Raw genomic sequence first — 112701 nt, forward strand, 5'->3', positions numbered from 1 at the left:
GGACGGTGTCGTCGGGCAGCACGGCCAGCGCGTGCACGTGGTAGTTCACGAGCGGGCCCTCGGCGGAGTCCCAGAGCGTCTGCTCCTGGAAGAAGGTGCCGTGCCGGCCGGACGCGGACGATCGGTCGGCGGCGTGGGCCGGGGACGCCAGGGCCGTGGGGCCGAAAGCGGCGGCCGCCGAGACGCCGGCGACGCCCAGGGCGAAGGATCTGCGGTTCATGGCGGTGTGCTGCGGTCCGTTGTCGGACACGGTGGGCCACCCCTTTCGGGCGGAACGGAGGAGGCGGTACGGCGGCGGTACGGCGGAGCGGGTGCCGGCACGTACCGGTTCAGGAACGAGGAGCGTGCGGATCAGGCGCGTATGAGATGGGCGTCGAGGGGCGCGAGCAGGTCGAGCAGGGCGTGTCGTTCCTCGTCGGAGCACGGGGTGAAGGGCGCCGCGACATGCGGCGGGCACAGACCTCGTGCGGCCAGGACGGCCTTCACCGCCGGCACACCGGGTCGTACGGTGTGCAGCGCCAGCACCCGGTCGAGCAGCTGTTGCGCGCGGCTCGCGGCAGCGTCCCGGCCGTCGCGGTGGGCCCGGAACAGGTCGACGGCGGCGGCGGGCGCCAGATTGGCCACTCCGGGGACCACCCCGTCGGCTCCGAGGCGCAGTGCGTCGAGCGCCTGCCGCTCCGCGCCCTGGCTGATCCCGAAGTCCTCGCGCCGGCGGGCCGCCGCGAGGGCGTGACCGAACAGGGCGAGGTCGCCGGAACTGTCCTTGATGCCCACGAGGTGCGGGAGGCCGGTCAGTTCGTCCAGCAGGGCGGGCGTCAGCGGATTGCTGTAGCGGGGGGCGTTGTAGGCGACGACGGGGACGCCGAGGCCGGCCAGGGCCGCGTAGTGGGCGACGATCTCGTCGTGCCGGTGGTGGAAGTAGATCGGCGGGCTGAGGACCAGCGCGTCCGGCGCGGCGGGCAGCACGGCCGCCGCCCGCGCCAGCGCCTCGGCGGTGCCGGGAGCGGTGACGTTCACCAACACCGGGCCGCCGTCGACCAGTTGGCGCCAGCGTCTGGCGACCCCCACGGCGAACTCGCCCAGTTCCGCCGTGGGGAGCAGGGGGCCCTCGCCGTTGCTGCCGAAGAGCATGAGGCCGCGGGCGCCTGCCGTGGCGAGGGCGCCGAGCAGGGCGTCGGCGGCGGGGGCCGAGGGCCGTCCCAGGCGGTCCATCGGTGTGACCAGGGGGACGGTGACGCCGGTCAGCAACGCGCGGCCGTCGGGCTGCCGCTTCTTGCCGTCGTCAAGGCGCTCCGCTGTGAGTGCCGTGATCTGCCGTCGTTTCGCTGCGCCGCCGTCGTGGCTGATCGCGCAGTTCCCCGCGCCCCTTTGGGGCGCTTCGCTTGACCCTCCTGAACTGGGCCGCCCGGCCCGTCTCTCCCCGTCGGCCTCTCTGCCCTGGCTGTCCATCAGTACCCCCTGACCTCGGGCCAGGCCAGTTCGACCCCGGCGCGCGTGAGTTCGGTCTGGAAGCGGCTCAGCGACTCGGGGTCCTCGTACACCTGCTCCGGCTCCAGGCGGTGGTCGAGGCAGTGCGCCGCCAGGGATCCGGCCGCCTCGCCGATGTTCCACTCGACGGGGTGCAGCCGGTAACAGCCGTTGGTGATGTGGGTGGTGCCGATGTTCTTGCACACGGGGAGGAGATTGCGCAGCCGTACGGGGAGCAGGGCGCCCAGCGGGATGTGGAAGGGGCTGCTGGCGACGTCGATGTAGGTGTCGCCGCCGGTGGAGGGGTGCAGGTCGATCCGGTACATCCCGATGCCGACGGAGTCCGGGTAGCGCACCGCGCCCCGCTCGCCCCGGACGGCCAGGGACAGGTCCTGTTCGACGATCCGGCGCCGGGCGACGATCCGCCGCGACTCCCGGATGTACGGCGCCTTCGCCAGCCCGTCGGCCGTACCGAACACGTCGCCGCGCAGCCGGAGTCCCGGCCAGCCGGTGCCCCCGTCGGGGCGGGGCGCCTCGGTCTGCAGCCAGTAGAGCATGCTCATGCTCAGCTCACGGGCGCCCGCCAGATGCCGGTCCCGCTCCTTGTCGTCCACCCCGATCAGCGGCCCGGGCAGATAGTCGATCATGGGCCAGTTGACGATGGTCACATCGCTCGCGGCGAAGCCCGGCCGGTACAGCTTCCGGGAGACCACCCGGCGGAACTCCCACAGCTCCTTGTCCCCCGCGTCCTTGCTCTGGTCGGCGACCACCGGCCCCGAGTCGGCGTTCGGGGTGAAACCGCGCGGTACGGTCTCCAGCGTCCTCGGGTCGGGCGCGCTCAGGCTCAGCAGCCGGTTCGGCCACTGCGGGGGGTGGTAGGCGGCCCAGCCGTCGTAACCGGCCGGGCGGTCGACGGTGTGGTCCTCGCCGGCCCGGTGGTCGACGGCGAACACCCAGGAGAACGCCTGCATGTTGGCCGGCTGCGCCTCCTGCGGCGCGCTCGGCTCCCCGGTGTCCCGACGCGACTCGAAGCCCGTCACGTGCTCGGCGCCGGTCAGCGGCAGCAGGTCGCCGAGTTCCGTCGCGTCCAGGACGTACGGCGCCGACACCTCGACCAGGGTGCCGTCCGGGCCCTCGACGACCACGGACCGCACCCGGTCGCCGTCCACGGACGCGGCCACCGGCCGGTACCCGTAGAGGATCCGCAGCCGGCCGGCCGCCACATACGGCGCGACCATGGCCTCCAGCACGGCGGCGGCCACCCTCGGCTCGTGGCAGAGCGCGCTCACCCGCCCCTCGCCCGGGTTGAGATACCGGCGCCGCCGGGCCTCCTCGGTCAGTGGATACCACGTCCGGTAGTGGTCGCGGATCGCCTCGCGCAGCGCGCGGTAGGTGCGGGTGGCGCCGAACTGCTCGATCCAGGTGTGCTCGTCGGGCGGTACGCCCTGGCTGGTGAGCTGGCCGCCGATCCAGTCGGTCTCCTCGGTGAGCAGCACCGACCGTCCCCGGTCGAGGGCGGCCAGCGCGGCGGCCACGCCACCGAGGCCCCCGCCCACGACGAGGATGTCCGTGGCCGTCGCCGTCTCCGCGCTCATGTGCCGCTCCCCTCCTGTGCGTGACGTCCTCCGACCGGGCCGAACGTGAAGCTCCGGGGTCCGCCCGCCACCTCCACGCGCACCGGCGGACCGCCGCCCGGTGGTGTGACGAGCAGGTCGCCGACGCCCTCGGCGGTCCCGCTCACGCGGTCGCCGGTCAGCAGGTATCCGCGTACGACGACTCCGGGCGCCATGTCCAGCAGGGTCCGTCCGTCGAGGCCGACGGTGAGCCGGCCGGCCGCCCGGACGTCGAGGCGGCCTTCGCCGAGCGGCAGGTTGCACAGCTCGGCCGGCTCGCCCGGATGCGCGAACCGCCAGCCGTCGGGACGCGCGTCCGCCAGCTCCCCGAAGGCGAGAAACGCCAGCAGCCCGCCCCAGGCCATCAGCCCGTCCGACCGCTTCTGGAGACCGGTCAGGTTCTCGCCCGCCACCGCCGGATAGTTCTCCCTGACATGGCCGTACTCCCGCCATTCGTCGAGAAACAGCCGCAGCAGGGCCCCGACCACCGGCCGGCTCAGCCCGGTGAGGTCGTACCGCCGTAGCCCGCGGACGGCGAGATAGGCCATCGGTGCCCAGATCCGGCCGCGCCAGTAGGTGGCGGCGAAGCCCGGGTCGTCGCGGGCCACACTGGGCAACGGGCGGGTGCCGCCCAGCACTTCGGGCCGTAGCAGGTCGGTGGCCGTGGCCGCCGCACGGTCGGCGTCCGGCAACCCGCCGAGCAGCGCGTACAGCATGGTCGGCGAGACATGCGGATCGTGCGCACCCGCTGCGGTGAGATTGCGGTAGCCGCCGCGCTCCTCGTCCCACAGCAGCCGGTCGGCGACCGCCCTGGCGGTGGCGGCCTCGGCGCGCAGCCGGTCGGCCGTCGCGCCCTGCCCCAGGACCCCGGCGATGTCCGCCAGGGCCTCGGCGTCGGCGATGTGCAGGGCGTTCAGGCCGACGTCGGCGAGGTCCATGGTGTGGGTCGCCGGGTCGTACCGGGCCTCGTCGTACATCGGCGAATCGTCCAGGCCCGACTCCCGTTTGGCCCGGTCCAGGGTCGCCGACGCGGGGTCGCCCGCGATCGGGTCGGAACCCCAGGCGAGCAGGCCGTGCGGCCCGCGCCGGGCCCGGGGCCACCAGTCGTGCCAGGCCAGCAGCGCCGGGAAGGTGTCGGTGAGGAGGGCCGTGTCGCGGGTCCCGGGCGACAGGCCGCCCGCCAGATAGGCCTGGTGGACCGTGAGTGCGCCGACCGGCGGCTGCGAACGGTCGTCGGTGCGGCCCCGCTCGTCCGAGACCCGGTTCGGGATCATCCCGGCCTCGTCCGCGTACGGCAGGATCTGCCCGAAGATGCCGCGCGCGTAGTCCCGGTCGACGGCGGAGGCGGCGAGGCCGGTGAAGAACGTGTCCCAGGCATGCAGGGCCCAGGTGCCGTAGAAGCCCTTCCGCTCGGCGCAGACGAAGTCCCGCGAGGTCGGGGTGAGGACGCGGCCGATGTCCGGGGCGTAGACGGTGTTCCAGGTGACGGCCCTGGTCAGGGCGGATGCGGCTTCGCCTAGCCAGCCGGTGGAACAGAGCCGGGTCCGGTCGGCGGCGGCGCGGTGTGCCGCGAGGCGCCCCGCTGTGAGCGCCGTGATGTGCCGTCGGTCGGCTGCGGCGCCGCTGTGGCTGGTCGCGCAGTTCCCCGCGCCCCTACGGGGCGCGACCTGTACTTCCACGGCGCCGTCGAACGCCAGCACCAGCGCCCCTTCCGGGCCCCCGACCCTGCGGGCCGGTGCTGACGTGGTGACCGTCCAACGGGCGCCGCCCGCGCGGACGGTGGTCGTCTGGCCCGTCGGCTCCTCGATATCGTCCAGGCCCTCCACCGACAGCACGATCGCGCCCGTGCTCTCGGCTCGCGCGTCCAGTACGTCGCCCGGGCCGCCTGCGAAGGTCAGGTGCAGGCGGTGGCCGGCCGCGCGTACCGTCACCTCGGCGTAGCTGCCGTCCACGGTGTGCGGGCCCAGGCGGTCGAGGCCGTCGCGCCAGGTGAAGCCGTCGAGGACCGGGCCGTCGGGGCCGAGTACGCCGAACCGCACCCGCGGGCCGTCCGGCAGCCGGCTCATGCCGGTGTGTGTACGGACGTCCCAGGTGTTCCAGCCGGTCGGCGCCGGAGTCACCGTGCTCATACGCCCGCCTTGTCGTCGGCGGTGCCGTCGCCGGGCACCGAGTCGTCCAGGTCCAGGGCCGCGTCCAGCAGGGCCCGGGTGTACGCGTGGCGCGGTGCGGTCAGCACCTCACCGGTCCGGCCCTCCTCCACGATCACGCCCCGGTGCATCACCGCCACCCGGTCGGCGATCTGGTGCACCACCCCCAGATCGTGGGAGATGAACAGCATCGCCAGCCGGTGCCTGCCCCGCAGATCCACCAGCAGCCGCAGGATCTGGGCCTGCACCGACACGTCGAGCGCCGACACCGCCTCGTCGCAGACCAGCAGCCGGGGCCGTACCGCGAGCGCTCTGGCGATGCTGACCCGCTGGCACTGGCCGCCCGACAGGTCCCCGGCGCGCCGTGACGCCACCTCGGGGTCGAGCCCCATGTCGGCGAGGAGCCGGTGCAGTGCCTCGGTGCGGTCGCCCTCGGGCGCGGTGACCGGATGGGTGCTCCACACCTCGGCGATGATCGCGGCGACCGTCATCCGTGGGTTCAGAGACGAGCGCGGGTCCTGGAAGACCATCTGGACCGCGCGCTGCAACTCGGGCGGCCTGCGCCCCGCGCGGGCGAGCGGGCGGCCGTCGAAGGCGATCGTCCCGGCGCCGGGCCGCAGCAGTCCGGCCACGCACCGGGCCACGGTCGTCTTGCCGGAACCCGACTCGCCGACCAGGCCGAGTGTCTCCTCGGGTGCGACCGACAGGCTCACCCCGTCGACGGCGACCTGACCACCCCGGCGGACCGGCCCCCGCCCGCCGTACCTGACGCGCAGCTCACGCACATCGAGGAGGGCGCGCTCGGTCACACTCACGACCCGAGCACCTCCTCCGCGAAGTGGCAGGCGCTCCGGCGGCCCGGTGCCACCTCCCGCACCTCCGGTACTTCGGCGCGGCAGCGGGCGCGGGCGAGCGGGCAGCGCGGATGGAAGGCGCAGCCGGACGGCCGGTTCGCCGGTGTCGCCGGGGCGCCCGGCAGCGGATCGGCGAGCGCGGTACGGGTCCTGACGGCGGGCACGCTGCGCACCAGGGCGGCGGTGTAGGGGTGGGCGGGGCGCCGCAGTGCGTCGCGGGCGGGGCCGCGCTCGCAGACCCGCCCCGCGTACATGACCACGACCTGTTCGGCGACGTGCGACACGACCCGCAGGTCATGGCTGACCAGCAGCATCGACAGGCCGTCGGCCGTCTGGATGTCGGCGAGCAGCCGCAGGATCCGGGACTGCACGGTGACGTCGAGCGCGGTGGTGGGCTCGTCGGCGAGCAGGAGGGTGGGCCGGCCGGCCAACGCCATGGCGATCATGGCGCGTTGGCGCAGGCCGCCGGAGAGTTCGTGCGGGTAGGCGCGCATCCGGCGCTCCGGCTCCGGCACGCCGGCCCGGTCGAGGAGTTCGACGACCCGCCGGGTCACCTCGGCGCGCGGCAGCCGGTCCCGGCGGGGGATCTCGCCGACCTGGCGGCCGATCCGCTGGGTCGGGTTGAGCGCGGCGAGCGGGTCCTGGAAGATCATCGCGATCTCCCGGCCGCGTACCGCCCGGCGCCGTGCCGGGTCGGCGGCGATCAGGTCCTCGCCCTGCCAGAGCAAGCGGCCCGCCAGGGTGGCGCCCTCGGGAGGCAGGCCCAGGACCGCGAGGGCGGTCATGGTCTTTCCGCTGCCCGACTCGCCGATCAGCCCCACGGTGGTGGCGCGCGGCACGTCGAAGGAGACGCCGTCCACCGCGCGTACCCGGGTGCCGTGCGGGCCGGGCAGTTCCACCACCAGGTCGTCGACGCGCAGCGGCGGCCCGTCGGTCCCGGGCGGGGCCGGTGCGGCGGCCCCGTGTTCGTGTGCGGTTCCGGCGGGGGTCACGAGCCGTCGGTCCGTACGGTGGCGAAGTCCGGCAGGCCGCTGGCGTCGGGGACGAAGCCCTTCAGGTCGCTGTTCCAGGCGTAGGCGATGCTCACCGACATCGGGTACATCCCGACGGCGTCCCGCCAGATGATCTCGCTTGCCCGGCCGTAGAGGTCGGTGCGCTTCTGCTTGTCGGCCGTCGCGCCCGCCGACGCCAGCAGTCCGTCCAGCTGCTTGTTGCAGTAGCCCATCCGGTTGGCGGCGCAGGTGTAGAGGCGGCCGAGGTTGCTGGCCGCGTCGTAGCTGGGGGTGGCCAGCTGCTGGAAGTTGATGTCCCACTTGAGGGCGATCAGGTCCTCGGTGAAGGTGGCCTGCTCCTTCTCCAGCGGGTCCGCCTGCACGCCGGCCTTCTGCAGGTCGGAGACGACGGCCTGGATGAAGGGCCGGAACTCGTCGTTGGCGAACTGGAGCCGCAGCTTCTTGGAGAAGTCGAAGCCGGCGGCGGTGAGCGCGGCCTTGGCGGCGGCCGGGTCGTAGGCCACCGGCGTCTGCGGTACGTGGCCGAGGACGACGCCGGTGACGGGGGCGTCGGCCGGTTTGCCGGTCTCCGGATAGAGCTTGGCGATGATGGTCTTGAAGTCGACCGCCTGCCAGATCGCCTTGCGCACCTTCGCGTCCTTGAGGGCGGGGGTCGAGGAGTTGAACCACATGGTGAACTCGGCGCTGCTCGGCACCGTCTGCACGGTCAGCTTCTTGTCGCCCTTGAGCGAGGCCAGCTGGTCGTCCGGGATGCCCCAGACGACGTCGACCTCGCCGGTGCGCAGCGCGGTCAGGCGCGCCGACAGGTCGGGGACGTTGCGTACGGTGACCTGGTGGAGCGCGGGTTTCGTGCCCCCGTACTTCTTGTTGGGCACCAGGACCAGCGACTGGCCCGGGGTGAACCCGTCGACCGTGAACGGGCCCGAGCCGACAGGGTGGTTGAAGAAGGCGGTGTCCTCCTTGCCGACGCCGGAGGGGATGACGTAGAAGGTGCCGAGCTTGCCCGGGACGGACGCGTCCGGCGCCGGGCTCTTGAGCACCACCTCGGTGGGCGAGACCTTGGTCATCGTGTAGCCGGGGAAGTTGCCGGCGTTGGGGCCGTTCAGGGTGATCATCCGCTGGAAGGACGCCACCACGTCGTCGGCGTCGAGTGCGGAGCCGTCGGAGAAGGTCACGCCGGAGCGCAGCGTGAACGTCCACTGCGTGACGTCCTTGTTGGGCTTCCAGGAGCTGGCGAGGTCGCCCTTGAGGGTGCCGTCCGCGGTCGGCTTCACCAGTCGGCTGAAGATCTCCTGCGCGGCCAACTGCGTTCCGGTGGAGGCTCCTTGGGCGCCGTGCGGGTCCAGGCTCTCGATCGGGTAGGTGCCCGCGACCGTCACGTCGCCCGAGGCGCCGCCCCCGCTGTCGTCGCCGGAGGTCGTCGAACAGGCGGCGAGGAGGGCCGCGCCCGCCGTGCAGGTGGTGGCGAGCCGGATCAGCCGGCTCCGCCCGTACGCACGCGTCTTGGTCATGGAGGTGCTCCTGTCTGGGAACGAGAGCGGTGCGCGGAGTTCGGGAAGGTCAGTCGGAGCGGCGCCGCCCGTAGCGGGCGGTGAGCTGGTCACCGAGGATGCCGATGTTGATGATCAGGAGGGACAGGGCGATGCCGGGCAGGGTGGAGATCCACCACTGCGTTTCCAGGTACTCCTTGCCGTTGGCGATGGTCTGCCCCCAGGAGACGGTGGACAGGGGCAGCCCGATGCCGAGGAAGCTGAGCCCCGCCTCCGCCAGCACCACCAGCGCGAATTCCAGGGTGGCGAGGGCCACGATCGGCCCCGCCGTGAACGGGAGGACGTGCCGGGCGAGGATCTTCCGGCCCGGCACCCCCAGCACCCGGGCCGCGTCGACCCAGGGCCGTTCCCTGAGGGAGAGCGCGACACCGCGGGTGACCCGGGCGAAGGTGATCCAGCCGGTCGCCGAGAGCGCGAGGACGACCAGCAGGACGCTGCGCTCGAAGGCGCCCGCGATCACGATCGCCAGCAGGATCGCGGGAAACGCCAGCAGGATGTCGAAGACCCGGGCGAGCACGGCGTCCACGGCACCGCGGAAGTAGCCGGCGACGGCACCGAGGACGACGCCGACGAGACAGGAGAGGGCGACCGTGGACACGCCGATGAGCACCGACGTCCTGGCCCCGTAGACGATCTGGGCCAGCAGGTCGCGGCCGAGCCCGTCCGTGCCCAGCCAGGCCGTGCCCCCGGTGGAGGTCCGGGAGCCGGGGGAGAGCAGCCGGTCGTCCAGGGACGTGTGCACCGGGTCGTAGTGGATCAGCAGCGGTCCCACGACGGCGACCAGCAGGTAGCAGCCCACGACCACGGCGGGCACCCGGGAGAGCGGCCCGCGGCGCCGCGCCCGCGGCGGGGCCGCCGTCAGCGTTTCGGGGGCGGTGGCGAGGTCGGCCATCAGACGGCTCCCGTCCGGATCCGCGGGTCCAGCTGGGCGATGAGCAGGTCGGCCACCAGGTTGAGGACGACGACGATGCCGGCGACCAGGAGGGTGGCGCCCTGGACGACGGCGTAGTCGCGGTTGGCCACCGCGTCCACCACCAGCGAGCCGAGGCCGGGCCAGGCGAAGACGTTCTCGACGATCACGGCACCGCCGACCAGCGCCCCGACCTGGACGCCCACCACGGTCACCACCGGGATCAGCGAGTTGCGCAGGGCGTGCCCGAGCAGCACCTGACGCCCGGTCAGTCCCTTGGAGAGCGCGGTCTGGATGTAGCCCTCGCGCATCGTCTCCACGAGGCTGGTCCGGGTCAGCCGGGCGATGATCGCGATGAACGGGAACGAGAGGGTGACGGCCGGCAGCACCAGATGCTGGGGCGTGCCGGACCCCGAACTGGGCAGCAGGCGCAGGCCCAGGGCGAAGACCAGCACCAGCATGATGCCGATCCAGAACGTGGGGAACGACTGGAGGGCGATCGTGCAGGCCGACACCACCCGGTCCACCACCCCGCCCGGCCGTCCGCCGGCCAGCATGCCCAGCGTCAGCCCCAGCAGCACCGCGATCACGGTGGCCGTCAGCGTGAGGTCGATCGTGGCGGGCAGCCGGTCCAGGACCGCGTCCATGGCGGGCCTGCCGAGCCGGTGCGACTCGCCGAAGTCGAGGCGGGAGACGTCGCCGAGGTAGCTGAGGTACTGCGCGCCGAGCGGCCGGTCGAGTCCGAGCGAGGCGCGCAGGCTGTCGATCTGGCTCTGGTCGGCGTCCGGGCCGAGCAGCACGGTCGCGGGGTCGCCGGGTGCGGCCCGGACGATGAGGAAGATCAGCGAGGCGGCGCCCCACATCACGAAGACGCCGATGACCAGCCGGTGCACGATCATCCGGATCATGCGCCGGGCCTCCCGCCCGCACGGACCGGTCCGATCGAGTCGCCCGGTACGAACGCGCAGGGCACGGTCAGCCGGCGTGGCTCGCAGCTCTCCTGGTCGAGCAGTTCGATCAGCAGCCGTACGGCCTCGCCCGCCATCTCGGCGCGGGGCAGGGAGAACCGGGTCCAGTTCCGCAACTCCGGTGTCCAGGACGGCGGATCGCCCAGCAGGGCCAGCGAGCAGTCCTGGGGGAACCGGACCCGCTCCGTGCCGGCCATCGTCGCGAGCGCCTCGGTCAGCCGGTTGTCCTCGGTCGGCTCGACCAGCAGCGCGGTGATCCCGAGGCCGCCGATCCACCCCTCGAGGTGTTCGACCGTCAGGTCCGCGGGATCGGCCAGGCTCCGGATCAGCGCCTCGTCCAGGGCGAGACCGGCCTCGGCCAGCCCGCGCCGGTAGCCCTCCTCGCGGTCCCGGGTGGGCTCGCTGTCCTCCAGGGCCCGCAGGTACAGGATCCGCCGGTGGCCGAGGAGCGCCAGCTCGGCGACGAGCGCCGCGGTCGCGGAGACGTAGTCGGCGGCCACGTAGGAGAGTTCGCCGTCGTCCACCTCGCGGCGGCCGACGAAGACGAAGGGGAAGTCCTCCCGGACCAGCGCGGACAGCTCCTCGCGGCGGACGTTCCGGCCGAGCAGGACACAACCGTCCGCGATCTTCAGCCGGTTGGACCCGCCGACATAGATCGACCGCTCGGCCGCCGAGGGACCGGATTCACCCCCGTCGGAACAGAACAGCAACAGGTCGTATCCCTGCCGTGCCGTCTCCGCCTCCACGCCGAGCAGGAACGGGTAGTAGAAATCGCGCTGGTCGGTCGGGAAAACCGATTCGAACGTGTACAGCCCGAGCAGCCGATTCCGGCCGCCTTTCAGACTGCGTGCGGCGACATTGGCCGCATAGCCCAGTTCCTCGGCCGCCGCCAGCACCGCCCGGCGGGTCGATTCCGCGATCTGCGCACTGGCCGCACCGCCGCTGATCACCAGTGACACCGTTGCCTGGGAGACGCCGGCCTGCCGGGCGATGTCCCGCTGGGTGGAGCGTCTACGCCGTTCGGGAGGGACCATGAGCACCCCCGGTTAATACGTATTAGCAAGTGCCGAAAGACGCTACTCGGACGCCGCGAAACGCGTCAAGACGCGTGAACTCCCTTTGTCGGGACCGTTTCCCGCGTATTTCGATCATGCCGGGTGACAGGATTCGCCATCCCCTTGCACGGGCGAGCCATGGCAGCCGGACGCGGCATTCAGGAACATCGGGAACACGACCGTTCTCCGTTGTGCCGAGGCCCGCCGGGAAGCCGTGCCGACGTCCCGGCGTCCCGGCGTCCCGGCGTCCCGGCAGGAAAGGGAATCCGATGACCGTCCGCACCGCTGGGGAACACGATCTCGCCGCCCGCTTCGACCGGGACGGTTACGCCGTGCTGCCGGGCGCTCTGACGGCGGCGGAGGTGGCGGAGCTGCGCGCAGAGACCCTGCGGATCTGCCGTGGCGAACGGGGCGCCGTCGAGGGGGCGCCGGCGCCGGTGGCGGGCGAGAGCGACGACGACACCGTGCGCCGGTTCCTGTGCGTGCACTACCCGCACAAGCTGTCGGCGCTCATGCTCGACACCATGCGCCATCCCGCCGTCGTCGGGCCGCTGACCGAAGTGATCGGACCCGACATCAAGTCGATGCAGTCGATGCTGTTCGTCAAGTCCGAGGGGAAGCCGGGCCAGGCGTGGCACCAGGACGAGATGTTCATCCCCACCCGGGACCGGTCCCTGACCGCCGCCTGGCTCGCCCTGGACGACGCCACCGTCGACAACGGCTGCCTCTGGGTCCTGCCGGGCTCGCACCGGCCCGGCGTCATCTACCCCAACCGCGAGCACGACGACGCCCGTTACGACTGCACGGTCCAGTCCTACGGCTTCCCCTACGACGAGACGGACGCCGTACCCGTCGAGATCACCGCCGGATCGGTGCTGCTCTTCAACGGCTACCTGCTGCACAAGTCGCTGCCCAACACCGGCCGGCGAGGGTTCCGGCGGGCCCTGGTCAACCACTACATGAGCGCCTCGTCGCTGCTGCCCTGGTCACCCCCCGAGGCCGAAGTGCCCATGGCCCAGGCCGACTTCCGGGACATCGTGCTGGTCGCGGGCCGGGACCCGTACGCCTACAAGGGCACCACCGGCATCCGCACCCCCCGGGTACGCCGCGACCGGTCCGGGGGCTGCGACCGGTGAGGCGATGACGGAGGACGCCGGGTTCGTCCCGCTCCCGGCCCCCGCACTCCTCGCCCGGCTCGGCCCCGCCGTCGCCGACTACCCGCCCGGCGCGGTCTTCGGCCCCCGGGACGCGGGGTCGTACGAGTTCGTCTGGCTGCTGCACGGCAGTGCCCGCTGGGTCTGCGGCGGTCTGACCGTGCCCCTGACGCCGAGCGCGCTGCTGCTCGTACGCCCCGGAATGCGCGACACCTTCCACTGGGACCCCGGCCGGCCCACCCGGCACGGCTACACGCACTTCCTGCTGCCCGCCGCCGTGCGGGGCGCGGACCTCCCCGACGACAGCGGCTGGCCGGTCGTCCGGGACCTGACGGGGCGCGGCGATCCGATGGCCGCGCTCTGCCAGTACCTCCTGACGCTCGGCGCGAGCCGCCCGCCGGCCTGGGAGCGGCACGCCGAGGAGACGCTGCGGCTGCTGCTCCTCACCTTCGTGCACGGCCCCGGCCCCGAGACCGGCGCGGGCACCCTCCCGGAACCGCTGGTCGCCATGATGGCCGAGGTCCGCGCCCACTGGTCGGACGGCGTCGCCCGGCCGCTCGCCCTGCAGCGGCTGGCGCGGGCGGCCGGGGTCTCGGAGAGCACGCTGTGCCGGATCTGCCGGCGGCGCCTCGGCGTCGGCCCCGTGGAGGCGCTGGAACGGCTGCGCCTGGCACGGGCCGAGCCGCTGCTGTGGCTCAGCAACCTCTCGCTGCGCGCCATCGCGGTCCAGTGCGGCTTCGCCGACGCCTACCACTTCTCGCGCCGGTTCCGCGCGGTCTACGGCATCCCCCCGAGCGCCTTCCGCACGGTCCCGCCCGAGTCGGCACCGCCGTCCCCGATCACGAACGGCGCGCTGTCCGCGCTCCAGGCCCTGGTGCCGCCCTCACACCCGGGACGGTGACCGTCCGACCGTCAGCCGGGCCGGCTGGTACGGCACGTAGGCGGCCCCGTCCAGCCCGAGTGCGGTGGCCGACCGCTGGAGTGCGGCCGAGGTCGCGGCGTCGTCCCAGCGGCCGGTGTCGACGCGGTGTTCGAGGGCGTGCAGGGCGGCCACCGTCTCGGCGGTGGTGAACGCGCAGTGGCCCTGCCGCTCGACGTACGCCTGCCGCAGCAGCGCGCCGTCGCCGGCGGCGCGCACCCGGGCGGCGAAGCGGTTCTCCTGCTCGACGGGCACCAGGTTGTCGGCGGTGGTGTGCATGTCGAGCAACGGCACCTCGAGGCCCTGGCCCGCGGAGGACGTCCGCTGTGCGGTGCGGACGGCGCCGGGATCGGCGGTGATCGTGGCGTGCTCGGTCAGGGTGCGCAGGTCGGCGTCCAGGTCGAGGCCGGCCGCCCGGTACAGGGCCCGGACCTGGGGCGCGTGTGCGGAACCGGCGAGCAGCCCGGCGTAGTCCACGCCCTGGTTCCAGGAGTTGCTGCCGCCGACGGACTGCTCGATGGCGTACCGGCCGCCCTCGACGAACGCCAGGATGCCCTGTGCGAACCAGTCGTACTGCTGTGCCTCCTGGCCCGCCCAGTCGGTCGCGGCGGGCCGGTCCTTTCCGGGCGACCAGGCGGGCAGATTGAGGAAGGCGGCGGCCAGCGCGATCCGGGCGCGGCCCTGCGCGGTGCCCTGGGCGGCGGTGACCGCCTTGGTCAGCAGGGTCGCGGTGGCGGCGGCGTCGGCGGCGGTGTCGAACCGTACGAGTTTCACGTCCTGTCCGGGCAGGAGCAGGCGGGCGATCGTGTACTCGGCGTCCAGCTGGTAGTTGTCCAGGTCGGTGGCGCCCGCGACCAGGCCGCACTGGCCGAGCGCGCCGTCGATCCGGCCGCCGCCGTCCCGGGCCAGCTGGGCGTTGACGAGCCCGCCCATGGACTGGCCGACGGCCAGCGTGCGGCGGGGCTCGCCGATCTTCGCCGTGACCGCGTCGAGGGTCGCGAACTGGTCGCGTTCGGCGCTGTCCAGGGCCCACATCGAGCCGTTCGGGTCGTACGAGGACCCGGCCAGCGCATACCCCTTCGCGAGCAGCTCGGTGCGCACCTCGGGGGTGGGGGCGTCCTGGGCGACGGTGGGGCCGAAGCCGTGGCTGAACAGCAGCAGGGTGCCGTTCCACTGCTCGGGTACGTCCGCGATCCAGGTGGCGCCGTCGGAGAGGGTGCCGGTGAGCCGGCCTGTGGCCGCGGTGTCCGCTTCGGCGGCGGGTGCGGGGAGGGCGGTGAGGACCGAGGACGCGAGCGTGGCCAGGGCGGCGAGGGCGACGCGCAGCCGGGTGCGGGAGGCGCGGGGGCGGGTGGCGGCAGGCATGGGGGCGGCTCCTTGTACGTGTACGTGGGGGAGTACTCGGCGCGGTACTCAGTGCACTGAACGAAGGCGTCCAGGAATGTAGGGCGGATTTGTTGCCGCCGTCAATGGAGTGCACCACATTGCTGTCGCCGTGACGACTGCTCCCGGCCGCGGGCCAGGGGGTCAGCGCAGGAGCCCGTCCGTCGTCTCCCGGTCCGGGTAACCTCCTTGGGCTCCGAGGTGGCCGCAGGCGTACGTCGCCGAGGCCACCGCCGCCCGCAATGCCGTGTGCGGATCCTGGCCGGACAGGGAGCGGGCTATGTACACGCCGGCCAGGCAGTCGCCCGCTCCGGTGGTGTCGACGATCCGGCCGGCGGGCGGCGGCGCGACGGCGGCATCCCCGGACCCGTCCGTCAGGACCGCCCCGCGTGACCCCTGGGTGCGCACGACCGACCCGAGCCGGTGCCGGGCGGAGAAACCGCGGACGTCGCCGACCTCGGCCGCCGCCCGGTCGTTGAGGAAGACCACCGCCGCCCCGTACAGGGCCGGCGCGAGGGCCTGAACGCCGTGGCCGAGCGCGTGGGGTTCCAGGTCGACGGACAGGGGGATGCCCGCGGCCCGCGCCCGCTCCGCCAGGACCGCCGCGGCCTCGGGGTGCAGGCACGAGGTGTGGATCCAGTCCACGCCGTCCAGGTCGGCGTCGCGCAGCCGCTCCGGCGGCGGATACTGCGAGACCGACGAGGTGTAGACGAGCCGCTTCTCGCCGTCCTCGGCCAGGGTGCACACCGACACCGCCGTCCTGCCCGGTGTCGTGGTGACACCGGTGACCCCGACACCGCGCGCCGCGAGGTAGCCGGTGGCGTAAGTTCCGAACACGTCGTCCCCGACGACGGCGAGCAGAGCCGCGCCGACGCCCTGCCGGACACAGGCGACCGCCGAGTTGGCGACGACTCCGCCGGCGCCGACCAGGTTCTCGAACGCGTGCGTCTTCTCGTCCGGTTCGGGAAAACGGGCGACGCGCAGCGAGACGTCGAACGCGATGTCTCCGCAGAACAAGGCCAACGCCATGATCGGACTCCCTCGCGATCACCCTTGCCATGTCTTCGCCATGCCTTCGGCGTGTCCCTGCCAGTGCACCACAACCGCGCCGGACCGGACGGCAGACACGGGCAACGGTGACGGCGGAGGGCCGCCGAGAACGCCGTCACGGTGATAGCGCCCGCGAAGTGATCGGGGCGTCCCGCGCCTTCGGCCGGCCCCCGATCCGGTCCCGCCGGAATCCCCCCAACCCGGCGATCCACACCGCACCTTCACCGGCACCCCCTTGACCAGCGACAACCTCCACCCCGCCGCCACGTTCCGCCGCGCTGTACCCCGCGCACCCCAAGAGCCTTGTTGTCCTTACGTCTTGACGCACCCGGCCGCTCCGCGTTTGCTTCCTTCACATCATCGGTTGCGCATGATGCTCCCCCCACTCGGAAGGCGCCTGATGTGAGCGCTCCTGTCCTCTTCGGCACCCCCGTGCCCCGTATCGCCCTGGCCCTGGCCGCCTCCACGTCCGCTCTCACGCTCACCGCGTGCGGTGTCGTCGACAGCATCGGCGGGAGCGGCGACTCCGCGTCCGCGGCGAAGGGCGACGACATCACGGTGGGGCTGCTCCTGCCCGACAAGGACACGGCCCGGTTCGAGGCCTTCGACCACCCCATCTTCAGCAAGGAGGTCGCCTCCCTCACCCACGGCAAGGGCAAGGTCGTCTACGCCAACGCCGAGGCGGACCCGGCCACCCAGAGCCGGCAGTTCCGGCGGATGGTGGACCAGAAGGCCGACATCATCCTGGTGGACGCGGTCGACGCCAAGGCCATCGCGCCGGACGTGCGGAAGGCGAAGGACGCCGGCATCCCCGTCATCGCCTACGACCGCCTCGCCGAGGGCCCGATCGACGCGTACGTCTCCCACGACAACGAACTCGTCGGCGAGGTCCAGGGCCGCGCCATCATGGCGGCGCTCGGCGGCAAGGCGGCGACCAGCGAGATCGTCATGATGAACGGCGACCCCGCGGACCCGAACACCGCCCGTTTCAAGGAAGGTGCCCTCGACGAGTTCCGGAACAAGGTCCGGATCGCGAAGACGTACGACACCGACAAGTGGTCGCCGGCGGTCGCCGGGGCGAACATGAAGAAGGCGATCCGGGCCGTCGGCCTCAAGAACATCGCCGCCGTCTACTCGGCCAACGACGGCATGGCGGGCGCCGTCATCGACGCGATGAAGGAGGCGGGGGCCACCACGATCCCGCCGGTGACCGGGCAGGACGCGAACCTGGACGCGGTGCAGCGGGTCGTCTCGGGCGAGCAGTACATGACCGTCTACAAGTCGTTCCTGGACGAGGCCACCCAGGCCGCCCAGATGGCGGTGTACAAGGCGCAGGGCCGTGACATCCAGTACGACGCGCTGACCCAGGACACGGTCGACAGCCCGACCCGGCGGAAGATCCCCGCGACGCTCGTGCCGGTGGTCTCCCTCACGCGGGACAACATCAAGGACACGGTGGTCGCGGACGGCGTCTACTCCGTCGACCAGATCTGCACCCCGAAGTACGCGGCGGACTGCGCGGCGATCGGTCTGCGGTAGCGGCCCGGCCCGCACACCCGCCACCGGACCCGGACGTCCGGCACCGTCACCGGACCCGGCCTCTCAGGCCGTGATCCGCTCCTCGCTCGCCGACCGGAACCGGCCCGGCGTGGCTCCGAACTCCCTCTTGAAGGCGTGCGAGAGGGCGTAGGGGGTGCCGTAGCCGACGCGCTGGGCGATCGCGGCCAGGGACTCCTCGGTGTCGCGCAGCAGGGTGGCGGCGAGGGTCAGCCGCCACCAGGTGAGGTACGCCATCGGGGACCGGCCCACCAGGCCGGTGAACCGGCGGGCCAGGGTCGGGCGGGAGACCCCCGCCTCGGCGGCGAGGCGGTCGTTGGTCCAGGGCGTGGCCGGGTCCGCGTGCAGTGCGCGCAGCGCGGCGGCCGTGACCGGATCGGCCAGTACGCCCGGCCACGCACCGGTCGCGTCCCCGGCCATCCAGGACCGGATCATGTAGACGAGCAGCAGGTCGAGCAGGCTGGGCACCGCGACGGACGAGCCGGGCCGCCGTGCGTCCAGTTCGCGGCCCAACAGGTCGATCGCGGCCCGGAGTTCGGGGTGGCTGCCGACGCGGTGGGGCAGATGCACGACCTCGGGCAGCTCCGCCATGAGCGGGTGTGCGCGGCTGCGGTCGAGCCGGTACTTGCCGCACAGCATCTCCACGTCGCCGGACCCCGGTGGCTCGTGGGGCCGTTCCGTCGTGTCCCGGTCCTCGAAGGGCACCGCGCGCGCCACGGTCTCGGCGTCGGCGGGGGAGTCGGCCAGCACATGCCCCGTGCCGTGCGGGAGCAGCACCGCGTCCCCGGTGCCGAGCGAGACCGGGGCGCCCCCGTCGGGAAGCAGCCAGCAGCTCCCCTTCAGGACGACATGGAAGCCCGCCCCGTCGTACGGAGCCAGCCGGGTGCACCAGTCGCCGCGCACCCGCATCCGGCTCGACGAGGGCTGCCCGACCCGCACGGCGGCGATCGCGTCACTCAGCACATCCATGACGGCATGCTATCCGGCATCGCACACCGGTGAGCCGAACGCGTATCCAGATGAGCCGGATGAGCATTGAGACGCTCGCCGGGCGCTCCTTAGGGTCGTCCCATGGACGCAGAGGTGAACACGGACGTGGTCGTACTGGGGGATGTCGAGGTCACCCGGGTCGTCGAGTTCCGGGCGGCCTACGTGCCGGCGCGCACCCTGGTCCCGGAGTCGACCGGTGAGGTCTGGACGGACAACGCGCACTGGCTGGCGCCGGACCACTGGGACGCGGACTCCGGCAGGGCGGTGGTCGCGCTGCAGACGTGGGTGCTGCGCAGCGGCGGCCGGACCATCCTGGTCGACACCTCGGTGGGCAACGGGCGCGAGCGGCCCGGCGCCCCCGGGTTCCACCGGTGGCAGGGCGACTTCCTCGGTCTGCTGGCCCGTGCCGGGGTGCGTCCGCAGGACGTCGACGTCGTCGTCAACACCCACATCCACGCCGATCACGTCGGCTGGAACACCATGGCCGTCGACGGCGGCTGGGCGCCCACCTTCCCCAACGCCTGGTACCTCGTCCCGGCCGCCGACGACTTCTACTTCGGGCCGGACAACGGCTACGCGCAAGGGGTGCGGGAGGACGACCGGCTGATCTACGAGGACAGCATCGCGCCCGTCCACCGGGCCGAACAGGCCCTCCTGTGGGACGGCGGCTACCGCATCGACGAGAACCTCACCCTGGAGCCGGCCCCCGGCCACACCCCCGGGTCCTCCGTGCTCCGGCTCCGATCGGGCGGGGACCGGGCGGTCTTCGTCGGCGACCTGCTGCACAGTCCGGTACAGATCCTCCAGCCGCACTGGAACAGCTGTTTCTGTCTCGACCCCGCACAGGCGGTGGCCAGCCGCCGCCGCATCCTCGAACGGGCCGCCGCCACCCGCGAACTGGTCGTCCCGGCGCACTTCGGCGGAGCCGGAGCCGTGGAAGTCCGCAAGCAGGGCGAGGGGTTTCAACTGCTGGCCATCGAAGTCGGGTAAGTGAGCGTAACCATGCGTGAGTGAGTGTCGTTGTCAGGGTGTGAATCTGACGGAGTGGGCGAAGGCGCAGGGCGTGCATCCGCAGACCGCGTATCGCTGGTTCCGTGAGGGCGCGCTGCCGGTCCCGGCTCAGCGAGTCGGTCCGCGCACAATCCTGGTGAACGTCGAGTCGAACGCCTCGCCGGAAGCGGTCGGTGGGCTGGGCCTGTATGCCCGTGTCTCCTCGCATGACCAGAATGCCGACCTGGAGCGGCAGGTCGCCCGCTTGTCTGCGTGGGCGGCGAATGCCGGTCACCGGGTCGTGCGGGTTGAGTCCGAGATCGCCTCGGGTATGAACGGTGGCCGGTCCAAGGCCCGTCGTCTGCTGGCCGATCCGGAGGTGATCACCATTGTGGTGGAGCACAAGGACCGGTTGAGCCGGATGAACGTGGAGCTGGTCGAGGCCGCCCTGTCCGCGACGGGCCGTCGTCTCATCGTCCTCGATGAGGGCGAAGTCGAAGACGACCTGGTACGCGACATGGTGGAGGTCCTGACGTCGTTTTGTGCCCGGTTGTACGGGCGTAGGTCGGCGAAGAACCGTGCCCGTAAGGCATTGGAGGCCGCCGCGCATGGCTGACCAGCGCAGGCTGCTGCGGCAGATTGCACCGCCGTTCGTCGCCGATGGCCCGGCGGGGGTGAGCATCCGTGACCGGCTGAAGGGTCTCACCGCCGAGGACGAGAAGGTGTTGCGTCTGGTCGGCGGCCACATGGGACGACTGGCCTCGCGTGACCTGAAGGCGCGGTGCGCCGATGGCCTGGAGCACTCCACTGGCACATGGGCGGACCGCAAGCGTGACCTGACGGCCGAGTCGTCGTCCCGCTGGGCCGGGTCGGTCACCGCCGCGACGCATGACCAGTGGGGCCTGTCCCGCCGCGGGCAGCATGCGCACCTGCTGTCCCTGGATGCGGGTATCCGCATGATCCGGCACCGGCTGTCGCTGCCGGTCGGGGAGAAGGGCAGCAAGGGACAGCCCGGCGGCTACCGCAGTCAGCATGAGTGGTTCGTGAAGACCCGGCGTCTGGCGGTCCTGGTGGACCGGTACGAGCGAGTTCGCGACGAGCGGGAAGCAGGTCGGGTGTCTGTGGTGCGGGGAGGCCGTCGGCTGCTGGGCACCCGCCACAGTCTTGCTGCCGCACACAAAACGCCTGAGCGTTGGCGTGCCGAGTGGGAGGCGGCACGCTGGTTCCTCAACGCCGCCGGGGAATCAGGAAAGCGGTACGGCAACGAGACGATCCGCGTCACCCCCGGCGGCGAAGTATCGGTCAAGCTGCCCGTTCCGCTTGCCGGCCTGGCGAACGCGAAACACGGTCGGTACGTCCTCGCTGCCCGCGTGGCGTTCCCGCACCGAGGCGAGGAGTGGCGCGACCGGATCGAAGCGAACCGTTCCGTGGCCTACCACATCCATCTGGACACGGTCCGGGACCGCTGGTACCTGGACGCTTCCTGGACCCGCAAGGACCTTCCCGTCGTACCACTTGACGCACTGCGCACCGGGGGCGTGGTCGGTGTGGACACCAACGCCGACCACCTCGCCGCGTGGCAGCTTGACACCCACGGCAACCCTGTGGGCGCACCACGCCGCTTCGACTACGACCTGTCGGGCACCGCCACCCGCCGCGACGCGCAACTGCGCCACGCCCTCACTCGCCTGCTGCACTGGGCCAAGACCACCCGCGTGCAGGCCATCGCAATCGAGGACCTCGACTTCACCGACTCCAAGACCCGCGAGAAGCACGGCCGCAAGAAGCACTTCCGGCAGCTCATCTCGGGCATCCCCACCGGCAGACTCCGCGCACGCCTGCTGTCCATGTGCGCGGAGAGGGGAATCGGCGTAATCGCCGTCGATCCCGCCTACACCTCCATGTGGGGCGCGCAGCATTGGCAGAAGCCGCTGACCACCACCAACCGCAAGACCAGCCGACACGCCGCCGCCTCGGTGGCCATCGGCAGGCGCTCCCTCGGACACCCGATCCGGCGACGGACGACACCGCCCCGCCAGCACCAGAGCGATGCCGGCGGGCATCGGACCGCCCAGGCCGGACCAGGCGACCGAGGGAGCCAGGGAAACCGCCCCCGCGTACCCGGACCACGGACACGATCCGATGGCACTGAACGCGGCAGGAACGCGGTGGACCAGAACGCCCAACACCGTTCGGGGCATTCGGCTGAGTACGGGTTCTGGCAACAGGACTCACTCCCACTCAGTCTTTAGGAACGGTTCGCCCTCGGCCCGTGGGGTGCCCTTCGCCCCCTGACCTGACCTGACCTGGCCCTTGCCCGCCCGCAACGCCGCCGCGGGTGTCCGCCGGCCGCGCGGCCGCGTTATGCGGCGATGACGGCGACCCCGGTCCTGCCCCCGTCGACATCCACCACGGTCCCGTGCACGAAGGCCGCCTCGTCGCCGGCCAGCCAGACCACGGCCTGGGCGATGGCGTCCGGGGTGCCGACCCGGCCGGCCGGGGTGCCCTTCATCATGACCTCGCCCGGGTGGGGCTCCGCGCCCGCCGGTGCCGGGGGCAGGATCACGCCCGGCGAGACGGCGTTGACCCGTACGCCCTGGGGGCCGAACTCCGCCGCCCAGGCCCGGGTGAGGGTCTCCATGGCTCCCTTGGTGGAGCTGTAGAGCGCGCCGACGGGGACGGCGAGCCGGGCGATCCACGAGCCGAGGTTGATGATCGCCCCGCCGCCGGCCTCGGCCATCGCCGGGGCGACGGCGGCGGTGAGGAAGAACGGCGCCTTCACGTTCACCCCGTAGACCTTGTCGAACGTCTTCTCGTCGGTGTCGGTGGTGCCCGGGGACGGATAGATGCCGGCGTTGTTCACCAGGATGTCGATCCGCCCGCCCAGGGTCTCCCGGGCCCGGGCGGCCAGGTCCCGGGAGGCCTCCGGGCTGCCGTCGAGGTCGGCCGCCAGGAAGTCGGCCCGGCCGCCGGACGCGCGGATCCCCGCCACGACCTGTGCGCCCCGTTCCGCATTGCGCCCGGACACGACGACATGTGCCCCCTCGGCGGCGAAGGCCTCCGCGATCGCCTGCCCGATGTTGCTGGTCGACCCCGTGACCAGGGCCGTCTTGTTCCGCAGCCGTTCACTCATGACGCAGTCTCCCTTTAGGTCCGTCTCCTGTGCCGAGCGGTGTGCGGTCCACTGTGCGTCGGATAAAATGGACCAGCAAGTCCAGAAAGCCGACCCGTGCGGACGGGCCCTGACGGAGTCGGAGGAGGAGCCGGATGCCGGAAACGCTGACCGCCAAGGGGCGCGCCACCCGGGCCCGGATCGTCGAGGGGGCCGCCGAGGTGCTGCGCTCGCAGGGTGTCGCCGCCACCACGCTCGACGACATCCGCAGCCGCACCGGCACCAGCAAGAGCCAGCTCTTCCACTACTTCCCCGACGGCAAGGACGCCCTGCTGCTCGCGGTGGCCCGGTTCGAGGCGGACCGCGTCCTGGCGGACCAGCAGCCGCACCTGGGGCGGCTGGACTCCTGGGAGTCCTGGCGGCAGTGGCGGGACGCGGTGGTGGAACGCTATGAACTCCAGGGCGACCAGTGCCCCCTGGGCTCCCTGTTCCTCCAGGTCGGCCGGTCCAGCCCCGGCGCACGGGCGATCGTCACGGAGCTGATGCGTCAGTGGCAGGGGCAGCTCGCCCGCGGTGTGCGCGCCCTCCAGGCGAACGGTCTGGTGTCACCGGACCTCGACGCGGACCGGGCGTCCGCCGCACTGCTCGCGGGCATCCAGGGCGGTGTCTCGATCATGATGTCCACCGGCGACTCGACCCACCTCAGGGCAGCCCTCGACACCGGCATCGAGCACCTGCGCGTCCGCCGGCCGGCGTAGGCGCGGTCTTCTTCCGGGCGCGGTACGCGGCTGCCTCGATCCCGTTGCCGCGGCGGGCCGGGCGGCCGGCTTCCTGGGGGCCGTGCGCCGCGCCGCCACCGCGGTCCGACGCGCCCGGCGCCCCGCAATTCCCCTCCCGCGGTGTGCGGCGGTGCCCCGGGGTGATTGTCTGGCCCCGGCAACCCCGTCCCGACCCGGCCCCGCCGCAGGAGGATCCCGCAGTCATGAGCAGTGCCTACGTGTACGAGTACAAGGTCGTCAGCTTCCGGGAGTCGCTGATCGGCGACGCGCTGGACAGCGACAAGCTGGAGAAGGTCCTCAACAAGCACGCCGAGGACGGCTGGGGCCTCAAGGCCATCACCTCCGCCGACGTCAAGGGCCGGATAGGTCCCGGAGCCGTCGAGGGCCTGCTGCTGACCTTCGAGCGCCCGCGTGCCTGACCCAGGCGGAGCACGGCAGAACGCCCCCCGGCCCGCAGTGGGCCGGGGGGCGTTCCTCGTGTGAACGGGGTTACTTCACCGGCTCCGGCTCCGGCGCGCTCTCCTGCTCGGCCTCGCCGGCCGGGTCGACCGGGGTCCGCACGGAGTCGAGGAGCAGCTGGGCCACGTCCACGACCTGGATGGACTCCTTGGCCTTGCCTTCGTTCTTCTTGCCGTTGACCGAGTCGGTGAGCATCACGAGGCAGAAGGGGCAGGCCGTCGAGACGATGTCGGGGTTGACCGACAGCGCCTCGTCGACGCGCTCGTTGTTGATGCGCTTGCCGATGCGCTCTTCCATCCACATCCGGGCGCCGCCGGCGCCGCAGCAGAAGCCGCGCTCCTTGTGGCGGTGCATCTCCTCGTTGCGCAGGCCCGGGACGTTGGCGATGATCTCGCGCGGGGGCGTGTAGATCTTGTTGTGGCGGCCCAGGTAGCAGGGGTCGTGGTACGTGATGATGCCCTCGACCGGGGTGACCGGGACCAGCTTGCCCTCGTCCACCAGGTGCTGGAGCAGCTGGGTGTGGTGGATGACCTCGTAGTCGCCGCCGAGCTGCGGGTACTCGTTGCCGATGGTGTTGAGGCAGTGCGGGCAGGTGGCGACGATCTTCTTGGCCGACCTGGGCTTGCGGGACTCCTCGGTCACCTTGCCGTCGTCGTCCAGCTCCTCGCCGAACGCCGTGTTCAGCGCCATGACGTTCTCCATGCCGAGCTCCTGGAACAGGGGCTCGTTGCCGAGGCGGCGGGCGGAGTCGCCGGTGCACTTCTCGTCGCCGCCCATGATCGCGAACTTGACGCCCGCGATGTGCAGCAGTTCGGCGAAGGCCTTCGTCGTCTTCTTGGCACGGTCTTCGAGGGAGCCCGCGCAGCCGACCCAGTACAGGTACTCGACCTCGGTGAGGTCCTCGATGTCCTTGCCGACGACCGGGATCTCGAAGTCGACCTCCTTGAGCCACTCCAGGCGCTGCTTCTTCGCCAGGCCCCAGGGGTTGCCCTTCTTCTCCAGGTTCTTGAGCATCGTGCCCGCCTCGGAGGGGAAGGCGCTCTCGATCATCACCTGGTAGCGGCGCATGTCGACGATGTGGTCGACGTGCTCGATGTCCACCGGGCACTGCTCGACACAGGCACCGCAGGTGGTGCAGGACCACAGGACGTCCGGGTCGATGACGCCGTTCTCCTCGGCGGTGCCGATCAGCGGCCGCTCGGCCTCGGCGAGGGCGGCGGCGGGCACCCCGGCCAGCTGCTCCTCGCTCGCCTTCTCCTCGCCCTCCATGGTCTTGCCGCCGCCCGCGAGCAGGTAGGGCGCCTTGGCGTGGGCGTGGTCCCGGAGGGACATGATCAGCAGCTTGGGGGAGAGCGGCTTGCCGGTGTTCCAGGCCGGGCACTGCGACTGGCAGCGGCCGCACTCGGTGCAGGTGGAGAAGTCCAGCAGGCCCTTCCAGGAGAACTGCTCGACCTGGGAGACACCGAAGACGTCGTCGTCACCGGGGTCGGTGAAGTCGATCGGCTTGCCGCCGGAGGTCATCGGCAGCAGGGCGCCCAGGGAGGTCTCACCGGTGGCGTTGCGCTTGAACCAGATGTTCGGGAAGGCCAGGAAGCGGTGCCAGGCGACGCCCATGTCGGTCTTGAGGGCGACCACGATCATCCAGATGAAGGAGGTCGCGATCTTCAGGCCGGCGAAGAAGTAGGTGAGGTTCTGGAGCGTGGAGAGGTCCATGCCGCGGAACCAGGACACCACCGGGTACGAGATGAAGAAGGAGGCCTCGTACGAGTCCACGTGGTGCTGGGCGCCCTCCAGGGCGTGCAGCGTGAAGATGCAGACGCCGACGATCAGGATGACCGTCTCGACGAAGTACGCCTGGCCGAAGTTGGAGCCGGCGAAGCGGGACTTGCGGCCCGGCCGGTTCGGCTTGCTCAGCTGGCGGATGACGATCAGCACCAGGATGCCGAGGATCGTCATGGTGCCGATGAACTCGACGAAGACGTTGTACGGCGCCCACTCACCGATGATCGGCAGGATCCAGTCGGCCTGGAACAGCTGGCCGACGGCGTTGACGATCGTCAGCAGCAGCGAGAAGAAGCCGACCGCGACGAACCAGTGCGCCACGCCGACGATGCCCCAGCGGTTCATCCGGGTGTGGCCGAGGAACTCCCTGACCACCGTGACGGTCCGCTGGACGGGCTCGTCGGTACGGGTGCCGGCGGGCACGTTCTGACCGAGCCGCATGAAGTTGTAGATCTGGAGGACGGCGCGGGCGAACAACGCCACGCCGACCACGATCAGAACCAGCGACACGATGATCGCGGCGAGTTGCATGGGGGCTCCTCGGGCCTGCGAGGGGTCTCTTCGGGCCTCTTCGCGAGAGAGGGTTCCCGAAATTACTAAGCGGTAACTTATGCAGTCGGTCTGAGACTACCCGCATCTTTACTCGCACTGTAGTCAGGTGCGGGGTGATCTGAATCGCTGAGGTGTGCCTGACCTGCCGCTGCCTTGCGGCGGCAAAGTGATCGTGTTATTCGTGTTACTCGTACTGAATTGTTACATTCAGGTCTAATTTGGACCTGTGCTCTACGGGATCGCCGCCGCCACCACCGCCCTGCTGCTCGCCGCCGTCCTCGCCGCGCTGATCCGGCCGCTCGCGCTGCGGCTGGGGCTCGTCGACCGCCGGCGGACGCGGCCCGTCCCGGTGCTGGGCGGATTCGCCGTCGTGGGCGCCACCTGTCTGGTCGCCGGGGCCGGCGACTGGACCGGGGTCGCCCCGCTCGGCACCGGGGTCGGGGAGCTGCTGATCGCCGGGGGAGCCGTGGCGCTGCTCGGCCTGGTCGCCGACGTGTGGCGGCTGAAGACCCGGTTCCTGCTGATCGGTACGGCGGTGGCGGCCGCGTGCGTGGTGCCGTACGGGGAGTTCGGGGTGGCCGAAGGGCTGCTCGGGGTCGGCTGGATCGCCTTTGTCGCCGTCGCCTTCAAGGGGCTCGACCACGCGGACGGGCTGGCCGGGACCGTGGGAGTGGTCACCGCCTTCGGGGTGGGGGCCTGTGCCACCGCCGAGGTCATGGACGGGCTGGCCGTGCTGCTGAGCGTGCTCGCGGCCGCGCTCACCGGGTTCCTGATGCACAACTGGCATCCCGCGCGGATCGCGCTGGGCGCCACCGGCGCGCTGTTCGCGGGGTTCGTGCTGGCCGCGGCCGCGCTGATCACCCGGACCGGGCACGACCCGGTCGCCAGCGCGGGCGTGCTGTTCGCGCTCACCGCCGTCGCGAGCGCCGACGTGCTGCTCGTCGTGCTGTCACGGCTCCTCGCCGGGCGGCCGGTGCTGCGGCGCGGGCCCGACCATCTCGCGCACCGGCTGCGGCGGCTGGGGCTCACCCCGTCGGGCGCGACCGTCTTCCTCGGCGCCGCGTCCTTCGCGGGGGTACTCGTCGGGGTGCTCGTGCACGGCGGCTGGATCGGGCGGACGGGTGTCACATGCGTCGCCTGCGTCACCGTCAGCGTAGTGCTGCTACTCCTTCGGGTGCCGGTGTATGAGCCCCGCCGCCCGGAATCCACGCAGGTCAGCGGCCACCTGCGTGTAAGGAACGGATAAGAGTTGAGTCTCGACGACTCAGGTCTGTTGACCCACGGCGTGGGTTGATGCACACTTGAGTCCGTTCCACTCAAGTCAGCTGGAGGAAATCACCATGGCACGTGCGGTCGGCATCGACCTGGGCACGACTAACTCTGTCGTCAGCGTTCTTGAAGGCGGCGAGCCCACCGTCATCACCAACGCCGAGGGTGCCCGGACCACGCCGTCCGTCGTCGCCTTCGCCAAGAACGGCGAGGTTCTGGTCGGCGAGGTCGCCAAGCGCCAGGCGGTCACCAACGTGGACCGCACCATCCGGTCCGTGAAGCGTCACATGGGCACCGACTGGAAGATTCAGCTGGACGGGAAGGACTTCAACCCCCAGCAGATCTCCGCGTTCATCCTGCAGAAGCTGAAGCGGGACGCGGAGGCCTACCTGGGCGAGAAGGTGACCGACGCGGTCATCACCGTCCCGGCCTACTTCAACGACTCCGAGCGCCAGGCGACGAAGGAGGCCGGCGAGATCGCGGGCCTGAACGTCCTGCGTATCGTCAACGAGCCCACCGCGGCCGCGCTCGCCTACGGCCTCGACAAGGACGACCAGACGATCCTCGTCTTCGACCTCGGTGGCGGCACCTTCGACGTGTCCCTCCTGGAGATCGGCGACGGCGTCGTCGAGGTGAAGGCCACCAACGGCGACAACCACCTCGGTGGTGACGACTGGGACCAGCGCGTCGTCGACTACCTGGTCAAGCAGTTCGCGGCCGGCCACGGCGTGGACCTCGGCAAGGACAAGATGGCCCTCCAGCGCCTCCGCGAGGCCGCCGAGAAGGCCAAGATCGAGCTGTCCTCGTCCACCGAGACCTCGATCAACCTGCCCTACATCACGGCGTCCGCCGAGGGCCCCCTGCACCTGGACGAGAAGCTCACCCGCGCCCAGTTCCAGCAGCTGACCGCGGACCTCCTGGAGCGCTGCAAGACGCCGTTCCACAACGTCATCAAGGACGCCGGCATCCAGCTCGGCGAGATCGACCACGTCGTCCTCGTCGGCGGCTCCACCCGTATGCCCGCCGTCGCCGAGCTCGTCAAGGAGCTGACCGGCGGCAAGGACGCCAACAAGGGCGTCAACCCGGACGAGGTCGTCGCCATCGGCGCCGCCCTCCAGGCCGGTGTCCTCAAGGGTGAGGTCAAGGACGTCCTGCTCCTCGACGTGACCCCGCTGTCCCTCGGCATCGAGACCAAGGGCGGCATCATGACCAAGCTCATCGAGCGGAACACGACGATCCCGACCAAGCGGTCCGAGATCTTCACCACCGCCGAGGACAACCAGCCCTCCGTCCAGATCCAGGTCTACCAGGGCGAGCGCGAGATCGCGGCGTACAACAAGAAGCTCGGCATGTTCGAGCTGACCGGTCTGCCGCCGGCCCCGCGCGGTGTCCCGCAGATCGAGGTCGCCTTCGACATCGACGCCAACGGCATCATGCACGTCACGGCCAAGGACCTCGGCACGGGCAAGGAGCAGAAGATGACCGTCACCGGCGGCTCCTCGCTGCCGAAGGACGAGGTCGACCGGATGCGCCAGGAGGCCGAGCAGTACGCGGAGGAGGACCACCGCCGCCGCGAGGCCGCCGAGACCCGCAACCAGGGCGAGCAGCTCGTCTACCAGACGGAGAAGTTCCTCAAGGACAACGAGGACAAGGTCCCGGGCGAGATCAAGACCGAGGTCGAGGAGTCCATCGCCGAGCTGAAGGAGACGCTCAAGGGCGAGGACACCGCCGAGATCCGCACCGCCACCGAGAAGGTCGCGGCCGTCTCCCAGAAGCTCGGCCAGGCCATGTACGCCGACGCCCAGGCCTCACAGGCCGCCGCCGGCGGTCCCGCCGGTGCGGCTGCCGGTGACGCCGACGACGTGGTGGACGCCGAGATCGTCGACGACGAGCGCAAGGACGGTGCCGCGTGACGGAGGAGACCCCGGGCTTCGAGGAGAAGCCCGACGTCCCCTCCGGCGCCACCTCCGACGACGCCGAGCCGAAGGCCGCTCCCGCACAGGGGGCGGCCCCGGCCGGGGACTCAAGCGCACAGCTGGCCGGTCTGACGGCGCAGCTGGACCAGGTGCGCACCGCGCTCAGCGAGCGCACCGCGGACCTCCAGCGGCTCCAGGCCGAGTACCAGAACTACCGCCGCCGAGTGGAACGCGACCGGATCACGGTCCGGGAGATCGCCATCGCGAACCTCCTGACCGAACTCCTGCCCGTGCTCGACGACATCGGCCGGGCCCGGGAACACGGCGAACTGGTCGGTGGTTTCAAGTCGGTGGCCGAGTCGCTGGAGACCGTCGCGGCGAAGATGGGACTCCAGCAGTTCGGCAAGGAGGGCGAGCCCTTCGACCCGACGATCCACGAGGCCCTGATGCACTCGTACGCGCCCGACGTCACCGAGACGATGTGCGTGGCGATTCTGCAGCCCGGGTATCGCATCGGCGAGCGCACCATCCGCCCCGCGCGGGTGGCGGTCGCCGAACCGCAGCCGGGGGCGACGCCGGTGAAGGCCGAGGGGACCGAAGAGGCCCCCGCGGCCGGCGACGAGAAGGACAACGGCCCTGAGGAGGGCTGAAGTCGTAGAGATCGAGCGGAACACCGGAAAGGGGGCGCGTCGAGGATGAGCACCAAGGACTTCATCGAGAAGGACTACTACAAGGTCCTCGGCGTCCCCAAGGACGCCACCGAGGCCGAGATCAAGAAGGCGTACCGGAAGCTCGCCCGCGAGTTCCACCCGGACGCCAACAAGGGCAACGCCAAGGCCGAGGAGCGCTTCAAGGAGATCTCCGAGGCGAACGACATCCTCGGCGACCCCAAGAAGCGCAAGGAGTACGACGAGGCACGCGCCCTCTTCGGCAACGGCGGCTTCCGCCCCGGGCCGGGCGCGGGCGGCGGCAACTTCAACTTCGACCTGGGCGATCTCTTCGGGGGCAACCCGCAGCAGCAACAGGGCGGGGGCGGTTTCGGCGGCGGTTTCGGCGACGTCCTGGGGGGCTTGTTCAACCGGGGCGGCGGTGCGGGCACCCGCACCCAGCCGCGGCGCGGCCAGGACATCGAGTCCGAGGTCACGCTCAGCTTCACGGAAGCCATCGAGGGCGCCACGGTCCCGCTGCGGATGTCCTCGCAGGCCCCCTGCAAGGCCTGTTCGGGCACCGGCGACAAGAACGGCACCCCGCGCGTGTGCCCGACCTGCGTCGGCACCGGCCAGGTGGCGCGGGGCTCCGGAGGCGGCTTCTCGCTCACCGACCCCTGCCCGGACTGCAAGGGCCGCGGCCTGATCGCGGAGCACCCCTGCCTCGACTGCAAGGGCAGCGGCCGCGCCAAGTCGTCCCGGACCATGCAGGTCCGCATCCCCGCCGGGGTGACCGACGGCCAGCGGATCCGGCTGCGTGGCAAGGGCGCACCGGGCGAGCGCGGCGGTCCGGCGGGCGACCTGTACGTCATGGTCCACGTCGACACCCACCCGGTGTTCGGCCGCAAGGAGGACAACCTCACGGTGACCGTCCCGGTGACCTTCACCGAGGCGGCGCTCGGCGGCGAGGTCAGGGTGCCCACCCTGGGCGGGCCGCCGGTCACCCTGAAGCTGCCCCCGGGCACGCCCAACGGCCGCACCATGCGCGCCCGTGGCAAGGGCGCGGTCCGCAAGGACGGCACCCGTGGCGACCTTCTGGTCACCGTCGAGGTGAGTGTCCCGAAGGACCTGTCGGGGAATGCTCGTGACGCGCTGGAGGCGTATCGCGAGGCGACCGCGGGCGAGGACCCGCGCGCCGAGCTGTTCGAGGCCGCGAAGGGAGCATGACAGAGATGGACGGCCGTCGACGTAACCCGTACGAGCTGACCGAGGAGACCCCGGTCTACGTCATCTCGGTGGCGGCCCAGCTCTCCGGACTGCACCCGCAGACGCTGCGCCAGTACGACCGCCTGGGCCTGGTCTCCCCGGACCGCACGGCCGGGCGGGGCCGCCGTTACTCGGCCCGCGACATCGAACTGCTCCGCCAGGTGCAGGCGTTGTCGCAGGACGAGGGCATCAACCTGGCCGGCATCAAGCGCATCATCGAACTGGAGAACCAGGTCGCCGCGCTTCAGGCCCGCGTGGCCGAGATGGAAGCGGCCCTGGACGGCGCGGCGGCCGCGATGCGGCAGCGCGAAGCGGCGGTGCACGCCTCGTACCGCCGTGACCTGGTCCCGTACCAGGAGGTCCAGCAGACCAGCGCGCTGGTGGTGTGGCGGCCGAAGAAGGCCAAGGACTGAGCACACGGCAAAGGGCCCGGAGGCGGTGAACCTCCGGGCCCTTTCCCATGCCGGTCACGGCTCCAGGATCGCCCAGTCCGCACCGGGCGCCGACTCCGTGCCGTCGGCGTACAGCGCGGTCACCCAGTAGTAGTGGGTGGTGCCGGCGCCGGCCGTGGTGTCGTCGTAGGAGCGGTCCGTGGTGGCCGCCAGCTTCTCGTACGTCCGCGTGGCCGGGTCCCAGCGGTAGACCAGGTAGCCGGTCGCCGCGTCGGCCGCGTTCCACGCCAGGTGGACGCCCGGGGCGGTCACGTCCGCCGTCAGGGTGAGCGGGGAGCCCTCCGGGGTCGCCACCGACGGGGTCAGGTCCAGCTCGTCGACGGCGACGGCGCTCACCGGCCCCAGCCACCGGCTGGAGTTGCCCGCCGTGTCGATCGCGTCCACCCAGTAGCAGGCGTGATTGCCGTCCGGCAGCCGTACGTCCCGGAAGTGGGAGGTGCCCGCCGGCAGCCACGCCCACTCCGAGCCGGAGCAGACCTGCTCGTCGCCCTCCTCGCCGAGCACCACGCCCCGGTTGACCACGTACCGCTTCAGGTCGGGCTCGGTGTTGTCGTCCCAGTCCAGCTCGATGCCGTACTCCGTGGCCGTCGCCGTCAGCCCGGTCACCTGGGCGGGCGGCTTGTCCGAGACCAGCGTGGTGACGGTCGCGGTGTCGGAGAGCGGGGAGACCTGGGGCCACTGCACGTTCTGCACCGCGTAGTGGTAGGTCGTGCCCTCCTCGGCCGTGAAGTCGTCGCAGCTGTACCGGCGGGACCCGTCGGAGAGGGTGGTGTAGCTGGTCGTACAGGTCACCCACCGCGCCGTCGAGGTGTCCACGGGCAGCGTGGTCGAGCGGTAGACGCGGAACTCGTCGTACGGGGCGTCCTCCTGCTTCATCGTCCACTGGAGGGTCGCGCTGCCGATGCCCGCGGTCGCCGTGAGCCCGCGGGGTGCGGCCAGCGGGCGGGTCACCGCCTGGAGGTCGGTGAACGCCGACATGTGGCCCGAGCCGTCCACGGACGCGATCCGGTACTTGGCGATCTCGCCCCGTGCGAGCGAGTCGTCGGTGAGGCTCACGGTGTACTTGAGGTCCCAGGACTTGGTGACGACGCCGTAGAAGTCGGTCCGCTCCACCCGGTACTTCACCGCCGCGTGCACCCCCGACCAGCTCAGTTCGGCGCCCGTGTCGGTGGCGGACGCGGCGAACCGGTCCGGCGGCTTCAGCACGGTGCTGGCGACCAGGGCGTCGGCGGTGCCGGTCGACTCGTTGCCCGCCTTGTCGTAGGCGCGGATCTCGTAGTAGTAGAGGGCGCCGGTCGCGGGCGGGGCGTCGGTCAGGGACGTCGCCGTGGTCGTTCCCACCTTCGTCCAGCTGGTGCTGCCCCGCAGACGCCGGTAGACCCGGTAGCCGGCGAGGTCCATCTCCTGGTTCCTCGTCCAGCTCAGCTTCGTCGTGTTGGCGCTGCTGTCGTAGGACACCAGCGGATCCAGCGGGGTGAGGGGCCTGACCTTGTCGACGGTGGCCGAAGTCCTCGCAGTGTAGGCGAACTTGACCTTGGCGGCGCCGGTCCAGTTGACGTAGTCGATCCGCAGGGTGTGCTTGCCCTTGGGGATCGTCACGTTGACGGTCTTGCTCACCGTCTTGGACGTGTTCTTCCACAGGTCGAGCTTGCGGCTGCCGTCGACGTACACCCGGATCCCGTCGAGGCCGGAGACGGCGAGGGCGAAGGGGCCTCCGGAGCCGAAGTCACGGGTCACCGTCCAGCGGACGCCGAAGTTGTCCTTCGGCAGGCCGGAGGCGGGGGCGCCGCTCCAGCTCTCGCTGATCGCGGAGTCGCAGTCGGTCTTCTTCGGGGTGCCCTTGAAGGTGGTGTTCGCGAACAACTGCCGTTTGTAGACGGGGGAGGCGCAGGTGGTCGTGGCCGCCGAGGCGGACACGCCGGCGCCGCCGAGCAGGGTGCCGGCGGTGGCGAGCACCACGGCGCCGGCCGCGGTGCGTCTGGCTGGGTTCATTCGATCCTCTGGTCGTATCCGTGCGACGGGCGGAGCCGTCCCGATGTCGACTCATGAGGAAAGGAGTTGGTTGTACTGATCTTTGCCTGCCCGTGAACTCCCTTTGGATGGAGGGTCCGTAAAGGGTGTTTGCAGGCGGTTCCGCATACCCTTCACAGACACAGCGGAGCGTAGTGTTGCGCACTCGTTAAGTGGTTCCGCTTGACGCCGGGTATGGCATACGCGTTGTCTTTTCAGACATCTGGGTCGCAAGCAGTCCCATGTCCGGAACGCACATGAAGTGAGCCCCCGAATGCGTCGTATAGCCATGTTTGTGGCCGCGTCCACGATGACCCTTCCACTTGCCGGCTGCGGCATGCTCAACGCGACAGGATCGTCGACGTCCGCGACCCCGACGAAGGGCAACGACATCACGGTGGGTGTGCTGATGCCGGACAAGATCAACACCCGGTACACCAACTTCGACTACCCGATCATGAAGTCGAAGATCGCCGAGCTCACCAACAAGCAGGGCCGGGTCGACTACCAGAACGCCGAGTCGTCCGCCCCCACGCAGGCGAAGCAGATGCAGAAGATGATCGACGACAAGATCGACGTGATCATCCTGGACTCGGTCGACTCGCACGCCATCGCCGGCACGGTGAAGAACGCCGAGAAGGCGGGCATTCCGGTCATCGCCTACGACCGCCTCGCCGAGGGCCCGATCGCCGGCTACGTCTCCTTCGACAACGAGCTGGTCGGCGAGGTGCAGGCCCGTACGCTCCTGGAGGGCCTCGGGCCGAACGCCGACACCTCCGACAAGGTCATCATGATCAACGGCTCGCCGACGGACCCGAACGCCAAGCAGTTCAAGACGGGCGCCCTGTCCGAGCTGACCGGCAAGGTGTCGATTCCGACCGACGCCATGTTCGACACCAAGGACTGGGACCCGCCGACTGCCGGCAAGGAGACGACCGAGGCGATCAACGCGATCGGCAAGGGCAACGTCGCCGCCGTCTACTCGGCGAACGACGCGATGGCGGCCGAGGTGATCAAGTCCCTCAAGGCGGCCGGCATCACCGACCTGCCGCCGGTCACCGGCCAGGACGCGGACCTCGACGCCATTCAGCGGATCCTCGCCGGCGAGCAGTACATGACCGTCTACAAGCCCTACCCGGACGAGGCCGAGGCCGCCGCCGAGATGGCCGTCTACAAGGTGCAGGGCAAGGACATCCAGTTCGACGCGCTCACCCAGGACCAGGTCGACAGCCCGACCAACAAGGACATCCCGGCCCAGCTGGTGCAGGTCAACGCCGTGACGAAGAGCAAGATCAAGGACACCGTCGTCGCGGACGGCATCTACAAGATCTCGCAGATCTGCACCGCCGAGTACAAGACGGCCTGCGACGAGGCCGGCCTCAAGTAAGGCCCTGCCGACGGCCCCCTTCCCTGCGAGGGGAACGGGGCCGCTGCGGCCGGCTACGCGACCCGGGTGAACTCCACCGTCACCTCCGGCGCCCCTCCCGGAACCCCCCGGTAGATCCCCTTGTGCGGCGTGACGTCGTCGTAGTCCCGTCCCCGGGCCACCACCACATGCGACTCGTCGGCCCGCACCCGGTTCGTCGGGTCGTAGCCGCACCAGTCGCCCGCCCAGTACTCGATCCAGGCATGGCTCTGCCCGGCGACGGGCCGGTGCAGCTCCGCCTCCCGCTCCGGGTGCAGATACCCCGAGACGTACCGGGCCGGCAGCCCCAGCCCCCGCAGCAGGGCGATCGTCAGATGCGTGATGTCCTGGCACACTCCCGCCCGCTGGGCCCATGCCTCGGCCGGTGACGTGTTCACACTGGTCGCCCCCGGGAGGTAGGCGACCCGGTCGGCCACCATCCCGGAGACGGCCACCGCGGCCTCGTGCGGCCCCTGCCCGGCGGCGGCCTCCCGTGCCTTCTTCACCAGCTTCTTCGGCACCGTCGTACGGGACGTCCCGGACACGAACTCCAGCAGCCGTGACCCGCCCGCCCGTTCGGCCACCTCCGCCCAGGCCGGCGGCTCCGGCAACGGCCCCGGCGCCGAGGTCTCCACCAGGCTCGACGCCGTGATGGTCAGATCCTCGTGCGGCTCCAGCAGGTCGAACCCGGTGACCTGGGTCCCCCAGTAGTCCCAGTACGACCAGACGGCGGTCGCCGGAGTGACGGTGACCCGCGCGTCCAGCGTGGTCTGCCCCGGCAGGGTCAGCGGGGTCATCCGGACCTCGTTGTGCGAGGAGGCCGCGGGCCGGGCGTACGCGACACGGGTGACGTGCCGGATACGGAGGCGACGAGCCATCTCAGGCTCCTTCCTGGGCCCACTCGACGGGCCCCTGGTACGGGAAGAACCGCTCGGCCACCGCGTCGGCGGACGCCATGCAGGCCTGCTGCAGATCCCGCAGCAGCACCGGCAGCTGGTCCTCCAGGGTGTGCGTGTCCAGGTACTCCAGCCGGGTCCGAAGCCGCCCGACCGGCGACCGCGCCGGATCCTGCCGCGGCCGGCCGAGCGCGGCCAGACACTCCTCCGCCGTGGTCAGCGCGTGCAGCACCGAACGCGGGAAGTCCCGGTCCAGGAGCAGGAACCCGGCCACTCTCGGGGTGTCCCCGAACCCGCTGTGCACCCGCGCGTAGGCCTCGTCGGCGCCGCTCGCGCTGAGCAGCGTCGGCCAGTCCGGCGCGTGCGCCGCGTCCAGCACGCGCACCGCCAGCAGCCGTACGGTCATGTCCACCCGCTCCAGGCTCCGGCCGAGGACGACGAACCGCCAGCTGTCGTCGCGGCTCATGGTGGAGTCGGCGAGACCGAAGAAGAGGGCGGCCCGGCGCCGTACCAGCTCCAGATAGGAGTAGGGGCCGGTGCGGCGGGCCGCCAGGCGCTGTCCGGCCAGGGCGTGCCAGGTGGAGTTGAGGCACTCCCACATCTCGGAGGAGACGGCCTCACGGGCGCTGCGCGCGTTCCGGCGGGCGGCGCCCAGCGCCCCCTCGATCGCCCCCGTCGAGCGGGCGTCGAAGGCGAGCTGGTCCAGGACCTGCTGCATGTCCACGGGCTCCGGGCCGGCGTCGACGCCGAGGATCGCGTACAGCGACCGGCAGGCCGTGTCCTCGTCGCGCCAGGGGTCCTCCAGCATCCGGTGCAGGTAGGCGTCGAGGATGCGGCCGGTGGCGTCGGCGCGCTCGACGTACCGTCCGGTCCAGGTCAGTGCCTCGGCGATACGGGAGAGGATCACGTCGTTCACTGCTGGTGCGCTCCTTCCGGTACGTCGGGACGGATGCCGTCGGGGCCCAGGAGGCGCGGGGCGATCTCCGGGACGGTGCCGGCCGGGGCCGGTGCGGGCCGCTCGGCGGGGCCGTCGGCGAGCACCCAGGTGTCCTTGGAGCCGCCGCCCTGGCTGGAGTTGACGATCAGGTTGCCCTCCTGGAGGGCGACCCGGGTCAGTCCGCCGGGCAGCACCCAGATGTCGTCGCCGTCGTTCACGGCGAACGGGCGCAGGTCAATGTGGCGGGGTGCCATGCGTTCACCCGCGAGGGTGGGAGAGGTGGAGAGGGCGACCGGACGCTGCGCGATGAAGCCGCGCGGATCGGCGACAACGGCTTTGCGAGTGCGTTCCAGGGTCTCGGCGTCGGCCTTCGGCCCGATCACGATGCCCTGTCCGCCGGCACCGTCGACGGGCTTCACGACCAGCTGGTCGAGCTGGTCGAGGACCGCCTCCAACTGGCCCGGTTCATCAGGTCGGTAGGACTCCACGTTGGGGAGAATCGGTTCCTCACCGAGGTAGTAGCGGATGAGATCCGGGACGTAGGTGTAGAGGAGCTTGTCGTCCGCGATGCCGTTGCCCACGGCGTTCGCGAGTGTGACGTGACCGGCGATGGCGGCGTTCAGGATGCCGGGGCAGCCGATCACCGAGTCGGGGCGGAAGTGCAGCGGGTCCAGGAAGTCGTCGTCGAGGCGCCGGTATACGACGTGCACGGGCACCTCGCCGCGCGTCGTCCGCATCCACACCCGGTTGTTGCGGCACACCAGGTCGTGACCCTCGACCAGCTGCACGCCCATCAGCCGGGCCAGCAGGGCGTGTTCGAAGTAGGCCGCGTTGCCGGGCCCCGGGGTGAGCACCACCACCCGGGGATCGCTCGCCGCCCCGCCGGGCGCGGCGGCGCGCAGCGCGGCGAGCAGCCGCCCGGCGTACCCGTCCACCGGCAGCACATGCTGTTCGGCGAAGAGCGAGGGGAAGATCCGGGTCATCGCCCGCCGGTTCTCGATGACGTACGACACCCCGCTCGGCACCCGCACGTTGTCCTCGAGGACCCGGAACTCCCCGGCCTCGTCCCGCACCAGGTCGATTCCGGCCACGTGGATGCGCACCCCGCCGGGCGGTTCCACCGCGTGCGCCGCCCGGTGGAAGTGGGGCGAGGACAGCAGCAGCCGCCAAGGCACCACCCCGTCCTCGAAGGCCCGGGCGTGCCCGTAGGCGTCGGCGAGATAGGCCTCCAGGGCTCTGACCCGCTGGGCCACGCCTCTTCGTACGAGGTCCCATTCCAGGGCGTCGAGGATCCTGGGCACCAGGTCCAGCGGCCAGGGCCGCTCCTCGCCCGCGAAGGCGTAGGTCACGCCACGGTCGGTGAAGGCGCGGGCCATCTGGTCGGCCCGGAAGCGCAGTTCACCGGGCTCGATCGGCTGGAGTGCCGCCAGTACCGGCTCATAGGCGGTCCTGACCTCACCCGGCCGCACAAACATCTCGTCCCACGCGTCGGCCAACGCGTACGCGTCAAATATGTCCGCCATGAAGGGACGTTAGAGCGGGCACGTAACACGGTGATCACCGGCGGATTTCGGGGATTCGCCAGGTCCCCGCGTGACGTGCCCGCGAGCGGCCCTCCTCGCAACGCGCCTCCCCCGTGGGCGCGTTGCGGGGGCCCCGGATCCGATCGGGGGAGGCCGGACCGGGGCCCCTTTGGGTGTCCGGCGAACACCCGTGGGAAGCGGTACCCACGATGCCTCTGTGGTTCTGCCGCCACCACCGTCATCTTGTTGCAGCGCGGGCTGCGGAGGCCGGGAGATACCGGAGCGTATCGGCCTATCGCGACGCCGGGTGCGAGGGGAGCCGTGTTGCGGACCCGGTCCGGACCGCTCATAGTTGCGCTGCGGAAGAGGCAGCAAACCGGGGGTGGAATGGGCGATGGCCGGGCACGGGACGGACAAGCATCCACACGGTGCCGACCGGCTGTGCACCGCCGGGGACCGCGTGTATTCCCGCGCCGTGCGCCGGGGCCGGGTACCGCGCACGGACGCCGACGCGGTGCCCTGCCTGCTGGAGCTGGCGCTGCTGCACCCGGACCCCGACGACATGGACTGGCTGGTGCCGACCTCCCCGCAGGAGGTCATGACCCGGCTGCTGCGCGGGGTCTACGACGAGGTCACCGACAGCCAGCGGCGGGTGGGCTCGGCGGTCGAGGCCTTCGAGTGGTACGCCGGTCTGGGCCGGCAGCTGCAGGTGGTGTCGGCCTCCGCCGAGGGCACGGCGGCGATCCGGGTCCTGGACGGGCTGTCACGGATCCAGGCGGCGATGGACGAGGCGACGGAGGCGTGCACCGGCGAGGTGCTGACCGTGCAGCCGGGCGGTATCCGCCGTGAGTCCGAGCTGACCGAGGGACTGCACCGGGCGGTCGCCCTGCGCGGCCGGGGCGTGCGCATGCGGGACCTGTACACGCATGTCGCCCGGCACGGCCAGGGCCTGCTCAACTACCTGGAGCTGATGGGCGACGCGGTGGAGGCCCGGACGCTCGACGAGGTCATCGACCGCCTCATCCTCTTCGACCGCACGGTCGCCTTCATCCCCGCCAACACCGACCGCACGATGGCCCTGGAGCTGCGCCATCCCGCCCTGGTCGAGTACTTCGTCACCGTCTTCGAACGCCTGTGGCGCCTCGCGGTCCCCCTCACCACCCCGCTCCCCGACACCGGCATCAAGGGCATCTCGCACCGGGAGCAGTCCATCGCGGCGCTGCTCGCGGAGGGCCATCAGGACGCGGTGATCGCCGAACGCCTGGGCATCAGCGTCCGTACCTGCCGCGCCCACATCGCCCGCCTCTCGGAGACGCTGGGCGCGGCCAGCCGCACCCAACTGGGCGTGCGGATAGCGCAGGTGGGGCTGGACCGGCCGCCGGGCGAGGCGAGCGGGGCGCCGGCCGTGATCAGCCTTCCTGATCAAGGATCCCCGACCGGCCGATGAGGTAGCCGAGCTGGGCGCGGCTGTCGCTGCCGAGGGTGGTGGCGAGCTTGGCGATGTGGACGCGGGCGGTGCGGATACGGCCGCCGCGTTCCAGGAACCGCTGATACCGGTCGAAGGAGATCGCGTCGGCGGCATTGCCACGCGGACCGACACGACCGGTGTGCGGCTGGACGCAGAGCAGTTCCTGGTCCCCCGCGGACATGGCGTCGTTGATGCGCGCGGTGCCGGTGCGGAGCCGCATCAGCGGGAGGCCGGTGCCGGTGTCCGCGATCTTGGCCCGGGTGGCGCGCAGCAGCCGGGTCAGGGCGGCGGCGGGCGCCAGGGGCTGCAACCGGTCCCGGTGGCCGGGGGCCGGACGCAGCAGCCCGGTCTCGGCCAGGCAGGGGGCCGCGACGGACGCGGCGGCGTCCAGGTGGCCCTCGCGTAGCGCCTGCCCGTGCAGCCCGTCACCGGCCTCGCGCAACTCGGTGACGGCATGGTTCGGATGCGGTGGCGGGGGAGCTGCCCCCGGGGTCACCGACCGTCCTCCGGACCGGCGGGGGCGCTGCCGGTGTTCAGAATCCCCGACTGCGCGATCAGATACCCGAGCTGGGCACGGCTGCCACTGCCCAGTGCCTGGGCCAGTTTGGCGATATGGGCGCGGCAGGTGCGGACGTTCATGCCCAGCCGGCGGGCGATGGCCTCGTCGACATGGCCCTCCACCAGAAGCTTCGCGATGGAGTGCTGAATCTCTGTGATGCCGTCGGGCGCCGCTTCGTACGGCCCGTCGATGTTCAGGGGTACCGCACGGCTCCACATGAACTCGAAGACCTTGATCACATAGCGGACCAGGCCCGGGTGGCGTACTTCGAGCGCGACCTGCTGGTCGTCGCGGATGGGGATGAAGGCGACCGTCTCGTCGCAGATGATCAGGCGCTCCACGACTTCGTCGATCGTGCGGTACTCCGCCTTGCCGTCCGCGAGATAGGCGGCGTAGGCCAGCTTCTCCGGGTTGTGCCTGGCCGTGTGCTGGTACAGGGTGCGGATACGGACCCCTCGTTCGATGAGAGGCCGGTCACGCTCCATCCCGCGCAGCACGTTGCGCTCGGAGACGCGTTCGCTCGGATGGACGCTGAGCACCTCCGTCTGACACTGCGCCGTCGCCAGGTTGAGCGCCGCGTTGATACGGTCGCCGCCTTCGAGTACGGCGATCGAGTCGCTGGTCGCCATGACCTGTGTGCTGAGCGTCATAAAGGGCTCGAACGACTCGGCCAACTCGGTCGACAGGCGCCGGCGTTCGGAGATCTCGTGTTCAAGAGGGCTGAGCCGTCTTGCCAGGGCCACCGCAGGGGGCACCGGACGCAGCCAGTCCGGGTCGTCCGGATCCGGATGGAGCAGGGCGAACTCCATCAGGCAGGGGGCCGCCTCCGCATCCGCGCGCGCGACGCGTCCCGCGCGCAGAGCTGTGGCGTAGACGCGGGCACCGTCCTCACACAGTTCTGTCACCGCGTGGGGATGCGTCTCCTTTGTCTGATTCGTTATCAAATCTCCACCCCCCAGGGTCCTGAACATGCAGGAACATGATGCATTGATTGTGTGGCCACGACGTGTCCGAATGAGCCATCGTCGTAGAAGACGAAGGAGCAGGGACCTTCAAGTGAGGACGAAGCCGAACATGCGCGGGAAATTGCTTCGGTCGGTGCTTGTCACCGCCTGCTCCGTTGTCATGGCCCTCGTTGCGTGGAGTGGTGCTGCCGACGCGAAGGGTGACGTTCGGGCCAATACCAGCTGGCCGAGTGTTGTAGTGGACACCGCGGAAGGAACCGGGAGCTGACGTGACCACCCCACCCGACGACCGATCCTTCCGTCGTGAAATGGCCACCGCCTACCGCTCTGGCTGGCACTTCATCGACCTGGTCACCGCCATCCCCCACAGTGGTGACTCGCTGATGGTGACGGTCTTCGGTGAGCCGGTCGTCGTCACGCGGGACGAGGACGAGGACGTACGGGCCTACCGGTGCCTGCGTAAGCCCCGGGGTGCGCCGCAGCCCGTGCGGTGCGCCGTCCGGTACGGAATGATTTTTGTGAATCTGGACCAACGGGACCACCGGCTGGCTGAGCCGGAGGTACCTGACCTGAGGACCATCTCGGCCACCCCCCGCAGTGCCTGACGCGATTCCCCCGTCGTAAAAGATCGCTCAGGTGCTTCCCCCCGCAGCGGCGTCACCGTGACCTGAACACGGTGACGCCGCTGCAGTTTTCTGGGGACATTTCGACGTATCGGCCGGTTTCGGCCAAGGTCCACGGTGGCTGAAACCCGCCGGTGGAAGCCCGGTAGAACAGGGCGGCCGCCCCGGGGTGGCCGACTCGATCCCGCCCCCTGCGCCCCGGCACCCACACCACCGCGTCTTCGGCGCCCGCCGCGAACGGGTGCCGCCCTCACCCAGGGCACTCTCCCGGCCGCTCGCCCGCGCGGCCCCCTTCCATCCCCACCCCCCCCGTCACGCCAAGCCCTCGCACCCCCGAAGCTGGTCCCCAGAAAGGCTCCCGTCTCCACCTTGAGTGGAATAGACTCAACTTTATGTACGTTGGCTGAGTCAGCCGAACGATGCCGAGGAGGAGAACGCGAACGTGGACGCCGAGCTGACCAACAGGAGCCGGGACGCGATCAACGCGGCCAGCAGCCGGGCCGTGACCGAGGGGCATGCGGATCTGACGCCTGTTCACCTGCTGCTGGCTCTGCTTGCCGGGCAGGACAACGAGAACATCACCGACCTGCTCGCGGCCGTCGACGCCGACCAGGCCGCCGTACGCCAGGGCGCCGAGCGCGCGCTGGCCGCGCTGCCCAGCGTGACCGGCTCCACGGTCGCGCCCCCGCAGCCCAACCGCGAACTGCTCGCGGTCCTCGCCGACGCGGCCGACCGCGCCCGTGACCTCGGCGACGACTACCTCTCCACCGAGCACCTGCTCATCGGCATCGCCGCGAAGGGCGGTGCGGCCGGCGAGGTGCTCGACCGGCAGGGGGCCACCGCGAAGAAGCTGGTGGAGGCCTTCCGGAAGGCGCGCGGCGGACGCCGGGTGACCAGCGCCGACCCGGAGGGCCAGTACAAGGCGCTGGAGAAGTTCGGGACGGACTTCACGGCCGCCGCCCGGGACGGCAAGCTCGACCCCGTCATCGGACGGGACCAGGAGATCCGGCGGGTCGTGCAGGTGCTGTCCCGCCGTACCAAGAACAACCCCGTGCTCATCGGCGAGCCGGGCGTCGGCAAGACCGCCGTGGTCGAGGGGCTCGCCCAGCGGATCGTCAAGGGGGACGTGCCGGAGTCGCTGAAGAACAAGCGGCTGGTGGCGCTGGACCTGGGTGCGATGGTCGCGGGCGCGAAGTACCGGGGCGAGTTCGAGGAGCGGCTGAAGACCGTCCTCGCCGAGATCAAGGACTCCGACGGGCAGATCATCACCTTCATCGACGAGCTGCACACGGTCGTCGGCGCCGGAGCCGGCGGTGATTCCGCCATGGACGCCGGCAACATGCTGAAGCCGATGCTGGCCCGCGGCGAGCTGCGCATGGTCGGTGCGACCACCCTCGACGAGTACCGGGAGCGGATCGAGAAGGACCCGGCGCTGGAGCGCCGCTTCCAGCAGGTGCTGGTGGCGGAGCCGAGCGTCGAGGACACCATCGCCATCCTCCGTGGCCTCAAGGGCCGGTACGAGGCCCACCACAAGGTCCAGATCGCCGACAGCGCGCTGGTGGCCGCCGCCACCCTCTCCGACCGTTACATCACCTCCCGCTTCCTCCCCGACAAGGCCATCGACCTGGTCGACGAGGCGGCCTCGCGGCTCCGTATGGAGATCGACTCCTCGCCCGTCGAGATCGACGAACTCCAGCGCGTCGTCGACCGGTTGAAGATGGAGGAGCTGGCGCTGGAGAAGGAGACCGACCCGGCCTCCCGGGAGCGCCTGGAGAAGCTGCGCCGCGACCTCGCCGACAAGGAGGAGGACCTGCGCGGCCTCAACGCCCGCTGGGAGCGCGAGAAGCAGTCCCTGAACCGGGTCGGCGAGCTGAAGGAGAAGCTCGACGAACTCCGCGGCACCGCCGAACGCGCCCAGCGCGACGGCGACTTCGACACCGCCTCCAAGCTGCTGTACGGGGAGATCCCGCAGCTGGAGAAGGAGCTGGAGGCCGCCTCCGAGGCCGAGGAGGAGACCGCCCGGGACACCATGGTCAAGGACGAGGTCGGCTCCGACGACATCGCGGACGTGGTGGCCGCCTGGACGGGCATCCCCGCCGGGCGCCTCATGGAGGGCGAGACCCAGAAGCTGCTCCGCATGGAGGACGAGCTGGGCCGCCGCCTCATCGGCCAGGCCGAGGCCGTACGCGCGGTGTCCGACGCCGTACGGCGGTCCCGTGCCGGCATCGCCGACCCGGACCGCCCCACCGGCTCCTTCCTCTTCCTCGGCCCGACCGGTGTCGGCAAGACGGAACTGGCCAAGGCGCTCGCCGACTTCCTCTTCGACGACGAGCGGGCGATGGTCCGGATCGACATGTCGGAGTACAGCGAGAAGCACAGCGTGGCCCGGCTGGTCGGCGCCCCGCCCGGATACGTCGGCTACGAGGAGGGCGGCCAGCTGACCGAGGCGGTCCGCCGCCGCCCCTACTCCGTGGTCCTCCTGGACGAGGTGGAGAAGGCCCACCCCGAGGTCTTCGACATCCTCCTCCAGGTGCTGGACGACGGCCGCCTCACCGACGGCCAGGGCCGCACGGTCGACTTCCGCAACACCATCCTGGTGCTGACGTCCAACCTGGGCAGCCAGTACCTGGTGGACCCGGTGCTCAGCGAGGAGGAGAAGAAGCGGCAGGTCCTGGAGACGGTCCGGCAGTCCTTCAAGCCGGAGTTCCTCAACCGCCTGGACGACCTGGTCGTCTTCTCCGCCCTGGCCAAGGATGAGCTGGCCCGGATCGCCCGGCTCCAGATCGACCGGCTGGCCAAGCGCCTGGCCGACCGCCGGCTCGCCCTGGAGATCACTCCCGAGGCGCTGGCCTGGCTCGCCGAGGAGGGCAACGACCCGGCGTACGGCGCCCGGCCGCTGCGCCGCCTGGTCCAGACCGCCATCGGCGACCGGCTGGCCAAGGAGATCCTGTCCGGCGAGGTCAAGGACGGCGACACGATCCGCGTGGACGCCTTCGGGGAGGGCCTGATCGTGGGCCCGGTGACGGCGGAAAGCACCACCGAAGGCACCGGTAAAACCCTGTAGCAACCGCGAGAGGCGGGCCCGTCACCCGGTGGGTGGCGGGCCCGTCCGCCTTCACCGCCTTGCGGAGCCGGGCCGCACAGGGCCGCACAGGGGCATCACCGGTGAGCTGGTGGCACGCGATGTGCGGTGAGTCTCGAGTCGAGAGCACGGGTGGGACGAGGATTCAGGCGGAATCGACTGCTTTGGAGAGTGGTCCGACGCTCTTTCGCCGAGCTTCGACGGACCAGGGGCCGGGGGCCTGGATTCCGGTATTCATCTCGTTGATCCGGCGCGAATCGGCGGCTCGGGGGTGAGCGGGTTGCCGGTCACGGTGCAAGGGAGAGAGGGTGGGTCTTACGTCTGGTCTCAGTGATGACCGGACGAGCCAGACGACCGCAGGAGTGTTCACGTATGTCCATCGACCCGTCCTCGATTCCGAGCTTCGGCGGCCAGCCGGAGCCGCAGCCCCAAGGACCGGCGGGCCCCGTCGTCCCGGATCAGGATCTTGTGAAGCAGCTCCTCGACCAGATGGAGCTCAAGTACGTCGTCGACGACGAGGGTGACCTCGCGGCGCCGTGGGAGCAGTTCCGTACGTACTTCATGTTCCGTGGCGAGGACGAGCAGTCGGTCTTCTCGGTGCGGACGTTCTACGACCGCCCCCACAAGATCGACGAGAAGCCCCAGCTCCTGGAGTCCATCGACGACTGGAACCGTCGGACGCTGTGGCCCAAGGTCTACACCCACACCCATGACGACGGCACCGTCCGTCTCATCGGTGAGGCGCAGATGCTGATCGGCATGGGCGTCGACATCAACCACTTCGTGTCGTCCACGGTCAGCTGGGTGCGGGCCGCGATCGAGTTCGACAAGTGGCTCGTCGAGCAGCTCGGCCTGGAGGAGGCCGTCAACGACGCCGACCAGCCCGAGAGCGACGACGAGTAGGCAGCTCTACAGGGGCGTGCCGGCGACGACGACCAGGTACGCGCCGTAGCCGAACGAGAGCCCGGCCAGGGCCGCGACCACCACGGACGCGTGCCAGGGCCGGGCTCTCGCCGTGCGGACCAGCGCCCGGGCCAGCGGGAGGAGGAGCGGGAAGGCCGGCAGGAGGAAGCGCGGCTTGGACTCGAAGAAGCCCGAGCCGCCCAGCGTGATCAGCAGGAGTACGGCGGTGTAGGCGAGGAGCGGCAGCGGGGCCCGGTCCAGCAGCAGGAGCGCGTAGAGGACCACCGCCGTCGCCACGATCACCAGGGCCATCGGGAAGACGAAGCGGTCGCCGCGCAGCAGCAGGTCGCGGACGAAGCCGAGCGAGCCCCGGCCGAGGTCGAAGCGTGAGCCCCACAGCCGCTGTACGCCGAAGTAGCCGCCGAGCGGATCGCCGGTGCGGCGGCCCACCCACAGGACGTACGCGAGCCAGCCGAGCGGGGCGAGTGCCGCGCCCGTCCACAGCCTGTGGGCAACCCGGCCGCGGGAGCGGTGTATCGCGCAGCCGGCGGCGAGCAGGACGGCCGCCGCGACCGCGAAGCCGTTCGGCCGGGACAGGCCCGCCAGGGCGGCCAGCGCGCCCGCCCACAGCCAGTTCCCGGCCAGGACCGCGTACAGGGACCAGGCGGCGAACGCGGTCAGGACCGGTTCCGTGTACGCCATGGACAGCACCACGGAGTGCGGGAGCAGGCCCCAGAGCAGGACGAGGGCCGTGCCCACCGCGCGGCCGTGCAGCCGGGCGCCCACCGCGTAGATGCCGGCGGCGGCCACGGCGGAGGCCGTCCAGGAGACCAGCAGGCCGGCACCCGCCCCGCTCAGCGGGGTGACGGCCGTCAGGGTGCGGATCAGGGCCGGGTAGAGCGGGAAGAACGCCAGGTCGCTGTGGATGACGTCGGGGCGGAAGTACAGGGTGCGGCCGTAGCCGTGCGCCGCGATGCCCAGGTACCAGACCGAGTCCCAGGACCGGCCGAGCAGGGTCAGCGGATGCCTGCCGCCCGCCCAGGCGGCCAGCGCGACCACGGCCATGCCGGTGAGCCGGGCCGCCACGAACAGCCCGACCGCGACGCCGCCCGCCGTGAGGACGGACATCCGGGTGCCGGGTCGCTGTGCGAGGGACGGGGCGAGAGCGGTGGTGCTGGTGGTCGTACTGGCGGTGGTGCTGGCGTGGCTCACATTCGCACCCTGCCGGGGGACCGAGGGGAGGGCGAGAAATATGCGTCCGATGGGGTAGCGGAGGGGCACGCCCCCTGGCGTGGTGCGGGCCGCCGAGGGGCCCGGGGGTGGTATCGGGCCCGACCGCCACGGTCGCGATCACGATCAGGGGAAACCGCTTGTTCTCCGCGCACGATGCTCCGCGCACGATGCTCCGCGCGCGAGGTGATCGTCCGTCGGCCGGTGGGGGCGGTTCCGCTCAGGGGGCGGGGCGGTGGTTCACGCGCCGATGGCGTGCAGACCCGGGCCGGTCATGAGCCTGCGCAGGGCGTCCTCGGTGGCCTGGTCCGCCGGGGTGACCGCGATCAGGCACTGGTCCGAGTCGTCCAGGGTGGCCAGGGTGTCGTAGCAGAGGGCGAGGTCACCGGCGCGCGGGTGCCGGACGCGTTTGCGGCCGTGGGCCCGCTGCCGCACCGTGTGGTCGTCCCACCAGGCCGCGAACTCCACGCTTCGGCCGCGCAGTTCGGCGATCAGTTCCCGCAGGCGGGGGTCGTCGGGGTGGCGGGCGAGATTGGCCCGCAGGTTGCCGACGCTCTCGCGGGCGACCCGCTCCCAGTCCAGCTGCATCGCGCGCATGTGCGACAGGAACAGCACCCGGGCGGAGTTCGACGCCTCACCCGTCCCGAAGTCGGCGCCGAACAGCGCCTTCGCCGCACTGTTGTGGGCCAGTACGTCGAAGCGGAAGTCGATGACGTAGGCGGGGATCATCGGCATCCCGGCGAGCAGCACCCGCAGCGAGTCGCCGACCGGGGTGGTCAGATGCTCGGCGACCGGGGTCTCGCCCCGGGCGATCAGATGCAGGTGCCGGCGTTCGGACGGCGACAGCCGCAGCGCCTGGGCGACGGCGTCCAGGACGGCGGCGCCGGGCGTGCCGACCCGGCCCTGTTCGAGGCGGATGTACCAGTCGATGCTGACGGCGGCGAGCTGGGCGACCTCCTGGCGGCGCAGCCCCGGCGTCCGGCGGCGGCTCCCGTCCGGCAGCCCGACCTCGGCGGGGAGCAGCCGTGCCCGCATGGCGCGCAGGAACTCTCCCAGCTCCGGGCGCCCCGGTGATCGGCTGCTCGTCATGCCGTCATGATTCCGGCCCCGGCCGGCCGCTGTCGAGACCGGATCCTGGCACCCCGGATGCCAGGATCCGGAGCGCCTTCCCGAGGGTCCGCCGCGGCCTTGATCGTGGGGTCACCGACCCGCTCGACCGGCCCAGGAGGGCACGATGAGGAAGACGACCCGAGCCGCCGCCGCGCTGGCCGCCGTCGCCGCCGTGACGACCGGCGTGACCACGGCCAACGCCGACACCGGCGCCGCACACGACCGGGGCCACACCGCCGCCCGCAGCGCCTCCGCCCACGACGGCGGCTACGGCTACAGCCGGGTCCGCAAGGGCGTCCCGGACTCCGCCGCCCGTTTCGCGGTCTCCAGCCCGGACGTCCGTGACGGCGGCACCTTCCCGGCCGACGCCTACGCCGACTCGTTCGGCTGCTCCAGCGGCAACCGGCAGATCCGGCTGGCCTGGCACGGCGCGCCGCAGGGCACCCGCAGCTACGCGGTCACCCTGTACGACCCCGACGCCCCCACCGGGGCCGGCTTCTGGCACTGGCTGACCTGGGACATCCCCACCACCGACACCGCGCTGGGCGGCACCCTGCCCACGGGCGCGGTGGCCGGCACGAACGACGCCGGACAGACCGGCTACCTGGGCCCCTGCCCGCCGGTCGGCGACATCGCCCACCACTACCGGATCACCGTGTACGCACTGGACACGCCCAGTCTGGACCTGCCGGCGACCACCCCCGCCACGGTCACGACGTTCACCATGTCGAGCCACGTCATCGGCTACGCCACGCTGACCGCGAGCGCCCGCAGGTAGGCCCGGGTGAACGGGAGCGGCTACGCCAGTCGGCGCAGCCGCTCCGCCGCGTCCTTGAGCACCTCGGGGCGCTTGCAGAACGCGAACCGTACGAACGGGGCGCCCGCCTCCCGGTGGTCGTAGAAGACCGCGTTGGGGATGGCGACGACGCCCGCCCGCTCCGGGAGCGAACGGCAGAAGGCGAAGCCGTCGGTCTCTCCGAGGGGGCGGATGTCGGTGGTGATGAAGTACGTGCCGGCGGTGTCGTAGACCTTGAAGCCCGCCTCCGCGAGGCCCGCCGCGAGGATGTCGCGCTTGGTCCGCATGTCCTCGCGGAAGGCTTCGAAGTAGGCGTCCGGGAGGGCGAGGGCCTCCGCGACCGCGTACTGGAAGGGGCCCGAGGCGACGTAGGTCAGGAACTGCTTCGCCGAGCGCACCGCCGTGACCAGCTCCGGCGTCGAGGTCACCCAGCCGACCTTCCAGCCGGTGAAGGAGAAGGTCTTGCCTGCCGACCCGATGGTGACCGTGCGCTCGCGCATGCCGGGGAAGGTCGCGAGGGGGAGGTGCCCGGCCTTGTCGAAGACCAGGTGCTCGTAGACCTCGTCCGTGACGACCAGCAGGTCCCGCTCGACCGCCAGCTCGGCGATCGCGGTCAGCTCGGCGCGGGTGAGGACCGTGCCGGTCGGGTTGTGCGGGGTGTTGACCAGGAGGAGGCGGGTGCGGGGGGTGACGGCGGCGCGCAACTCGTCGAGGTCGAGGCGGAAGGTGGCGCCGTCCGGGCGGAGGGTGACCGGGACCCGGGTGCCGCCGGCCATCGCGATGCAGGCCGCGTAGGAGTCGTAGTACGGCTCCAGGGCGACGACCTCGTCACCCGGCTCCACCAGGGCGAGCAGGGCGGCCGCGATCGCCTCCGTGGCGCCCGCCGTGACCAGCACCTCCGCGTTCGGGTCGTACGACAGCCCGTACCGGCGCTCCTGGTGTGCGGCGATCGCGGTGCGCAGTTCGGGGACGCCCGGCCCCGGCGGGTACTGGTTGCCGCGTCCCTCGCGCAGCGCCCGCACGGCCGCCTCCCTGACCTCCTCGGGGCCGTCGGTGTCCGGGAACCCCTGCCCCAGGTTGATGGACCCGGTGCTGAGCGCCAGCGCGGACATCTCGGCGAAGATCGTGGTCCCGAACTCTGCGAGCCGGCGGTTGAGGAGAGGGCGTTCGCTGGAGGTCATGCCGGCCATCCTGCGCCCAAGCTCTGGAGTTCCTCAACTCTGCTTTGGCCGTCCGGAGGGCCGGGCATCACCGGCTCACGCCGCTCTCACGCGGCGGCCGGGGCGCCCACGGGGGGTCGCTCCGTGCGAACGGAAAGAAGGTGACGCCATGGGCATCGTCTTCATCGTGGTGGCGGCCGCGATCGTCTGCCTGGTGATCGTCGGGACCGCGGCCCGCAAGGGCGGGATGACCAGGGGGGCGTCCGGCCGGGGCGGCTCCTCCTCCTACGACAGCTCGGGCAGCTGGTGGGCCGGGGACTCGGGATCGTCGTCCTCGGACGGAGGCCACGGCGGGCATGGGGGACACGGGGGTCACTCGTGCGGCGGAGGGCACTCCTCCTGCGGCGGCGGCTCGTCGTGCGGCGGCGGGGGCGGCTGCGGCGGGGGCAGCTGACCGGGGGATCCGGGAGATCCGGGAGACCGGGGGGAAGGGGGGAACCGGGGCGTCCGGGCGGAGAGCGGGGGGCTCTCCCCGGGCGCCCCGGCGTGCGCCAGAGGGAGCAGGGCGCACAACGTGGTTGAACAGTTGAGCTGTGGAGCCCTCTGAGGGATGGAAACCCCACGAAGTTGGGTAAAAACGCTGTGGCAGCGCCACAGTTCATGATTCCCTCTAAATCACCAAAGCAGCGCCTCGGACGTCCTGACGACACCCCTCCCCCCGGCTGGGCCGGCCGGGCCGATCTCCCGGTGTCCACCGAGGTGCGCCGGACCACCCTCCTCCCCATTTGCGTGTTAGCGGAGCCGATCCATGCTCACGACCCTGAACACCACCTACACCGATACGCGCGCGGCCGACCTCGCCTGGGCCCTGGGGCGCGAGCCGCTGCCCGCCCTGGCCACCCTCGACCTGGAACTGTCCGGGGCGAAACTCCAGCTGAGACTGCTGGGCGCGTCCCACCAGGTGCTCCTGGAGGAGGAGTGCGGCGGCTGTTCGGAGACGGTGGCGTGCATCCCGGGGTCCAGCACCCCCCTGCCGCTCGGGGTCGCCAAGCGCATCGGCGACTGGGAGTACGAGTTCGCGGCCCGTGTCGAGGTGCTGTCACCGGGCTCCTTCGCCGGCCGCGCCCAGGAACTGCTCGCCCTCGTCTCCGAGCATCCGCACGGCCTCGCCGGAGTCTTCCCGGGCAGCCCGCACGCGTTCACCGCGCTGCTCGCCCAGCGATACGAGGGCCAGGTGCACTGGCGGACCTGGCACGCGTACCCGCAGGACGGCCAGTTGGTGGCGACCCGGACGAGGGTCGGCGTACGGGTTCCGGTGACCCAATCCATCCCCGGATGACATAAACCAACAGGGCGTCAAGGGCGGCCGTTTTCCACACGTGTGGGTGACGAAGCGTACCGAGCGAGTGACGTAACGTCGCAGAGTGATCGATCCGCACGCACCCGCCCCGCCCGGCGCACCGCCGCCCTGGGGTGCCCCCGCGCCGCTGCCCGTGCGGCCGGGGACGGGCCGGTTCCTGGTCCTGGCGTGCGTCTTCGTCTGTGCGGCCTGCGGATTGGTGTACGAACTCGAACTCGTCGCCCTCGCCTCGTACTTGATCGGCGACTCGGTCACCCAGGCCTCCGTGGTGCTGTCCGTGATGGTCTTCGCGATGGGCGTCGGCTCACTGGCCGCGAAGCGGCTGCGCTGGCACGCGGCGGCCGGATTCGGCGCGGTGGAGGCCGCGCTGGCGCTGATCGGCGGCTGCAGCGCCCTGGCCCTGTACGCCGTCTTCGCCTGGACCGGCGGCTGGGGCGGCCTGTGGTCGGCAGGACCGCGCTGCCTCCTGGTCGCCTTCTCCCTCGCCATCGGCCTGCTGATCGGCGCCGAGGTGCCGCTGCTGATGGAACTCATCCAGCGCATCCGCCGCCAGGACGCGGGCGGCGCGGTGGCCGACCTGTTCGCGGCGGACTACGTCGGCGCGCTGGTCGGCGGCCTGGCCTTCCCCTTCCTCCTGCTGCCCTTCCTGGGCCAGTTGACGGGCACCCTGCTCACCGGCACGGTCAACGTCGTCGCCGGCGGCGCCCTGGTCCTCGGCCTGTTCCGCCGCGACCTGTCCCGCCGGGCCCGCTGGACCCTCCTCGTCGCCAACGTGACCGTCCTCGGCGTCCTCGCCTCCGCCGCCGCCCACGTCGACGACTTCGAACGGGCCGCACGGCACGCGGTCTACGGCGACGACGTCCGGGTCGCCCTCCAGACAGACGTCCAGGAGGTCGTCCTCACCGGCGGCACCCACGGCCGTCCCCTCGACCTCTTCCTCGACGGCCGGCTGCGCGTCGGCGGCCGTGACGAACGCCGGTACCACGAGGCCCTCGTCCACCCGGCGATGAGCGGCCCGCACGCGCGCGTGCTGATCCTCGGCGGCGGCGACGGCATGGCCGCGCGCGAGGTGCTCCGCCACCCCGGCGTCGACCGCGTCGACGTCGTAGAACTCGACGCGGGCCTGGTCCGCCTCGCCCGCCAGGACCCCGCCCTCTCCGCGCTCAACGGCCATGTCTACGACGACCCGCACGTCCAGGTGACCACCGCGGACGCCTTCTGCTGGCTGCGCCGGACCGCACCGCGCGCCGCGTACGACGTCGTGATCGCCGACCTGCCCGACCCCGGCATCACGGCCAGCACCAAGCTGTACTCCGAGGAGTTCTACGGTCTGGCCCGCCGCGTCCTCGCCCCCGGCGGCCGTCTGGTCGTGCACGCCGGCCCGGTCCGGGCCCGCCCCCGTGACTTCTGGACGGTGGCGGCGACCCTGCGCGCCGCCGGCCTGGCCACCAGCCCCTACCGGGTCCTCGGCCGCGACCCCGGCTTCACCGCCGGCCCCGACCGGTCGGCGGGCGAGTCCAGGGCCCCGCACGACTGGGGCTTCATCCTGGCGGGGGAGGCCTCGCGCGGGCCCCGGCTGCGGCTGTCGGCCGACGGTCCGCGGCTGCACACGCTGACCGGGCGGGACCTGCGCGCAGACGCACTGGAGACACCGCCGACGCGCCTGCCGGCCTCCACGTTGGTGGATCCGCGGTACTGAGCACGGGCCCGTGCACGGGGAGCCCCCCCGCCCCGGCAGTGTGCCGTGCGTCGTGGAGGGTACGGCGGCTTGACTCCTGGGTAGGCTCAGTCGGCATGGAGCACCAGGTGTACGTCCCGGCCCCGGCCTCGCGGCTCAGGGAGGCGCTGGCCGACCCCGCGCGGGTCGCCCGGGCGCTCCCCGGCCTCCAGCAGGACACCGGCGCCGCCCCCGGCACCGGCCGCGTCAAGGTCCGCGTCGGCAGCCACTCGATCACCTACCGGGGCTCCCTGCGCGTCAGCGCCCGTGACGACGGTTCGTACGCGCTCGACGGCGATGCCACCGAGGCCCGCGGCACCGGCACGGTGAAGCTGGCGCTCACGCTCCGCCTCGCGGACACCGACGAGGGCTGCGAGGTCACGGTGACCGGCACGGCCTCCGCCGACGGGCGGGTCGCGGAGCTGCCGGCGGAGGCGGTGGAGTCGGCGGCGACAAGGCTGCTCAACCGTTTCGTGGAGGGCCTGGGGGAGGCCCGGCCCGAGCCCCCGGACCAGCCGGTGTCGATCTTCGAGACCGAGGTCCCGCCGCCGTCCCTGGCACCCGAACCGGTCGAGGAGCCGCTGCCCGAGATCTTCGCCGAGGCGGCCCACGCCCGCCGCACGATGATCGGCCGCAGCGCGGAGGAGGTCGACCACGCCCCGCCCCGCGGCCGCTACGCGCCGGTGCCGGCACCGCAGACGGTGGCGGCGGGCTCGGCACTGCGCTGGGCCGCACCGGCGGCGGCCCTGGCCCTGGCATCGGCGATCGTGGTGACGAGAGCGCTGCGCAGACGCCGCTGAGCGAGGCCGCCGCAGGAGGGGGTTCCACTCGCCCACGCTTGCGGGGTGCCGCTGCGCCCACCCGTGCCGCCTGGGGGGCACCTCCAGGCCCTTAAGGCACTGGGGGAGGCACGACTGCCCGCAGCTATGTTGGCCCCAGCTGGGAAGCGCCCCTTCAGGGGCGCGGGGAACTGCGCGAGCAACCCCCACCCACCCGCACCCGAAACCGAACCGCCGCTCCCCACTACTCTCATCCCGTGAGTAACGAAGACATCACGCTGACCGCAGGCGACGCCACCCTCCACCTGCACCCCGGCAACGGCGGCCGTATCGCCGGACTAGAAGTCGGCTCCCTCGAACTCCTCCGTCAGGGCGAGCGCTTCGGCTGCTTCCCGATGGTGCCGTGGTGCGGCCGTATCCGGGACGGCCGTTTCCGTGACGGCGCCGACATCGTCCAGATGCCGCTCAACTCCCCGCCGCACGCCATCCACGGCACCGCCCGCGACGGCGCCTGGCGCACCGCCCGCCGCTCCGCGGACGAGGCCGTGATCACGTGCGAACTCGGCGACCCCTGGCCGCACCCCGCCCGCGTCACGCACGTGGTCCGGCTCGCCGAGGACTCGTTGACGCTGACGATGGCCGTGGAGACGTACGACAACTCCTTCCCGGCGCAGATCGGCTGGCATCCCTGGTTCAACCGCAACCTCGGCGGCCAGGACGCCCGGATCGACTTCGCCCCGGCCTGGCAGGAGGAGCGCGGCGCGGATCACCTGCCCACCGGCAACCGCATCGACCCCCAGCCCGGCCCCTGGGACGACTGCTTCGGCATGCCCGACGGCGTCGACGTCACCCTCACCTGGCCGGGGCAGCTGGAGCTGAAGGTGGCCAGCCGCGAGCAGTGGGTGGTGGTCTACGACGAGCAGGAGGCGGCCGTGTGCGTGGAGCCGCAGACCGGCCCGCCGAACGGCCTCAACACGCTCCCCCGGCTCGTCACCCCGCTGGAGCCGCTGGAAGCCACCACCACCTGGACCTGGCGCCGCCTCTAAGCTGGTCGGCATGACGGACGTACGCGCTGAGCTGCTGCAACAGATCAAGGACAAGGCCGTGGTGCACGGCAAGGTGACCCTGTCGTCGGGGCTGGAGGCGGACTACTACGTCGACCTCCGCCGCGTCACCCTCGACGGCACGGCCGCCCCGCTGGTCGGCCAGGTGCTGCTCGACCTGACCGACGGCCTGGAGTTCGACGCCGTCGGCGGCCTCACCATGGGCGCCGACCCGGTCGCCGGCGCGATGCTGCACGCGGCCGCCGCGCGGGGCCGCCGCCTCGACGCCTTCGTCGTCCGCAAGGCGGCGAAGGCGCACGGGCTGCAGCGCCGGGTGGAGGGGCCGGAGATCAAGGGCCGACGCGTGCTCGTCGTGGAGGACACCTCCACCACCGGCGGCTCCCCGCTCGCCGCCGTGGAGGCAGTGCGCGAGGCCGGCGCCGAGGTCGTCGCCGTCGCGACCATCGTCGACCGGGCCACCGGCGCCGACGAGAAGATCCGCGAAGGCGCGGGCGTGCCGTACCTGTTCGCCTTCTCGAAGGATGAACTGGGGCTGGACTGACACCCCGGTCGACGAGTGGGATTGACCCGGATGCTCCCGGCGCCCGGCGCCCGGAGCATCGGTTCATGTCTGGAAAGATGGGGACGACGATGACGTCGTACCTCAAGGTCTAGGTCAGGGCCGTAGAGAACCAGCAGTAAGCCGACCCGCACACTCAAGGAGCGGACAATGCCCATCGCAACCCCCGAGGTCTATAACGAGATGCTCGACCGGGCGAAGGCAGGCAAGTTCGCCTACCCGGCCATCAACGTGACCTCGACCCAGACCCTGCACGCGGCGCTGCGCGGCTTCGCGGAGGCGGAGAGCGACGGCATCGTCCAGATTTCCACCGGTGGTGCCGAGTTCCTCGGCGGTCAGTACAAGAAGGACATGGTCTCCGGCTCGGTCGCGCTCGCCGAGTTCGCGCACATCGTCGCCGAGAAGTACCCGGTCAACATCGCGCTGCACACCGACCACTGCCCGAAGGACAAGCTCGACGGGTACGTGCGTCCGCTGCTCGCGATCTCCGAGGAGCGCGTGAAGAACGGCCGCAACCCGCTCTTCCAGTCGCACATGTGGGACGGCTCCGCCGAGACCCTCGCCGACAACCTCGCCATCGCGCAGGAGCTCCTGGAGCAGGCCCGCCGCGCCAACATCATCCTCGAGGTCGAGATCACCCCGACCGGCGGCGAGGAGGACGGCGTCTCGCACGAGATCAACGACTCCCTCTACACCACCGTCGACGACGCGATCCGCACCGCCGAGGCCCTGGGCCTGGGCGAGAAGGGCCGCTACCTGCTGGCCGCCTCCTTCGGCAACGTGCACGGCGTGTACAAGCCGGGCAACGTCGTGCTCCGCCCCGACCTGCTCAAGGAGCTGGCCGACGGCGTGGCCGCCAAGTTCGGCAAGCAGTCCCCGTTCGACTTCGTCTTCCACGGCGGGTCCGGCTCCACCGAGCAGGAGATCCGCACCGCGCTGGAGAACGGCGTGGTGAAGATGAACCTGGACACGGACACCCAGTACGCCTTCACCCGTCCGGTCGCCGACCACATGTTCAAGAACTACGACGGCGTCCTGAAGGTCGACGGCGAGGTCGGCTCCAAGAAGACCTACGACCCGCGCACCTGGGGCAAGCTCGCCGAGGCGGGCATGGCCGCGCGTGTCGTCGAGGCCACGCAGCACCTGCGCTCGGCGGGCAACAAGATCAAGTAAGGCGTTCGTACGGCTGTCGTACGACAGCCACGTCGCGTTTTCGGCGGACCCGGTGCTACGGCGCCGGGTCCGCTGTATACCTGGACCCATGTCCGACGTGCGACTGGCCTCCTCGCAGGGCAAGTGGATCCTGTTCACCACCGTCCTCGGTTCCAGCATGGTGCTGCTGGACTCGACCGTCGTCAACGTCGCCCTGCCCCGCATCGGCCGTGACCTGGGCACCAGCCTCTCGGCCCTGCAGTGGACGGTCAACGCGTACATGCTGACGCTGGCCGGGCTGATCCTGCTCGGCGGCTCGCTGGGCGACCAGTACGGCCGCCGGAAGATCTTCGTGTACGGAGTCGTCTGGTTCGCGGCCGCCTCACTCCTGTGCGGCCTGGCCCCCAACGACATCGTCCTGATCGCCGCCCGCGCCCTCCAGGGCATCGGCGGCGCCATGCTCACACCAGGGTCCCTCGCCCTCATCCAGGCGTCCTTCCACCCCGACGACCGGGCGAAGGCGGTCGGCCTGTGGTCCGGCTTCGGCGGCATAGGCGCGGCCATCGGCCCGTTCCTGGGCGGCTGGCTGGTGGACGGCCCCGGCTGGCGGTGGGTGTTCCTGCTGAACGTCCCGCTGGCCCTGCTCTGCGTTCCCGTCGCGCTGCGCCATGTCCCGGAGTCCACCGACGGGCGGGCCCACGGCCGCTTCGACATCCTCGGCGCGGTGCTGGCCGCCCTGACCCTCGGATTCGTGACCTACGCGCTGATCGACGCCGGCACCACGTCCCTGCTCGCCCTCGCGGGCCTCGCGACCGGCGTGGCCTTCGTGTACGTCGAGAAGCGCCGCCCGGACCCGATGCTCCCGCTGGACATCTTCGGCTCCCGCCAGTTCACCGCGCTGAACGTGGTCACCCTGTGCGTGTACGGCGCGTTCGGCGGCTACTTCTTCCTCACCGCGCTCCAACTCCAGGTGGTGGCCGGCTACTCGGCGCTGGGCGCCGGCACGGCCCTGCTGCCCTCCACCGTGCTGATGCTGCTCTTCTCGGCCCGCTCGGGCGCCCTGGCCGACAAGATCGGGCCCCGGCTGCCCCTCACCATCGGACCCCTGCTCTGCGCCACGGGGCTGATGCTGATGCTGCGGGTGGGCGAGCACGCGAACTATCTGACGGACGTCTTCCCGGCGGTCCTGGTCATGGGCGCCGGCATGGTCACCCTGGTGGCCCCGCTCACCGCCTCGGTCCTCGCCTCCGTGGACACCGCCCGGGCGGGTATCGCCAGCGGCATCAACAACGCGGCGGCCCGCGCGGCGAGCCTGATCGCGGTGGCGGCGCTGCCGCTGCTCGCGGGGATGGGCCCGGAGGCCTACCGGTCGCCCGCGGCCTTCAACGCGGCGTTCGACCGGGCGATGCCGATCTGCGCGGGGGTGCTGGTGGTCGGGGCGGCGCTGGCCTTCGCCCTGGTACGCCGCCCGGCCCCCGGCTGCGCCCGCGCCGAATGCCGCACGCACGGCAACGTGACCTCGCCGCCGCTGGAGCCAGCGAAGCGTCCCTGACGGCGGTCGGGGCGCCCGCGCCGCGGAGACCGGGCGGTGCCGGCCTCCGCCATGGTGCGCCGCCCGGCCCCCGGGCTGCCGCGCCGCCGGGGAGTTACGCCTTCAACTCGTCGTACGCCTCGGCGCTGCTGTCCTTCAGGAACTGCCAGCAGCGCTCCTTCTCGTCCTTCTCGTCGATCACCCCGGCGGCCCGGGCGAGCCCGGCGAGGCAGCGCAGGAAGCCGCGGTTGGCCCGGTGCTCCCAGGGGATCGGACCGTGCCCCTTCCACCCGGCCCGGCGCAGCGCGTCCAGTCCACGGTGGTAGCCGGTGCGTGCGTAGGCGTACGACTCGACGACCGCGCCGCGCTCGAACGCGTCGTCGGCGAGCAGCGCCCAGGCCAGCGAGAAGGTCGGGAACTTCGCCGCCACCTCGACCGGAGCCAGCGACTCCTCGCCCAGCAGGCGGTACGCCTCTTCGTTCTCGGGGAGATAGGTCGGCTCCGGGCCGCCGAGCAGGTTCTTGTGCGTCGTCATGGCGCCAGTCTGCCACCGCCGTCCGCGCCGGAGCCCGGGGGAGGGCGTCGGCCGGGGGCAACCTCACCGCGTGTCCGGTCGTCTTCCAGACCGCCGTTCCGTAGATCGCCGTAGGGGGAGCACGCGTGCGCGATCCGATGCCCGGCGGGCAGCCGCCGGAGGCACGAGCCCTGGCGCGGTTCCTCACCGCGGATCCGGACCAGTGGCCCCGGCTCGCCCCACGGGTGACCGACCAGGTGGGGACGGACACCCTGGCGCGGATCGTGCGCGCCACGGCCGACCGGATCGGCGCGTTCGACACCGTCAGGGACAGCCCGGACGGGCTGATCGTGTCCGGCAGCACGGGGCACGTGCGGGCCTGGGCCCAGGCGGGCCCGGACGGTGAACTCACCGCGCTGCGGATCGAAGGCGCCCGTTACACCCCGCCCCGCCGCCGCCCGCGCCTGCCGGCCTCCCTGATCCGGGCGGTCTGTGTGGGCCTGGTCGTCCTCTGGAACGCCCTGACCCTGTGGACCGCCGCCGATCGCACGGCCTGGGCGGGTGACCTGGCGATTCTCGCCGCCTGCTGGGTGGTCGTCGAGGGCTGCGGCGCACCGGCGACGCACCCCCGCCCGCTGCGGCGCACGGTCGGGGCGGGCGCCGTCGCGGCCCTCGCCTCCGCGGGCCGGCTGCCGGGCCTGCCCACCGGACACGGCGTGCTCCGCCTCGCCGTCGGCGCCCTCCTCCTCGCCGCCGCCGGATGGCTGGTCGGTGCCGCCCGGCGGCCCCGCCGGCGGGCACCGCTGTCCCGGCCGCTGCTGTTCCCGCTGGAGGGCTCCTGGTACGTCGTACAGGGCGGCGGCCGCCTGCTGAACCACCACACCCGGGTGCCCGAACAGCGCGGCGCCCTCGACCTGGTCGCGCTCGGCCGGTACGGCACCCGTACCCGGCGGGGCCGCGAGCTGACCGCGTACGCCGCCTACGGGCGCCCGGTCCGCTCCCCCTGCGACGGCAGGGTGATCTCCGCCGTCGACACCGTCCGGGACCAGAAACCCGGCGAGATCCGCTACCAGCCGCCCTACGGCAACCACGTCTTCCTCGACACCGGCCGGGAGATCGTCAAGCTCGCCCATCTGCGCCCCGGCTCGGTGACGGTGACCGAGGGCGACACGGTGCGGGCGGGCCGGCTGCTCGGCGAGGTCGGCAACACCGGCAACACCACCGAACCCCACCTGCACATCCACGCCGAACGCGACGGGGTCGGCCTGGACCTGGCGTTCACCGGCGTACCCGGCCGGCTGCATCGGGGGCGGACGATCCGCGCGCGGTCGTAGCCCAGCCGGTTCCGGCGGCCCGGAATGCTCGGCCGACCGGGTGATCCGGTACCGGCGGTGACCGGTGTGGCCCGTCCGGCAGCGGGCGGGTCTTGCCGTGTGCGGGGTACGTTGCGGAAGATGCCGGTGGGGACCGGGGCCCCCGTGTCGACAACGGCAGGGGCGGACCGCTACCCGGAGTACACAACAGGAGACAGCGATGTCCCTTCAGGCTCAGCCCCACGAGGCTTCGGAGCCCGAGACCCCGCATCTCGACTTCGCGGGCACGACGCCGTACGAGGACTACGTCAAGGCGGACGTGCTCACCCACCTCCAGCACACCCTCTCCGACGATCCCGGAGAGATGGTCTTCCTGGTCACGACCCAGGTCATGGAGCTGTGGTTCACCGTCATCGTCCACGAGTGGGAGACCGCGGCGGCCGCCCTGCGCGCCGACGACCTCCCCACCGCGATCGCCGCGCTCAAACGGTCCACCCGGGAACTGGAGGCGCTGAACGCCTCCTGGAAACCGCTCGGCCAGCTCACCCCCGCCCAGTTCAACTCCTACCGCTCCGCCCTCGGCGAGGGCTCCGGCTTCCAGTCGGCGATGTACCGGCGGATGGAGTTCCTGCTCGGCGAGAAGTCCGCGTCCATGCTCGTCCCGCACCGCGGCGCCCCCCGCGTCCACGCGGAACTGGAGAAGGCCCTGCACGAGCCGAGCCTGTACGACGAGGTGGTACGGCTCCTCGCGCGCCGCGGACACCCGGTCCCGGACGCGGTGCTGCACCGTGACGTGTCCGTGCGGTACGACGCCTCGGACGCCGTCGAGGCCGCCTGGGCCGACGTCTACTCGGGCGACGGGGACGCCGAGCTCGCCCGGCTCGGCGAGGCGCTGACCGACGTGGCCGAACTGGTCTGGCGCTGGCGCAACGACCACCTGGTCGCCACCCGCCGCGCCATGGGCGCCAAGCCCGGCACCGGCGGCTCGGCCGGGGTCGCCTGGCTGGAGAAGCGCGCCCGCAAGAACGTGTTCCCGGAGCTGTGGACGGCGAGGTCCCATGTCTGAACTGGCCCTGCGGGCGGAGAAACTGGACGCGGCGGACGAGCTTGCCGGGGTGCGCTCCCGCTTCGTCCTCGACGAAGTCATCTACCTCGACGGCAATTCGCTGGGCGCCCTGCCCGCGCACGTCCCCGGCCGGGTCGAGGACGTGGTCCGGCGGCAGTGGGGCGAACTGCGCATCCGGTCCTGGGACGAGAGCGGCTGGTGGACGGCGCCGGAGCGGATCGGCGACCGGATCGCCCCGCTGGTCGGCGCCGCGGCCGGCCAGATCGTGGTCGGCGACTCGACAAGTGTCAACGTCTTCAAGGCACTTGTGGGCGCGGTGCGGCTCGCGGGGGAAGGGCGCACCGAGATCCTGGTCGACGCGACCACCTTCCCCACCGACGGCTACATCGCCGAGTCGGCGGCCCGGCTCACCGGCCGTACGCTGCGGCCGGTGGCACCGGCGGACGTGCGCACCGCGCTGAGCGACCGTACGGCCGCCGTCCTGCTCAACCACGTCGACTACCGCACGGGCCGGCTGCACGACCTGCCGTCCCTCACCGCCGCGATCCACGCGGCCGGGGCCGTGGCCGTCTGGGACCTGTGCCACAGCGCGGGTGCGCTGCCGGTCGGCCTCGACGAGCACGGGGTCGACCTGGCGGTCGGCTGCACCTACAAGTACCTGAACGGCGGCCCGGGATCACCGGCGTACCTGTACGTCCGCCGCGACCTCCAGGACCGCTTCGACTCGCCGCTGCCCGGCTGGAACTCGCACGCCGAGCCGTTCGGCATGAGCCCGGCCTACGCCCCGGCCCCGGGCGCGGTGCGCGGCCGCGTCGGCACCCCGGACATCCTCTCCATGCTGGCCCTGGAGGCGGCGCTGGAGGTCTGGGACGAGGTGCAGGTGGCCGCCGTACGCGCCAAGTCCCTGGCCCTGACGGACTTCTTCCTGGAGTGCGTCGAGGCGTACCTGCCGGCGGGCCGCGTCGAGTGCGTGACCCCGGTGGCGCACGAGGAGCGCGGCAGCCAGATCGCGCTGCGCTGCCCGGACGCCGGGGACGTGATGAAACGGCTGATCGAGCGGGGGGTGGTCGGGGACTTCCGGCACCCCGACGTCCTCCGCTTCGGCTTCACTCCGCTGTACGTCGGTTTCGCGGACGCGGAACGGGCGGCGCGGGTGCTGGCGGAGGCCGTGTAGCACCCTGCGGCGAGTCGACATAGGGACACGACGACCCGGTTGGGAAAGGCCGGGACGGTACAGAACCGTGTAATCCTCACCGTGCGTGACATCCACGTGTCGCCGCACGTCACCGGCCTGATACCGTCCCGGCCAACGGCCGAATTCCCCACCTGGTCCGCCAAATTCATTACGTCGCTGAGAGGTTGGAGCATGCCGGACGACGCCGCAGCAGAACGGGCCGCAGCCGAGGAGGAGTCGGCCTTCTCGCACCCGCACGTCGAGCCCGACGTCACGGCGGCCTACGGCGACCACCCCGACCAGGTGATCGACTTCTACCTCCCGCGCGGTGACGAGACCGTGGCCCCGCTGGTCGTGGTCCTGCACGGAGGCGCGTGGCGGGCACCGTACGACCGCGGCCACCTCACCCCCTTCGCCGACTTCCTGGCCCGGCGCGGCTTCGCGGTGGCCAACGTCGAGTACCGGCGCGGTGCGACGCTTCCCGGGCAGGGCGGCTCGGGCCCGGTGGCCGGCCGCTGGCCGGACACCTTCGACGACATCGCGGCGGCGCTGGACGCGCTGCCCGCGCTGGCCCGCGAGGCGCTGCCCCAGGCGGACCTGCGCCGCACGGTCCTCACCGGCCACTCGGCCGGCGGCCACCTGGCGCTGTGGGCGGCGGCGCGGCACGTCCTCCCGGCGGACGCCGCGTGGCGCACGTCCGGCGCGGCGCCGCTGCGGGGCGTGGTGGCCCTGGCCCCGATCGCGGACTTCGCGGTGGCGGAGAAGCTGGAGGTCTGCGGTCACGCGGCGCTCCAACTCCTCGGTGGCGGCGACCGGTTCACCGACCGGCAGCGCTATGCCGACCCGGCGCTGCTGCTCCCCACCGGGATCGCGACCACCCTGGTCCAGGGCCGCGCGGACGACGTCGTCCCGCAGGCGGTCGCCGAGTCCTACGCGGAGGCGGCGGCGAAGGCGGGCGAGGTGGTGGGGCTGACGCTGCTGGAGGACGTCGGCCACTTCCCGCTGATCGACCCGGCGGCGGACGCGTGCGCGGTGGTGGCGGAGGAGATCGCCCAACTGGCCTGGTGATCCCGACTGGCCTGGTGAACCCGCCTGGCCTGGTGCACCCAACCGGCCTGGTGAACCCGGCCGGTCTCGTGACGACCTGCCCCTGAGCCGCCCCCCACATACCCGTAATACCTGAGAGCTACCTGCCAGGTGAGTTCTCTGGCGGGACGCGAACGACATCGCCCGTTCCGTAATTTCCCGATCAGACAAGTCCGACGGCCGGGCGAACTGAACGGGGAGGGGCCGACCATGACGGGGGCGACGGGGGCGGCGGGGGCGACGGAGGCGATTGGGCCGACGGAGGTCATTGGGCCGACGGGGGCGGCGGAGGCGACGGAGACGGGGGCGATGGCGCCGACGGGGGCGACCGGGGAGCGGGAGGGGTCTGTTCGAGGGCGCGGGGGGTTGCGCCAGAGGCTGTTCCGTACCGCGCTCGTCGCCCTCCTCACCGCGGCCGTGGCCCTCCCCCTCTCCGCGGCCACCCCGTCCCGGATCCCCGCCCCGCTCCCGGCCGCCCTCCCCGCACCGCTCACCCCGGCCGCCGTCACCACCGCCTACCGGGCCAACCGCGAGAACGCCGCCGAGGCCGCCCGCATGGCCGCCGCCCACGGCGACCTCTCCCGCGCCGCGGCCGACCGTGCCCTCGCGTCCCCCTCCCGCCACCTCCTGCACTTCGACGCCCGAGGCACCGGCCAGGCCACCGAGGTCTTCGGCGACTTGGCGCACGCCACCCGCGTCGCCGTCCTCGTCCCCGGCTCGGACACCACCCTCGACACCTACGCCCGCTTCCACGCCGCGGCCGAGTCCCTCCACCGACGCCTCGCCCGCGACCACCCGCGTACCCGGACCGCGGTCGTGGCCTGGCTCGGCTACCGGACCCCCGCCACGATCAGCACCACGGTCCTCACCCCGGGCCGGGCCGGCCAAGCGGCCCCGCGGCTGCGCGCGTTCATCCGCGAACTCCACACCCTCACCGCCCCCGGACCGGCCGCCGTCTCCCTCCTGTGCCACTCCTACGGCACGGTGGTCTGCGCCCGCACTGCCCCCACCCTCACCGGCCTCGGCGTCACCGACATCGCCCTGGTCGGCAGCCCCGGCACCGGTGCCGACTCGGCCGCGGCCCTGCACACGTCCGCGCGCGTCTGGGCGGCCCGGGGCGCCGACGACTGGATAGCCGACGTCCCGCACCTGGACGCCGGCCTCTTCGGCACGACCGTCGGCTTCGGTGCCGACCCGGTGTCCCCGGCCTTCGGCGCCCGTGTCTTCGCGGCGGGCCCCGGCGGCCACAGCGACTACTTCACCCCGGGCTCGGTCTCCCTGGCCAACCTGGCCCGGATCGTCCTCGGCGATCCCACGGAGGTCACCCGTGCCTGAGCCGCCGCCCCGCCTCCCGAACCGCGTACGTCATCTCGCCCACCGCAGCGTCGGAACCCACCGCTCGTCCGGTCGGCCGGCACCGATCGGAGCCCTCCGTGTCTAGGCTTGCCGACGTGACGGAAACGGGGAGCCGGCGGGTGTTCGCGGACCGCGTCCTGCTCGGGCTGCGGATCCTGCGCGACGACCTGTGGACCGTCCGGGCGGACCCCCTGCCCCCCTCGGTGTGGCTGCGCTGGCTGCCGCACGGGGTGTTGTGGCTGACGGCGGTCGGCATCACGTTCGGCGGCCTGGCCGAGCTGCAGGACCACGGGCGGCTGGGCTTCGGCGGTGCCTTCCTGCTCGCGCTCGCGCAGGGCGGCGCAATCGTCCTCGCCATGTGGCGTCCGATCCCGGCGTGGTGGCTGTCGACGGGCGGCATGGCGGTGGGCGCGGTGACGCTGCTCGACCGGCTGGACACGCCCCCGGGAATGCGCTTCACCTGGCCGTGGCCGGCGTCCGGGATCATCGCGCAGTTGCTGGTCCTGCTGCTCCTCTCGCTGCGGGTCCGGTTCCGGGTGGCCGTCGAGGCGCTGGTGCTGACCGCGCTCGTCACCCTCTTCCTGGAGGGACAGCTGGGCGCGCGGCCGCACGTGTCCACCACGGTGGTGACCATCGCCCTGTCCGCGCTGGTCGTCCCGTTCGGCGCGGCCCTGCGCGGCCGCCGCGAGGCACGCGCGGAGCTCAGTCACCAGTCCACGCTGACCGCCGAGGAGCGGGCCCGGCGCACCCTGCTGGAGGAGCGCAGCCGGATCGCGCGCGAACTGCACGACGTGGTCGCCCACCACATGTCGGTCATCTCCATCCAGGCCCAGGTCGCCCCCCACCTGGTGGAGAACCCGTCGGACGAGCTGCGTGAGAACCTCGACGGCATCCGGCACAACGCCCTGGAGGCGCTGACCGAACTGCGCAGGGTCCTGGGCGTCCTGCGCTCGGAGAGCCCCGACGAGGACGCGCCCGGCGATGCCGGTGTCGTCCCGCACAGCCCGCAGCCCACGCTGGACCGGCTGGACGCGCTGGTCGAGAACACCAGGGCGGCCGGTCTGGCCGTCACCGCGCGGATCGTCGGCGACCGCCGCCCGCTGCCGCCGGGCGTGGAGCTGTCGGCGTACCGGATCGTGCAGGAGGCGCTGAGCAACGTCCTGCGGCACGCGCCGGGGGCCACCGCCCACGTCGAGATCGAGTACATGGCGTACGGGCTGCTGGTGGGGGTCCGCAACACCCGGCCGACCCGGCCCGCTCCGCCGTCGCCGGGTGCCGGGCACGGACTGCTCGGCATGCGGGAGCGGGCGGCGATGCTGGGAGGCGCGCTGACGGCGGAATCCCGGCCGGACGGCGGCTACCAGGTCTTCGCACGGCTCCCGGCCGCCGGTACCGATGAGGGCCCGGCACCCCGCCGCACCCCCGGCACCCCGCCCGGTGCCACCGGGCACACTGGCACCATCCCTGCCCTCGATTCGAAGGACGGCCGTGCATGACGAGCAGCAAGGGCAGCGCCATCCGCGTGGTCATCGCCGACGACCAGCAGATGGTCCGGCAGGGCTTCACCGTGCTGCTGAACGCCCAGCCCGGCATCGAGGTGGTCGGCCAGGCGGTGGACGGACTGGACGCGGTGGTGAAGGTCGCCGAACTCGTCCCGGACGTGGTCCTCATGGACATCCGCATGCCCGAGCTCGGCGGCATCGAGGCCACCCGCCGGATCGTCGGCGAACGCCCGGACATCAAGGTGCTGGTGCTGACCACCTTCGACCTGGACGAGTACGTGTACGAGGCGTTGCGGGCCGGGGCGTCCGGGTTCCTGCTCAAGGACGCGTCCGCGGACAAGCTCGCCGAGGCGGTCCGGGTGGTGGCGGCCGGCGACGCGCTGCTCGCGCCCGGCGTCACCCGCCGGCTGATCGCCCAGTTCTCCCAGCTGGACGGTGGCGGGGTGCGCGCCCCGCTGAAGACGCGCGTCGGCGATCTGACCGAGCGGGAGACAGAGGTCCTCTCGCTGATCGCGCAGGGGCTGTCGAACGCGGAGATCGCCGAGCGGCTGGTCGTCGCCGAGCAGACCGTGAAGACGCATGTGGGCCGCATCCTGGTGAAGCTGGGCCTGCGCGACCGGACCCAGGCGGCGGTGTTCGCGTACGAGTCGGGGCTGGTACGGCCGTCGGGATACTGACGGCCCGGAGACGGCCCGGAGCCTCGTGGTGACGCTCTGGGCGGAGCCTTGTGGCGGACCCTCGGTGGACCCCCGTAGTACCTGAGGGGGACGCCGAAGGACCGACTCACTGGTGACGACGGTGACCCCGGCCGCCGCATACCGTCGTGTACGTGACCGAGACGACCCAGACGCACACGATGCCATCGGAGCCACCGGACGGCGCGTTCGAGCCGTACAAGCCGCGCAGCCCGGAGATCCGGGCGGTGCTGGACGCCCTGCGCAGGCTGCGGCAGGACCTGTTCCAGGATGCCTTCGCCTACCGGCCGTTGCCCCCGCTGAGCAGTGACGGCCCGCGCATCCGCCGCCTGTCCTCCCGCATGCGGGAGTACGCGGTCTGGACCCCGCATCTCGCGGTGGCCGCGGCCGGCGTGGTGGCGCTGCTGGCGACCGTCACGGACCGCTCGCCGGGATCGGCCGGGGCCCTGCTGGCCGGCCTGGTCGTCCTGGCCCCCGTGCTGCTGACGCTGGCGCGTCCGGTCGCCGCCTTCTGGCTGTCGCTCGTCGCGAGCTGGGCCGGCACCCTGCTGGACAGGTCCTGGGACGACTGGCCGTGGACGATGGGCAACTTCATCTCCCACCTGGTGGTGCTCACGGTCGTCGCGGTCCGCACCCGGCCGCGCACGGCGGCCTGGATGTGGGCGATCACCGCGTTCTACGGTTTCACGTTCGTCTCGGTCCTCGGCGGCAGCCACTACACCAACGACGTCGGCCCGATGCTGGTCGTCTCCGCGATAGCCCTGCTGACGGTCTCCGTCCGGCAGATCCGCCGGGAGGCCGAGCAGACGGTGACCGCGCAGCAGTCGGAGACGGCACACGAGCGTTCCCGGCGCACGCTCCTCGAAGAGCGCACGACGATCGCCCGTGAACTGCACGACGTGGTGGCCCATCACATGTCCGTCGTCGCCATCCAGGCGGAAGCCGCCCCGTACCGGGTGGAGAACCCGCCGCCCGAGCTGGAGAAGGCGTTCGTCACGATCCGGGAGAACGCGGTGGCGGCGCTCACCGAGCTGCGCCGGGTCCTGGGCGTGGTCCGTGCCGAGGACTACGAGGCCCCGGACGCCCCGCAGCCCACCCTCGCCGACCTGGACGCGCTGCTCGCCAATGTGCGGGAGGCGGGCCTGACCGTCGACAAGGGGGTGACCGGCGCGGTCCGTGAACTCCCGCAGGGCGTGGAGCTGTCGGCGTACCGCATCGTCCAGGAGGCTCTCAGCAACACCCTGCGCCACGCGCCGGGTGCGCCCGCCCGGGTGGAGATCGGATACGTGATCGGCGGACTGGGGCTGCGCATAGTCAACGGCCCCCCGCCCCGGCCCGCCCTCCTCAAACCCTCTCCCGGCGCCGGTCACGGCATCACGGGCATGCGCGAGCGTGTGTCGATGCTGAACGGCGAGATGACAGCGGCCCCGACGGCCGAGGGAGGCTACGAGGTGACGGTCTTCCTGCCGGCCGTCACCCTTACCGAAGGTGATGCATGACCATCCGCGTACTGATCGCGGACGACCAGATGATGGTGCGCGAGGGCTTCTCGGTCCTGCTGAACGCGATGCCGGACATCGAGGTCGTCGGCGAGGCGGTCAACGGCCGTGAGGCGGTGGACCGCGTCAGTGAACTCGCCCCCGACGTGGTCCTGATGGACATCCGGATGCCCGAACTGAACGGCATCGAGGCGACGAGGGAGATCGTGGCCGTCGACAGCACGGCCAAGGTCCTGGTCCTGACGACCTTCGACCTGGACGAGTACGTCTACCAGGCCCTGCGTGCCGGAGCCTCCGGCTTCCTCCTCAAGGACGCCTCGGCCCGTCAACTGGCGGAGGGCGTGCGGGTGGTGGCGGCGGGCGAGGCCCTCCTCGCCCCGTCGGTGACCAAACGCCTGATCACGGAGTTCTCCAGACTCTCCGGCACCCCGCGTCTGATGCCCACGGCCCATGCGGCCTACGGCGACCTCACCGACCGTGAGACGGAGGTCCTGGTCCTCATCGCCCAGGGCCTCTCGAACGCGGAGATGGCCGAACGCCTGGTGGTGGCCGAGTCCACGATCAAGACCCATGTCAGCCGCATCCTGGTCAAGCTGGGCCTGCGCGACCGGACCCAGGCGGCGGTCTTCGCCTACGAGGCACGCCTGGTGACACCGGGCTAGCGGCCGAAAGGCGCGGGCTGGGGGCCGAACTGGGGGCACATGCCATAAGCACGATCGTTGTTGCGATTCGGTCGCGAGCTGTACAGCTGTGGAAACAGTGTGCTCGTGTTGTGTTTGAATAGTGAAGGAATCGGCCAGATGGCTTGTTTCAGTCGCCCTGTTGATTCCCCTTCTTCTCTCCCCCCTTCACTCCCCACTCTTTCGCATCCCTCCCGCTACCTCCGGCGGGAGGTGCCGGCGCCCCCGTTTCGCGTGAAGAAAGTTGCCCGCGATGACCGCTGACGTGTCCGAGTTCCACTATGGCCTGATCACCCCGATAGTCGCGTATCTGATGGCATGTCTGGGTGCCGTGCTGGCCCTGCGCTGCACGACCCGATCGATAGGCCGCGGGCGGGGCCAGAGGCGGCTGGGCTGGCTCGCCCTGGGGGCGGTCTCCCTCGGCTGCGGCATCTGGACCATGCACTTCATCGCGATGATCGGCTTCAGCGTGGACGGCGCCCTGGTGAGTTACGACGCCGGCCGGACGGTGCTGAGTCTCCTCGTCGCCATCGCGGTGGTCGCCGTCGGCGTCTTCCTGGTCGGCTACCGGGGCTCGGGCCCCGTCACCCTGGGCGCGGCGGGCGTCGTCACCGGTCTCGGGGTGGCGGCGATGCACTACCTCGGCATGACCGCGATGCACACCGGCGGCACCGTGCACTACGACACCACGGTCGTCGTCCTCTCCGTACTGATCGCCGTGCTCGCCGCGACCGCCGCGCTCTGGGCGGCGGTGTCGATCAGCGCGGTGTGGGCGACCGTCGCGGCCAGCCTGGTGATGGGCGCGGCGGTGTCGGCCATGCACTACACCGGCATGGCCGCGGTGAGCGTCCACATCCCGCAGATGGAGACGGGCGGCCAGTCCTCGACGAGCCTGCTGTCCTTCCTCCTGGTCATGCTGGCCGGTCCGGTCGCGGCCCTGGTCCTGGCCGGGGCGATCGTCATGTTCGACCCCGAGGTGGTGGGCGGCCAGTCCGACCAGCAGCCCACCGACCGCCCGGAACCCGTGACGACCCGGCGTCTCATGTCCTGACGTCCGCACGCCTCCTCGGCACACTCGGTGGCCCCCGCAACGATCACCTCGGGGCCGGTGAAACCGATCCGCCAGTCGGGTGAAGCCCCTGCTCGGAGCCTGTTGGCGGGGGACCCGATCGGGCTACATCAAGAGACATGATCAAGCTCCTGGAGCGCGGCCTGACCGCGCTCGCGCTGACCGCTGTCCCCCTCCTCGTCACCGCCCTGCCCGTCCAGGCGACCGCGGTGCCGCAGTACTTCCAGATCACCACGCAGCTGAACGGCAAGTGCCTGGCCTCCAACGGCGACAACGTCGAGGTGCAGACCTGCAACGCCGGCACCGGCAACCAGCTCTGGTACTGGTCGGGCAAGAAGCTCGTCAACGGCGCCGAGCAGCACTGTCTCGACGTGAAGAACGGCGAGGTCAACGCCGCGGCCCAGGTCGTCGGCGACTGCCACGGCCTGGCCAACCAGCGCTGGTACAAGGACGGCAGCTGGCTGCGCTCGGACGTCAACAGCCAGTGCCTGAGCATCCAGAACAACGGCGACCAGCGCGAGCACGCGGGGATCAACGTCCGCAACTGCGGCTCCAACACCTGGCAGTGGTGGACCCTGCCCAACCCGTAAGCCCGTGAGACACCCCTGGTCAGGAGGGGGACCGGCGGTCTAACGTCCGTCCATGGCAGCCTTCGACCCCTGGGACCCGGACTTCCTCGCCGACCCGTACCCCTCCTACGCCGAGCTCCGCTCCCGGGGCCGGGTGCAGTACTACGAGCCCACCGACCAGTGGCTGGTCCCGCACCACGCCGACGTCTCGGCGCTGCTGCGGGACCGGCGGCTGGGGCGGGCGTACCAGCACCGGTTCACCCACGAGGACTTCGGGCGGACCGCACCGCCGCCGGAGCACGAGCCGTTCCACACGCTCAACGACCACGGCATGCTCGACCTCGAACCCCCGGACCACACCCGCATCCGCCGCCTGGTGTCGAAGGCGTTCACCCCGCGCACCGTCGAGCGGCTCAAACCGTACGTGGCCAAGCTCGCCGGCGAACTCGTCGACGACCTGGTCCACCAGGGCGGCGGCGACCTGCTCGCCGACGTCGCCGAACCGCTCCCGGTCGCCGTCATCGCCGAGATGCTGGGCATCCCGGAGGCCGACCGGGCCCCGCTGCGGCCCTGGTCGGCGGACATCTGCGGAATGTACGAGCTGAACCCCTCGCAGGAGACGGCGGCGCGGGCGGTCCGGGCCTCGGTGGAGTTCTCCGACTATCTGCGGGAGCTGATCGCCGAGCGGCGCGACGAGCCCGGCGAGGATCTCATCTCGGGGCTCATCGAGGCCCACGACGAGGGCGACCGGCTCACCGAGCAGGAGATGATCTCCACGGCCGTCCTGCTCCTCAACGCCGGCCACGAGGCGACCGTCAACGCCACGGTCAACGGCTGGTACGCCCTCTTCCGCAACCCCGCCCAGCTCGCCGCCCTCCGCGCCGACCACTCCCTGGTCCCCACCGCCGTGGAGGAGTTGATGCGCTACGACACCCCGCTCCAGCTCTTCGAACGCTGGGTGCTGGACGAGATCGAGATCGACGGCACGACGATTCCGCGAGGCGCGGAGATCGCGATGCTCTTCGGCTCCGCCAACCACGACCCTGAGGTGTTCCACCACCCCGGGGAACTCGACCTGACCCGCAGCGAGAACCCCCACATCTCCTTCAGTGCCGGCATCCACTACTGCATCGGCGCACCACTGGCCCGTATCGAGCTGGCGGCCTCCATGACGGCCCTGCTGGAGAAGGCCCCGAAGCTGAGCCTCGCGGAAGAGCCGCAACGCAAGCCCAACTTCGTCATCAGAGGGCTGGAGGGCCTGCGGGTGACGTCAGCCGGCTCCTAGGCGGCGTGCCGCGCGCAGGACTTCCTGGACCGCGCCCGGGTGCTCCAGCTGGAGGAGGCCGGCCTCCCGGCCCTGGTGGAAGATGCGCAGCCGGGGCCCGTCGACCAGCAGCCGCAGGCCGTTCCAGGGGTAGGTCCACAGCAGGTCGGCCTGCTCCCAGAGTTGCAGGTTCCGGGTGGTCAGCCGCAGCTGGTAGGGGGCGTTCTCGTAGGGCGTCGGCCGGCGCGCCGGGGTGAACGGGGGCTTCACGGTGTAGGTGCTCAGCAGGGCTTCGCCGGGTTCCGGCGTCTCCTTGCGGATCCTGTTCTCACGGCCTGTCCGGGCCCCCGCCCACGCGGCGAAGCCGGCACACAGTGCGGTGAACGGCCAGATGATCCACCAGGGGATACGGGCGGCGTAGCCCTGGACGAGGAGTCCCGCGCCGGCCGCGAGACCGGCCACGCAGGCACCGGACACGGCCGCCCGGCGTATCCGCCGCTGTCTCCGTCCCTCCGCGCTCCGCCGGCTGCCGTGCCATGTGACTCCCCTCCGGATCGTCCGGATCAACGATGTGGAGGAAGACACGGCGGGCCGGAAAATGGTTGCACCATGCAGGCTTCTCAGCGGCCGATGCGCCGGGCCAGGGCCCAGACACAGAGGGACAGGGCGATCCCGCCGAGGACCGCCAGCGGCAGTTCGGCGTAGAGCACGCTCCAGTCCGGGGCCTGTTCGAAGCGCGAGAACCGGTGCCGGAAGTCGACGGCCCACACCGCGAGTCCCGCACCGGCGCCGACGGCCGCGGTCAGGCAGCCCGCCGCGGCCTGCATACGTTGTCCCATGTCAGGGAGGGACGTGTGCGGGCCGGGCGAGGTTCCCAGTACGGGTCGTCAGGTCGTCAGGTCTCGTCTGCGCAACCTCGCGAGCCCGCCGGCCGCCAGCACCGCCGCCAGCCCGGTGAGGACCAGGACCGGTCCCCAGGCCATCTCCCCGCCCGGCAGCTTCGGCAGGTGGCCGAAGGGGGAGAGGTCCAGGACCGGTCGGGGGGCGTTCAGGGCCGGGCCCACCCAGCCGATCAGCAGCACCGCCACCGCCACTGCCCAGGCCGCCGGGGCCAGCCGGGGCGCGACCCCGTACAGCAGCAGCGCCAGGGCGCCGATCACCCAGACCGCCGGGAGCTGCACCAGGCAGGCGCCCAGGACCGGGCCCACCTCCTTGCCGTAGCCGACCGCGAAGCCCAGGCCCGCCAGCAGCATGATCAGGGCCGAGCCGCCGAACGCGATCGTCAGATGCCCGGCCGCCCAGCGCAGCCGGCCCACCGCGCAGGCCAGCAGGGGTTCGGCGCGGCCCGCGGTCTCCTCGCCGTTCAGCCGGAGGACCGACGCCACGACGTACAGCGCGGCGATCAGCCCCATGATCCCGACCATCGAGGCGAGGAACGCGTCGGTGACCCCGCTCTGGCCGCCCATCCGCTCGAAGATCTCCCGGGCGTTGGCGTTGTCGCCGACGAGGTCGGCGGCCCCGTCCGCCAGTCCGCCGAAGACGATCCCCGCCAGGAAGAAGCCGAGCGACCAGCCGAGCACCCCGCCCCGCTGGAGCCGCCAGGCGAGCGCGGCGGCGGAGCCGAGGCGGCCGGCGGCCGGGCCCGGGCGGGTGGGGAAGAAGCTCATCCCCAGGTCACGGCGGCCGGCCAGGACGTACGCCACCGCGGCCTGCGCGAGCACCGCGGCCGTGAAGAGCGACAGCACCCACCAGCGTTCGGCGGCGAAGGGGCGGAGATTCTCCAGCCAGCCGAGCGGCGACAGCCAGGTCAGCGGGGACGAGCCGTCACCGCTCGCCGAGTCGCCCGCCGCACGGAGCACGAAGGCCGCGCCCAGGGCCGCCGACGTCAGACCCCGCGCCAGCCGCGCGCTCTCGGTCAGCTGCGCCACGATCGCCGCCGCCGTCGCGAAGACCATGCCGGTCGCGGCCAGTCCGAGCCCGAAGGCCAGTGCCCCGGCGGTCCCCTGTGCCGCCAGGCCCGCCGTGATCAGCAGGGCCAGCACCCCGTTCGCCACGGCCGCCGCCAGCAGGGCCGCCGTCAGCGACGCCCGGCGGCCCACCGCGCCGGAGGCCAGCAGCTCCGCGCGGCCGGACTCCTCCTCTTCACGGGTGTGCCGTACGACGATCAGCAGGCTGGTCACGGCCGCGAGGACACCGGCGTACACGCCCACCCGCCATGCCGTCAGACCGCCGAGCGAGGTGTCGTAGAGCGGGCCGATCAGGGCCCGGAAGGACGCGTTGGTCCCCAACTGGCGGACGAGATCGGCGCGTTCGGACTCCGTGCCGTACAGGTTCTTCAGGGTGTTCGGCATGGAGAGGACCGTCAGCGCGTTCACCGCGATCCAGACCGGGGTCGTCAGGCGGTCGCGGCGCAGCGCGAAGCGCAGCAGGGTGCCGGTGCCCGTGAGCGTGGTCATCGGACGGCCGCCTCGTCCTGGTAGTGGCGCAGGAAGAGTTCCTCCAGGGTGGGCGGGGTGGAGGTCAGGGAGCGTACGCCGGTCTCGGTCAGCGAGCGCAGGACGGCGGTGAGGTGGTCGGAGTCGACCTGGAGGCGGACGCGGTGGCCCTGGACGTCGAGGTCGTGCACGCCGGGGAGGCGGGCCAACCCGTTGGGGGGTCCGGCGAGTTCGGCGGTCACGCTGGTGCGGGTGAGATGGCGCAGGTCGGCCAGTGAACCGGACTCGACGGTACGGCCGCCCCGGATGATGCTGACGCGGTCGCAGAGTTCCTCGACCTCGCTCAGGATGTGGGAGGAGAGCAGGATCGTCCGGCCTCGGTCGCGCTCCTCCTCCACGCAGCGCTGGAAGACCTCCTCCATCAGGGGGTCCAGGCCGGAGGTCGGCTCGTCCAGGATCAGCAGGTCCACGTCCGAGGCGAACGCGGCGACCAGGGCGACCTTCTGGCGGTTGCCCTTGGAGTAGGTGCGGCCCTTCTTGGTGGGGTCCAGCTCGAAGCGGTCGAGCAGCTCGGCCCGGCGACGCGGATCGAGGCCGCCGCGCAACCGGCCGTAGAGGTCGATGACCTCGCCGCCCGAGAGGTTGCGCCACAGGGTCACGTCTCCGGGGACGTAGGCGATCTGGCGGTGCACCGCCACGGCGTCCTTCCAGGGATCGCGGCCGAGGATCTGCGCGGCGCCGGAGTCGGGGCGCAGCAGGCCGAGCAGGACCCGGATGGTCGTGGACTTCCCGGCGCCGTTGGGGCCGAGGAAGCCGTGCACCTCGCCGGCCTCGACGTCCAGGTCGAGGCCGTCCAGGGCCTGGGTGCGGCCGAAGGACTTGTGCAGCCCGGCGACCGTGATTGCCTTCGTCATGGTTCAGAACGTACGCTGTCTTCAGAAACTTGTGAAGTTAAGGAAGCGTAGAAAGTGAGTGAAGCCCCGATAGGCTGGTGACCATGACTACGGATGCGGTGGGGCGCGATCAGGAGGCCGTCTCGAAGTTCGTGGAGAGCTTCGCGGCGCAGCTGGTGGAGGCCGGGATGCAGCGCATGCCGGCCCGGATCTTCGCGGCCCTGCTGTCCTCCGACTCGGGCACCCTGACCGCGGCGGAACTGGGGGAGCAGTTGCAGGTCAGTCCGGCGGCGGTGTCCGGCGGGGTGCGCTACCTGGCCCAGCAGCACATGGTCGCGCGCGAACGGGAGCCGGGCTCCCGGCGGGAGCGGTACCGGGTGCACAGCAACCAGTGGTACGAGGCCCTCACCAACCGCGAGGCCGTGATCAAGCGGTGGGAGGGCGCGCTGCGGGACGGCGTGAGCAGCCTCGGCGCCGACACCCCGGCGGGGCGGCGGATGGCCGAGACGCTCGCGTTCTTCGAGTTCGTGGACGGGGAGATCGCGGCGATGATGGAGCGGTGGCGGGTGCACCGGGACGAGCTCTTCGGGCGGGACTGAAGCGCCCTCAGGGTCCTTCGTCGGGTGCCGTCAGCTGCTCCTGCAACCGCCCGTGCCGGAACTGGTACACCGCCCCCGCCCGCCTCAGCACCCTTCGGTCGCACGCGTCCTCCAGGAACGTGACCAGCCGCCAGGGCAGTCGGCCCGTCAGCGGCAGCCAGACACGGGCCAGCGCGACCCACTGCCCCCACGCGGTCAGGCAGAGCCCGTACCCGAGGCCGCCGGCGAACGCCCCCTCGATGCCGAAGACGAGGCCCAGCTGGATGCTGCGGAGCGGGGTCTCGGTGAAGCTGCCCCCGAACCAGGCGATGAAGCCGAACACGAGTGCCCAGACGAGGATGTGGGCGTGGACGTTCCTGCGGTTCATCCGCAGCAGGTCCACGCAGCTCATGGACTTGTCCGCGTCGACCGTCGTCTCCAGCCAGGCCGTGATGCCGAGCACCAGCCCGGTCCCGAGACCCACGATGAGCGGGAACTGGGCCGCGGACACCAGCCCGCCGCCGAGCCCGTCGTCGAGTCCGAGCCAGGGCACGACGGAGCGGTCGACGGCGACGATGGCGACCGCGCCCGCCAGAGCGACCAGTGAACCGATGGTGATTCTGCTCGACAGCTTCTCCCCCAGCTGCCGTTGGGCGTCACGGCGGAGCGTGATCTCGATCGGTGACGGTTTCAGCAGGTCGTTGCCGCTCGCCCGGTGGTAGATGAAGCCGAACGCCACTCCGAGCAGCAGCCCGTGCAGGGACCCGACGACCAGCCCGCGCCGGACCGCGAAGCCGAGCCCGTGCGAGGTGGCGACCAGGTCGACGGGGATGTTGCCGATCGCGGTGACGACGGCGAAGGACAGCCCGGAGAGGAACGCGATCACGGCGGTCCGCTGCCGCAGCGGCAGCGTGGTGCCCAGTTCCCACCAGGCCAGGTTGGGGGTCGGGGTCTCGCGCTGCTTGAGGTCGTGGGCGAGGTAGGTGAGCCAGCGTTGTGCGCGCCGCGCCTGCGCCGGGCGCCGGTACACCGAGGGGAGGAACGCGGCGAGAAGGTGCCGCTCAAGACGGTCCGGGGTCGGGAACTCCGCGGCGTCCAGCAGCGCGTCCGGGCCGCTGGTGCCGCGCCCGCCGTGGACGGCCGCGGCCAGGGCGACCATCAGCGGTGTGGAGAGCGCCTGGCGCAGCGGGCCGTCGGGGTTGGCGTCCATGTCGGCCAGCACGGGGTCCCAGCCGGATCTGGCGGCCTGGGGACTGGTGCGCCGCAGATACGTCACCGAGTCGTCAGGGGGGAGGTCGGCCAGCACGACGACGGCGGCGCGCTCCAGCCCCGTGGTGCCCTCGACCGCTTCCTTGTACTCGTCGTAGCGGCTGGTGAGGACGTACCGCAGCCATGTGGTGGAGAGTTTCTCCCGTGCGTCGTCGCGGAGGCCCTCGGGGATCTCGTCGAATCCGTCCAGGACGGGCAGGATCAGTTCCGCGCTCACCAGTCTCTCGGCCAGAGTCATCCCCCCGTCGGAGGGGACGGTGGCCAGCCAGGGCCGGTCACGGCTCAACTGGTCACTCAGCCAGCGGGTCAGCCCGACCTCGCCGGGGTTCCACGAACCGAGACTGAAGATCTCCGCGACGGCCGCACCGGCGGGGCGTTTCGCCAGCCACTGCAGGACGAACTGCGTGCCCAGCACGCTCTTGCCCGAACCGGCCTTGCCCAGCACCACCAGACGGCCGGTCGGGATCCGCTCGTAGACCTCGGCGATCTGGTCCAGCCGGCCGGTCAGGTTCTTCTTCCTGGTCCTGTCTCCCCAGACGAGTTCCGGATCCTCCGTCGCCAACTCCCCGTCGTCAGGGGGCGTCCAGCGGACGTGCAGCCGTCGGCCGTCCCGGATGCCGAGCTGCGCCTGCTCGTCCCGTCGGCGCAGCAGGACGCTCGCGGCCAGTTCGTCCTGCGCCGGCCTGCCGGTGCCGATGTTCACCACGTTGATGGACTTGGCGACGACCTGCGTTCCGCTGCCGCTCTGCTGCGCATTGATGACGTGCGGTGCCTGCTCCTCCCCGCCCGGCGCCTCCTCAGCCATCGTCACCCCGCCGCCGGAACCACACCGCGCTGCCCACCGCGGCCAGTGCCACGACCAGCACGCCGGCCGCCGCGCGCAGCGGGACCGGGAAAGCCGTACGGTCCTGCGCGCTGCTGTGCAGGTCGGAGTCGGCCTTGGGCGCGGCGAAGGTTGGCGCACCGCCGGAGGCGGCCGACGCCGACGCAGACGCCGTACCGCTCGCGGTGACCGAGCCGGTCGGGTCGGGGCTGCGGGAGGTGCCCGGATGAGTCCCCGAGGTCCCCTGACCTCTCCCCTGACCCTCCGCCGCCGAGCCGGACCCGGCCCCGGACCCCGACCCCGATCCGGAGCCACGGTCCCCGCCCCCTGCCCCCGCCCCCGACGCCGTGGGCGACGGCTGCCGCTGCGTCCTGGGCAGGATCCGGAACGACGACAGAACCTTGTCCTGCCCCGAGTCCGCGCTGCACGACGCGTTCACCGTGCCCAGCAGGGTCTTGCTGCCGTCCGCCTGCCTCGGCGTGATGCTCATGTCGATCGCGCCGACGACGATGTCCGCGGTGCCCGCCTCGGTGAACGTCAGCGACGGCGCGGTCCCGTTCGCCGGGACCGTCATGGACCCGGAGGACGGGATCTGGGTCACGGGCACGTCCATCGGTACGGTGACGGGGACGTTCCCCTGCGGCGCGGCCACCACGGCGGTCACCTTCGCCGTGCCCTCGATGCTCGTCGCGCCGGCCACCCGCAGCGTCTGCGGGATGAGCGCCCCGACCGTCGCCGACGCGGTCATCGGCAGCCGGGGGGTGGGCCGGCCGACCACGTGGGTGTCCGAGTCGTCCCACACGACCGACGCCGTCATCGGCTGGCCGCTGATGGCGCCGAACGCGCAGGTGTACTGGAAGGTGCGGGGAGCGGGTGCCGCGCTCGCGGTCCCGGGGGTGACGACGAGGACGACACAGGCGGCCGATGCGGCGACCGTACGTCCGGCTAATGCGGCGACCGTACGTCCCGCTCGTAATCCACCTGACATGCATGCACCTTAGGGACGTGGACGCGGGGCGTCTGCCCGGACGGCGGGACCTTCACCCCGCTTCCACGAACCGCAGGACACATACGCTCCCTACCGCTCCCTGGTCTCCTCCAGCACCGTCCGCCCCAGCAGCGCGTACCGCTCCGGTGACCTGCGCTTGAGGTACTGCGCGTAGCCGACGCCGGTCCCGGCGACCAGTGCCACCAGCCACGGCGTCGCCTTCAGCAGCAGCGAGCCGGACTCCGTGCCCGCCGCGACGCCCATGTTGGACACCAGCAGCACGACCACGGCGAGCATCGCGATGCCGCCGACGAGCGGGGCGGTGAAGGTCCTGAACCAGTGCCGGCTCTCGGGGTGGTGCTTGCGGAAGTACACCAGCACCGCGAACGAGCACACGGCCTGCACGACCAGGATCGCCATCGTGCCGAGGATGGCCAGCAGGACGTAGAGGGCGTTGTACGGGTCCTTGCCCGCGGCCCAGAACGCCCCGATCAGGACGGCGGAGATCACCGTCTGGACCAGGCCCGCGATGTGCGGGGAGCCGTGCCGGGCGTGGGTGCGGCCGATGGTGTTCTGGAGCGAGGGGAGGACCCCTTCGCGGCCCAGCGCGTACATGTAGCGGGCGGCGCAGTTGTGGAAGGCCATGCCGCAGGCGAGCGAGCCGGTGACCATCAGCCACTGCATGAGGACGACCGCCCAGTGGCCGACGTACTGCTCGGTCGGGTTGAAGAAGAGGGCGAGGGGGTTGGCGGAGGAGGCGGCCTTGACGGCCTCCGTCTCGCCGTTGCCGATGATGGCCATCCAGGAGACGAAGACGTAGAAGACACCGACGCCGAGGACCGAGATCATCGTCGCCTTGGGGATGATCTTCTTCGGGTCGCGGGACTCCTCGCCGTACATCGCCGTCGACTCGAAGCCGACCCACGACCAGAAGGCGAAGAAGAGGCCGAGCCCCGCGGACGTGCCCTTGAAGGCGTTGACCGGGTTGACCGGGCCGAAGGTGAAGCCGTGCGGGCCGCCGCCGTGCAGGGCGACCGAGATCGCCATCGCCGCGAGGACCGTCACCTCGGTGCCGAGCAGTACGACGAGGAGCTTCTCGGCGACGCTGACGCCGAACCAGGTGCCGGTCGCGTTGATGGCGAGCATCAGGATCGCGAACGCCCACCACGGGACGTCGAGTCCGGTCTGGTCCTTCAGGGTCGTGTTGGCGAAGACCGAGAAGATGCCGATCAGCGCCGGCTCGAACACGGCGTAGGCGAAGGTGGCGAGCAGCCCCGACGCCAGGCCCGCCGTGCGGCCGAGACCGTAGGAGATGAAGCCGTAGAAGGCGCCCGTCGACGTGATGTGCTTCGCCATCGACGTGAAACCGACGGAAAAGATTGCCAGGACGACCATTGCGACGAGATAGCTCGCCGGAGCGCCGATGCCGTTGCCCGACGACACCATGAAGGGCACGTTGCCGGTCATCGCGGTGATCGGCGCGGCGGTCGCGACGGCCATGAAGACCACCCCGAGCAGGCCGATCGCGTTGGGCTTCAGCCGGTGGACCGTGCTGTCCGCGTCTGTCTTCGCCGCCGGGGCGACTCCCTCGTCCACTGCCATCGGGGTGGCCCCTCTCCTGCTGCTCGCTGGCTGTACTGGACCGGAACTCTGAAGCCCGAATGAGTCGGTAGAGGGTCTCGGGGCGTTAAATGTTTGTCAACCAGACCTTTAGAAATCTGACGCAATCTGTCGGCAACACCCTCCTCGTACGGTCGCCGCCATGAGCACGTACACGGCCACCCTCGGCGGCGAACGCCACCGCTTCGACTCCCTGGCCCGCCTGCTGGCCGCCGCGAGCCCGGAACGCTCCGGCGACCGGCTGGCCGGCCTCGCCGCCGCGAGCGCCCGGGAGCGGGTCGCCGCCCGCTGGGCGCTCGCGGAGGTGCCGCTCACCACCTTCCTGACCGAGCCGGTGATCCCGTACGAGACCGACGACGTGACCCGGCTGATCCTCGACACCCACGACCCGGTGGCGTTCGCGCCGGTGGCCGGGCTGACGGTCGGCGAGTTCCGGGAGTGGCTGCTGGCCGCGGACACCGGATCCCTGGCCGCGGTGGCGCCCGGACTCACCCCGGAGATGGCCGCCGCCGTGTCCAAGCTGATGGGCAACGCCGACCTGGTGTCCGTCGCCCGCAAGGTGCGGGTGGTCACCGCCTTCCGCTCGACGATCGGCCTGCCGGGCCGCCTGGCCACCCGCCTCCAGCCGAACCACCCCACCGACGACCCGGCGGGCGTGGCGGCCGCCCTCCTCGACGGCCTCCTCCTCGGCTCCGGCGACGCGGTGATCGGCATCAACCCGGCGACGGACAGCCCGAAGGCGGTACGGGACCTGCTGGAACTCCTGGACGGCGTGATCGGCCGCTACGCCATCCCCACCCAGTCCTGCGTCCTGTGCCATGTCACGACGAGCGTGGACCTGATGGAGCGCGGCGCCCCGGTCGACCTCGTCTTCCAGTCCATCGCCGGTACGCAGGCGGCGAACGCCTCCTTCGGCGTCACCCTCGGCCTGCTCGACGAGGCGTACGAGGCGGCCCGCGGGCTGCGGCGGGGCACGGTCGGCGACCACGTCATGTACTTCGAGACCGGGCAGGGCAGCGCCCTGTCGGCGGACGCGCACCACGGCGTGGACCAGCAGACGGTGGAGGCGAGGGCGTACGCCGTGGCCCGCCGCTACCGGCCCCTCCTGGTGAACACGGTCGTCGGCTTCATCGGCCCGGAGTACCTCTACGACGGCCGCCAGATCCTGCGGGCCGCCCTGGAGGACCACTTCTGCGGCAAGCTCCTCGGCCTGCCCATGGGCCTGGACATCTGCTACACGAACCACGCCGACGCGGACGACGACGACATCGCCACCATGCTGACCATGCTCGCCGTCGCGGGCGCCTCCTTCGTGATCTGCACACCGGGCGGCGACGACATCATGCTCAACTACCAGTCCGCCTCCTACCACGACGCGCTCTACCTGCGGGAGGTGCTCGGCCTGCGCCCGGCGCCGGAGTTCGAGGCGTGGCTGGAGTCGATCGGGCTGCTGGACGGGGACGGCGGCCTGCGCGAGGTCAGCGGCCATCCGCTGACGGCGATCGGAAGGGAACTGGCCGCATGACCGACACGACCGACACGGCCGAGGTAGCCGACATGACCGAGGTGACCGAGGCGACCGGCGTGATCGAGATGACCGGCATGGCCGAGGTGTCCGGCACGACCGAAGTGGCCGACGTGCCCGAGGGGACCACCGTCGGTCCCGACGACCTGTGGCCGCTGCTGCGCCGCCACACCCAGGCCAGGATCGGCCTCGGCCGCTCCGGCTCCGCCCTCCCCACCCACCACCGGCTGGGCCTCCAGGCCGCGCACGCGGCCGCCCGGGACGCGGTGCACTCGCCGTTCGACCCGGACGCGGTGGCGGCGGGCCTGGCGGGGCTGCCGACGGCACGGGTCCGCAGTGCGGCCGACGACCGGCTGACCTACCTCCAGCGCCCCGACCTGGGCCGCCGCCTGCACCCCACGGACCGGGCGCACCTGCCGGCCGGTGACTGGGACGTCGTCTTCGTGGTCGCCGACGGGCTGTCCAGCCGGGCGGTGCACGAGCACGCGGCGGCGGTGGTCCGGGCCACGGCGACCCGCCTGCCCGACTGGCGCGTCGCCCCGGTCGTCCTGGCCGAACAGGCCCGGGTGGCCCTCGGCGACGACATCGCCCACACGATGGGCACCGCCCTGGTGGTCGTCCTGATCGGCGAACGCCCCGGCATGTCGGCGGCGGACTCCCTGGGCGCGTACCTGACGTACCGGCCGGTCCCGGGCGTCACGACGGACGCCGACCGCAACTGCCTGAGCAACATCCGGCCGCCGCTGGGCCTGACGTACGAGGCGGCGGCCGGGAAGCTGGCGACGCTGATGGGGCGGGCGCGGGAGCTGGGGTGCACGGGCGTGACGCTGAAGGACGAGTCCGCATCAGCCCCCGGCGCCGCCGAGCCTGCTGCTATGGGGTCCCCGGCAGGGTCCCCGGCACCGTAAGCCCCCAGGCCCCCTCCACCACCCGCCAGGTCCGCCGCCGTACCGGACCCGCCACCGCCACGTCGGCCCGGTAGCGGAAGTCCGCGCCCGTCACCGTCACCGTCCGCCCGGCGGCCCGTACCGGCGTGGCCTCCGCGCCCACCGACAGCGGCCGTACCTCCACCTCGGCCAGCCCGTCGCGGCCGCCGGGCGTCACCGAGATCCCCTCCACCGGCTGGTCCAGGTCCACCACCGTCCGCCCGTCGACCTCGACCCGCAGCCGCGCGGGCCCCAGGCGGGGCACGGTCTGGGCCGGGCGGGCGGACAGGGACCGTACGAGGGTCTGGTACGGCCGCAGCCACCCCTTGGCCGTGACCGGCTCCGCGGCCTCTGGTACCGCCGCCAGCGGCGGGATCCGCAGCGCGCCGAGCACCACCCCGTCGCTGTCGTCGACCAGCAGGTCCAGGCGCCGCTCCACCCCGTCCAGGACGGCCCGTGCCGCAGCCACCGCACCGGTGGGCACCCCCAGCGCGTGCGCGACGCCCAGCGCGCCTCCCACCGGGACCACGGACAGCACACATCCGGCCAGCTCCCGCTGCCGGTGCAGCAAGGTCACCGCACGGATCAGCGCGCCGTCGTCGCCCACCACCACCGGCCGCCGCGACCCCCTGCGGGAAAGGACCCGGGCGAATTCCTCGGGCCCGTCCGGCAGGCACACCTTCGTGGTCGCACCCGCGCTGAGCACGTCTTTCGCGATCCGGACGGACTCACCGTCCGTCTGCAGTGCCGCCGGATCGATGATCACCAGCAGCTGATCGGACGTCGCGAATGTCGCCACCTCGGTCGTGCCTCGCTTCCTCGGGTAGCATCACTGTGCAAGAGCCCCTTGCGCTATTGCGCCAGGGGCTTCGTCTATTCCGGGGCATCCGGTCCAACGGTTTTGCGGCCAACGACGGTCGCGGTGGTACGCGGCGCCGAACCTTACGCGTACGCCCCTGACCTTGGACATGCCCCGCCCGGAAGGGGTGTACGCGCGTGCCCGCACTTGTGCTGCTCGGTGCTCAGTGGGGTGACGAAGGCAAGGGAAAGGCGACGGATCTGCTAGGCGGCTCCGTCGACTACGTGGTGCGTTACCAGGGTGGCAACAACGCCGGCCACACGGTCGTCGTCGGCGACCAGAAGTATGCGCTCCACCTCCTCCCTTCCGGAATCCTCTCGCCCACGTGTGTTCCGGTCATCGGCAACGGAGTCGTCGTCGACCCCTCGGTCCTGCTCTCCGAGCTGAGCGGTCTGAACGAGCGTGGCGTCGACACGTCCAAGCTCCTGATCAGCGGAAACGCACACATCATCACGCCGTACAACGTCACCGTCGACAAGGTGACGGAACGCTTCCTCGGTAAGCGGAAGATCGGCACGACCGGGCGCGGCATCGGGCCGACGTACGCGGACAAGATCAACCGCGTCGGCATCCGGGTCCAGGACCTGTACGACGAGTCGATCCTGACCCAGAAGGTCGAGGCGGCCCTCGACGTCAAGAACCAGGTCCTCACCAAGCTCTACAACCGGCGCGCGATCGCCATCGAGCAGGTCGTCGAGGAGCTGCTGACGTACGCGGACAAGCTCGCCCCGTACGTCGCCGACACGGTCCTGGTCCTCAACCGGGCCCTGGAGGAGAACAAGGTCGTCCTCTTCGAGGGCGGCCAGGGCACGCTCCTGGACATCGACCACGGGACCTATCCCTTCGTCACGTCCAGCAACCCCACCGCGGGCGGTGCCTGCACCGGCTCCGGTGTCGGCCCGACGAAGATCAGCCGGGTCATCGGCATCCTCAAGGCCTACACGACCCGCGTCGGCGCCGGCCCGTTCCCGACCGAGCTGTTCGACGCGGACGGCGAGGCGCTGCGCCGGATCGGCGGCGAGCGGGGTGTCACCACCGGCCGGGACCGCCGCTGCGGCTGGTTCGACGCGGTGATCGCCCGCTACGCGACCCGCGTGAACGGCCTGACCGACTTCTTCCTGACCAAGCTCGACGTCCTCACCGGCTGGGAGCAGATCCCGGTCTGTGTCGCCTACGAGATCGACGGCAAGCGCGTCGAGGAGCTGCCGTACTCGCAGACCGACTTCCACCACGCGAAGCCGGTCTACGAGACCCTGCCCGGCTGGTCCGAGGACATCACCAAGGCGAAGTCCTTCTCGGACCTCCCGAAGAACGCCCAGAACTACGTCAAGGCGCTGGAGGAGATGTCCGGCGCCCCGATCTCCGCGATCGGCGTGGGCCCGGGCCGGGACGAGACGATCGAGATCAACTCGTTCCTGTAGTCAGGCAGTCAGTCGAACAACGGCGGCCGGCGGATACCGCCGGCCGCCGTTGCATTCGACGACGACCCGCGACTTGACGCCCAACGACGACTAATGATCTTATGCGCAGCGATGCACTGACCACGCATCACTGTAGGGGGATACGTAACAAGCGTGCCGTACAGGCCGCACACGGGGCAATATCTTGCATTTCTTGCACTGTTCGAATCCGCGCTTGCCTGCCTTTCAGGCATCCTCCATACGGGGAACGTGGTCTCTGTCCGTAAGATTGACAATGGAGAGAGACATGAAGAAACTGAAAGTTCTGACGACCCTTTCTGTGTTCCTTTTCGCAAGTCTGGCTTTTGCTCCGCAGGCGTCGGCGACACCCGATGGGTGCGGCGACCTGGACAATGGTCAGCTGTGCATCAGGAAGGTCGACGGGAAATGGGTGACGTCGTACTTCCGGCATTCTGGGGACGGGAGCATCAAGGTCCGGCTCGGCTGGCAGGAAAAGTTCAGCAACGGATATGTGGACAGCGCCCAGTACGATTCCCCGCTGCTTTCCGTCGCGGCCGGCAAGGACGTCAAGTACGGACGGAAGCCCGTGAAGCAGAGCGACAGCTGCATCAGGGGAAACATGAAGCACAACAGCGACGAGTACGTCACCAAGTGGGTGTGTCCCTAGCGTGAAGTGGGCGGGCGGTGCCTGGTGTTAGCCTGGCACCGCCCGCCGTACATCACCTTTTCGATTCCGGGGTCTTCATGTCCTTGTGGCAGACTGTCTATTTGGTCACCCCCGCAACGACGGCGTTGGCACTGCTCGTCGCCCCCTTTGTGGTGGCGGCTTTTGTCGTCGTGGCGCAACGGCATCAGGGAAGCGTAAGTGCGGCCGGTCGCGCGGCTCTCGCGGCCTACTTCCTGCTTGTCCTCGTCGCCACTTTTTCGGTGAGCTACGACGCGGGCGGAAGCGGACAACTGGAATGGGGTTCGCTTGCGTACTTCTTCGCCGGGGCCAAGAATCTGGGCAACATGGAAAAAGACATGATCGTCAGGGAAGCCCTGGCGAACTTCCTGATGTTCGCCCCGTTCCCCTCACTGATCAAGTTCTCTTGGCCCGCGGTCAAGCTGTGGGTCACCCTGTGCGCTTGCGCGGCATTCAGCTTCGCGATCGAGTTTTCTCAGCTGGTCGCTGGGGGAGGGCGGGTCGCCGATCTCGACGACTTTACGCTGAACTTCCTCGGCGGCGGGGCCGGGGTGCTTGTTTTCATGGCCGCGGGAAAATTGGCCGCACTGTTCGAGAACGGCCGTCGGGCACGGCATCGCCGTGAGCACGGAGAAGAAGCCGCGGCCGGATAGGGCACTGATCGGGCATCCGCGCACGAGGTCGTCAGAAGGCGTCTGAAAGCCTGCCGGCGGCGCCTGCGGGCATGCGGAGGCGGTGTCGCCGGGTGCGACGCCACGCGCGGACGCCGCCCGGCCGGTTTCGGGTCGGGCGGCGTCCGCGCTGTCGGTGTGTCAGGAGATGGCCTTGATGCCGTCCGTGGCGCAAGAGGCGTCGATGTCGCCGCTGGGGGCTCCGGAGACGCCTATGCCGGCGACGACGCTGCCGTCGAGGGAGATCGGCAGACCCCCGGGGAGGATGTTGAAGCCCGGGATGGAGACCGCTCCGGGGTTGGTCTTCGCGGCCTCCTGGAGCGTGGAGGTGGGTATCTGGAAACCGGCGGAGGCGACGGCCTTGCCGAGGCTCACCTGCACGGTGGCGCCGGTGGCGGTGTCGGCCCGCTGCTGGGTGATGGTGATGCCGTCACGGTCGACAACGGTGACCGAGACGGGATAGCCCTTCGCCCGGCATGAGTTCAGCGCGGCGTCGGACGCCTTCTCGGCGGCGGCGAGGGTGAGGAAGTGTGTCGTGCCCAGCGCCGTGGAGGAGCTCCGGGAAGAGGACGCGGGTGCCGCGTTCGGCGCGGAGGCGCTGGCCAGCGTGGGCACGAGGGCGATCGCGGCGCCTGCGGTGGCGACGACGGCGAGGGCGGTGAGGTACGTGCGGTTCATCGTCTCTACTCCTTGGTTGTTTCGATCCGCTGGGGCATGGCGGGCTGCGATGCCTCTGCGGTTGTGCGGAGCTATCCGACAAACACTTGCTTGAGGCCTCAACTGAACTGTAGACACAGCTTAGTTGAGGGGTCAAGTACCGAGGGTATGATGGCCGCATGCCCGAACCGCAATGGCTCACCGACCAGGAACAGAGCACCTGGCGCGCACTCACCGCGCTGATTCGGACGGTCGATGAACAGCTGGAGCGCCAGTTGCAGCGCGACGCGCAGATCACGCTCGCCGGCTACGTGGTCCTCGTGACCCTGTCGGAGGGTGAGGAGGAAGCGCCGCGCATGAGCGACCTCGCCCTGAGTCTGGGCTGGTCGCAGAGTCGGCTGTCCCACGCGATGACGTGGCTGGAGAAGTCCGGCTGGGTGCAGCGCACCAAGTGCCCGACCGACAGACGCAGCAGCCTGGCCCGGCTCACCGACAAGGGGCGGCAGAAGCTCGAGGACGCCGCACCCGGCCACGTCGCCGCGGTGCGGCATCTGGTGTTCGACGCGCTCACCGCCGAGCAGCAGCAGGCCCTCGCGCAGATCAGCGAAGCCATCACCACCCGCGCCACACACTGACCGCCCCCAGGGGTGGCCGTGGTGCATGCGGTCTTCTCGTCCCGCTCCGCGACCGGGCGTCCGGCGCGGGACCGCCGGGGGTGGCCGTGCCGATTCGGCGCGATCGCCCCGGCGGTTCACCGCATCCGGTTCGCGGACGGCGGGATGGCCGTGCGCTCCGGTGCCTCGACCTGACGCTTATCACGCCCCGCCCCGCCCCGAGTCGTGGTCCGTGTCCGAGGCGATGGTCGGGGCGTGATCGCCGCGCGGACGCAGGGGTGGGCGCGGCGCTCAACCATCCGCACATTCCTCTTTGTTGACCCGGCCATGACCTGTTCCTGGTTTCGCGCGGGCACGGCGTACGGCAAGCATCTACGCGGGTAGCCCACCGCCCCGTACGCCCGCCCGTCCTCACCGCCCTCCCAGGAGCCTCAATGCCCGTCAATCCCATGAACCGCCGTGAGTTCGTGCAGAAGTCGGCCGTCACCGGAGCGGCCGTGGCCGTCGCGGGAACCGTCGGTGCCGGCAGCGCCCAGGCCGCCGAGTCCGGGCACGGCCACGGCAAGCCGCCGAAGGCCCCCAAGACCTGGAGCTTCTCCATCCTGGGCACCACCGACCTGCACAGCCACGTCTTCAACTGGGACTACTACACCAACGCGGCGCCGGTCGACGCCAAGGGCAACACCTACGGCATCGCGCGCATCGCCACCCTGGTGAAGAACCTGCGCAAGGAGAAGGGCGAGGGCCGGGTCCTCCTCGTCGACGCCGGCGACATCATCCAGGGCACCTCCCTCGCCTCCTACTACGCGAGCGTCGACCCCATCACCGGCAAGAACGGCAAGCGCGGCCCCAAGCACCCCATGGCGATCGCCATGAACGAGATGCGCTACGACGCGGCCGCCCTCGGCAACCACGAGTTCAACTACGGCATCGAGGTCGTCCGCACCTTCGAGAAGCAGTGCGACTTCCCGCTGCTCGGCGCCAACGCCCTGGACGCCAAGACGCTGCAGCCCGCCTTCCGGCCCTACACCGTCAAGCACATCAAGGTCCCGCACGGCCCGGACATCAAGGTCGGCATCCTCGGCCTCACCAACCCGGGCATCGCCCTGTGGGACAAGGACAACGTCTCCGGGAAGATGGCCTTCACCGGCCTGGTCGAGCAGGCGAAGAAGTACGTCCCGCGGCTGCGCGCCCTCGGCTGTGACGTCGTCTTCCTCACCGACCACTCGGGCCTGGACGGCTCGACGTCGTGGGGCGACGAACTCCCCTACGTGGAGAACGCGTCGAACCTGGTCGCCGAGCAGGTCCCCGGCATCGACGCGATCCTCGTCGGCCACACCCACGTCGACGTCCCGACGTACACGGTGAAGAACGCGGAGACCGGCGAGGACGTCCTCCTCTCCGAGCCGTACTGCTACGGCTACCGTCTCTCCGTCTTCGACTTCGAACTGGAGCTGGTGAACCACTCCTGGAAGGTCACCAAGAAGACCGCCACCACCCTGAACAGCAACACGGTCGCGGAGGACCCGCGGATCACCGAACTCCTCACCGCCGACCACGAGTTGGTGGTCAAGTACGTCAACACCGCGATCGGCACCAGCACCGTGGCGATGTCGACGGCGGAGGCCTGCTGGAAGGACGTCCCCGCCATCGACTTCATCCAGCAGGTCCAGATGGACGCGGTGAAGGCGGGCCTGTCGGCGGCGGACGCCGCCCTCCCGCTGATCTCGGTGGCCGCGTGCTTCAGCCGCACGGCCACCATCCCGGCCGGTGACGTCACCATCCGCGACGTCGCGGGCCTGTACGTCTACGAGAACACCCTGTACGGCAAGAAGCTCACCGGCGCCCAGCTCAAGGACTACCTGGAGTTCGCGGCGAAGTACTACCACCAGGTCCCGTCCGGCACGGCGGTCGACACCGCGACCCTCACCAACGCCAACAGCTTCTGGGACTACATGTACGACATGGCGGCCGGCGTCGACTACGAGATCGACATCGCGGCGGCCGAGGGCTCGCGCATCAAGAACCTCACCTACAACGGCACCGCGGTCGCCGACGACCAGGTCTTCGTCGTCGCCGTCAACAACTACCGCGCCAACGGCGGCTCCGGCTACCCGCACATCGCCGCCGCGGAGATCGCCTACAGCTCCACCAACCAGGTCCGCGACCTGATGGTCGCCTACGCCACGGCGAAGGGCACCATCGACCCGTCGACGTTCGCGGCGGCCAACTGGAAGCTGACGCAGGGCGGGACGCCGGTCTTCTAGAACACCCTGTAGTCGCAGGGCAAGCAGGGAAAACGGAAGGGGCCTCTTCGTGAGGCCCCTTCTGCTTTCCGCGTTTCACTCGCCGGAGTGAAATGTGTGAACTAAAGCCCAGGAAAAGGGCGTTCCGGCTTGCGCTCGCCACTTTGCGTGGCCTTAGAGTCACGATCAACAAGATTGCCCCCGCGGTGCGCCAACACCCGGGGGCTCGACACCGGGAGTGAGCCCTCCGGATGCGCGTTCATCGTACGGCGCCCCTGCGCGCCTTCGCAGCCCTCGCCAATTCCCGTTTCGGGGACCGCCGTCTGTCCTGGGCGGCGGCGGGCGTACTGGCGTACCTCTTGAGTCTTCCGAGCGGTTCGTGGATCACGGAACGCATGCTCGCGGCGCGGCGCCGGGAGGGGTGCATGACGGTCGTCGCCTCCCTGCGTGAGCTGGAGGAACGGGGTTATCTACGGCGGGTGGTACGGCGGGATCCGGTGACACGGCAGTACTCGACGACCTGCGAGGTGTTCGAGAGGCCGTACGAATCCGCGACACCGGCGGGTGAAATGCAGAAAGTTCACCCGGTGGCGGCGTAGCAACCAGAGAAAGGAACATCCATGACCGTGTTGCTCGAAAGGCCCGAGACGGTATACCGGAGGTATACTTGCATCATGGCTGACACCACCGTCAAGGTCGACCCCGCTGTCCGTGACCGCCTCATGGTGCTCGCCCGGGAGCGGGGGATGACCATGCGCGATCTGATCGCCGAGCTCGCGGGGGCCACGCCCACGCAGGAGGAACTGCGCAAGCGGTACGAGGAGACGAGGGCGTACTGCGAGACGCACTTCGGCGTGACGTTCACCGACGAGGAGCATGACCGGGTGGAGAAGGTCTGGCAGGACCTTGAGGCCGGCCGGCCCGTGGACAGCCTGTGAGTGCCATGAGGGCCGGTTCCACCGGTGTCGTCTTCGACGAGTCCGCCCTGCTGGCGCTCGGCTCGGGGAACTCGCTGGCTTCCCACTTCGTGGCGAACACGGAGCACGGACCCACCCGGCACGTCTACGTCCCCGCACTCTGCCTGGCCGCCGCCGACGGCATGCGCAAGGGCGTCGCGGAGCACATCGGCGCGCTTCCGGCCGTCGAGATCGTGGAGTTGGATTTCGCCGGTGCCTCCACGGTCGGCGCGCTGCTGCGTGACGGCGTGGAGTGGCGGCTCGGGCACGCGGTCCATCTGTCCCGGCCGACGGTCGACTGGCCCGACGGGCGTCATGTGGTGACCGTCGACCCCGACCTCTACGCCGACATGCCCCTCGTCCGCACGATCAGGCTGCCGCACCAGCGGTAACCGCACTCCGGCCGGGGCGTCTCTCCATCGGCGCCCCGCCCGTCAGCTGAAGACGATCATCGACCCCTGCGCCAGGCTCCGCGTCGCCGCCGCGTGCAGGCCCAGCCAGACGTGGCGTTCGCGGGCGAAGGGGCTCGGGTCGTAGGGGGCCGGGACCGCCGGTTCCTCCAGGTCGGTCGGGGCGGAGGGGGCCTGCGGGGCCGCCGGGGGGTTCGCCGGGTCGATGCCGATCGACGGGGCTACGTACTCCAGCTCGCGCAGCAGCGACTGGGAGGAGCCCAGGGGGCCGCCGCTCGCGAGGAGTTCGTCGCTGGAGAGCGGGTTCGGGAAGTCGACCGGGACGTAGGCGCCCGCGTGGTCGTAGTGCCAGACGAGGTGGGACTGCTGGGCCGTCGCTTCGAACATCTCCAGGAGCTGCTCGTAGTCGCCGCCCAGGTCGTCGACCGGGGTCACCGGCAGACCGCAGACCTGGAGCAGGTACACGCGGCGCAGGAAGTGGAGGGCGTCGTAGTCGAAGCCGGCCACCGGGGCGACCTCGCCGGACAGGCCCGGCATGTACTGGTACACCGGCACCGGCGGCAGCCCGGCCTCGGCGAGCACCTTGTTGTATTGCGCGAGTTCCTCGGCGAACGGGTTGTCGGGCGTGTGGCACAACACGTCGACGAGCGGTACCAGCCAGAGGTCACAGGCCAAAGAGGGCTCCTCGTATCAGCGCGTTCACAGCAAGTGTTCAGCTAGGTGGTCAGGGAAGAGTAATCGGTGCGGCGCCGGTCAGCTCCCCCCGTGCAGGTCCCATACCCAGACCCCACCCGTCCACTTACCGGGTTTTCCGGTCAGAGCCTGGACCGCCTGCCGCAGCTTGTCGTCGTTGGGCTGCGGGGCGACCACCAGGACGCCCGCCTTCCAGTACGCGAAGTCCTTCGCCGCCTGCGCCCGCCAGTTCTTGCCGATCACCGGCACCTTCCCGCTGTAGCGGACGTCCCGCAGCATGCTGGAGGTGAAGCGCGGGACGGCACCGTAGATACCGATGCGGTCGTCGCCGTAGGGGCCGTTGAAGTATCCGCCGGGAAGCTTGAAGCCGAGGTCCGCCGCCGTCTGCCAGTGCAGCGCCTCCGCGTACCCGGGATCGGGGAGCGGGACCGGGACGAGGGACTCGCCCTTTCCTACGTACGACTTCCACATCCCGCTCGCGATGAACTCCGGCACCGCCGTCCGCTGGTCGGACTTGAGAGGGGCGGGGACGATCGGGAGCAGCGCGAGCGCGATGGCGAGCAGGCCGAGGTACTGGGTGCCGGCACGACGGGTGGCCAGCACCTTCCCGATCGCGAGCGCGAGCAGCACGCCCAGCACCGGGGCGCAGATCATCGCCACCCGGCCCTCGATCACCGACTCGAAGAGCGGCAGCTTCCCCACCAGCGCCCAGGGGCCGGGATACACCGTGTCGGTCAGCGGGATGCGGATCTTCGGGCCCAGCGACAGGACGGCCGCGGCCACGGAGGTGAACGCCAGCGCCTTGACCAGCGGCCGCTCCCACAGCCGTACGACGATCCCGAAGGCGAGCAGGACCAGCGGCCAGCCGTAGAACGCGTTCTGCTCGGTGGGGTTGAGGGCGAGCTCGTTGGCGCGGCCCGCGTCCCCGAAGAGCAGCGAGCGCTCGGAGAAGGCGAGGAGCGAGAGCGGGCTGTTTCCGGCGTTGTCGCCGTGCAGGACGCTGTGGTAGCTCTGCGGCCCGGTGAACTGCCAGTAGAGCGGGAAGGCGACCACCGGGAGGCAGACCGCGCCCGCGATCAGCAGGCCCTTGCCCAGCGGGCGCCAGGACTCCTTCGCCACCTGCGGTCGTACGGCCGCGTAGGCGGCGGCGAACAGGGCCATGCCCAGCGCCGCCAGCAGGAACGGCTCCTCGCCCAGGAAGATCTGGTAGGCGGCCATCAGGCCGAGCACGATCCCGTCCCGCCGGACCCGGGCGCCCGTGGCCAGACGCAGGGCGCGGTCGATGATCAGCGGGATCATGAACAGGATCACGAAGTTGGGGTGCGCGTTGGCGTGGCTGACCATCGGCGGCGCGAAGGCCGCGAGGGCCGCGCCGAGGAAGGCGGCACCCCGGTGCCGTACCACCCGCTTCACGAGCAGCCAGTACCAGGCGACGGCGGTCGCGGTCAGGCCCAGCGCCATGCAGACGGAGAGCGAGACGGCCGGTCCGGCCAGCAGCGTGAGCGGGGCGAAGGGGACGGAGACGCCCAGCATGACCGTGTTGGCCATCAGGTTGACGCCGTCGGGGAAGTTCTGGAAGTCGGAGAAGAGCGGGTTGCGGAAGTGCGCGAGGTTGTCCGCGGTCACCGCGAAGAACCACTCCCACTGGTTCTGGTCCTGGAGGGAGTCGGTGAGATAGCGGTGGTCCGGGTCGAAGAAGCGGCCCGAGTAGAGGGCGATCGACAGGGCCAGGAAGAGGACCGTGACCAGGAGGTCGGCCGGGCGCAGGCGGCGCAGCCGGAGGCGGGCCAGGTCCGCGAGGACCTTCGGGTAGGCGAGCGGGCCGACCTTGGAGCCGGGCTGGTGGCTCCAGCGGACCGGCACCTCGGCGATGGACCCGCCGTCCCGGTGCAGATGCTGGAGGACCTCGACGTCGATGCCCCAGCCGTCGAGGCGGGAGTCGGCGAAGGCCTCGCGGGCCCGGTCGCCGTCGAACAGCTTGAAACCGCACTGGGTGTCCTTGATGCCGGGCACCGCGGTGGCCCGTATCAGCAGGTTCCCGGCGCGGCCGAGCAGCTCGCGCAGCCGGTGCTGGTGGTCGGATATCTCCGCGCCCGCCACCGCGCGCGAGCCGATCGCCGCCGCGTTGCCCTCGCTGAGCGCCTTGTCGAGCCGCTCCAGCTCCTCGATCGGGGCCGCGAGATCGGCGTCGGTCACCAGTACCCGGCGGCCGCCGCTGGCGGCGACCCCGAGGCGCAGGGCGTTGCCCTTGCCGCGGTTGCGGTCGGCGGTGACCAGACGGACGTGCGGATGCCCTAAGGCGGCGACCTCGCGGGTCCCGTCGGTGGAACCGTCGTCGGAGACGATCACTTCCCAGGAGCCGAAGCGGTTCTCGTTGTCGGCGAGGTAGCGGGTGACGGCGTCGAGCGTCGGGCCGAGCCGGCCCTCCTCGTTGTACGCGGGGATGACCACGGACAGGTCGACGGTCTCCGGGGGCGCGGTCATCCGTTCTCCGACAGACGCTCGATGAGGGCGAGGGAGTGTGTGTTGTACGCGGCGACGATCCCCCGGGCGGCCTCGGTGTCCCGCCGGGACAGCGCGTCGACCAACTCGGTGTGCCGGGACCACAGATACCCGCGTAGATCGGGCAGCCGGCGCAGCTGCTGCACCGCGCACACCCAGGACTGCACGCGCAGCCGGTGCAGGAAGTCCCCGAGGTAGGGGTTGCCGAACAGTGCGGACAGCTCCCGCCAGAAGCGCAGGTCGTAGCCGACCAGCACGGTGAGGTCGCCGGCGGTGGCGGCGCGCTGGGCCTCCTCGCCGCGCCGGCGGACCGCGGCCAGGGCGGCCGCGACCCGCGGCTCCTGGGGGTCCTTGAACGCGGGGTGGTGGCCCTCGGCGAGGGCGTGGAACATACCGTCGATGACCAGGCTGCGGGCCTCGATCATGTTCCGGTAGTCGGTGAGCGAGTACTCCGGGACCCGGAAGCCGCGGTGCTGGTCGGCGTCGAGGACGCCCTGCGCGGACAGGTCGACCAGCGCCTCGCGGACCGGCGTGGCGGAGACCCCGTACTGCTCGGCGATCTCCTTGACCGTGAACTCCCGGCCCGGCTGGAGGCGCCCGGCGAGCACCTCGTCACGGAGCGCGTCCGCGATCTGCTGGCGCAGGGTACTGCGGGTCACAGCGCCGTTGCCGGGCATCGTCGGGTGCCTCTCCTCACGCGTTCGGGTGACGTGCTCGCTTACGTGTACATCTACGAGCACGCCACCTTACGCGTTCGGGTTGCGTGTGTATTCCCTCCGTGGGCGTGGAGCGCCCCGAAGGGGCGCGGGGCGGTATTGGATCTGCGGCTGCCGCCGCGGGGCGCGACCAGCCCCCACCGGACCCGCACCCGACCGCGGCGCCCCCTACACCGTGTACTCGTCGGCCACACCCAGCGCCGCGTCGAGCGCTGCGAAGCCCTCCTTCAGCTCCGCCTCGGTGACGTTGCACGGTGGCACGACATGCGTCCGGTTCATGTTCACGAACGGCCACAGACCCTGCTGCTTGGCGGCAGCCGTGAACGCGGCCATCGGTGCGTTGGCCTCCCCGGCCGCGTTGTACGGCACCAGCGGCTCCCGGGTCTCCCGGTTCTTCACCAGGTCCAGCGCCCAGAACATGCCGGTGCCGCGCACCTCGCCCACGCTCGGGTGCCGCTCGGCCAGCGCGGCCAGGGCGGGCCCGACGACGTCCGCGCCGAGCCGCTTCGCGTTCTCGACGACGCCTTCCTCCGCCATCACGTCGATGGTGGCGACGGCGGCGGCACAGGCCAGCGGATGCCCGGAGTACGTCAGCCCGCCCGGGTAGGGCCGCCGGGCGAAGGTCTCGGCGATCCGCTCGCTGATGGCGACACCGCCGAGCGGCACGTACCCGCTGTTCACGCCCTTGGCGAAGGTCATCAGGTCGGGTACGACGCCGAACAGGTCGGCGGCGAACCACTCACCCGTGCGCCCGAACCCGGCCATGACCTCGTCCAGGACGAAGACGATCCCGTGCTTGTCGCAGATCTCACGGACGCCCGCCAGGTACCCGGCCGGCGGAACCATGATCCCGGCGGTCCCGGGGATGGTCTCCAGGACGATCGCCGCGACCGTGCCCGGCCCCTCGAACGCGATCGTGGTCTCCAGGTGCTCCAGCGCCCGCGCGGTCTCCTGCTCCTCCGTCTCCGCGTAGAAACGGGAGCGGTAGAGGAAGGGCGCCCAGAAGTGCACGACCCCGGCGGCGGCGCCGTCGGAAGCCCAGCGGCGAGGGTCGCCGGTGATGTTGATCGCCTGCTGGGTGCCGCCGTGGTACGAGCGGTAGGCGGACAGCACCTTCGGGCGGCCGGTGTGCAGTCGGGCCATGCGGACGGCGTGCTCGATCGCGTCCGCGCCCCCGTTGGTGAAGAAGATCTTGTCCAGGTCGCCGGGGGTCCGCTCGGCGATCAGCCGGGCCGCCTCCGACCGGGCCTCCACGGCGAAGGCGGGCGCGAAGGTGGTCATCCTCGCGGCCTGCTCCTGGATCGCGGCGACGACCTTCGGATGCTGGTAGCCGATGTTGGTGAAGACGAGCCCGCTGGTGAAATCCAGGTAACGCCTGCCGTCGTAGTCCCAGAAGTACGACCCTTCGGCGCCGGCCACGGCCAGCGGGTCGATGAGGTCCTGCGCGGACCAGGAGTGGAAGACATGCGCACGGTCGGCCGCCTTGACGGCGGCTCCGGCCTGTGGACTGGGCTGAGGGGTCATGGCGCCGAGCCTAGGAGTGTCCGGTGCGGACGCGATATCGGCGACATGTTCCATGGCCAGGGGGATTCCGCGACAGGTTGTCCACAGCCCGTGGATACACCGGAGCGACCGGTACCTGTTACGGAACCGTAGACAAGGCGGGGCCCGGCTGGCGGAGCGGCCGGAATATTCTCGGCTCGATCACAAGTGTGGAGAAGGGGCGGATCTGCCATGGAGAAGCTGGGGCCCGGTGATCCGCAGCACATCGGGAGGTACCGGCTGCTGGCGCGGCTGGGCGCGGGCGGCATGGGGCACGTGTATCTCGCCCGGTCGGAGCGCGGTCGTACCGTCGCCGTGAAGCTGGTGCGGGCGGAACTCGCCGCCCAGGAGGACTTCCGGGCCCGCTTCCGGCAGGAGGTGCGCAACGCCCAGCGGGTCGGCGGGTTCTGGACCGCGCCCGTCCTGGACGCCGACACCGAGGCCGCCGTGCCCTGGGTGGCCACCGGCTATGTCGCCGGGCCGAGCCTCCAGCGCGTCGTCGAGCACGACCACGGGCCACTGCCCGAACGGTCGGTGCGCATCCTGGCCGCCGGGCTGGCGCACGCGCTCACCAACATCCACGCGGCCGGGATCGTCCACCGCGACCTCAAGCCGTCCAACGTGATGCTCACCATAGAGGGCCCCCGGGTCATCGACTTCGGCATCGCGCGGGCCCTGGAGACCCTCCCCGGCGAGGGCATCACCCGGACCGGCTCGCTCGTCGGCTCGCCGGGCTTCATGGCCCCCGAGCAGGTGCGCGGCGACCGGATCACCCCGGCCTCCGACGTCTTCAGCCTCGGCTCGGTGCTCGCCTACGCGGCCACCGGCAGGATTCCCTTCGGCTCGACCGAGGGCGGCGCACACGCGCAGATGTTCCGCATCGCCCAGGAGGAGCCCGACCTGTCCGGGCTCCCCGAGGGCATCGCCGACGTGGTCCGCGACTGCCTCCGCAAGGACCCGGCGACCCGCCCCTCCCTGGACGCGATCCTGTCGAGGACGGGCGCGGTCGACACGGTCGAGGAGGGCCGCTCCAGGGACCCCTGGCTGCCGGCTTCCCTGGTGGCCCAACTGGGCCGCCACGCGGTGGAGTTGCTGGAGGTGGAGGACCCGACGGTGTACGGCGCCGTGGTCGAGGCTCCCCCGAGCGGGTCGACCAGGCAATGGGCGCAGGGGCCGGCCGACCGGGGGGCGCGGGGCGGTGCCGAGTCCGCGGCCGCCGCCGCGGGGGCGCGACCGGCCACCCCCCACCCGCGGCCGGCACTCGACCAGCCGTCCCCCGAACACGCCCCGGCCCATCCCGCCTACGGCTACCCGAACCAGCAGCCCCACCAGCACCCGCAGCCCTACAACCCGTACACCACCCCCCACACCACCGTCGCCACTCCCGAGCCCACCCAGCCGATCTACACACCCCCGCCGCCCCCGCCGTACGACCCCACCCCCGACGGCGAGTCGCGCCGCACCCCCCGCTCCACCGCGCTCCTCGTCACCGTCGCCCTGGTCGTGATGCTGGCCGCCGGCGGCTCCGTGTACGCGCTCGTGAACAATGGCGGCGGCGACGACAAGGCGGGCGGCACCGCCACCCCCACCCCCTCGGCGACCGCCCAGACCTCCGCCGGGGAACCGGCGCCCAGCGAGTCGCCCTCCTCCTCGGCTCCCGCCGCCGGCACCGTGCCCACCGCCTTCCTCGGCACCTGGACCACGGCGATAGACAACTCCACCGGCCACAACACCCGCGAACTGACCATCCGCCAGGGCGCGGTGGGCGACACGGTCCTCACCCTGGTCGCCGACGGCCCCGGCTACCACTGCGAGTTCGACGCGAAGCTCGCCGGGAAGCCCGGCTCGGGCGGCCCGTTGGAGATCGGTCCCTCCACGGTCACGACGGGCAAGCCCCGTTCGTCGTGCAGCGCCGGAGAGGCCACCGAGGTGACCCTGCTGTCGAACGGCAGGCTGAAGCGGGTCCAGAAGGACGGCGAGGAGAGCCTCACGTACAGCAAACAGTGAACTCCCGGGACCCCTGGGGCAGTTGAACGTCCGGAGAACATTCGCCCGGGTGACCGAATTGTCTCTTCGCGGGTCCTCCGCACCCCTTACGGTGACCGCACCATTCGACTCCGGGGAGTGGCGGGGGCACCCACATGGAGTGGCTGAGCGCCGAGAACGTCGTGGCCGTCGGCACCGCGGTGGCGGGCATCGTCGCGTCGGCGGCCATCTTCTGGTTCGAGCGGCGCATCCCGCGCCGCAAACGCATCGGTTACCGCGTGCAGATGGACAACCCGATCGGCGACGACGTCCGTTCGGGACGGCTCGGCAGGCGCCTCGGCCTCTTCGACGAGGCCCCGGACATGGCCGACGCCACCCTCGTCCTGCTGCGCATCGAGAACGACGGCTCCCAGGGCATCGGCCGCGACGACTACACCAGTCCCGAACTGCACGGCCTCACCGCGGTGTTCAGCGACCGGACGATCCGCGGGGTGTCGGTCACCCAGCCGACCGACACCGACCATCTCATGCCGCACTTCACCCCGGAGCGCGGCTTCGGCTACTCGGGCAACACCCTGCGCATCCCGCGCGTCCCGCTCAACCACGGTGAGCACTTCAAGCTGCTCGTGCTGCTGTCCGGCGGTGACGTCGGCCGGGAGATCAGGATCGTCGGCGGTATCCACGACGGCGAGGTGCACCCCAACCGCAGCGCCACCCCCGACGACGCGACCCCGCTGTTCAGCCGCGCCTCCCGGCTGATCAGCATCATGCTGACGCTCAGTGTCGTCACCCTGGCCACGATCGTCGTGGTCCGCGACGACAGTCCGCCGCCGATCGGCTGCGCGAAGGGCTCGCTGCGGGTCATAGGCTCGACGGCGTTCGCGCCGGTGATCACGGACGCGGCCGAGAAGTACGAGAAGGAGTGCGAGGGGGCGTCGATCCACGTCGACGCGCGCGGTTCGACGGCCGGCGTCAGGGACCTGAACACCACGGGGGCCAACTGGAAGAAGAAGGGCTCCCCGTCGGTCCTGGCCCTCTCGGACGGCCCCAAGCCCCCGGACATGCCCGAACTGCAGGAGACCCGGGTCGCCCTGGTGGTCTTCGCCCTGGTCGTGAACGACGACGTGAACCTGACGAACCTCTCCACCGCCGACGTCCGCCGGCTGTACCGGGGCGAGATCACCAACTGGAAGCAGCTGGACGGCCCCGACCAGGCGGTGGTGCTGGTCAGCCGGGACGCCAACTCCGGGACCCGGCAGGTCTTCCAGCGGCGGGTGCTCAAGCGCGGCGAGATCGCCAACTCCTCCGTCGACTGCGCGCGCAAGGACGACCCGACGGCGAAGGTGATCCGCTGCGAGCTCGACTCGACCGCCCAGGTGCTGTCGGAGGTGGCCCGGCTGGACGGGGCGGTCGGCTACGCCGAGCTGAACGTGGCGGCCGGGGCGAAGGGCCTGCACACCCTCTCCCTGGACCACCACGCCCCGTCCGTGGAGGCGATCGGGCGCGGCGACAACCCGTACCCGTACCGCGAGACCGAGTACGCGTACACCTACGGCCAGCCCGCGGCCGACACCCTGGCGTGGAGCTTCCTGACGTACCTCGGCAACGGCAACGGCAAGGGTGTGATCCGCACATACGGGCATGTGCCCTGTGACGACGCGGGGGGGACGCCGCTCTGCCGGTGAGCCGCGGCGGGTCAGCCGAGGCTCACCCAGGTGCCCTGGGCGGCCGAGCGGCTCATCGCGTCGAGGGCGGTCGCACTGTGCACGGCGTCCCGCAGGGTCGGGCCGTAGGCGGTGTCCTCGGCGATGGAGCGCAGGAAGTTGCGGGCCTCGACGACCTTGAGGTCGTCGTAGCCCATGGCGTTGGCCGCGCCGGGCTGGAAGGCGCCGTACTCGCCGTGCCCGGGGCCGACGTAGACCGTGCTGACGGGCTGGTCCTGGTAGGAGGTGCCGCGGCTGACGCCGAGTTCGCCCATCCGCCGGTAGTCCCAGAAGACGGCGCCCTTGGTGCCGTGCACCTCGAAGCCGTAGTTGTTCTGCTCGCCGACCGAGACCCGGCAGGCCTCCAGGACACCCCGGGCGCCGGAGGCGAAGCGCAGCAGGCAGTTGACGTAGTCCTCGTTCTCGACCGGGCCGAGTGCGCCGCCGGTGGCCAGGGTGTGGCCGGCGGTGGCGCCGGTGGGGCGGGCGCGCTCCGGGATGAAGACGGCCGTGTCGGCGGCGAGCGCGGTGATCTCGCCGAGCAGGAAGCGGGCCAGGTCGACGCCGTGCGAGGCGAGGTCGCCGAGGACCCCGCCACCGCCGCGGGCCCGCTCGTAACGCCAGGTCAGGGCGCCGTCGGGGTGGGCGGCGTAGTCGCTGAAGAGCCGGATGCGGACGTGCGTGACGGTGCCCAGGTCGCCGGAGGCGATGAGGTCACGGGCGTACGCGACGGCGGGCGCGTTGCGGTAGTTGAAGCCGACCGTGCCCTGGACGCCCGCCTTCGCGACGGCGTCGGCGACCGCGCCGGCGTCCTCGGCGGTGAGCCCGACCGGCTTCTCGATCCAGATGTGCTTGCCGGCCTCGGCCATGGCGACGCCGATCTCCCGGTGCAGGAAGTTCGGCGCGGTGATGCTGACGGCGTGGACGCGCGGGTCGGTGACGACCTCGCGCCAGTCCCGGGTGGTGGACGCGAACCCGAACTGTGCGGCGGCCTCCTCGGCCCGGCCCGGCACCTCCTCGGCGACGGTCACCAGCTCGGGGCGTACGGACAGCTGCGGGAAGTGGTGGGGGACCCGCTGGTAGGCCTGGGTGTGCACCCGTCCCATCCAGCCGAACCCGACGACGGCGACGCCGAGCGTACGCACCATGTGGCTGCCCCTCTTCGGACCGTTCCGGAGACTGTCCGCTCACGATGCGGGGCCGCTTCCATCGATGTCAAGACATTAGGCCGTCTTAACAAATCTGCTCACCGGGGCTCCGGCGGCCGCTGCCTGGGCATGTTCGGGCGGGTTCCGTTCGTGCCCGGGGGCAGCGGGAAGCGGCCGTTCAGATGTCCCGCGTCCGCGCGGGGGCCCGCCGTCACCGTCGCCTGCATGCCGAGCGGTGCCGGGCCCGTGCGGAACTCCACCATCCAGTCGGCCGTCTCCGTGCGGACCAGCTCGGTCACGTCCTCCGAGAACCGCCGCAGCACCGCCAGGCACCGCTCGGCCGCCTCGCTCGCCGTACCCTCCGCCGGTCCCAGCACCTCCCGCACGCTCTCCGCCGCCCAGTCGAACTGGAGCGCCTGAAGCCGTCGCTGCACGGCCTGCGCGGTCGCCATGTCCCTTATCCAGCCGGAGGTCACCCCGAAGAACCGGTCGATGCCGACGCACGCCACCGCCATCAGCAGCGCGAGATACCCCCAGGGCGCGACCCCGCTGACCACCCCGGTGAGGTCGAGGAGCGGCAGCGCGGCGCCCAGCACCGCGCCCACGGCCGCCCCGCACCGCAGCGCCCGGGCCCCCCGCCGTTTCCACACCCGGTCCGACAGATACCACTCGGCGGTCACCAGCGCCCCGCGCTCGACCCACCGGTACAGCTCGTCGAGCCGCTCGGCCGGTTCGCCCCAGTCCCCGAGCGGGAACGGCCGCCCGGTCAGATCACCCGGCCGCAGTCCGGCCGCACCCTCGCCCCGCCCGTCCTGAGGCGGTCCCTCGGGCTGCATCTCCGGCTGGCCCACCCGGCACTCCCTACTGATCACAACCGATCACGTTCCGTGATATCGGACTGTCATGGCGCATGGCCTCGGCCACCGCACTGGACGTGACAATGGATGCTGACGACGGGAACCCTTCCTACCGCCCAATGGGTGGCGAAGGCCTTGCTTTCGCCTCTTTTCCGCTCGTACGTGGGCCTTGATCAGGTATAGGGCCGCCAGGATTCTCACTCGAAAGAGTGGCGGGGCGATGGCTGCGCCGACCACGTAGGCTCATCCACAACAGAGCAGAACGAACCAGACACGTACGCGGACCCAGGAGCTGATCGTGATCCCCGGTGGTGGCCAGCCCAACATGCAGCAGCTGCTCCAGCAGGCCCAGAAGATGCAGGAGGACCTGGCACGGGCCCAGGAGGAGCTGGCGAACACGGAGGTCGACGGGCAGGCGGGCGGCGGCCTGGTGACGGCCACCGTGACCGGCGCCGGCGAGCTGCGCGCGCTGAAGATCGACCCGAAGGCGGTGGACCCGGACGACACCGAGACCCTCGCCGACCTGGTCGTCGCGGCCGTCCAGGCGGCCAACGCGAACGCCCAGGCGCTCCAGCAGCAGAAGCTCGGACCGCTGGCACAGGGCCTGGGCGGCGGCAGCGGCATCCCCGGTCTGCCGTTCTGATCCCACCGCCGCGATCGCGCCGTTCTGATGTTCGTCGCCCGCGCGACACCCGCACCGCCTTCCTAGGACAGGCGGCAGCCAACTACGGTACGTACCGAAAGACTCCAGGAAGGGCAGTCCGTTGTACGAAGGCGTGGTCCAGGACCTCATCGACGAGTTGGGGCGGTTGCCCGGCGTCGGTCCGAAGAGCGCGCAGCGGATCGCCTTCCACATCCTGCAGGCGGAGCCGACGGACGTACGACGGCTCGCCCAGGCCCTCCTGGAGGTGAAGGCGAAGGTCCGCTTCTGCGCGACCTGCGGCAACGTGGCACAGGAGGAGCTGTGCAACATCTGCCGCGACGCGCGCCGCGACCTGACCGTCATCTGCGTGGTCGAGGAGCCCAAGGACGTGGTCGCCATCGAGCGCACCCGTGAGTTCCGCGGCCGCTACCACGTGCTCGGCGGCGCCATCAGCCCGATCGAGGGCGTCGGCCCCGACGATCTGCGGATAAGGGAGCTGCTCGCCCGTCTGGCAGACGGCGCGGTCACCGAACTCATCCTGGCCACGGACCCGAACCTGGAGGGCGAGGCGACCGCCACCTACCTCGCCCGCATGATCAAACCCATGGGCCTGAAGGTCACCCGCCTGGCCAGCGGCCTCCCGGTGGGTGGCGACCTGGAATACGCGGACGAGGTCACCCTCGGCCGCGCCTTCGAGGGGAGACGACTCCTAGATGTCTGACGCCACACTGCACGCGACCGCCCAGGACCCCGACGACTTCGCGGTCCAGATCGCCGACCAGGTCGAGAGTTTCCTGGTGGCCGTCACGGAGGTGGCGAAGGGCGACGAGCCGGACTCGGCGGTCCCCTTCCTCCTCCTGGAGGTCTCCCAGCTGCTGCTGGCCGGCGGCCGCCTCGGCGCGCACGAGGACATCGTCCCCGACGAGCGCTACGAGCCGGACCTGGGCCCCGAGCCGGACGTCGACCAGCTCCGCGAGAACTTCGCGCGCATCCTGGAGCCCATCGACGTCTACTCCGAGGTCTTCGACCCGTACGAGCCCCGCCGGGCGCCCGTGCCGGCCCGTCTCTCGGACGACCTGGCCGACATCATCACCGACCTCCGCCACGGCATGGCCCACTACCGGGCCGGCCGCACCACGGAGGCGCTGTGGTGGTGGCAGTTCTCCTACTTCTCCAACTGGGGCCCCACCGCCTCCGCCACCCTGCGCGCCCTCCAGTCCATCCTCATCCACGTCCGCCTCAACCAGCCCCTGGCGGAGCTGGACGGCCTGGACACGGACCAGGACACGATCGGCGACGAGACCCTGGAGTTCGAGGCCGGCCAGGTCATGCAGGAGGAGATCGGCGAGTCGCTGGGGATCCGGCGGAGCTAGGGCCTGTCGGCGGCGGGAGGCGGGTTCAGAGGTCCCGTCTCCGCTGGACGGCCGTCGCGCAGACGAGGAGTGCGGCGGCCAGCACGGTCACGTACAGGACGCCGGTGAGCGCGCCGCCCGGCAGCGGGGGAGCCGCCGGGTCGCCGCTGACGGCGTTCATCGCGGTGAAGGGCAGCCAGGGCGAGACGCCGGTGCCCAGCAGCCAGTCGGCCAGCGGCCCCAGGGCGGGCTCGGCCACGAACGGCCAGACCAGGAGCAGGGTGATGGCGAGGCCGGCGCTCTTGACCAGGACGCCGACGGAGACGCCGATGGCCGCGCCGATCGCGTAGGTGAGGACGATTCCGCACAGGGTGCGCCACTCGGCGCCGGTGTCGGGCGCCAGATCCGCCCGCGGGGCCACCACCGCGGCCACCGCCAGCCCTCCCGCACACAGCACGGCACCCACGGCCACGGACCCGACGACGGTCGTCACGGCCTTGGCCCCGATCAGCCGACGCCAGTCCGGCACCGCCAGGTACGACGCCCAGATCGTTCCGGTACGGAATTCCTGGGTGGCCGTGCGGGCCGCGAGCAGCATCATCAGCGACTGGCCGAACGCCGGGCCGGTCATCGCGTCGACGAGTCCGGGCCGCTGCCCGCTCTCGGTCACGCCCACGCCGATCCCGCTGAAGGCGAGCGAGACGACCGCGGTGACCGCGAGGAACCACCAAGTGGAGGACAGCGTACGGAGCTTGACGAACTCCGCCCGCACACCCGCGGGGTCGACCACGGAACGCATCCTGCTCATGCGCGGACGTCTCCTCTGAACTCGACGGCCTGACTGGTCAGTCGGAGGAACGCGTCCTCCACGGTGGCACGGCGGGGAGTGAGCTCGAAGAGCGCGATGCCCGCGCGCAGCGCGAGGCGACCGATCTCCTCGCTGCTCAGTCCCCGTACGAGCAAGGCCGGCTGTCCGGCGTCCTCCACCGTGGCACCCCCCTCGGCCAGGGCCGTGCGCAGCCGCGCCGGGTCGTCCGCGCGGACCAGCACGGCGGGCGGTTCGGCCTGGTCGGCGGCCTGGGCGGTGAGCTCCTCGACGCTGTGCTGGGCGATGAGACGCCCCTGCCCGATGACCACGACGTGGTCGGCGGTGAGCGCCATCTCGGCGAGCAGATGACTGGAGACGAGGACGGTACGGCCCTCGGCGGCCTGGGCCCGGATCATGCCGCGCATCCACGCTATGCCTTCCGGGTCGAGGCCGTTGACGGGTTCGTCGAGCACCAGCACACGCGGCTCGCCGAGCAACGCGACGGCCAGGCCGAGCCGTTGGGCCATGCCCAGGGAGAACGTCCCGGCGGGCCGGTCGGCCACGGCGGTGAGGCCGACCTGTTCCAGCACCTCGCCGACCCGCCGCCGTTCGATCCGGTTGGCGGCCGCCAGCCACTCCAGATGCGCTCGCGCGGACCGCTTGGGGTGCGTCCAGCGGGCGTCGAGCAAGGCTCCCACGACCCGCAGGGGGTCCGGGTGCTCGTGATAGGGCCGGCCTTCGATCAGCGCGGTACCGGCATCCGGCCGGGTGAGCCCGAGCAGCATGCGCAACGTCGTCGTCTTCCCCGCCCCATTGGGGCCGAGAAAGCCGGTGACGGTCCCGGGGGCCACGGTGAAGGACAGCTCGTCGACGACGCGCTTCTTCCCGTACGACTTGGAGAGCGAGCTGACGTCGATCACGAGAGCGGCCAGCCGTGGTTCAGCCAGAAGACGAACCCGGCGGCGATCAGCAGCACCGGCGCGAACACGCCCCCGACGCCCGGCTTCTGCCGGGTCACCGCGCACCACACGGCCATGCACAGGGGCGGGACCCAGCCGAGGAAGTACAGAGTCCATCCGATGCGTTCGCCGGTGTCATCGCGCAGAAGGAAGAAGAAGAGAAAGGCGCAGCCGGCGAAGAGGGCGGGAGAACCCCAGAGGTTGTCCGCCACGATCTGCCCGCGCGACTTCCGGGGCGTGTCCTGCCCCATGTCCTGCCCCATGTCCTGACCGATGTCCTGCCCCATGTCCGTTCCTGGTCGGCTGCTGAAGGTCCGGGGGCTCCCGCAGGAGCCCCCGGGGGTGCGTGAGGTCAGACGACCTGGTTGGCCAGCCATTCGATGAGCTGGATGACGATGTACTCCGGCGAAGCCTTGATGGCCCACTTCACCGGGTTGAAGTTGGAGAGGCCGTTCACCCACTTCGTGAAGGCACTGAGCTTGCCCAGCGCCACGCGCTTGCCCTCGGCCTGCGCCTCCGCCTGGGACGACGACGTTGCGGTTGTGGAGCCGAGGAAGATCCTTACGCGTGTGGACCGCCGCCGGTATCCGCCGACCGACCCCCTCCGCCCGGACGATGGGCGGTGCCGTGGGAGGTGAAGATCTCGCGGACCTTTCAAGTGGCCGCAGTTACCCTGTACATGACCTTTTAACAACTCAATGCAGTTACCAGGGGGAAACTTTGATCCGGGTGATGCTCGCCATGGACGAGTTGTTGCTGCGCACGCGTGTCGAGGGCCAACTCCGAGGAGCCGACGGCATCCACGTGGTCGCGGCCGTCGGGGCCTGGCCCACCCGGGAGTTCGTCGGCAGTGTGCGGCCCGACGTCCTCCTGGCCGAGGCGGCCGGCGCGCCCTGGGCCAGGGCGGCCCACGACCATCTCGCGCAGACGGCACCGCTCGTCCTCGTCGGACCGGGACACTGCGGCCGCACGAACGAGGACGACCGGTCGGGCTCCCCTCGTCTCCTGCTGAACTGCACGGCGTCCGCAGCCGAGTTGGCGGCGGCCGTCCGCTCCCTCGCCGCACACCCGGCGAGCCCGGAACCCCGCACCCTCCTCTCACCCCGGGAACGGGAGGTCCTCTCCCTCCTCGTCGAGGGCCGCACCAACCCCCAGATCGCCCACTCCCTCTTCCTCAGCCCCACCACGGTCAAGTCCCACGTCAGCACGATCCTCCGCAAGCTCGGCGTGGAGAACCGGGTCCAGCTCGCGGCACTGCACGCGATGTCGACGGCGTCGTGACCGCCCGGTTCGGCCCGGAGCCCGAGCCCCGGGCTCCGGGCTCCGAGCTCTTCCCTTGGGTTTTGGGTTGGTTTGGAACAACCCAACCAACCAAGTCTGTAGGTGAGTTGAAGCCACCTACCTCGAAAGAGTGACGTTCCGTGATCGGCTTGCGTCGGAACGTAAAGGCGCTCTAGGTTCGCGGCAAACAGATCGGCCCCGGTCGGTGCTGGAACACCGGCTCCGGGGCCTGGACCTACACATCGAAAGAGGCCTTCGGTGGTGGCTTGCGCCCACCCTAGCCCTGCCCTGCCGTCCCCGTCGCACCCCATGGCCAGAACGGGGTACGGGAAGCGTTCCGCGGGTGACGAAGCCCCGCACGCCGATGCGGACTTCGCGCACCTGAGCCCCCGCGACCGCGACCTCGCCGTCTTCATCGACCATCTCCACGAGGGCCACGCGATGGGCTACAAGGCGCTCGCCGCCGAGCACCCCCGCTACGGCCAGCAGGCCTGCCGCACCTCGCTGCGCTGGATCACGCTCGCCGGCCATCTGCGGTGGATCAAGGAGCACATCACCGTCGAGGCCCTGCGGCGCGCGGCGGGACTGCGGTGAACCGACCGCAGATGACCGTCGAGGATTTGGAGGAGCTCGAACGCAGTGCCCCGGAGACGGTGTGGCTGGAGTTCATCGGCGGTCGGCTGGCGGTGAAACGCGGGCCGGACGGAAACCGCAGCGAGATCCTCGCTTGGTTGCAGAGACTGTGGACAGAGGAGCCGCGAGGCCTGTGGCTGTACGGGTTCCGGGGCGTGCGTAGCGGAGCCGGTGGTGCGGACCGGGCGCGCGTCGACGGCGTGCTGGCACCAGCCGGGCATTTCACGGGCCATGGTGAGTGGTCCGAGCCCGACGGCGTGCTCATGGTCGTCGCGATCACCGCAGACGACCATGACTCGGACCGGCACACGCGTACGGCGAAGCCTCCTTGCTACGCCGCGGCCGGCATCCCCGTCCACCTCCTCATCGACCGCGACGACTGCTCGGTCGTCGTCTTCAGCCAACCGGAGGACGGTCGCTACCGGCACGAGGAGAAACTGCCGTTCGGAGCGGCCGTGAAGCTTCCGGAACCGGTGAACTTCACTCTCGACACGGAGCTCCTCAAGGAGTTCGTGGACTGAGTCGCCGTGCCGCGACCGTCACAGCGTCCACACCCCCTTCGTGACCGCCGTGACCCCGCCCGCCAGGGCCAGGGCGAGGACCAGGCGGCGGGCGTGGTGTTCGGGCAGGCGGTCGCCCACCGTTCTGCCGATCACGCCGCCCCATGCCATCGCCCCGGCCACCGCTGTCCACTCCCCGGCACTCAGCCCCGGCACCCCGTTCGCCGTCACCGAGAACGCGTTGACGACCACGCCGTAGAACTGCGCGTTGGGGACGAACTCCCGTACCGTCCAGCCCGCGTTGAGCGCGTAGAGGGAGACCGGGGGGCCGCCCACGCCCGCCGCCGAGTTCATGAAGCCGCCCACCGCGCCGGCCGTCAGTGCCCCCGCCCTGCCGTGCAGCGCGGGGAGCCGGGCGCCCCGCATGACCAGCACGACCGCTGCCGTCACCAGGGCGCCCATCATCAACAGGAGCAATGGCTGCGGGAGGTGGTGGGTGACCCAGGTGCCCGCCGGGACCGTGCAGGCCGCCGCCGCGCACAGCGGGACCATCGCCGCCGGGCGGACCCGGCGCCAGCCGCCCGCCAGGCCCACCACGCTGATCGCGCCCGCCGCGCAGTTCGCCAGGGCGACCCCCTGGGCCGGGCCGAGCAGCAGGATCAGGGCCGGTACGGCGACCAGCGCGAAACCCATTCCGGTCAGCCACTGCACGCTCGCGCCCAGCAGCACGATGCCGGAGAGAAGGAGGAGAAGGATCGGCGCCGTCATGGTGTACCTGCTTACACCGACGGTCCAGGAGCGCGCTCCCTCGTCGCGGTCCTTGACCGCCGCCGGGATGGGCGTCGTCTCGCTCCGTGCCGGGGTCGGTCCGCTCCGGAGCTGAGGAAACGCGCATGTACGGGCGGCACTGTGAGCCACCGCACTTTTCCGCGTGGTGTGCCGTGCACGGGGCATGTTCCGTCCCGGAAGCGAGCGGCGGAACACCCCGCCAGGACGTCTCACCATGCGGGAGCACGCTGGTGGAATTCGACCGCTCGTTAAACTGAGCCGACAGAGACAAACCGAGCGAGGAGCGCACGTGGGCCTTGTCGTGCAGAAGTACGGAGGTTCCTCCGTTGCCGATGCCGAGGGCATCAAGCGCGTCGCCAAGCGAATCGTGGAAGCGAAGAAGAACGGCAACCAGGTGGTTGTCGTCGTTTCCGCGATGGGCGACACGACGGACGAGCTGATCGATCTGGCCGAGCAGGTGTCCCCGATGCCTGCCGGGCGTGAGTTCGACATGCTGCTGACCGCCGGAGAGCGGATCTCCATGGCACTGCTGGCCATGGCGATCAAAAACCTGGGCCACGAGGCCCAGTCGTTCACCGGCAGCCAGGCAGGCGTCATCACCGACTCGGTCCACAACAAAGCCCGGATCATCGACGTCACGCCGGGGCGGATCAGGACGGCGCTGGACGAGGGCAACATCGCCATCGTGGCCGGGTTCCAGGGCGTCAGCGCGGACAAGAAGGACATCACCACGCTGGGGCGCGGCGGGTCCGACACCACGGCCGTGGCGCTGGCCGCCGCGCTCGACGCCGAGGTCTGCGAGATCTACACCGACGTCGACGGTGTGTTCACCGCCGACCCGCGCGTGGTGAAGAAGGCGCGGAAGATCGACTGGATCTCCTTCGAGGACATGCTGGAGCTCGCCGCCTCCGGTTCCAAGGTGCTGCTCCACCGCTGTGTGGAGTACGCCCGCCGCTACAACATCCCGATCCACGTCCGGTCCAGCTTCAGCGGACTTCAGGGCACGTGGGTCAGCAGTCAGCCGATTGGGGACAAGAAGGTGGAGCAGGCCATCATCTCCGGTGTCGCGCACGACACCTCCGAGGCCAAGATCACGGTCGTCGGTGTGCCGGACAAGCCGGGTGAGGCCGCCGCGATCTTCCGGACCATCGCCGACGCCCAGGTCAACATCGACATGGTCGTGCAGAACGTGTCCGCCGCCGCCACCGGCCTGACGGACATCTCCTTCACGCTGCCGAAGACCGAGGGCCGCAAGGCCATCGACGCCCTGGAGCGCAACCGGCCGGGCATCGGCTTCGACTCGCTCCGGTACGACGACCAGATCGGCAAGATCTCGCTGGTCGGCGCGGGTATGAAGACCAACCCCGGGGTCACCGCCTCGTTCTTCGAGGCGCTGTCCGACGCGGGCGTGAACATCGAGCTGATCTCGACCTCCGAGATCCGTATCTCGGTCGTCACCCGCGCCGACGACGTGCCGGAGGCCGTGCGCGCCGTGCACACCGCCTTCGGGCTCGACTCCGACAGCGACGAGGCCGTGGTCTACGGAGGCACCGGCCGATGACTGCCAAGCCGACGCTCGCGGTCGTGGGGGCGACCGGGGCCGTCGGCACGGTCATGCTCCAGATCCTGTCCCAGCGGGCGGACGTCTGGGGCGAGATCCGCCTGATCGCCTCCGCGCGCTCGGCCGGCCGCAAGCTGACCGTGCGCGGGGAGGAGGTCGAGGTCGTCGCCCTGTCGGAGGAGGCCTTCGACGGGATCGACGTCGCGATGTTCGACGTACCCGACGAGGTGTCCGCGCGCTGGGCGCCGATCGCCGCGGCCAAGGGTGTCGTCGTGGTGGACAACTCCGGGGCCTTCCGGATGGACCCCGAGGTGCCCCTGGTGGTGCCCGAGGTCAATCCGCACTGCGCCCGCAGCCGGCCGCGCGGGATCATCGCCAACCCCAACTGCACCACCCTGTCGATGATCGTCGCCCTGGGCGCGCTGCACGCCGAGTTCGGGCTGCGCGAGCTGGTGGTGTCGTCGTACCAGGCGGTGAGCGGGGCCGGGCGGGCCGGCGTGGACACGCTGCGGGCCCAGCTGTCGATGGTCGCCGGTACGGAGCTGGGCACCAAGCCCGGTGACGTGCGGCGGGCCGTCGGGGACCTGACCGGGCCGTTCCCGGAGCCGGTCGCGCTGAACGTCGTACCGTGGGCCGGGTCGCTGCGCGAGGACGGCTGGTCGTCGGAGGAGATGAAGGTGCGGGACGAGTCCCGCAAGATCCTCGGGCTGCCGAAGCTGCCGGTCGCGGTGACCTGCGTCCGGGTCCCGGTCATCACCACGCACTCGCTGACCGTGCACGCCCGGTTCCAGGGCGAGGTCACGGTCGACGGGGCCCGGGAGATCCTGGACACCGCCCCGGGTGTCGTCCTCTTCGACAACCCGGCCGCCGGGGAGTTCCCGACACCCGCCGACGTCGTGGGCACCGATCCGACCTGGGTCGGGCGGGTACGGCGGGCGCTCGACGACCCGACCGCGCTGGAGCTCTTCGTCTGCGGGGACAA

At 71.3% G+C, this 112701-nt stretch carries 105 protein-coding genes (2 of these 105 only partly in view); 60 read left to right on the forward strand and 45 right to left on the reverse strand.

What is annotated here, in order from left to right; genetic code table 11:
• From ACFWXC_RS09700 to ACFWXC_RS09745, 10 genes are all read right to left on the reverse strand, one after another.
• Positions 1-250, reverse strand: partial view of an exo-alpha-sialidase gene (locus ACFWXC_RS09700; RefSeq protein WP_384475773.1) — the 5' portion only. Its footprint begins 1880 nt before the window's first position; 250 of the gene's 2130 nt are visible here — the first part of the coding sequence; the start codon lies at positions 248-250; its stop codon lies beyond the left edge, outside the window.
• A 101-nt stretch (positions 251-351) separates the two neighbouring features.
• Positions 352-1449, reverse strand: coding sequence for a dihydrodipicolinate synthase family protein (locus ACFWXC_RS09705; protein WP_384475776.1), 1098 nt, complete (start codon positions 1447-1449; stop codon positions 352-354).
• Positions 1449-3062 carry an FAD-dependent oxidoreductase gene (locus ACFWXC_RS09710; protein WP_384475779.1) on the reverse strand — a complete coding sequence of 538 codons (1614 nt, stop codon included), beginning with the start codon at positions 3060-3062 and terminating at the stop codon, positions 1449-1451. Before ACFWXC_RS09710 ends, ACFWXC_RS09705 begins: the two co-directional genes overlap by 1 nt.
• Positions 3059-5209, reverse strand: coding sequence for a trehalase family glycosidase (locus tag ACFWXC_RS09715; protein ID WP_384475782.1), 2151 nt, complete (start codon positions 5207-5209; stop codon positions 3059-3061). The genes ACFWXC_RS09710 and ACFWXC_RS09715 overlap by 4 nt, the downstream gene beginning before the upstream one ends.
• Positions 5206-6042, reverse strand: a complete 837-nt coding sequence (locus ACFWXC_RS09720) for an ATP-binding cassette domain-containing protein (protein WP_384475785.1) — start codon at positions 6040-6042, stop codon at positions 5206-5208. Before ACFWXC_RS09720 ends, ACFWXC_RS09715 begins: the two co-directional genes overlap by 4 nt.
• The gene (locus ACFWXC_RS09725) at positions 6039-7073 is read right to left on the reverse strand and encodes an ABC transporter ATP-binding protein (RefSeq protein WP_384475788.1); all 1035 of its coding nucleotides are present in this window, start codon (positions 7071-7073) and stop codon (positions 6039-6041) included. The genes ACFWXC_RS09720 and ACFWXC_RS09725 overlap by 4 nt, the downstream gene beginning before the upstream one ends.
• Positions 7070-8605 carry an ABC transporter substrate-binding protein gene (locus ACFWXC_RS09730; RefSeq protein WP_384475791.1) on the reverse strand — a complete coding sequence of 512 codons (1536 nt, stop codon included), beginning with the start codon at positions 8603-8605 and terminating at the stop codon, positions 7070-7072. The genes ACFWXC_RS09725 and ACFWXC_RS09730 overlap by 4 nt, the downstream gene beginning before the upstream one ends.
• 49 nt (positions 8606-8654) lie before the next feature.
• The gene (locus ACFWXC_RS09735; protein WP_384475794.1) at positions 8655-9536 is read right to left on the reverse strand and encodes an ABC transporter permease; all 882 of its coding nucleotides are present in this window, start codon (positions 9534-9536) and stop codon (positions 8655-8657) included.
• Positions 9536-10462: an ABC transporter permease gene (locus ACFWXC_RS09740; protein ID WP_384475797.1), complete on the reverse strand. Its 927-nt coding sequence runs from the start codon at positions 10460-10462 to the stop codon at positions 9536-9538. Before ACFWXC_RS09740 ends, ACFWXC_RS09735 begins: the two co-directional genes overlap by 1 nt.
• Entirely contained in the window at positions 10459-11556 is a 1098-nt protein-coding gene (locus ACFWXC_RS09745; protein WP_384475800.1) for a LacI family DNA-binding transcriptional regulator, read from the reverse strand. Before ACFWXC_RS09745 ends, ACFWXC_RS09740 begins: the two co-directional genes overlap by 4 nt.
• Positions 11557-11846: 290 nt before the next feature.
• Between ACFWXC_RS09745 and ACFWXC_RS09750 the strand changes: the two genes are divergently transcribed.
• Entirely contained in the window at positions 11847-12713 is an 867-nt protein-coding gene (locus ACFWXC_RS09750) for a phytanoyl-CoA dioxygenase family protein (protein WP_384475803.1), read from the forward strand.
• Between the two features lie 4 nt (positions 12714-12717).
• The gene (locus tag ACFWXC_RS09755; RefSeq protein WP_384475806.1) at positions 12718-13632 is read left to right on the forward strand and encodes an AraC family transcriptional regulator; all 915 of its coding nucleotides are present in this window, start codon (positions 12718-12720) and stop codon (positions 13630-13632) included.
• Here the strand turns inward: ACFWXC_RS09755 and ACFWXC_RS09760 are convergent.
• Positions 13615-15015 carry a DUF6351 family protein gene (locus ACFWXC_RS09760; RefSeq protein ID WP_384475809.1) on the reverse strand — a complete coding sequence of 467 codons (1401 nt, stop codon included), beginning with the start codon at positions 15013-15015 and terminating at the stop codon, positions 13615-13617. The two genes, ACFWXC_RS09755 and ACFWXC_RS09760, sit on opposite strands and share 18 nt — an antisense overlap.
• 162 nt (positions 15016-15177) lie before the next feature.
• Entirely contained in the window at positions 15178-16062 is an 885-nt protein-coding gene (locus ACFWXC_RS09765; RefSeq protein WP_384475812.1) for a carbohydrate kinase family protein, read from the reverse strand.
• A 423-nt stretch (positions 16063-16485) separates the two neighbouring features.
• Between ACFWXC_RS09765 and ACFWXC_RS09770 the strand changes: the two genes are divergently transcribed.
• Positions 16486-17622 (forward strand): sugar ABC transporter substrate-binding protein, encoded by a 1137-nt coding sequence (locus ACFWXC_RS09770; RefSeq protein WP_384475815.1) that lies wholly within the window; start codon positions 16486-16488, stop codon positions 17620-17622.
• 63 nt (positions 17623-17685) lie between these two features.
• Here the strand turns inward: ACFWXC_RS09770 and ACFWXC_RS09775 are convergent, their stop codons facing one another.
• Entirely contained in the window at positions 17686-18609 is a 924-nt protein-coding gene (locus ACFWXC_RS09775) for an AraC family transcriptional regulator (protein ID WP_384475818.1), read from the reverse strand.
• Between the two features lie 102 nt (positions 18610-18711).
• Here ACFWXC_RS09775 and ACFWXC_RS09780 point away from each other — a divergent pair, with 102 nt between their 5' ends.
• Genes ACFWXC_RS09780 through ACFWXC_RS09790 form a run of 3 tightly spaced genes read left to right on the forward strand, consistent with a single transcriptional unit; the run spans position 18712 to position 21872 of the window.
• A complete protein-coding gene (locus ACFWXC_RS09780) occupies positions 18712-19620 on the forward strand; it encodes an MBL fold metallo-hydrolase (protein WP_384475820.1) in 909 nt (302 codons plus the stop codon).
• 40 nt (positions 19621-19660) lie between these two features.
• Positions 19661-20236, forward strand: a complete 576-nt coding sequence (locus tag ACFWXC_RS09785; RefSeq protein WP_384475823.1) for an IS607 family transposase — start codon at positions 19661-19663, stop codon at positions 20234-20236.
• Positions 20229-21872 (forward strand): IS200/IS605 family accessory protein TnpB-related protein, encoded by a 1644-nt coding sequence (locus ACFWXC_RS09790; RefSeq protein ID WP_384475825.1) that lies wholly within the window; start codon positions 20229-20231, stop codon positions 21870-21872. The genes ACFWXC_RS09785 and ACFWXC_RS09790 overlap by 8 nt, the downstream gene beginning before the upstream one ends.
• Positions 21873-21982: 110 nt before the next feature.
• Here ACFWXC_RS09790 and ACFWXC_RS09795 read toward each other — a convergent pair whose 3' ends face one another.
• A complete protein-coding gene (locus ACFWXC_RS09795) occupies positions 21983-22753 on the reverse strand; it encodes an SDR family NAD(P)-dependent oxidoreductase (RefSeq protein WP_384475828.1) in 771 nt (256 codons plus the stop codon).
• A 134-nt stretch (positions 22754-22887) separates the two neighbouring features.
• Here ACFWXC_RS09795 and ACFWXC_RS09800 point away from each other — a divergent pair, with 134 nt between their 5' ends.
• Both ACFWXC_RS09800 and ACFWXC_RS09805 read left to right on the forward strand, forming a co-directional pair.
• On the forward strand, positions 22888-23490 hold the full coding sequence (locus ACFWXC_RS09800; protein WP_384475831.1) for a TetR/AcrR family transcriptional regulator: 603 nt from the start codon (positions 22888-22890) through the stop codon (positions 23488-23490).
• A gap of 224 nt (positions 23491-23714) precedes the next feature.
• Positions 23715-23930, forward strand: coding sequence for a DUF4177 domain-containing protein (locus ACFWXC_RS09805; RefSeq protein ID WP_384475834.1), 216 nt, complete (start codon positions 23715-23717; stop codon positions 23928-23930).
• 70 nt (positions 23931-24000) lie between these two features.
• Here ACFWXC_RS09805 and ACFWXC_RS09810 read toward each other — a convergent pair whose 3' ends face one another.
• Positions 24001-26283, reverse strand: coding sequence for a (Fe-S)-binding protein (locus ACFWXC_RS09810; protein WP_384475837.1), 2283 nt, complete (start codon positions 26281-26283; stop codon positions 24001-24003).
• A 247-nt stretch (positions 26284-26530) separates the two neighbouring features.
• Here ACFWXC_RS09810 and ACFWXC_RS09815 point away from each other — a divergent pair, with 247 nt between their 5' ends.
• From ACFWXC_RS09815 to ACFWXC_RS09835, 5 genes are all read left to right on the forward strand, one after another.
• Positions 26531-27550, forward strand: a complete 1020-nt coding sequence (locus ACFWXC_RS09815) for an MraY family glycosyltransferase (RefSeq protein WP_384475839.1) — start codon at positions 26531-26533, stop codon at positions 27548-27550.
• A gap of 94 nt (positions 27551-27644) precedes the next feature.
• A complete protein-coding gene (gene dnaK, locus ACFWXC_RS09820) occupies positions 27645-29486 on the forward strand; it encodes a molecular chaperone DnaK (protein ID WP_384475841.1) in 1842 nt (613 codons plus the stop codon).
• Positions 29483-30139 carry a nucleotide exchange factor GrpE gene (gene grpE / locus ACFWXC_RS09825; protein ID WP_384475844.1) on the forward strand — a complete coding sequence of 219 codons (657 nt, stop codon included), beginning with the start codon at positions 29483-29485 and terminating at the stop codon, positions 30137-30139. The genes dnaK and grpE overlap by 4 nt, the downstream gene beginning before the upstream one ends.
• Positions 30140-30184: 45 nt before the next feature.
• Complete coding sequence (gene dnaJ / locus ACFWXC_RS09830; RefSeq protein WP_384475847.1) at positions 30185-31363, forward strand: molecular chaperone DnaJ; 1179 nt, start codon at positions 30185-30187, stop codon at positions 31361-31363.
• A gap of 5 nt (positions 31364-31368) precedes the next feature.
• Complete coding sequence (locus ACFWXC_RS09835; RefSeq protein ID WP_351708068.1) at positions 31369-31815, forward strand: heat shock protein transcriptional repressor HspR; 447 nt, start codon at positions 31369-31371, stop codon at positions 31813-31815.
• A gap of 54 nt (positions 31816-31869) precedes the next feature.
• Here the strand turns inward: ACFWXC_RS09835 and ACFWXC_RS09840 are convergent, their stop codons facing one another.
• Positions 31870-33846, reverse strand: a complete 1977-nt coding sequence (locus tag ACFWXC_RS09840) for a PA14 domain-containing protein (RefSeq protein WP_384475850.1) — start codon at positions 33844-33846, stop codon at positions 31870-31872.
• A gap of 292 nt (positions 33847-34138) precedes the next feature.
• Here ACFWXC_RS09840 and ACFWXC_RS09845 point away from each other — a divergent pair, with 292 nt between their 5' ends.
• Positions 34139-35251: a sugar ABC transporter substrate-binding protein gene (locus tag ACFWXC_RS09845; protein ID WP_384475853.1), complete on the forward strand. Its 1113-nt coding sequence runs from the start codon at positions 34139-34141 to the stop codon at positions 35249-35251.
• 53 nt (positions 35252-35304) lie between these two features.
• On the opposite strand, the gene ACFWXC_RS09850 is transcribed toward ACFWXC_RS09845, so the two are convergent.
• Genes ACFWXC_RS09850 through ACFWXC_RS09860 form a run of 3 tightly spaced genes read right to left on the reverse strand, consistent with a single transcriptional unit; the run spans position 35305 to position 38625 of the window.
• Entirely contained in the window at positions 35305-36147 is an 843-nt protein-coding gene (locus tag ACFWXC_RS09850; protein ID WP_384475856.1) for a transglutaminase N-terminal domain-containing protein, read from the reverse strand.
• A gap of 1 nt (position 36148) precedes the next feature.
• A complete protein-coding gene (locus tag ACFWXC_RS09855) occupies positions 36149-37081 on the reverse strand; it encodes an alpha-E domain-containing protein (protein WP_384475859.1) in 933 nt (310 codons plus the stop codon).
• On the reverse strand, positions 37078-38625 hold the full coding sequence (locus ACFWXC_RS09860) for a circularly permuted type 2 ATP-grasp protein (protein WP_384475862.1): 1548 nt from the start codon (positions 38623-38625) through the stop codon (positions 37078-37080). The genes ACFWXC_RS09855 and ACFWXC_RS09860 overlap by 4 nt, the downstream gene beginning before the upstream one ends.
• Before the next feature lie 394 nt (positions 38626-39019).
• Here ACFWXC_RS09860 and ACFWXC_RS09865 point away from each other — a divergent pair, with 394 nt between their 5' ends.
• Positions 39020-40072: a LuxR C-terminal-related transcriptional regulator gene (locus ACFWXC_RS09865; RefSeq protein ID WP_384475865.1), complete on the forward strand. Its 1053-nt coding sequence runs from the start codon at positions 39020-39022 to the stop codon at positions 40070-40072.
• On the opposite strand, the gene ACFWXC_RS09870 is transcribed toward ACFWXC_RS09865, so the two are convergent.
• Positions 40035-40589 (reverse strand): hypothetical protein, encoded by a 555-nt coding sequence (locus tag ACFWXC_RS09870; protein WP_384475868.1) that lies wholly within the window; start codon positions 40587-40589, stop codon positions 40035-40037. The two genes, ACFWXC_RS09865 and ACFWXC_RS09870, sit on opposite strands and share 38 nt — an antisense overlap.
• Positions 40586-41623 carry a helix-turn-helix transcriptional regulator gene (locus tag ACFWXC_RS09875; protein WP_384475871.1) on the reverse strand — a complete coding sequence of 346 codons (1038 nt, stop codon included), beginning with the start codon at positions 41621-41623 and terminating at the stop codon, positions 40586-40588. The genes ACFWXC_RS09870 and ACFWXC_RS09875 overlap by 4 nt, the downstream gene beginning before the upstream one ends.
• Positions 41624-41886: 263 nt before the next feature.
• On the opposite strand from ACFWXC_RS09875, the gene ACFWXC_RS09880 reads away from it, so the two are divergent.
• The 3 genes from ACFWXC_RS09880 (at position 41887) to ACFWXC_RS09890 (ending at position 46225) form a co-directional block, all read left to right on the forward strand.
• Entirely contained in the window at positions 41887-42222 is a 336-nt protein-coding gene (locus ACFWXC_RS09880) for a hypothetical protein (protein ID WP_384475874.1), read from the forward strand.
• A gap of 460 nt (positions 42223-42682) precedes the next feature.
• Complete coding sequence (gene clpB / locus ACFWXC_RS09885) at positions 42683-45304, forward strand: ATP-dependent chaperone ClpB (RefSeq protein ID WP_384475877.1); 2622 nt, start codon at positions 42683-42685, stop codon at positions 45302-45304.
• 390 nt (positions 45305-45694) lie between these two features.
• Positions 45695-46225, forward strand: coding sequence for a YbjN domain-containing protein (locus tag ACFWXC_RS09890; RefSeq protein WP_384475881.1), 531 nt, complete (start codon positions 45695-45697; stop codon positions 46223-46225).
• A 6-nt stretch (positions 46226-46231) separates the two neighbouring features.
• Here ACFWXC_RS09890 and ACFWXC_RS09895 read toward each other — a convergent pair whose 3' ends face one another.
• Positions 46232-47353 (reverse strand): hypothetical protein, encoded by a 1122-nt coding sequence (locus ACFWXC_RS09895; RefSeq protein WP_384476134.1) that lies wholly within the window; start codon positions 47351-47353, stop codon positions 46232-46234.
• Positions 47354-47695: 342 nt separating this feature from the next.
• Positions 47696-48544, reverse strand: a complete 849-nt coding sequence (locus ACFWXC_RS09900) for a helix-turn-helix transcriptional regulator (protein ID WP_384475884.1) — start codon at positions 48542-48544, stop codon at positions 47696-47698.
• Positions 48545-48689: 145 nt separating this feature from the next.
• Between ACFWXC_RS09900 and ACFWXC_RS09905 the strand changes: the two genes are divergently transcribed.
• Positions 48690-49343 carry a YbhB/YbcL family Raf kinase inhibitor-like protein gene (locus ACFWXC_RS09905; RefSeq protein ID WP_384475887.1) on the forward strand — a complete coding sequence of 218 codons (654 nt, stop codon included), beginning with the start codon at positions 48690-48692 and terminating at the stop codon, positions 49341-49343.
• 20 nt (positions 49344-49363) lie between these two features.
• Here ACFWXC_RS09905 and ACFWXC_RS09910 read toward each other — a convergent pair whose 3' ends face one another.
• The gene (locus ACFWXC_RS09910; RefSeq protein ID WP_384475889.1) at positions 49364-50551 is read right to left on the reverse strand and encodes a pyridoxal phosphate-dependent aminotransferase; all 1188 of its coding nucleotides are present in this window, start codon (positions 50549-50551) and stop codon (positions 49364-49366) included.
• A gap of 139 nt (positions 50552-50690) precedes the next feature.
• On the opposite strand from ACFWXC_RS09910, the gene ACFWXC_RS09915 reads away from it, so the two are divergent.
• The 8 genes from ACFWXC_RS09915 (at position 50691) to ACFWXC_RS09950 (ending at position 58704) form a co-directional block, all read left to right on the forward strand.
• Positions 50691-50975 carry a hypothetical protein gene (locus ACFWXC_RS09915; RefSeq protein ID WP_384475892.1) on the forward strand — a complete coding sequence of 95 codons (285 nt, stop codon included), beginning with the start codon at positions 50691-50693 and terminating at the stop codon, positions 50973-50975.
• Positions 50976-51329: 354 nt separating this feature from the next.
• Entirely contained in the window at positions 51330-51860 is a 531-nt protein-coding gene (locus ACFWXC_RS09920; RefSeq protein ID WP_384475895.1) for a DUF2617 family protein, read from the forward strand.
• Positions 51861-51945: 85 nt separating this feature from the next.
• On the forward strand, positions 51946-53580 hold the full coding sequence (locus ACFWXC_RS09925) for a polyamine aminopropyltransferase (RefSeq protein WP_384475898.1): 1635 nt from the start codon (positions 51946-51948) through the stop codon (positions 53578-53580).
• Positions 53581-53675: 95 nt separating this feature from the next.
• Positions 53676-54398, forward strand: coding sequence for an SRPBCC family protein (locus ACFWXC_RS09930; protein WP_384475901.1), 723 nt, complete (start codon positions 53676-53678; stop codon positions 54396-54398).
• A gap of 236 nt (positions 54399-54634) precedes the next feature.
• Positions 54635-55423, forward strand: a complete 789-nt coding sequence (locus tag ACFWXC_RS09935; RefSeq protein WP_384475904.1) for an aldose 1-epimerase — start codon at positions 54635-54637, stop codon at positions 55421-55423.
• A gap of 10 nt (positions 55424-55433) precedes the next feature.
• Complete coding sequence (gene pyrE / locus ACFWXC_RS09940) at positions 55434-55982, forward strand: orotate phosphoribosyltransferase (RefSeq protein WP_351740566.1); 549 nt, start codon at positions 55434-55436, stop codon at positions 55980-55982.
• Between the two features lie 168 nt (positions 55983-56150).
• Positions 56151-57173 (forward strand): class II fructose-bisphosphate aldolase, encoded by a 1023-nt coding sequence (fbaA, locus tag ACFWXC_RS09945; RefSeq protein ID WP_384475907.1) that lies wholly within the window; start codon positions 56151-56153, stop codon positions 57171-57173.
• 88 nt (positions 57174-57261) lie between these two features.
• The gene (locus ACFWXC_RS09950) at positions 57262-58704 is read left to right on the forward strand and encodes an MFS transporter (protein ID WP_384475910.1); all 1443 of its coding nucleotides are present in this window, start codon (positions 57262-57264) and stop codon (positions 58702-58704) included.
• A 94-nt stretch (positions 58705-58798) separates the two neighbouring features.
• On the opposite strand, the gene ACFWXC_RS09955 is transcribed toward ACFWXC_RS09950, so the two are convergent.
• Complete coding sequence (locus ACFWXC_RS09955) at positions 58799-59218, reverse strand: DUF3151 domain-containing protein (protein ID WP_384475913.1); 420 nt, start codon at positions 59216-59218, stop codon at positions 58799-58801.
• Between the two features lie 125 nt (positions 59219-59343).
• Here ACFWXC_RS09955 and ACFWXC_RS09960 point away from each other — a divergent pair, with 125 nt between their 5' ends.
• The 12 genes from ACFWXC_RS09960 (at position 59344) to ACFWXC_RS10015 (ending at position 72491) form a co-directional block, all read left to right on the forward strand.
• Positions 59344-60531 carry a M23 family metallopeptidase gene (locus ACFWXC_RS09960; protein WP_384475916.1) on the forward strand — a complete coding sequence of 396 codons (1188 nt, stop codon included), beginning with the start codon at positions 59344-59346 and terminating at the stop codon, positions 60529-60531.
• Positions 60532-60730: 199 nt separating this feature from the next.
• Complete coding sequence (locus tag ACFWXC_RS09965) at positions 60731-61576, forward strand: tryptophan 2,3-dioxygenase family protein (protein ID WP_384475919.1); 846 nt, start codon at positions 60731-60733, stop codon at positions 61574-61576.
• Positions 61569-62750, forward strand: a complete 1182-nt coding sequence (gene kynU / locus ACFWXC_RS09970; protein WP_384475922.1) for a kynureninase — start codon at positions 61569-61571, stop codon at positions 62748-62750. The genes ACFWXC_RS09965 and kynU overlap by 8 nt, the downstream gene beginning before the upstream one ends.
• 192 nt (positions 62751-62942) lie before the next feature.
• Positions 62943-63818 (forward strand): alpha/beta hydrolase, encoded by an 876-nt coding sequence (locus ACFWXC_RS09975; protein ID WP_384475925.1) that lies wholly within the window; start codon positions 62943-62945, stop codon positions 63816-63818.
• Positions 63819-64145: 327 nt separating this feature from the next.
• Positions 64146-65171 carry an alpha/beta hydrolase gene (locus tag ACFWXC_RS09980; protein ID WP_384476137.1) on the forward strand — a complete coding sequence of 342 codons (1026 nt, stop codon included), beginning with the start codon at positions 64146-64148 and terminating at the stop codon, positions 65169-65171.
• A gap of 116 nt (positions 65172-65287) precedes the next feature.
• Complete coding sequence (locus ACFWXC_RS09985; RefSeq protein ID WP_384475928.1) at positions 65288-66688, forward strand: sensor histidine kinase; 1401 nt, start codon at positions 65288-65290, stop codon at positions 66686-66688.
• Positions 66685-67371 (forward strand): response regulator, encoded by a 687-nt coding sequence (locus ACFWXC_RS09990; RefSeq protein ID WP_384475931.1) that lies wholly within the window; start codon positions 66685-66687, stop codon positions 67369-67371. Before ACFWXC_RS09985 ends, ACFWXC_RS09990 begins: the two co-directional genes overlap by 4 nt.
• 152 nt (positions 67372-67523) lie before the next feature.
• On the forward strand, positions 67524-68888 hold the full coding sequence (locus ACFWXC_RS09995) for a sensor histidine kinase (protein ID WP_384475934.1): 1365 nt from the start codon (positions 67524-67526) through the stop codon (positions 68886-68888).
• Positions 68885-69550 carry a response regulator gene (locus ACFWXC_RS10000; RefSeq protein ID WP_384475937.1) on the forward strand — a complete coding sequence of 222 codons (666 nt, stop codon included), beginning with the start codon at positions 68885-68887 and terminating at the stop codon, positions 69548-69550. Before ACFWXC_RS09995 ends, ACFWXC_RS10000 begins: the two co-directional genes overlap by 4 nt.
• Positions 69551-69821: 271 nt before the next feature.
• Complete coding sequence (locus tag ACFWXC_RS10005) at positions 69822-70619, forward strand: MHYT domain-containing protein (protein WP_384475940.1); 798 nt, start codon at positions 69822-69824, stop codon at positions 70617-70619.
• Positions 70620-70756: 137 nt separating this feature from the next.
• A complete protein-coding gene (locus tag ACFWXC_RS10010) occupies positions 70757-71227 on the forward strand; it encodes an RICIN domain-containing protein (RefSeq protein ID WP_384475943.1) in 471 nt (156 codons plus the stop codon).
• A gap of 52 nt (positions 71228-71279) precedes the next feature.
• Positions 71280-72491, forward strand: a complete 1212-nt coding sequence (locus ACFWXC_RS10015; RefSeq protein WP_384475945.1) for a cytochrome P450 — start codon at positions 71280-71282, stop codon at positions 72489-72491.
• Here the strand turns inward: ACFWXC_RS10015 and ACFWXC_RS10020 are convergent.
• The 4 genes from ACFWXC_RS10020 to ACFWXC_RS10035 form a co-directional block, all read right to left on the reverse strand.
• Positions 72477-72932: a hypothetical protein gene (locus ACFWXC_RS10020; RefSeq protein WP_384475948.1), complete on the reverse strand. Its 456-nt coding sequence runs from the start codon at positions 72930-72932 to the stop codon at positions 72477-72479. The two genes, ACFWXC_RS10015 and ACFWXC_RS10020, sit on opposite strands and share 15 nt — an antisense overlap.
• Positions 72933-73090: 158 nt before the next feature.
• Positions 73091-73309, reverse strand: a complete 219-nt coding sequence (locus tag ACFWXC_RS10025) for a hypothetical protein (protein ID WP_384475951.1) — start codon at positions 73307-73309, stop codon at positions 73091-73093.
• Positions 73310-73357: 48 nt separating this feature from the next.
• Positions 73358-74926: an ABC transporter permease gene (locus ACFWXC_RS10030; RefSeq protein ID WP_384475954.1), complete on the reverse strand. Its 1569-nt coding sequence runs from the start codon at positions 74924-74926 to the stop codon at positions 73358-73360.
• A complete protein-coding gene (locus ACFWXC_RS10035) occupies positions 74923-75819 on the reverse strand; it encodes an ATP-binding cassette domain-containing protein (RefSeq protein WP_384475957.1) in 897 nt (298 codons plus the stop codon). Before ACFWXC_RS10035 ends, ACFWXC_RS10030 begins: the two co-directional genes overlap by 4 nt.
• Positions 75820-75902: 83 nt before the next feature.
• Here ACFWXC_RS10035 and ACFWXC_RS10040 point away from each other — a divergent pair, with 83 nt between their 5' ends.
• Positions 75903-76397, forward strand: coding sequence for a GbsR/MarR family transcriptional regulator (locus ACFWXC_RS10040; protein ID WP_384475960.1), 495 nt, complete (start codon positions 75903-75905; stop codon positions 76395-76397).
• 7 nt (positions 76398-76404) lie between these two features.
• Here the strand turns inward: ACFWXC_RS10040 and ACFWXC_RS10045 are convergent, their stop codons facing one another.
• The 3 genes from ACFWXC_RS10045 to ACFWXC_RS10055 form a co-directional block, all read right to left on the reverse strand.
• Positions 76405-78450 (reverse strand): NACHT domain-containing protein, encoded by a 2046-nt coding sequence (locus ACFWXC_RS10045; protein ID WP_384475963.1) that lies wholly within the window; start codon positions 78448-78450, stop codon positions 76405-76407.
• Complete coding sequence (locus ACFWXC_RS10050; RefSeq protein WP_384475966.1) at positions 78443-79456, reverse strand: DUF6801 domain-containing protein; 1014 nt, start codon at positions 79454-79456, stop codon at positions 78443-78445. Before ACFWXC_RS10050 ends, ACFWXC_RS10045 begins: the two co-directional genes overlap by 8 nt.
• A 90-nt stretch (positions 79457-79546) precedes the next feature.
• The gene (locus ACFWXC_RS10055) at positions 79547-81058 is read right to left on the reverse strand and encodes an APC family permease (RefSeq protein WP_384475969.1); all 1512 of its coding nucleotides are present in this window, start codon (positions 81056-81058) and stop codon (positions 79547-79549) included.
• Positions 81059-81218: 160 nt separating this feature from the next.
• On the opposite strand from ACFWXC_RS10055, the gene ACFWXC_RS10060 reads away from it, so the two are divergent.
• Both ACFWXC_RS10060 and eutC read left to right on the forward strand, forming a co-directional pair.
• A complete protein-coding gene (locus ACFWXC_RS10060) occupies positions 81219-82601 on the forward strand; it encodes an ethanolamine ammonia-lyase subunit EutB (RefSeq protein ID WP_384475972.1) in 1383 nt (460 codons plus the stop codon).
• The gene (eutC, locus tag ACFWXC_RS10065; RefSeq protein ID WP_384475975.1) at positions 82598-83509 is read left to right on the forward strand and encodes an ethanolamine ammonia-lyase subunit EutC; all 912 of its coding nucleotides are present in this window, start codon (positions 82598-82600) and stop codon (positions 83507-83509) included. Before ACFWXC_RS10060 ends, eutC begins: the two co-directional genes overlap by 4 nt.
• On the opposite strand, the gene ACFWXC_RS10070 is transcribed toward eutC, so the two are convergent.
• Entirely contained in the window at positions 83475-84326 is an 852-nt protein-coding gene (locus tag ACFWXC_RS10070) for a diacylglycerol kinase family protein (protein WP_384475977.1), read from the reverse strand. The genes eutC and ACFWXC_RS10070 overlap by 35 nt on opposite strands.
• A gap of 197 nt (positions 84327-84523) precedes the next feature.
• Here ACFWXC_RS10070 and ACFWXC_RS10075 point away from each other — a divergent pair, with 197 nt between their 5' ends.
• From ACFWXC_RS10075 to ACFWXC_RS10085, 3 genes are all read left to right on the forward strand, one after another.
• Entirely contained in the window at positions 84524-85807 is a 1284-nt protein-coding gene (locus ACFWXC_RS10075; RefSeq protein ID WP_382541770.1) for an adenylosuccinate synthase, read from the forward strand.
• Between the two features lie 286 nt (positions 85808-86093).
• Positions 86094-86474 (forward strand): hypothetical protein, encoded by a 381-nt coding sequence (locus ACFWXC_RS10080; protein WP_384475980.1) that lies wholly within the window; start codon positions 86094-86096, stop codon positions 86472-86474.
• A 77-nt stretch (positions 86475-86551) separates the two neighbouring features.
• Positions 86552-87145, forward strand: a complete 594-nt coding sequence (locus ACFWXC_RS10085; RefSeq protein WP_384475983.1) for a VanZ family protein — start codon at positions 86552-86554, stop codon at positions 87143-87145.
• A gap of 159 nt (positions 87146-87304) precedes the next feature.
• On the opposite strand, the gene ACFWXC_RS10090 is transcribed toward ACFWXC_RS10085, so the two are convergent.
• On the reverse strand, positions 87305-87841 hold the full coding sequence (locus ACFWXC_RS10090; RefSeq protein WP_384475986.1) for a heme-binding protein: 537 nt from the start codon (positions 87839-87841) through the stop codon (positions 87305-87307).
• Positions 87842-87999: 158 nt separating this feature from the next.
• On the opposite strand from ACFWXC_RS10090, the gene ACFWXC_RS10095 reads away from it, so the two are divergent.
• The 5 genes from ACFWXC_RS10095 to ACFWXC_RS10115 all read left to right on the forward strand — a co-directional run bounded on the left by ACFWXC_RS10095 (position 88000) and on the right by ACFWXC_RS10115 (position 92028).
• On the forward strand, positions 88000-88455 hold the full coding sequence (locus ACFWXC_RS10095; protein WP_384475989.1) for a MarR family winged helix-turn-helix transcriptional regulator: 456 nt from the start codon (positions 88000-88002) through the stop codon (positions 88453-88455).
• 413 nt (positions 88456-88868) lie between these two features.
• Positions 88869-90701 carry a bifunctional metallophosphatase/5'-nucleotidase gene (locus tag ACFWXC_RS10100; protein WP_384475992.1) on the forward strand — a complete coding sequence of 611 codons (1833 nt, stop codon included), beginning with the start codon at positions 88869-88871 and terminating at the stop codon, positions 90699-90701.
• 230 nt (positions 90702-90931) lie between these two features.
• Entirely contained in the window at positions 90932-91279 is a 348-nt protein-coding gene (locus tag ACFWXC_RS10105) for a hypothetical protein (protein ID WP_384475994.1), read from the forward strand.
• Between the two features lie 75 nt (positions 91280-91354).
• The gene (locus tag ACFWXC_RS10110) at positions 91355-91618 is read left to right on the forward strand and encodes a hypothetical protein (RefSeq protein ID WP_351317429.1); all 264 of its coding nucleotides are present in this window, start codon (positions 91355-91357) and stop codon (positions 91616-91618) included.
• 5 nt (positions 91619-91623) lie between these two features.
• A complete protein-coding gene (locus tag ACFWXC_RS10115; protein ID WP_351708373.1) occupies positions 91624-92028 on the forward strand; it encodes a hypothetical protein in 405 nt (134 codons plus the stop codon).
• Positions 92029-92070: 42 nt separating this feature from the next.
• On the opposite strand, the gene ACFWXC_RS10120 is transcribed toward ACFWXC_RS10115, so the two are convergent.
• The 4 genes from ACFWXC_RS10120 to ACFWXC_RS10135 all read right to left on the reverse strand — a co-directional run bounded on the left by ACFWXC_RS10120 (position 92071) and on the right by ACFWXC_RS10135 (position 97481).
• The gene (locus ACFWXC_RS10120) at positions 92071-92721 is read right to left on the reverse strand and encodes a hypothetical protein (protein WP_384475997.1); all 651 of its coding nucleotides are present in this window, start codon (positions 92719-92721) and stop codon (positions 92071-92073) included.
• A gap of 78 nt (positions 92722-92799) precedes the next feature.
• The gene (locus ACFWXC_RS10125; RefSeq protein ID WP_384476000.1) at positions 92800-95223 is read right to left on the reverse strand and encodes a dolichyl-phosphate beta-glucosyltransferase; all 2424 of its coding nucleotides are present in this window, start codon (positions 95221-95223) and stop codon (positions 92800-92802) included.
• A complete protein-coding gene (locus ACFWXC_RS10130; protein ID WP_384476003.1) occupies positions 95220-95918 on the reverse strand; it encodes a GntR family transcriptional regulator in 699 nt (232 codons plus the stop codon). The genes ACFWXC_RS10125 and ACFWXC_RS10130 overlap by 4 nt, the downstream gene beginning before the upstream one ends.
• A gap of 207 nt (positions 95919-96125) precedes the next feature.
• Positions 96126-97481, reverse strand: a complete 1356-nt coding sequence (locus ACFWXC_RS10135; RefSeq protein WP_384476005.1) for an aspartate aminotransferase family protein — start codon at positions 97479-97481, stop codon at positions 96126-96128.
• A gap of 210 nt (positions 97482-97691) precedes the next feature.
• On the opposite strand from ACFWXC_RS10135, the gene ACFWXC_RS10140 reads away from it, so the two are divergent.
• Both ACFWXC_RS10140 and ACFWXC_RS10145 read left to right on the forward strand, forming a co-directional pair.
• The gene (locus ACFWXC_RS10140) at positions 97692-99506 is read left to right on the forward strand and encodes a serine/threonine-protein kinase (protein WP_384476007.1); all 1815 of its coding nucleotides are present in this window, start codon (positions 97692-97694) and stop codon (positions 99504-99506) included.
• 134 nt (positions 99507-99640) lie between these two features.
• The gene (locus tag ACFWXC_RS10145) at positions 99641-101170 is read left to right on the forward strand and encodes a substrate-binding domain-containing protein (RefSeq protein WP_384476010.1); all 1530 of its coding nucleotides are present in this window, start codon (positions 99641-99643) and stop codon (positions 101168-101170) included.
• Between the two features lie 11 nt (positions 101171-101181).
• Here ACFWXC_RS10145 and ACFWXC_RS10150 read toward each other — a convergent pair whose 3' ends face one another.
• Both ACFWXC_RS10150 and ACFWXC_RS10155 read right to left on the reverse strand, forming a co-directional pair.
• Positions 101182-102336, reverse strand: a complete 1155-nt coding sequence (locus tag ACFWXC_RS10150) for a Gfo/Idh/MocA family protein (protein ID WP_384476013.1) — start codon at positions 102334-102336, stop codon at positions 101182-101184.
• A gap of 98 nt (positions 102337-102434) precedes the next feature.
• The gene (locus ACFWXC_RS10155; protein ID WP_351708254.1) at positions 102435-103187 is read right to left on the reverse strand and encodes an SLATT domain-containing protein; all 753 of its coding nucleotides are present in this window, start codon (positions 103185-103187) and stop codon (positions 102435-102437) included.
• A 304-nt stretch (positions 103188-103491) separates the two neighbouring features.
• On the opposite strand from ACFWXC_RS10155, the gene ACFWXC_RS10160 reads away from it, so the two are divergent.
• The 3 genes from ACFWXC_RS10160 to ACFWXC_RS10170 all read left to right on the forward strand — a co-directional run bounded on the left by ACFWXC_RS10160 (position 103492) and on the right by ACFWXC_RS10170 (position 105209).
• On the forward strand, positions 103492-103836 hold the full coding sequence (locus ACFWXC_RS10160; protein WP_351708258.1) for a YbaB/EbfC family nucleoid-associated protein: 345 nt from the start codon (positions 103492-103494) through the stop codon (positions 103834-103836).
• 121 nt (positions 103837-103957) lie between these two features.
• On the forward strand, positions 103958-104557 hold the full coding sequence (recR, locus tag ACFWXC_RS10165; RefSeq protein ID WP_384476016.1) for a recombination mediator RecR: 600 nt from the start codon (positions 103958-103960) through the stop codon (positions 104555-104557).
• Positions 104550-105209 (forward strand): DUF5063 domain-containing protein, encoded by a 660-nt coding sequence (locus ACFWXC_RS10170; RefSeq protein WP_384476019.1) that lies wholly within the window; start codon positions 104550-104552, stop codon positions 105207-105209. The genes recR and ACFWXC_RS10170 overlap by 8 nt, the downstream gene beginning before the upstream one ends.
• Positions 105210-105234: 25 nt before the next feature.
• Here ACFWXC_RS10170 and ACFWXC_RS10175 read toward each other — a convergent pair whose 3' ends face one another.
• From ACFWXC_RS10175 to ACFWXC_RS10190, 4 genes are all read right to left on the reverse strand, one after another.
• Entirely contained in the window at positions 105235-105996 is a 762-nt protein-coding gene (locus ACFWXC_RS10175) for a hypothetical protein (protein ID WP_384476022.1), read from the reverse strand.
• Positions 105993-106916 carry an ABC transporter ATP-binding protein gene (locus ACFWXC_RS10180; protein ID WP_384476025.1) on the reverse strand — a complete coding sequence of 308 codons (924 nt, stop codon included), beginning with the start codon at positions 106914-106916 and terminating at the stop codon, positions 105993-105995. Before ACFWXC_RS10180 ends, ACFWXC_RS10175 begins: the two co-directional genes overlap by 4 nt.
• A complete protein-coding gene (locus tag ACFWXC_RS10185; protein WP_384476028.1) occupies positions 106913-107242 on the reverse strand; it encodes a hypothetical protein in 330 nt (109 codons plus the stop codon). The genes ACFWXC_RS10180 and ACFWXC_RS10185 overlap by 4 nt, the downstream gene beginning before the upstream one ends.
• Positions 107243-107307: 65 nt before the next feature.
• Entirely contained in the window at positions 107308-107448 is a 141-nt protein-coding gene (locus ACFWXC_RS10190; RefSeq protein WP_384476031.1) for a hypothetical protein, read from the reverse strand.
• Between the two features lie 239 nt (positions 107449-107687).
• Between ACFWXC_RS10190 and ACFWXC_RS10195 the strand changes: the two genes are divergently transcribed.
• From ACFWXC_RS10195 to ACFWXC_RS10205, 3 genes are all read left to right on the forward strand, one after another.
• A complete protein-coding gene (locus tag ACFWXC_RS10195) occupies positions 107688-108236 on the forward strand; it encodes a response regulator transcription factor (RefSeq protein WP_384476034.1) in 549 nt (182 codons plus the stop codon).
• Between the two features lie 309 nt (positions 108237-108545).
• Positions 108546-108830 (forward strand): hypothetical protein, encoded by a 285-nt coding sequence (locus tag ACFWXC_RS10200; RefSeq protein WP_384476037.1) that lies wholly within the window; start codon positions 108546-108548, stop codon positions 108828-108830.
• An 11-nt stretch (positions 108831-108841) separates the two neighbouring features.
• Positions 108842-109390, forward strand: coding sequence for a Uma2 family endonuclease (locus ACFWXC_RS10205; RefSeq protein ID WP_384476040.1), 549 nt, complete (start codon positions 108842-108844; stop codon positions 109388-109390).
• A gap of 18 nt (positions 109391-109408) precedes the next feature.
• Here the strand turns inward: ACFWXC_RS10205 and ACFWXC_RS10210 are convergent, their stop codons facing one another.
• The gene (locus ACFWXC_RS10210; protein ID WP_384476043.1) at positions 109409-110137 is read right to left on the reverse strand and encodes a TSUP family transporter; all 729 of its coding nucleotides are present in this window, start codon (positions 110135-110137) and stop codon (positions 109409-109411) included.
• A 310-nt stretch (positions 110138-110447) separates the two neighbouring features.
• Here ACFWXC_RS10210 and ACFWXC_RS10215 point away from each other — a divergent pair, with 310 nt between their 5' ends.
• On the forward strand, positions 110448-111719 hold the full coding sequence (locus ACFWXC_RS10215; RefSeq protein ID WP_351317465.1) for an aspartate kinase: 1272 nt from the start codon (positions 110448-110450) through the stop codon (positions 111717-111719).
• A protein-coding gene (locus ACFWXC_RS10220; protein WP_384476046.1) for an aspartate-semialdehyde dehydrogenase crosses the window boundary here: on the forward strand, positions 111716-112701 show its 5' portion. 94 nt of this gene lie beyond the right edge of the window; only the first 986 of its 1080 coding nucleotides appear in the window; the start codon lies at positions 111716-111718; its stop codon lies off the right edge, out of view. Before ACFWXC_RS10215 ends, ACFWXC_RS10220 begins: the two co-directional genes overlap by 4 nt.

Source organism: Streptomyces sp. NPDC058683 (genome assembly GCF_042716195.1).
GTDB lineage: Bacteria > Actinomycetota > Actinomycetes > Streptomycetales > Streptomycetaceae > Streptomyces.

Bases quoted from the DNA above. Each gene is read 5' to 3' on its own strand.
- ACFWXC_RS10130 (WP_384476003.1), bottom strand. From the start codon at position 95,918: ATGCCCGGCAACGGCGCTGTGACCCGCAGTACCCTGCGCCAGCAGATC.
- ACFWXC_RS09780 (WP_384475820.1), top strand. From the start codon at position 18,712: ATGGACGCAGAGGTGAACACGGACGTGGTCGTACTGGGGGATGTCGAG.
- ACFWXC_RS10125 (WP_384476000.1), bottom strand. From the start codon at position 95,223: ATGACCGCGCCCCCGGAGACCGTCGACCTGTCCGTGGTCATCCCCGCG.
- dnaJ (WP_384475847.1), top strand. From the start codon at position 30,185: ATGAGCACCAAGGACTTCATCGAGAAGGACTACTACAAGGTCCTCGGC.
- ACFWXC_RS09740 (WP_384475797.1), bottom strand. From the start codon at position 10,462: ATGATCCGGATGATCGTGCACCGGCTGGTCATCGGCGTCTTCGTGATG.
- ACFWXC_RS09895 (WP_384476134.1), bottom strand. From the start codon at position 47,353: ATGTCCGTCCTCACGGCGGGCGGCGTCGCGGTCGGGCTGTTCGTGGCG.
- ACFWXC_RS10025 (WP_384475951.1), bottom strand. From the start codon at position 73,309: ATGGGACAACGTATGCAGGCCGCGGCGGGCTGCCTGACCGCGGCCGTC.
- eutC (WP_384475975.1), top strand. From the start codon at position 82,598: ATGACCGACACGACCGACACGGCCGAGGTAGCCGACATGACCGAGGTG.
- pyrE (WP_351740566.1), top strand. From the start codon at position 55,434: ATGACGGACGTACGCGCTGAGCTGCTGCAACAGATCAAGGACAAGGCC.
- ACFWXC_RS10205 (WP_384476040.1), top strand. From the start codon at position 108,842: ATGACCGTCGAGGATTTGGAGGAGCTCGAACGCAGTGCCCCGGAGACG.
- ACFWXC_RS09965 (WP_384475919.1), top strand. From the start codon at position 60,731: ATGTCCCTTCAGGCTCAGCCCCACGAGGCTTCGGAGCCCGAGACCCCG.
- ACFWXC_RS09920 (WP_384475895.1), top strand. From the start codon at position 51,330: ATGCTCACGACCCTGAACACCACCTACACCGATACGCGCGCGGCCGAC.
- ACFWXC_RS09910 (WP_384475889.1), bottom strand. From the start codon at position 50,551: ATGGCCGGCATGACCTCCAGCGAACGCCCTCTCCTCAACCGCCGGCTC.
- ACFWXC_RS09775 (WP_384475818.1), bottom strand. From the start codon at position 18,609: ATGGATGTGCTGAGTGACGCGATCGCCGCCGTGCGGGTCGGGCAGCCC.
- ACFWXC_RS09905 (WP_384475887.1), top strand. From the start codon at position 48,690: ATGAGGAAGACGACCCGAGCCGCCGCCGCGCTGGCCGCCGTCGCCGCC.
- ACFWXC_RS09760 (WP_384475809.1), bottom strand. From the start codon at position 15,015: ATGCCTGCCGCCACCCGCCCCCGCGCCTCCCGCACCCGGCTGCGCGTC.
- ACFWXC_RS10210 (WP_384476043.1), bottom strand. From the start codon at position 110,137: ATGACGGCGCCGATCCTTCTCCTCCTTCTCTCCGGCATCGTGCTGCTG.
- ACFWXC_RS10110 (WP_351317429.1), top strand. From the start codon at position 91,355: ATGGCTGACACCACCGTCAAGGTCGACCCCGCTGTCCGTGACCGCCTC.
- ACFWXC_RS09730 (WP_384475791.1), bottom strand. From the start codon at position 8,605: ATGACCAAGACGCGTGCGTACGGGCGGAGCCGGCTGATCCGGCTCGCC.
- ACFWXC_RS10115 (WP_351708373.1), top strand. From the start codon at position 91,624: ATGAGGGCCGGTTCCACCGGTGTCGTCTTCGACGAGTCCGCCCTGCTG.
- ACFWXC_RS09950 (WP_384475910.1), top strand. From the start codon at position 57,262: ATGTCCGACGTGCGACTGGCCTCCTCGCAGGGCAAGTGGATCCTGTTC.
- ACFWXC_RS09850 (WP_384475856.1), bottom strand. From the start codon at position 36,147: ATGGCTCGTCGCCTCCGTATCCGGCACGTCACCCGTGTCGCGTACGCC.
- ACFWXC_RS09860 (WP_384475862.1), bottom strand. From the start codon at position 38,625: ATGGCGGACATATTTGACGCGTACGCGTTGGCCGACGCGTGGGACGAG.
- ACFWXC_RS09975 (WP_384475925.1), top strand. From the start codon at position 62,943: ATGCCGGACGACGCCGCAGCAGAACGGGCCGCAGCCGAGGAGGAGTCG.
- ACFWXC_RS10185 (WP_384476028.1), bottom strand. From the start codon at position 107,242: ATGGGGCAGGACATCGGTCAGGACATGGGGCAGGACATGGGGCAGGAC.
- ACFWXC_RS09795 (WP_384475828.1), bottom strand. From the start codon at position 22,753: ATGAGTGAACGGCTGCGGAACAAGACGGCCCTGGTCACGGGGTCGACC.
- ACFWXC_RS10175 (WP_384476022.1), bottom strand. From the start codon at position 105,996: ATGAGCAGGATGCGTTCCGTGGTCGACCCCGCGGGTGTGCGGGCGGAG.
- ACFWXC_RS09875 (WP_384475871.1), bottom strand. From the start codon at position 41,623: ATGTTCAGGACCCTGGGGGGTGGAGATTTGATAACGAATCAGACAAAG.
- ACFWXC_RS09755 (WP_384475806.1), top strand. From the start codon at position 12,718: ATGACGGAGGACGCCGGGTTCGTCCCGCTCCCGGCCCCCGCACTCCTC.
- ACFWXC_RS10195 (WP_384476034.1), top strand. From the start codon at position 107,688: ATGCTCGCCATGGACGAGTTGTTGCTGCGCACGCGTGTCGAGGGCCAA.
- ACFWXC_RS10135 (WP_384476005.1), bottom strand. From the start codon at position 97,481: ATGACCCCTCAGCCCAGTCCACAGGCCGGAGCCGCCGTCAAGGCGGCC.
- ACFWXC_RS10045 (WP_384475963.1), bottom strand. From the start codon at position 78,450: ATGGCTGAGGAGGCGCCGGGCGGGGAGGAGCAGGCACCGCACGTCATC.
- ACFWXC_RS09800 (WP_384475831.1), top strand. From the start codon at position 22,888: ATGCCGGAAACGCTGACCGCCAAGGGGCGCGCCACCCGGGCCCGGATC.
- ACFWXC_RS10145 (WP_384476010.1), top strand. From the start codon at position 99,641: ATGGAGTGGCTGAGCGCCGAGAACGTCGTGGCCGTCGGCACCGCGGTG.
- ACFWXC_RS09735 (WP_384475794.1), bottom strand. From the start codon at position 9,536: ATGGCCGACCTCGCCACCGCCCCCGAAACGCTGACGGCGGCCCCGCCG.
- ACFWXC_RS10010 (WP_384475943.1), top strand. From the start codon at position 70,757: ATGATCAAGCTCCTGGAGCGCGGCCTGACCGCGCTCGCGCTGACCGCT.
- ACFWXC_RS09990 (WP_384475931.1), top strand. From the start codon at position 66,685: ATGACGAGCAGCAAGGGCAGCGCCATCCGCGTGGTCATCGCCGACGAC.
- ACFWXC_RS09710 (WP_384475779.1), bottom strand. From the start codon at position 3,062: ATGAGCGCGGAGACGGCGACGGCCACGGACATCCTCGTCGTGGGCGGG.
- ACFWXC_RS10050 (WP_384475966.1), bottom strand. From the start codon at position 79,456: ATGTCAGGTGGATTACGAGCGGGACGTACGGTCGCCGCATTAGCCGGA.
- ACFWXC_RS09890 (WP_384475881.1), top strand. From the start codon at position 45,695: ATGTCCATCGACCCGTCCTCGATTCCGAGCTTCGGCGGCCAGCCGGAG.
- ACFWXC_RS10060 (WP_384475972.1), top strand. From the start codon at position 81,219: ATGAGCACGTACACGGCCACCCTCGGCGGCGAACGCCACCGCTTCGAC.
- ACFWXC_RS10030 (WP_384475954.1), bottom strand. From the start codon at position 74,926: ATGACCACGCTCACGGGCACCGGCACCCTGCTGCGCTTCGCGCTGCGC.
- ACFWXC_RS10200 (WP_384476037.1), top strand. From the start codon at position 108,546: ATGGCCAGAACGGGGTACGGGAAGCGTTCCGCGGGTGACGAAGCCCCG.
- ACFWXC_RS10105 (WP_384475994.1), top strand. From the start codon at position 90,932: ATGCGCGTTCATCGTACGGCGCCCCTGCGCGCCTTCGCAGCCCTCGCC.
- ACFWXC_RS09980 (WP_384476137.1), top strand. From the start codon at position 64,146: ATGGCGCCGACGGGGGCGACCGGGGAGCGGGAGGGGTCTGTTCGAGGG.
- ACFWXC_RS10090 (WP_384475986.1), bottom strand. From the start codon at position 87,841: ATGAACCGCACGTACCTCACCGCCCTCGCCGTCGTCGCCACCGCAGGC.
- ACFWXC_RS10080 (WP_384475980.1), top strand. From the start codon at position 86,094: ATGAAGAAACTGAAAGTTCTGACGACCCTTTCTGTGTTCCTTTTCGCA.
- ACFWXC_RS10035 (WP_384475957.1), bottom strand. From the start codon at position 75,819: ATGACGAAGGCAATCACGGTCGCCGGGCTGCACAAGTCCTTCGGCCGC.
- ACFWXC_RS10095 (WP_384475989.1), top strand. From the start codon at position 88,000: ATGCCCGAACCGCAATGGCTCACCGACCAGGAACAGAGCACCTGGCGC.
- ACFWXC_RS10055 (WP_384475969.1), bottom strand. From the start codon at position 81,058: ATGGCAGTGGACGAGGGAGTCGCCCCGGCGGCGAAGACAGACGCGGAC.
- ACFWXC_RS10170 (WP_384476019.1), top strand. From the start codon at position 104,550: ATGTCTGACGCCACACTGCACGCGACCGCCCAGGACCCCGACGACTTC.
- ACFWXC_RS09810 (WP_384475837.1), bottom strand. From the start codon at position 26,283: ATGCAACTCGCCGCGATCATCGTGTCGCTGGTTCTGATCGTGGTCGGC.
- ACFWXC_RS09930 (WP_384475901.1), top strand. From the start codon at position 53,676: ATGGAGCACCAGGTGTACGTCCCGGCCCCGGCCTCGCGGCTCAGGGAG.
- ACFWXC_RS09745 (WP_384475800.1), bottom strand. From the start codon at position 11,556: ATGGTCCCTCCCGAACGGCGTAGACGCTCCACCCAGCGGGACATCGCC.
- dnaK (WP_384475841.1), top strand. From the start codon at position 27,645: ATGGCACGTGCGGTCGGCATCGACCTGGGCACGACTAACTCTGTCGTC.
- ACFWXC_RS09845 (WP_384475853.1), top strand. From the start codon at position 34,139: ATGCGTCGTATAGCCATGTTTGTGGCCGCGTCCACGATGACCCTTCCA.
- ACFWXC_RS10150 (WP_384476013.1), bottom strand. From the start codon at position 102,336: ATGGTGCGTACGCTCGGCGTCGCCGTCGTCGGGTTCGGCTGGATGGGA.
- ACFWXC_RS09955 (WP_384475913.1), bottom strand. From the start codon at position 59,218: ATGACGACGCACAAGAACCTGCTCGGCGGCCCGGAGCCGACCTATCTC.
- ACFWXC_RS09750 (WP_384475803.1), top strand. From the start codon at position 11,847: ATGACCGTCCGCACCGCTGGGGAACACGATCTCGCCGCCCGCTTCGAC.
- ACFWXC_RS09915 (WP_384475892.1), top strand. From the start codon at position 50,691: ATGGGCATCGTCTTCATCGTGGTGGCGGCCGCGATCGTCTGCCTGGTG.
- ACFWXC_RS09805 (WP_384475834.1), top strand. From the start codon at position 23,715: ATGAGCAGTGCCTACGTGTACGAGTACAAGGTCGTCAGCTTCCGGGAG.
- ACFWXC_RS10015 (WP_384475945.1), top strand. From the start codon at position 71,280: ATGGCAGCCTTCGACCCCTGGGACCCGGACTTCCTCGCCGACCCGTAC.
- ACFWXC_RS10000 (WP_384475937.1), top strand. From the start codon at position 68,885: ATGACCATCCGCGTACTGATCGCGGACGACCAGATGATGGTGCGCGAG.
- ACFWXC_RS09840 (WP_384475850.1), bottom strand. From the start codon at position 33,846: ATGAACCCAGCCAGACGCACCGCGGCCGGCGCCGTGGTGCTCGCCACC.
- ACFWXC_RS10100 (WP_384475992.1), top strand. From the start codon at position 88,869: ATGCCCGTCAATCCCATGAACCGCCGTGAGTTCGTGCAGAAGTCGGCC.
- ACFWXC_RS09835 (WP_351708068.1), top strand. From the start codon at position 31,369: ATGGACGGCCGTCGACGTAACCCGTACGAGCTGACCGAGGAGACCCCG.
- kynU (WP_384475922.1), top strand. From the start codon at position 61,569: ATGTCTGAACTGGCCCTGCGGGCGGAGAAACTGGACGCGGCGGACGAG.
- ACFWXC_RS09715 (WP_384475782.1), bottom strand. From the start codon at position 5,209: ATGAGCACGGTGACTCCGGCGCCGACCGGCTGGAACACCTGGGACGTC.
- fbaA (WP_384475907.1), top strand. From the start codon at position 56,151: ATGCCCATCGCAACCCCCGAGGTCTATAACGAGATGCTCGACCGGGCG.
- ACFWXC_RS10140 (WP_384476007.1), top strand. From the start codon at position 97,692: ATGGAGAAGCTGGGGCCCGGTGATCCGCAGCACATCGGGAGGTACCGG.
- ACFWXC_RS10005 (WP_384475940.1), top strand. From the start codon at position 69,822: ATGACCGCTGACGTGTCCGAGTTCCACTATGGCCTGATCACCCCGATA.
- ACFWXC_RS09865 (WP_384475865.1), top strand. From the start codon at position 39,020: ATGGCCGGGCACGGGACGGACAAGCATCCACACGGTGCCGACCGGCTG.
- ACFWXC_RS09790 (WP_384475825.1), top strand. From the start codon at position 20,229: ATGGCTGACCAGCGCAGGCTGCTGCGGCAGATTGCACCGCCGTTCGTC.
- ACFWXC_RS10085 (WP_384475983.1), top strand. From the start codon at position 86,552: ATGTCCTTGTGGCAGACTGTCTATTTGGTCACCCCCGCAACGACGGCG.
- ACFWXC_RS09765 (WP_384475812.1), bottom strand. From the start codon at position 16,062: ATGGCGTTGGCCTTGTTCTGCGGAGACATCGCGTTCGACGTCTCGCTG.
- ACFWXC_RS09705 (WP_384475776.1), bottom strand. From the start codon at position 1,449: ATGGACAGCCAGGGCAGAGAGGCCGACGGGGAGAGACGGGCCGGGCGG.
- ACFWXC_RS10040 (WP_384475960.1), top strand. From the start codon at position 75,903: ATGACTACGGATGCGGTGGGGCGCGATCAGGAGGCCGTCTCGAAGTTC.
- ACFWXC_RS09900 (WP_384475884.1), bottom strand. From the start codon at position 48,544: ATGACGAGCAGCCGATCACCGGGGCGCCCGGAGCTGGGAGAGTTCCTG.